Annotated in this window: 78 protein-coding genes (2 of these 78 running past the window's edge); 31 read left to right on the top strand and 47 right to left on the bottom strand. The window is 70.1% G+C overall.

Annotation, left to right across the window (positions count from 1 at the left end):
- From D7Y04_RS04515 to D7Y04_RS04485, 7 genes are all read left to right on the top strand, one after another.
- Window positions 1-85, top strand: the final stretch of a protein-coding gene (locus D7Y04_RS04515; protein ID WP_121758431.1) for a c-type cytochrome. It extends 371 nt beyond the left edge of the window; the window shows 85 of its 456 coding nt (coding positions 372-456); its start codon lies off the left edge, out of view; it ends in the stop codon at window positions 83-85.
- Window positions 85-4392 (top strand): DUF4114 domain-containing protein, encoded by a 4308-nt coding sequence (locus D7Y04_RS04510; protein WP_121758430.1) that lies wholly within the window; start codon window positions 85-87, stop codon window positions 4390-4392. The genes D7Y04_RS04515 and D7Y04_RS04510 overlap by 1 nt, the downstream gene beginning before the upstream one ends.
- Entirely contained in the window at window positions 4389-4916 is a 528-nt protein-coding gene (locus D7Y04_RS04505) for a prepilin-type N-terminal cleavage/methylation domain-containing protein (RefSeq protein WP_121758429.1), read from the top strand. Before D7Y04_RS04510 ends, D7Y04_RS04505 begins: the two co-directional genes overlap by 4 nt.
- Window positions 4913-6124: a PilW family protein gene (locus tag D7Y04_RS04500; RefSeq protein ID WP_121758428.1), complete on the top strand. Its 1212-nt coding sequence runs from the start codon at window positions 4913-4915 to the stop codon at window positions 6122-6124. Before D7Y04_RS04505 ends, D7Y04_RS04500 begins: the two co-directional genes overlap by 4 nt.
- Window positions 6121-6807, top strand: a complete 687-nt coding sequence (locus tag D7Y04_RS04495; protein ID WP_121758427.1) for a Tfp pilus assembly protein FimT/FimU — start codon at window positions 6121-6123, stop codon at window positions 6805-6807. The genes D7Y04_RS04500 and D7Y04_RS04495 overlap by 4 nt, the downstream gene beginning before the upstream one ends.
- A 124-nt stretch (window positions 6808-6931) precedes the next feature.
- Window positions 6932-10516, top strand: coding sequence for a transcription-repair coupling factor (gene mfd, locus D7Y04_RS04490; RefSeq protein ID WP_120593350.1), 3585 nt, complete (start codon window positions 6932-6934; stop codon window positions 10514-10516).
- Window positions 10517-10552: 36 nt separating this feature from the next.
- Window positions 10553-11281, top strand: a complete 729-nt coding sequence (locus tag D7Y04_RS04485; RefSeq protein ID WP_121758426.1) for a DUF2652 domain-containing protein — start codon at window positions 10553-10555, stop codon at window positions 11279-11281.
- A gap of 9 nt (window positions 11282-11290) precedes the next feature.
- On the opposite strand, the gene argE is transcribed toward D7Y04_RS04485, so the two are convergent.
- The 6 genes from argE to D7Y04_RS04455 form a co-directional block, all read right to left on the bottom strand.
- Window positions 11291-12433 carry an acetylornithine deacetylase gene (gene argE / locus D7Y04_RS04480; protein ID WP_120574415.1) on the bottom strand — a complete coding sequence of 381 codons (1143 nt, stop codon included), beginning with the start codon at window positions 12431-12433 and terminating at the stop codon, window positions 11291-11293.
- A 67-nt stretch (window positions 12434-12500) separates the two neighbouring features.
- A complete protein-coding gene (locus D7Y04_RS04475) occupies window positions 12501-14033 on the bottom strand; it encodes a hypothetical protein (RefSeq protein ID WP_121758425.1) in 1533 nt (510 codons plus the stop codon).
- Between the two features lie 26 nt (window positions 14034-14059).
- A complete protein-coding gene (locus D7Y04_RS04470) occupies window positions 14060-15460 on the bottom strand; it encodes a hypothetical protein (protein ID WP_121758424.1) in 1401 nt (466 codons plus the stop codon).
- Window positions 15461-15536: 76 nt separating this feature from the next.
- Window positions 15537-17012, bottom strand: coding sequence for a hypothetical protein (locus tag D7Y04_RS04465; RefSeq protein ID WP_121758423.1), 1476 nt, complete (start codon window positions 17010-17012; stop codon window positions 15537-15539).
- 62 nt (window positions 17013-17074) lie between these two features.
- The gene (gene hutF, locus D7Y04_RS04460) at window positions 17075-18457 is read right to left on the bottom strand and encodes a formimidoylglutamate deiminase (RefSeq protein ID WP_120593356.1); all 1383 of its coding nucleotides are present in this window, start codon (window positions 18455-18457) and stop codon (window positions 17075-17077) included.
- Window positions 18458-18501: 44 nt separating this feature from the next.
- The gene (locus D7Y04_RS04455; protein ID WP_120593357.1) at window positions 18502-18987 is read right to left on the bottom strand and encodes a ferritin-like domain-containing protein; all 486 of its coding nucleotides are present in this window, start codon (window positions 18985-18987) and stop codon (window positions 18502-18504) included.
- Window positions 18988-19238: 251 nt separating this feature from the next.
- Between D7Y04_RS04455 and ligD the strand changes: the two genes are divergently transcribed.
- Window positions 19239-21794 carry a DNA ligase D gene (gene ligD / locus D7Y04_RS04450; RefSeq protein ID WP_121758422.1) on the top strand — a complete coding sequence of 852 codons (2556 nt, stop codon included), beginning with the start codon at window positions 19239-19241 and terminating at the stop codon, window positions 21792-21794.
- A gap of 72 nt (window positions 21795-21866) precedes the next feature.
- Window positions 21867-22820 carry a DMT family transporter gene (locus D7Y04_RS04445; RefSeq protein ID WP_120593359.1) on the top strand — a complete coding sequence of 318 codons (954 nt, stop codon included), beginning with the start codon at window positions 21867-21869 and terminating at the stop codon, window positions 22818-22820.
- A 1-nt stretch (window position 22821) separates the two neighbouring features.
- On the opposite strand, the gene D7Y04_RS04440 is transcribed toward D7Y04_RS04445, so the two are convergent.
- From D7Y04_RS04440 to D7Y04_RS04420, 5 genes are all read right to left on the bottom strand, one after another.
- Entirely contained in the window at window positions 22822-26550 is a 3729-nt protein-coding gene (locus D7Y04_RS04440) for a VCBS repeat-containing protein (protein WP_121758421.1), read from the bottom strand.
- Between the two features lie 93 nt (window positions 26551-26643).
- On the bottom strand, window positions 26644-28206 hold the full coding sequence (locus tag D7Y04_RS04435) for a hypothetical protein (RefSeq protein WP_233601270.1): 1563 nt from the start codon (window positions 28204-28206) through the stop codon (window positions 26644-26646).
- Window positions 28207-28212: 6 nt separating this feature from the next.
- Window positions 28213-29631: a DUF1501 domain-containing protein gene (locus tag D7Y04_RS04430; RefSeq protein WP_121758419.1), complete on the bottom strand. Its 1419-nt coding sequence runs from the start codon at window positions 29629-29631 to the stop codon at window positions 28213-28215.
- 17 nt (window positions 29632-29648) lie between these two features.
- Window positions 29649-30320, bottom strand: coding sequence for a hypothetical protein (locus D7Y04_RS04425; protein ID WP_121758418.1), 672 nt, complete (start codon window positions 30318-30320; stop codon window positions 29649-29651).
- Window positions 30320-32128 (bottom strand): DUF1585 domain-containing protein, encoded by a 1809-nt coding sequence (locus tag D7Y04_RS04420; RefSeq protein WP_233601269.1) that lies wholly within the window; start codon window positions 32126-32128, stop codon window positions 30320-30322. Before D7Y04_RS04420 ends, D7Y04_RS04425 begins: the two co-directional genes overlap by 1 nt.
- Window positions 32129-32462: 334 nt before the next feature.
- Here D7Y04_RS04420 and D7Y04_RS04415 point away from each other — a divergent pair, with 334 nt between their 5' ends.
- Complete coding sequence (locus D7Y04_RS04415; RefSeq protein WP_121758416.1) at window positions 32463-33032, top strand: DUF420 domain-containing protein; 570 nt, start codon at window positions 32463-32465, stop codon at window positions 33030-33032.
- Between the two features lie 9 nt (window positions 33033-33041).
- On the opposite strand, the gene D7Y04_RS04410 is transcribed toward D7Y04_RS04415, so the two are convergent.
- Genes D7Y04_RS04410 through D7Y04_RS04395 form a run of 4 tightly spaced genes read right to left on the bottom strand, consistent with a single transcriptional unit; the run spans window position 33042 to window position 37513 of the window.
- Window positions 33042-34232, bottom strand: a complete 1191-nt coding sequence (locus tag D7Y04_RS04410) for a hybrid sensor histidine kinase/response regulator (protein WP_121758415.1) — start codon at window positions 34230-34232, stop codon at window positions 33042-33044.
- Window positions 34229-34666 carry a response regulator gene (locus tag D7Y04_RS04405; RefSeq protein ID WP_199749615.1) on the bottom strand — a complete coding sequence of 146 codons (438 nt, stop codon included), beginning with the start codon at window positions 34664-34666 and terminating at the stop codon, window positions 34229-34231. The genes D7Y04_RS04410 and D7Y04_RS04405 overlap by 4 nt, the downstream gene beginning before the upstream one ends.
- Window positions 34663-36933 (bottom strand): ATP-binding protein, encoded by a 2271-nt coding sequence (locus tag D7Y04_RS04400; protein ID WP_121758413.1) that lies wholly within the window; start codon window positions 36931-36933, stop codon window positions 34663-34665. The genes D7Y04_RS04405 and D7Y04_RS04400 overlap by 4 nt, the downstream gene beginning before the upstream one ends.
- Entirely contained in the window at window positions 36914-37513 is a 600-nt protein-coding gene (locus D7Y04_RS04395; RefSeq protein ID WP_121758412.1) for a biliverdin-producing heme oxygenase, read from the bottom strand. Before D7Y04_RS04395 ends, D7Y04_RS04400 begins: the two co-directional genes overlap by 20 nt.
- Before the next feature lie 285 nt (window positions 37514-37798).
- Between D7Y04_RS04395 and gltB the strand changes: the two genes are divergently transcribed.
- From gltB to D7Y04_RS04380, 3 genes are all read left to right on the top strand, one after another.
- The gene (gltB, locus tag D7Y04_RS04390; RefSeq protein ID WP_121758411.1) at window positions 37799-42370 is read left to right on the top strand and encodes a glutamate synthase large subunit; all 4572 of its coding nucleotides are present in this window, start codon (window positions 37799-37801) and stop codon (window positions 42368-42370) included.
- Window positions 42371-42373: 3 nt separating this feature from the next.
- Window positions 42374-43834: a glutamate synthase subunit beta gene (locus tag D7Y04_RS04385; protein WP_121758410.1), complete on the top strand. Its 1461-nt coding sequence runs from the start codon at window positions 42374-42376 to the stop codon at window positions 43832-43834.
- 116 nt (window positions 43835-43950) lie between these two features.
- Window positions 43951-44271, top strand: a complete 321-nt coding sequence (locus D7Y04_RS04380) for a hypothetical protein (protein WP_121758409.1) — start codon at window positions 43951-43953, stop codon at window positions 44269-44271.
- A gap of 32 nt (window positions 44272-44303) precedes the next feature.
- Here D7Y04_RS04380 and D7Y04_RS04375 read toward each other — a convergent pair whose 3' ends face one another.
- The 7 genes from D7Y04_RS04375 to D7Y04_RS04345 form a co-directional block, all read right to left on the bottom strand.
- Entirely contained in the window at window positions 44304-46445 is a 2142-nt protein-coding gene (locus D7Y04_RS04375; RefSeq protein ID WP_233601364.1) for a hypothetical protein, read from the bottom strand.
- A 274-nt stretch (window positions 46446-46719) separates the two neighbouring features.
- A complete protein-coding gene (locus D7Y04_RS04370; RefSeq protein WP_199749614.1) occupies window positions 46720-48921 on the bottom strand; it encodes a hypothetical protein in 2202 nt (733 codons plus the stop codon).
- A gap of 280 nt (window positions 48922-49201) precedes the next feature.
- The gene (locus D7Y04_RS04365; protein WP_120593375.1) at window positions 49202-50590 is read right to left on the bottom strand and encodes an ammonium transporter; all 1389 of its coding nucleotides are present in this window, start codon (window positions 50588-50590) and stop codon (window positions 49202-49204) included.
- A 162-nt stretch (window positions 50591-50752) separates the two neighbouring features.
- Window positions 50753-51202, bottom strand: a complete 450-nt coding sequence (locus D7Y04_RS04360) for a hypothetical protein (protein WP_120593376.1) — start codon at window positions 51200-51202, stop codon at window positions 50753-50755.
- 106 nt (window positions 51203-51308) lie between these two features.
- Entirely contained in the window at window positions 51309-51695 is a 387-nt protein-coding gene (locus D7Y04_RS04355) for a hypothetical protein (protein WP_120593377.1), read from the bottom strand.
- Between the two features lie 12 nt (window positions 51696-51707).
- Window positions 51708-52223 (bottom strand): hypothetical protein, encoded by a 516-nt coding sequence (locus D7Y04_RS04350; protein WP_120593378.1) that lies wholly within the window; start codon window positions 52221-52223, stop codon window positions 51708-51710.
- A gap of 65 nt (window positions 52224-52288) precedes the next feature.
- Window positions 52289-56632, bottom strand: coding sequence for a DEAD/DEAH box helicase (locus tag D7Y04_RS04345; RefSeq protein WP_199749613.1), 4344 nt, complete (start codon window positions 56630-56632; stop codon window positions 52289-52291).
- A gap of 355 nt (window positions 56633-56987) precedes the next feature.
- Between D7Y04_RS04345 and D7Y04_RS04340 the strand changes: the two genes are divergently transcribed.
- A complete protein-coding gene (locus tag D7Y04_RS04340) occupies window positions 56988-57347 on the top strand; it encodes a DUF1778 domain-containing protein (protein ID WP_158620539.1) in 360 nt (119 codons plus the stop codon).
- A 30-nt stretch (window positions 57348-57377) separates the two neighbouring features.
- Entirely contained in the window at window positions 57378-57932 is a 555-nt protein-coding gene (locus D7Y04_RS04335) for a GNAT family N-acetyltransferase (RefSeq protein WP_121758405.1), read from the top strand.
- 14 nt (window positions 57933-57946) lie between these two features.
- On the opposite strand, the gene D7Y04_RS04330 is transcribed toward D7Y04_RS04335, so the two are convergent.
- Window positions 57947-58993 (bottom strand): YncE family protein, encoded by a 1047-nt coding sequence (locus tag D7Y04_RS04330; protein WP_121758404.1) that lies wholly within the window; start codon window positions 58991-58993, stop codon window positions 57947-57949.
- 120 nt (window positions 58994-59113) lie between these two features.
- Between D7Y04_RS04330 and D7Y04_RS04325 the strand changes: the two genes are divergently transcribed.
- Window positions 59114-60049 (top strand): pirin family protein, encoded by a 936-nt coding sequence (locus D7Y04_RS04325; RefSeq protein WP_121758403.1) that lies wholly within the window; start codon window positions 59114-59116, stop codon window positions 60047-60049.
- Here D7Y04_RS04325 and D7Y04_RS04320 read toward each other — a convergent pair.
- Both D7Y04_RS04320 and D7Y04_RS04315 read right to left on the bottom strand, forming a co-directional pair.
- Window positions 60040-60648, bottom strand: coding sequence for a DUF2378 family protein (locus D7Y04_RS04320; protein ID WP_121758402.1), 609 nt, complete (start codon window positions 60646-60648; stop codon window positions 60040-60042). The two genes, D7Y04_RS04325 and D7Y04_RS04320, sit on opposite strands and share 10 nt — an antisense overlap.
- A gap of 83 nt (window positions 60649-60731) precedes the next feature.
- Window positions 60732-62192, bottom strand: a complete 1461-nt coding sequence (locus D7Y04_RS04315) for an ATP-binding protein (protein ID WP_121758401.1) — start codon at window positions 62190-62192, stop codon at window positions 60732-60734.
- A 174-nt stretch (window positions 62193-62366) separates the two neighbouring features.
- On the opposite strand from D7Y04_RS04315, the gene D7Y04_RS04310 reads away from it, so the two are divergent.
- Entirely contained in the window at window positions 62367-63326 is a 960-nt protein-coding gene (locus D7Y04_RS04310; protein ID WP_121758400.1) for a PLP-dependent cysteine synthase family protein, read from the top strand.
- A 6-nt stretch (window positions 63327-63332) separates the two neighbouring features.
- Here D7Y04_RS04310 and D7Y04_RS04305 read toward each other — a convergent pair whose 3' ends face one another.
- The 3 genes from D7Y04_RS04305 to D7Y04_RS04295 all read right to left on the bottom strand — a co-directional run bounded on the left by D7Y04_RS04305 (window position 63333) and on the right by D7Y04_RS04295 (window position 67436).
- Window positions 63333-64424: an aromatic ring-hydroxylating dioxygenase subunit alpha gene (locus D7Y04_RS04305; protein WP_120593387.1), complete on the bottom strand. Its 1092-nt coding sequence runs from the start codon at window positions 64422-64424 to the stop codon at window positions 63333-63335.
- Window positions 64425-64465: 41 nt separating this feature from the next.
- The gene (locus D7Y04_RS04300; RefSeq protein WP_121759274.1) at window positions 64466-64879 is read right to left on the bottom strand and encodes a four-helix bundle copper-binding protein; all 414 of its coding nucleotides are present in this window, start codon (window positions 64877-64879) and stop codon (window positions 64466-64468) included.
- Window positions 64880-64967: 88 nt separating this feature from the next.
- A complete protein-coding gene (locus D7Y04_RS04295) occupies window positions 64968-67436 on the bottom strand; it encodes a heavy metal translocating P-type ATPase (RefSeq protein ID WP_121758399.1) in 2469 nt (822 codons plus the stop codon).
- 296 nt (window positions 67437-67732) lie between these two features.
- On the opposite strand from D7Y04_RS04295, the gene D7Y04_RS04290 reads away from it, so the two are divergent.
- On the top strand, window positions 67733-69781 hold the full coding sequence (locus tag D7Y04_RS04290) for a hypothetical protein (protein WP_147477034.1): 2049 nt from the start codon (window positions 67733-67735) through the stop codon (window positions 69779-69781).
- Between the two features lie 22 nt (window positions 69782-69803).
- On the opposite strand, the gene D7Y04_RS04285 is transcribed toward D7Y04_RS04290, so the two are convergent.
- Window positions 69804-70379: an RNA polymerase sigma factor gene (locus D7Y04_RS04285; protein WP_121751753.1), complete on the bottom strand. Its 576-nt coding sequence runs from the start codon at window positions 70377-70379 to the stop codon at window positions 69804-69806.
- Between the two features lie 15 nt (window positions 70380-70394).
- On the bottom strand, window positions 70395-70973 hold the full coding sequence (locus tag D7Y04_RS04280; protein ID WP_120593392.1) for a hypothetical protein: 579 nt from the start codon (window positions 70971-70973) through the stop codon (window positions 70395-70397).
- 120 nt (window positions 70974-71093) lie between these two features.
- Between D7Y04_RS04280 and D7Y04_RS04275 the strand changes: the two genes are divergently transcribed.
- Window positions 71094-71558: a hypothetical protein gene (locus D7Y04_RS04275; protein ID WP_120593393.1), complete on the top strand. Its 465-nt coding sequence runs from the start codon at window positions 71094-71096 to the stop codon at window positions 71556-71558.
- 5 nt (window positions 71559-71563) lie between these two features.
- On the opposite strand, the gene D7Y04_RS04270 is transcribed toward D7Y04_RS04275, so the two are convergent.
- Together D7Y04_RS04270 and D7Y04_RS04265 are read right to left on the bottom strand one after the other, a co-directional pair.
- Window positions 71564-72970, bottom strand: coding sequence for a sigma-54 dependent transcriptional regulator (locus tag D7Y04_RS04270; RefSeq protein WP_121758397.1), 1407 nt, complete (start codon window positions 72968-72970; stop codon window positions 71564-71566).
- Window positions 72967-74280, bottom strand: coding sequence for a sensor histidine kinase (locus D7Y04_RS04265; RefSeq protein ID WP_121758396.1), 1314 nt, complete (start codon window positions 74278-74280; stop codon window positions 72967-72969). The genes D7Y04_RS04270 and D7Y04_RS04265 overlap by 4 nt, the downstream gene beginning before the upstream one ends.
- Window positions 74281-74449: 169 nt before the next feature.
- Here D7Y04_RS04265 and D7Y04_RS04260 point away from each other — a divergent pair, with 169 nt between their 5' ends.
- Both D7Y04_RS04260 and D7Y04_RS04255 read left to right on the top strand, forming a co-directional pair.
- Window positions 74450-75385, top strand: a complete 936-nt coding sequence (locus D7Y04_RS04260; protein WP_120593396.1) for an MBL fold metallo-hydrolase — start codon at window positions 74450-74452, stop codon at window positions 75383-75385.
- Window positions 75386-75416: 31 nt separating this feature from the next.
- Window positions 75417-77192: a M14 family zinc carboxypeptidase gene (locus D7Y04_RS04255; protein WP_121758395.1), complete on the top strand. Its 1776-nt coding sequence runs from the start codon at window positions 75417-75419 to the stop codon at window positions 77190-77192.
- A 120-nt stretch (window positions 77193-77312) separates the two neighbouring features.
- Here the strand turns inward: D7Y04_RS04255 and cglD are convergent, their stop codons facing one another.
- Window positions 77313-80723, bottom strand: coding sequence for an adventurous gliding motility lipoprotein CglD (cglD, locus tag D7Y04_RS04250; RefSeq protein ID WP_121758394.1), 3411 nt, complete (start codon window positions 80721-80723; stop codon window positions 77313-77315).
- Window positions 80724-80983: 260 nt separating this feature from the next.
- On the opposite strand from cglD, the gene D7Y04_RS04245 reads away from it, so the two are divergent.
- Together D7Y04_RS04245 and D7Y04_RS04240 are read left to right on the top strand one after the other, a co-directional pair.
- Window positions 80984-81790, top strand: a complete 807-nt coding sequence (locus D7Y04_RS04245) for a TIGR02266 family protein (protein WP_233601268.1) — start codon at window positions 80984-80986, stop codon at window positions 81788-81790.
- The gene (locus D7Y04_RS04240; RefSeq protein ID WP_199749612.1) at window positions 81787-82734 is read left to right on the top strand and encodes a serine/threonine-protein kinase; all 948 of its coding nucleotides are present in this window, start codon (window positions 81787-81789) and stop codon (window positions 82732-82734) included. Before D7Y04_RS04245 ends, D7Y04_RS04240 begins: the two co-directional genes overlap by 4 nt.
- A 4-nt stretch (window positions 82735-82738) precedes the next feature.
- Here the strand turns inward: D7Y04_RS04240 and D7Y04_RS04235 are convergent, their stop codons facing one another.
- Both D7Y04_RS04235 and D7Y04_RS04230 read right to left on the bottom strand, forming a co-directional pair.
- Window positions 82739-86776 (bottom strand): AAA family ATPase, encoded by a 4038-nt coding sequence (locus D7Y04_RS04235; RefSeq protein WP_121758392.1) that lies wholly within the window; start codon window positions 86774-86776, stop codon window positions 82739-82741.
- Window positions 86773-88017, bottom strand: coding sequence for an exonuclease SbcCD subunit D (locus D7Y04_RS04230; RefSeq protein ID WP_120593402.1), 1245 nt, complete (start codon window positions 88015-88017; stop codon window positions 86773-86775). Before D7Y04_RS04230 ends, D7Y04_RS04235 begins: the two co-directional genes overlap by 4 nt.
- A 454-nt stretch (window positions 88018-88471) precedes the next feature.
- Here D7Y04_RS04230 and D7Y04_RS04225 point away from each other — a divergent pair, with 454 nt between their 5' ends.
- The gene (locus D7Y04_RS04225; protein WP_121758391.1) at window positions 88472-89146 is read left to right on the top strand and encodes a hypothetical protein; all 675 of its coding nucleotides are present in this window, start codon (window positions 88472-88474) and stop codon (window positions 89144-89146) included.
- A gap of 24 nt (window positions 89147-89170) precedes the next feature.
- On the opposite strand, the gene D7Y04_RS04220 is transcribed toward D7Y04_RS04225, so the two are convergent.
- Both D7Y04_RS04220 and D7Y04_RS04215 read right to left on the bottom strand, forming a co-directional pair.
- Window positions 89171-90208, bottom strand: a complete 1038-nt coding sequence (locus tag D7Y04_RS04220) for a putative Ig domain-containing protein (protein WP_366934451.1) — start codon at window positions 90206-90208, stop codon at window positions 89171-89173.
- Between the two features lie 146 nt (window positions 90209-90354).
- A complete protein-coding gene (locus tag D7Y04_RS04215; RefSeq protein ID WP_121752043.1) occupies window positions 90355-91077 on the bottom strand; it encodes a 1-acyl-sn-glycerol-3-phosphate acyltransferase in 723 nt (240 codons plus the stop codon).
- A 263-nt stretch (window positions 91078-91340) separates the two neighbouring features.
- Here D7Y04_RS04215 and zwf point away from each other — a divergent pair, with 263 nt between their 5' ends.
- Genes zwf through gndA form a run of 3 tightly spaced genes read left to right on the top strand, consistent with a single transcriptional unit; the run spans window position 91341 to window position 94993 of the window.
- On the top strand, window positions 91341-92882 hold the full coding sequence (zwf, locus tag D7Y04_RS04210) for a glucose-6-phosphate dehydrogenase (protein ID WP_120593406.1): 1542 nt from the start codon (window positions 91341-91343) through the stop codon (window positions 92880-92882).
- A complete protein-coding gene (gene pgl, locus D7Y04_RS04205) occupies window positions 92879-93544 on the top strand; it encodes a 6-phosphogluconolactonase (protein WP_121758389.1) in 666 nt (221 codons plus the stop codon). Before zwf ends, pgl begins: the two co-directional genes overlap by 4 nt.
- 21 nt (window positions 93545-93565) lie before the next feature.
- On the top strand, window positions 93566-94993 hold the full coding sequence (gndA, locus tag D7Y04_RS04200) for an NADP-dependent phosphogluconate dehydrogenase (RefSeq protein ID WP_121758388.1): 1428 nt from the start codon (window positions 93566-93568) through the stop codon (window positions 94991-94993).
- A 20-nt stretch (window positions 94994-95013) separates the two neighbouring features.
- Here the strand turns inward: gndA and D7Y04_RS04195 are convergent, their stop codons facing one another.
- The 3 genes from D7Y04_RS04195 to D7Y04_RS04185 form a co-directional block, all read right to left on the bottom strand.
- A complete protein-coding gene (locus tag D7Y04_RS04195) occupies window positions 95014-96642 on the bottom strand; it encodes an acyl-CoA synthetase (RefSeq protein WP_121758387.1) in 1629 nt (542 codons plus the stop codon).
- A 126-nt stretch (window positions 96643-96768) separates the two neighbouring features.
- The gene (locus D7Y04_RS04190) at window positions 96769-97605 is read right to left on the bottom strand and encodes a zf-HC2 domain-containing protein (RefSeq protein ID WP_120593409.1); all 837 of its coding nucleotides are present in this window, start codon (window positions 97603-97605) and stop codon (window positions 96769-96771) included.
- Window positions 97602-98159: an RNA polymerase sigma factor gene (locus tag D7Y04_RS04185; RefSeq protein ID WP_121758386.1), complete on the bottom strand. Its 558-nt coding sequence runs from the start codon at window positions 98157-98159 to the stop codon at window positions 97602-97604. Before D7Y04_RS04185 ends, D7Y04_RS04190 begins: the two co-directional genes overlap by 4 nt.
- Before the next feature lie 430 nt (window positions 98160-98589).
- Here D7Y04_RS04185 and D7Y04_RS04180 point away from each other — a divergent pair, with 430 nt between their 5' ends.
- Entirely contained in the window at window positions 98590-99597 is a 1008-nt protein-coding gene (locus tag D7Y04_RS04180; protein ID WP_121758385.1) for a cupin-like domain-containing protein, read from the top strand.
- Between the two features lie 13 nt (window positions 99598-99610).
- On the opposite strand, the gene D7Y04_RS04175 is transcribed toward D7Y04_RS04180, so the two are convergent.
- A complete protein-coding gene (locus D7Y04_RS04175) occupies window positions 99611-102361 on the bottom strand; it encodes a CHAT domain-containing protein (protein WP_121758384.1) in 2751 nt (916 codons plus the stop codon).
- Window positions 102362-102875: 514 nt separating this feature from the next.
- Here D7Y04_RS04175 and D7Y04_RS04170 point away from each other — a divergent pair.
- Together D7Y04_RS04170 and D7Y04_RS04165 are read left to right on the top strand one after the other, a co-directional pair.
- On the top strand, window positions 102876-103934 hold the full coding sequence (locus D7Y04_RS04170) for a polysaccharide lyase (RefSeq protein ID WP_121758383.1): 1059 nt from the start codon (window positions 102876-102878) through the stop codon (window positions 103932-103934).
- Between the two features lie 191 nt (window positions 103935-104125).
- The gene (locus D7Y04_RS04165; RefSeq protein WP_121758382.1) at window positions 104126-105661 is read left to right on the top strand and encodes a S1 family peptidase; all 1536 of its coding nucleotides are present in this window, start codon (window positions 104126-104128) and stop codon (window positions 105659-105661) included.
- An 86-nt stretch (window positions 105662-105747) separates the two neighbouring features.
- Here D7Y04_RS04165 and D7Y04_RS04160 read toward each other — a convergent pair whose 3' ends face one another.
- From D7Y04_RS04160 to D7Y04_RS44350, 4 genes are all read right to left on the bottom strand, one after another.
- On the bottom strand, window positions 105748-107298 hold the full coding sequence (locus D7Y04_RS04160) for a DHA2 family efflux MFS transporter permease subunit (protein WP_233601267.1): 1551 nt from the start codon (window positions 107296-107298) through the stop codon (window positions 105748-105750).
- A gap of 6 nt (window positions 107299-107304) precedes the next feature.
- Window positions 107305-108588, bottom strand: coding sequence for an HlyD family secretion protein (locus D7Y04_RS04155; protein WP_121758381.1), 1284 nt, complete (start codon window positions 108586-108588; stop codon window positions 107305-107307).
- Between the two features lie 45 nt (window positions 108589-108633).
- Window positions 108634-109140: a MarR family winged helix-turn-helix transcriptional regulator gene (locus D7Y04_RS04150; protein ID WP_120581716.1), complete on the bottom strand. Its 507-nt coding sequence runs from the start codon at window positions 109138-109140 to the stop codon at window positions 108634-108636.
- 130 nt (window positions 109141-109270) lie between these two features.
- Window positions 109271-110383 (bottom strand): glycerophosphodiester phosphodiesterase family protein, encoded by a 1113-nt coding sequence (locus D7Y04_RS44350; RefSeq protein ID WP_158627447.1) that lies wholly within the window; start codon window positions 110381-110383, stop codon window positions 109271-109273.
- Between the two features lie 38 nt (window positions 110384-110421).
- Between D7Y04_RS44350 and D7Y04_RS04140 the strand changes: the two genes are divergently transcribed.
- Entirely contained in the window at window positions 110422-110658 is a 237-nt protein-coding gene (locus tag D7Y04_RS04140) for a hypothetical protein (RefSeq protein ID WP_120593232.1), read from the top strand.
- Here D7Y04_RS04140 and D7Y04_RS04135 read toward each other — a convergent pair whose 3' ends face one another.
- Together D7Y04_RS04135 and D7Y04_RS04130 are read right to left on the bottom strand one after the other, a co-directional pair.
- Window positions 110659-111108, bottom strand: coding sequence for a nuclear transport factor 2 family protein (locus D7Y04_RS04135; RefSeq protein ID WP_121758380.1), 450 nt, complete (start codon window positions 111106-111108; stop codon window positions 110659-110661).
- Window positions 111089-115343, bottom strand: partial view of a non-ribosomal peptide synthetase/type I polyketide synthase gene (locus D7Y04_RS04130; RefSeq protein ID WP_121758379.1) — the 3' end only. It continues 4382 nt past the right edge of the window; 4255 of the gene's 8637 nt are visible here — the last part of the coding sequence; its start codon lies off the right edge, out of view; the stop codon is at window positions 111089-111091. Before D7Y04_RS04130 ends, D7Y04_RS04135 begins: the two co-directional genes overlap by 20 nt.

Genomic DNA, 115343 nt, shown 5'->3' with positions numbered 1-115343 from the left:
GAAGCGCAAGGGGCTGGCCCGACAGAGTGAGCAGCGCCAGTCGCAGCCCGGGCAGCAGAACCCGCAGCAGAAGGGAAGCAAGTGATGCGCGCGATGATTCGCACCCTGGGCACCCTGGCCCTTCTGACAGCCTCCACGGCCGGCGCCGCGGAGCCCGCGAAGCTCTGCAACAACGCGTTGGACCAGGACCGCCAGCCTGAGTTCAGCACGACGTCGTTGGAGATGACCAATCCAACGATGAAGATCACGGACAACAAGGAGCTTCAGCTCAACACCGCGCTGAAGGTCTTCGACCCGGAGGACATCCGCCTCCCGTTCGACCAGAACATCAGCGTCAGCTACGTGTTCGAGTCCGCCGGCGCGTCACACACGCTCGGCTACATGTACATGGACGAGCTGCTGGACCGCCAGTACGTCGACGCCAGCGGCAACCTGCTCGACAAGAACGGCAACGGCATCCTCGACCTGCACGAGGACATCTACAACCTCTCGCCGAGCTCCGGCACCACGTCACGCCCCTACGTGGGCGGCTCGCGCCGCTGCTCGGCCGCCGCTGCCCAGCTGACGCTCGCGGACGGGACGAAGTTCAGCATGCCGGACCTGGCGTCGAGTGCGAACTGCACCGTCAACTCCCCCGCCAATGGCACCGGCAGCTGGTACAGCAACATCCAGCTACCCGACATGCGTCCCCCGGGCGACGACTCCAAGATCTGGACCGCTCTGGTCGGTACCATTCCGGGCGCGGACGTCACCGAAAGTTCGGATGCCTATTCCGACAAAGGGCTCTACAAGCACGTCCCCAACCTGCTCGAGCCCAAGCACCCCAGCAACAACGACCAGGGCATGGGCCGCATCGTGTTCCTCTCCGGCGACGACGACAGCGACGAGAGTAACTGGCGCAACCTCGCACCGGTGAAGGACAAGGATAACCTGGGTGAAGGCGTCCCGGACTACGACGTCTCCGCGTACACGGCGGAAGGCATCAAGCGGAGCGTCAACCCGGATGAGGGCATCAGCCCCAGCGACCGGACGGTGGACCTGGGCCCCGTCCAGGGCAACCGGGAGATCATCTTCTTCCTCATCGTCTATTACGACTCGCCGCACAGCACCACCAACGGCACGGTGTACCCGTGCATGAAGATGGACGCTGCGGGCAAGTGCCTGCTGCACCTGAGGACGCCCATCTCCGTGTTCTTCTCCAAGTCCGCCTGGAACATGGACCAGAACATGAGGGGCGGGTCGGTGGTGGCCGCGCGCAATATCGGCTGCGGCTACGTCGAAGGCGCGGGATGCGTGCCGGAGGATCCGGCCAATTCTCCCGGCTCCTGCACGGTGAAGGATTCGACGGAAAAGCTCTGCGGCTGGCTGGACGGCCCGACCCCCCAAGACCCCGAGGGCAACACGCTCTACCGCCTCGAGCATGATCCGCTCTACGGCAACCTCAAGATGCCCATGGAGAAGGTGGTCGTCCCCCGCCCGCCGGGTAACCGCAACGCCATGCCCCACGTCATCGTGGGCGCCCCCAGCACGGACCCCTTCCGGTGGATCCTCGGCTTCGAGGACCTCAACGGCGGCGGTGACCGCGACTTCAATGACATCGTGTTCGTCATCAACAAGGAGAACGGCGGCAACACCCGTTCGGCCAGCGTCTCCGGTGACATCACGCCCGACATCGCCGAGGACTTCACCATCACCAAGGTGCGCTTTACGCGCCAGGACGACATCGCGCCCGCGCCGCGCACGTGCACCAACGGCCCGCCCTGCTGGTCCGAGGAGCAAGAGGGCGAGAACGCCTGCTCGCCGCCCGGAGGCCCCGAGGCCACCATCCGCTACTCCATCGCGGTGGATTGCAACATCTGCGCGAATGGCACCTGCACGCGCAACCAGTTCCCCACCTGGGTTCCGGTGGACTTCCCTGAAACTTCGCCACCCACCCAGACGGTGGAGCTGGACCTGCTGTCGCTGGGCGTGACCGGTTCGCAGCTGTGCTGGAAGGTCGACGTCAGCAGCCCCAACGAGCGCTGCCATCCCATCATCGACAACATCAACGTGGGCTTCCAGGCCGTGCGCTCCGGCAGCTTCGCCCGCGCCTCGCCCTCCGCCATCGGCAACGCGCTCGTCTGGGGCGTGAACGAGACGCCGGGCAGCAACTGGGGCCAGAACTGGCCGGGGACCGGTCTGCCGGCGGCGGCGACCCGCGCCTATGACGCTCGCAAGGACTACACCCTGCGGGGACGGCTCTACTTCAAGTCGCTCTACGACCCGGAGACCCCGCTGGTCACCACCTCCACCCAGCACTGGGAGGCGGGCCGGGTGATGGCGGATGCGTTCCGCGGCAGCACGGATCCATTGACCCGCAAGCTCTACACCGTGACGTCCAGCACCAACTTCGCCCGCAAGGACGTCAGCACCTTCAAGGATGGCGCGAACAGCCCGCTCTTCCCGGACGAGCTATGCGACGTGCCAAAGCTTGGCAACGTCATCCCGTGGAACCTCAACGGCGACAACAAGTGCGGCACGCCAACGGCGGACAATGACTCAGGCCACAAGGTCTCTGCGGACAAGAGCGACCGGGCCTTCCTCGTGAACTGGCTCTACGGCTGGGAGGACAGCCAGGACCCCGCTCCCAACAACGTGAAGAAGCCCTGGGCCCTGGGCGGCATCAACCTGTCCACCGTGGCCCTGGCGATTCCGCCCTACAAGGACACCTGGTACCAGAACGCCCCGGCCAGCGAGCAGGAGAAGTTCAAGACCCACTTCATTGATGCCCTGAAGAACCGCGAGACCGTGGCCTACGTGGGCACCATGACCGGCATGCTGCACGCCTTCAAGAGCGGGGCCTACCGCACCAGCACCCAGGACACCTGCGTGGGCGAGTCGCAGTATCGCGGCTACTTCGAGCCCGTCTCCGGAGCCTGCGCCAACCCGGCCGTGCGTAACTACGGCACGGGCGATGAGCTGTTCGCCTACCTGCCCTACGGCCTGCTGGGGCGCTACCGCAACCAGTATGCGGTCTTCCAGGGTTCAGGCACACTGGCCCGGCCCAGCATGGACGCCTCGCCCAGCATCGCCAACGTGGACTTCGGCAACCTGTCACCGGCCAAGCCCGCCTGGACCCCGTCGTCCGCGGATACCAAGAAGGGCGCCAAGACCGTGCTCGTGTCCGCCTCCGGCAAGACGAGTCCCCTGGTCTTCGCCATGGACATCACCTCCCCGGACAAGGTGGGGACCGCCCAGTATCCGATTCCCATGTGGGAGTTCGACATGCTGAACACGCAGGTCACCGCCACGGCCAACAACCGCACCGTCACCGACGCATTCACGACCGCGAGGAACTCGAACGCGAGCGTGAACCTCCCGGACACCAAGGGGTCGCGCTTCGCTCCGACAGTGGTCCGCGCCATGTGGGGTTCGAACGCCGCCAATGCGCAGTGGATCGCCGCCGTCGGCACGGACTACGAGCCCGGCCCGGACTACGCGGGCACGCTCTACCTCATCGACATGAAGACGGGCCTGCCCCTGGCGAGCGGCTCGGAGAAGTTCGCGGGTGTCATCACGCTGGACAAGGGCGCGGGCATCGGCGCGGAGTCCGCCATGGTGGACCTGGACAAGGACGGCACCTTCGACGTCATCTACGTGCCGACCACCGCGGGCCACGTCTACCGCATCAACCTGACGAAGCTGACCCCCGGCCAGCCGCTTGGCAACGCCGTCCAGAAGTGCCTGGTGGCGGACGCGCCGACCTCGCTGGACAAGACGGCCTACAACCCCGCCGGCGCGGACCACCAGGACCAGAAGTTCCAGCAGATCTTCTCGAACCTGGCGGTGACCAGCACCAACACCCCGTCCGGCCCCGTCGTCCGCTTCTTCTTCGGTACCAGTGACAACCCGGACCTGTACTCGGATGGCCCGCCGGACAAGGACAACTCGTACCACTACTTCCTGTTGGGCTTCGAGGACACGGATCCGTGGGGCGCGAGCGGCTGCAAGCCGACGCTGGAGCCCATGTGGGCCGACCGCCTGGATGCCGGTCAGACGGTGTGGGGTGGCGTGACCCTCACCGCCGACAAGGTCTTCGCCACCACGGCCGTGGGTAAGGCCGCGGACGTCTGCAACCTGAGCGAGACCAAGAACGGCAAGTTCTACTCAACCAGCCAGCTGAACCAGACGGGCGTGCCGCACGCCGCGACGGGCCAGGACCTGGGCGGGCACGGCATCTCCGCGCCCATCATCCACGACGAGCACATCATCGCCATCGACGCCCTGGGCAACGCGGTGGGCATGGGAGCGGATGGCGCGCGGTGGAACAACAAGACGGGCGGCTCGGGCAATGGCAGCTCGCGCGCGCTGCTGTGGGAGAAGATGCCGGATGGGAAGCTGCCCAAGCCATGAGACGCATTGACACGCGACGACAGGCGAAGGGCGTCACCCTGCTGGAGGTCATGGCCACGATGGCTGTCATGCTCGTCGGCATCGCGGCGGCCATGACCGTGGTGAGCCAGACGTCCAACAGCAACCGCCGGACGCTGACGGCCAACCAGGCCGAGCTCATCGCCGAGCGGACGCTGGAGAACATCCGCGCGCAGGGGTGTACCGTCGCCCCTCCGTGCGGCAATCTGGTGGGGTTGGACAAGTCCCGGGAAATCTTCTACCAGACGGCGGGAGGCGAGCTGCTCACGGTGAAGCCCGCTGGGCTCATCGCCCGCCAGTACGAGGTCGCGTTGGATCTGGACGGCACGCCGCTGGTGGGCTCCTTCGAGAACGCCACCACGGGCCTGGGAGTGCCGGCCGTGACGCGCAACCTGGTGGATGGCAAGCCGGGCAACGTCGTCAACGTGCGCGTCTCCGTCTCCTGGGAGGAGCCGGGGCGTTCGGGACGTCAGGTGTACGTGCTTCAGACTCGGATGGCGCCATGAAGAGACGGTTTCAGTCGAGCGCGGGCTTCACGCTGCTGGAGGTGATGGTCGCCGCGGCGCTGGGGGTCATCGTGCTGACGACGGGGCTCGCGGTGGGCACGCAGTTGCAGAAGCGTGCCCTCTTCGAGGAGCAGACGATGATGGCGCAGACGACCGGCCGCGCGCTGCAGGAGCGGCTGAGCGCGGACATCTCCCGCGCCGGCAACGGCATGGGCAACACGCCCATCAGCTTCTCGGACACCGACCAGCGCTTCGCGGTGCAGGTCTATTCGGATCCAGGCACGGACACCTACTTCCAGACCGACTATGTGGCCCCGCCCACAGGGTCTCCCACATCGAACGCGCTGCGGCTCTACTGGGGCCGCACCCGCGACCTGGTCTTCCTGGACACCTGCGCGGGCGGCGGCACGGTCGTGCGCAACGGCGCCAACGAGTTCTGTCTGGCGGCGGACTCCTCCGCCGGGATGAAGCCAGCCGCCGGCCAGCCGGCGACGCTGGCGGTGGCGGTGAACGGCGACCAGGGAGAGAACGTCTCAGGCAACACCATCCTGCCGGTGTCCTGCCTGCTGCGGGTGACCAACGTGCAGCCGGATGCCACCGTCAAGAAGCTCACCGCCACGGTGGGCCCCGATACGGGAACGCTGACGAACCTGTGCACCAACAGCGTCGACCCCCGCTGGCAGCTGTCGAACTGGATTGTCATGGCGCTGGAAGGTGTGGCCTACCGGGTGAACTGGACGGGGGGCTTCCCGACGCTGGAGGCCCTGCCCCACGGCGCCACCACGTGGCAGGTGGTGAGCCGGGACGTGGAGCAGATGAGGGTCCGCGAGGCCGTCGCCGACCTGACCACGCCCAGCAACGCCTATCGCTGGTTCCCGGATGCGAGCGCGGGCCGGGGCCCGCTCGACGCGTGCACGACCGCCTCCTGCACCGTCGACAACCGCGCTGGAGAAGCCCCTCCCTCCGTGGCGGACGCCAACGAGGCCCTGCGCATGCGGCTGCGCAACCGGGTGCGCGAGCTGGAGATCACGCTCGTCGTGCGGACCCGCCGCCTGGACACCGAGGCGGTGGCGCCCGGCAATGATGAGAACGGCCACCGCCGGGACGGCTACAAGCGCCGGACCATCACCTTCCGGGTGGCACCCCGTGGCCTTGGGATGACCGGACTCCAGGTCCTGGAGCCCGTACCGTCAGGATCAGGAACATGAAGCACGCTCGTGGCATGACCTTGCTGGAAGTCCTGGTGGCGGTGGCGATCGTCGGCGTCTTCACCTCAATGGCCGTGGCGAACTATTCAAGCCGCCTGAGCGGCCAGCGGGAGAACGTCGCGACGCGGGAGCTGTGGTCCTCCGCGCTGCGCGCCCGTCAGCGCGCCATCTCCACGAACCAGCCCGTGCGCTTCGTCGTAGAGACGAACATCACCCAGCCCAACGGGAATCCCGCGACGGTGGCCCGGTGGGAGCGGCTGGCCTGCGATGACGACGCCACGGGGGGCTGGAGCAACGACTCCTGCCCCAGCTCGGCCTGCACGGGCGGCTCCGTCACCTGCCGTACGAACGCCGCCTGCTGCAGCGAGACAGGCCCGGACATCGTCATCCCTTCGAGCATGAACGCGACGGCCATCAACGGGCTGTGCTTCCTGCCGGGCTCGGCGCGTCCCGTGATGGACCGGACCTGCATGCGCGACAAGCTGGATGACACCGCGGCCCAGGCCCTGGCCACGCCCACGGACAAGTCCATCCGCTTCACGTTCACGTCGAGCCGGGCCGCCAGCATGCTCATGGTGGAGCCCCTGACGGGCCTCGCCACCGTGCTGGACTGTGACTCCGTCGCTGCGACCGCGACCAGCGTGAACAAGGATCCACGCTCCGTAGCGGCCTGCGCGCCGTGATGCCCTCGGGGGCCGGGAGCGGCCTTGCGGCCATGCTCCCGGCAACCCGACATGTGTCCTCATCCAGCGTTGATTTGGGAGAAGCCGCACCCTAATTAGCCGAGGGCCCCACACGGGCCCCCGAATGGATACCTCTCCTCCTCCGAAGTCCGATGGCACGCCCTGGCCCGGCGGCGCTCCCCCTTCCTCCGGTGATGCCTTCGCCCGGCTCCTCGCCTCCCTGCGCGTGGGACACCGTGCGCGGACACAGGGGGTGAAGGGCGCGGCGCGCGGCCACCTGCTCGCCCGCCTGCACCGCGAGCTGCGCGCGCCCCTGGTGTGCGTGGCCGTGGATGAAGAAGCGGCGGACGCGCTCGCGCACGACCTGGCTTTCTTCCTGGGAGGCACCGGCAGCCTGCTGGAGCCCCGCGTGTTGCGGCTGCCCGCGGACGAGGTGCTCCCATACGACGAGCTGTCGCCGGAGGCAGGCCCCATCACGGAGCGCCTGGGCGCGCTGTTCCACCTGGCGCGCGGCACGCCGTTCCCCGCGCTGGTGCTGTCCCTGCGCGCGCTGCACCGCCGCGTGTTGCCGCTGGGGGTGATGGAGGGGCTGGCCCAGCGCGTGGAGGTGGGCCAGGACTTCGACCGCGACTCGCTGGCGCGGAAGCTGGCGCTGATGGGCTACCAGAACAGCCCGCTGGTGGAGGACAAGGGCACCTTCAGCGTGCGCGGCGGCCTGTTGGACGTCTTCAGCCCGCTGTACGAGCGGCCGGTGCGCCTGGAGTTCTTCGGGGACACCATCGAGTCCATCCGCGTCTTCGACCCGGAGTCGCAGCGCACCGTGGACGCGCTCAAGACGGTGGACCTGGTGCCCGCGCGCGAGCTGCTGCTCACCGACGACACCCGCCCGCGCGCCGAGGCCGCCGCCCGCGCGGTCGCGGACCGCATCAATCTGCCCACCATCAAGTTGCGTGAGCGGCTGGACGCGCTCCGCGAAGGCCTGCCCGGCTTCGGACTGGAGGGGCTGCTGCCCGGATTCTTCGAGGGCGGGCTGGCCTCCGTGTTCGACTACCTGCGCGCGTGGGCCCAGGAGCCCGTCGTCTACCTGGACGACCCGATGGGCCTGGACCGCGCGTTGGAGGAACTGACGGCGGAGCTGGAGAAGGGCGTGGCGGAGGCGGACGCGCGCCAGGACCTCACCTATCCACCGGAGCACCACTTCCTCACGCGCGAGGGCGTGGCGGCGGGCCTCAAGGCCCTGCGCGTGGTGGAGGGCGGAGGCCTGTCGCTCACGCAGTCCGAAGCGCCCGTGGCCTTCACCTTCGGCACGACGCAGGACCTGCGCGAGGCCATCCTCGCGCACCACGGTGAGGAGGGCGCGCTCACCCCGCTGGTGGAGCGGCTCCAGCGCTGGCGCGACACCGGCGTGGCGTGCGCGGTGGCGTGCGGCACGCTCAGCCAGGCGGACCGGCTGAAGCGGCTGCTGTTGGATCGCTCCGTGATGGTGAAGGTGCACACGGAAGCGTTGCAGGACCCGGCGAAGCTCTACGAGCCGGCCATCTGGGCGCACCTGTTCACCGGCGAGGTGAGCCACGGTTTCATCGACCCGGAAGGCCGGCTGGCGGTGCTCGCGGACGAGGAGATTTTCGGCGTCCGCTCCCGCCGCCGCGTCAAGCGCAGCAAGAAGCTGGATGCGTTCGCCGCGGGCTTCAAGGACCTGAAGGAAGGCGACCTCATCGTCCACACCGACTTCGGCATCGGGCGCTACGCGGGCCTGACGAAGATGGAGGTGCAGGGCGTGCCGGGGGACTTCCTCGTCCTGGAGTACGCGGGGCGGGACAAAATCTATCTGCCGGTGGGCCGCATGCGGCTCATCCAGAAGTTCACCGGCGGCGACCCGGAGAAGGTCCAGCTGGACAAGCTGGGCACGACGAGCTGGGAGAAGACGAAGAAGCGCGTCAAGGAGCAGCTGCTCAAGATGGCGGCGGAGCTCCTGCAGATGGCCGCCGCGCGCAAGGCGCACCCGGGCTATGCGTTCGCGGCGCCGGACCGCTACTTCGCCCAGTTCGAGGCGGACTTCGAATTCGACGAGACGCCGGACCAGGCGAAGGCCATCGAGGACGTGCTCGCGGACATGCAGAAGGCGCAGCCGATGGACCGGCTCGTCTGCGGCGACGTGGGCTACGGCAAGACGGAGGTGGCGATGCGCGCCGCCTTCAAGGCCACGTTGGACCGCAAGCAGGTGGCGGTGCTGGTGCCCACCACGGTGCTGGCGCAGCAGCACTTCCACTCCTTCAAGAAGCGCTTCAAGGACTACCCCGTCACGGTGGAAGTGATTTCCGGCATCCGCAAGCCGCCGGAGATCCGCGACATCCTGCGCCGCGCGAAGGAGGGCAAGGTCGACATCGTCATCGGCACGCACAAGCTGCTGGCGGGCGAGGTGGCATTCAAGGACCTGGGGCTGCTGGTGGTGGACGAGGAGCAGCGCTTCGGCGTGAAGCAGAAGGAGGCGCTGAAGCGGCTGCGCACGCAGGTGGACGTGCTGACGCTGACGGCGACGCCCATCCCCCGCACGCTGCACATGAGCATGTCCGGCGTGCGCGACATGAGCATCATCGCCACGCCGCCGCAGGACCGCCGGGCCATCCGCACCTTCGTGATGAAATACGACGAGGGCGCCATCAAGGAGGCCGTGGAGCGGGAGATTGCCCGCGGTGGCCAGGTCTTCTTCGTGCACAACCGCGTGGAGTCCCTGCCGTCCATGGAGCAGGAGCTGAAGAAGCTGCTGCCCAATGTCTCCATTGGCGTGGCGCACGGCCAGATGGGCGAGGGGCAGCTGGAGAAGGTGATGCTCCAGTTCACGGAGCACAAGTTCCAGGTGCTGCTGTGCACCAGCATCATCGAGAGCGGCATCGACATCTCCAGCGCCAACACGATGATCGTCAACCGCGCGGACCAGTTCGGTCTGGCGCAGCTCTACCAGCTGCGCGGACGCGTGGGCCGCAGCAAGGAGCGCGCGTACGCGTACCTGCTGGTGCCCACCCGCCGTCCGGTGACGAAGGACGCGCAGCGGCGCCTGGAGGTGCTCCAGAACTTCACGGAGCTGGGTGCGGGCTTCTCCATCGCCAGCCACGACCTGGAGATTCGCGGCGCGGGCAACCTGCTGGGCGAGAAGCAGTCCGGCGCCATCGCGGAGATCGGCTTCGACCTGTACGCGCAGCTGATGGAGGAGGCGGTGGCGGAGCTGCAAGGCCAGCCGCCCAAGGTGCACGTGGAGCCGGACATCAACCTGCCCATGCCGGCGCTCATCCCCGACGACTACGTGGCGGACGTGCACCAGCGGCTGGTGTTCTACAAGCGCTTCAGTCAGGCCAGCCACCCGGACGAGGTGACGGACCTGCGCGCGGAGCTGGTGGACCGCTACGGCGAGGCCCCCGACGAGGTGGACGCCCTCTCCGAGGTCACGCTCCTCAAAATCGACATGCGCGAGCTGCGGCTGCGCGCGCTGGAGGGGGGCCCGGCCCGGCTGTCGCTGGCGCTGGGCGGCGACGCGCTCCTGGACGGCGCGAAGGTGGCGGGGCTGGTGCAGCGCTCCAAGGGCTTCTACCGGCTGACGCCGGACATGAAGCTCATCGCCCGCGTACCCCCGGAGGTGAAGGGGCACGCCCTGCTGGCGGAGGCGCACAAGCTGCTGCGCGACGTGGGCACCTGCGCGCTGCCCCGGCACTGACGCACGCCCGGGGACTTAAGATAGGCTGGCCGCCGAATGGCGATTGAGAAGGCTTTGTTGCTCATCGCGGACATCGGCGGCTACACCCGCTTCATGCGGCAGCACCGCTTCGGTCTCGCGCACGCGCAGGACACGGTGGCCCAGCTGCTGGAAGCCGTCATCGACGCGTCCGGGCGGTTCAAGCTGGCGAAGCTCGAAGGCGACGCGGCCTTCTTCTACGCCGTGGGCGAGGACACCTCGCCGGTCGCGAAGCAGGTGGCGGCCATCCGCCGCGCGTTCCTGGAGCGCCGGGAGCAGCTGGCCATCGACCGCATGTGCAAGTGCGACGGGTGCACGCAGGTGGGCAACCTGACGCTCAAGTTCGTGGCCCACGCCGGGGAGGTCGCCTTCCAGAAGGTGAAGCACCTCACGGAGCTGGCGGGCGTGGACGTCATCCTCTTGCACCGGATGCTGAAGAACGACGTGCCCATCTCCGAGTACGTCCTGATGACGGACGCGGTGCACCAGCACCTGGGGCCGGAGCTGCGTCAGCTCAGCCAGGGGCTGGAGCACGACTTCGAGGGCATGGGCCGCACGCCGACGCACTACATCGAACTGAGCTCGCTGGTGACGAGCCTGCCCGCGCCACGCCCCAACCTGCTGCGCAAGCTGTGGAACAAGCTGACGATGGAGCTGCGCTCGCTGAAGTACGTGCTCGGCTTCAAGGAGGCGTGCGAGGGCTTCCGCAACGTCGAGGTCGTCGACGCCGTCCCCGAGAAGCCCTGAGCCGCGCCTTCAGCCGCCCGTGCAGAAGCGCGCGACGGCCTGCGTGAGCGCGGCCTCGCAGCGCACCAGGTCTTCCATGGGGACGAACTCGCCCGTCTGGTGCGCGACGCGGATGTCGCCGGGGCCGAACACCACGGCCTCCGCGCCCAGCTCCGTGAGCTGCGGGGCCTCCGTGCCGAAGGACACCGTTTCGGATGCGTTGCCGCTGACCTGCTCCAAGAAGCGCACCACGTCCGCGTCGCCGCGCGTGTGGACGCCGCGGTCCATGCGCAGGACCTTGATGCGCGCCTCGTAGGCGGGCTCGTCGCGGGTGAGCTCCTGGCGGATGTGCTCCATCATCTCCGGGACGCGCTCCGCGGCCTGGCCGGGGATGGGGCGCCACTCCACGGTGAAGCGGCAGGAGCCGGGCAGGACGTTCTTCGCCTTGCCGCCCTGGATGAGGCCCACGTTCACGGTGGTGAAGGGCGGCTGGAAGCCCTCGTCGCGGTCCTCGCGGAGGACGGTGTTCGCCAGCGTCTCCAGCCGGTGCAGGAAGCGGCCGGCGCGGAAGATGGCGGACGCGCCCAGCTCCGGGTACGCGCTGTGCCCTTCCTTGCCCAGCACCTCCACCTCCGCCAGGCAGTAGCCCTTGTTGGCGCGCACGGGGATGAGGCGCGTGGGCTCGCCGACGATGGCGTGCCTCGCGCGACCCAGGCCGGCGGACACCAGCTTCTTCGCGCCCACCAGGCCGACCTCTTCATCGGCGGTGAGGATGACGAGCAGGGGCGCGTCCAGCTTCGGCAGGTCCTTGCGCGTGGCGGTGTGCAGCGCGCAGGCGATGAAGCCCTTGGTGTCGCAGGCGCCGCGGCCGTACAGCTTGCCGTCGCGTTCGGTGAGGCGCAGCGCGTCCGTCCAGGCGGCGTCATAGGGCACGCAGTCGGAGTGGCCCACCAGGGCCAGCGCTGCGCGGTCGGCGTCGCCCTTGCGCGCGACGAGGTTCACCTTCGCCACGCCCGCTTCGTCGGTGTAGTGCTGGCGCTCGGCGGTGAAGCCCGCGGCCTCCAGCCTCGCCTGGGCGTAGTCGATGAGGGGCGCGTTGGGGCGCGAGGACGTGGTGTCCAGTGCCACCAGTTCCGCCAGGGTGGCCCGCAGCGCGGGCAGCGTGTCGCTCATGGGACGGCCTCCAGTCAGGCCACCTCCATGCCACCGCCCGCGCCGCGACGCCAGTGCGGCCGTGCCCTCAGCGTCGCGCGGAGGCCATCACGTCCGCGTCCGTGGCCGAGGGAAACACGGAGTTGTCATCCGCTCCCGGCCGGCCCAGCCCCTTGGAGATGGCGGGCGCGGACGCCGTCACCCGGCCCACGTAGAAGACGCCGTGGTAGCCGTCCTTGTTGGGCGAGTCCCAGACGTGCACGAAGAAGCGGTCGCCGTTGTCCTTGCCCTTCGTTTCCTTCACGCCGCAGTCCAGCTTGCGGCTGCGCTCGTCCGGCGCGCAGATCCACGCCGAGCCGCTGTCATAGGCCACGTCCAGCGCCATCACGTGCTTCAGCCGGGCGGCCAGGAGCCTCCCCATGGGCTGGTACTGCTTGTCCCACGGCAGGCCCTTCGCCGTACGGGGATGGATGTTGCCGCTCACCACCAGATGGAAGCGCGCGGGGCCGGCTTCCACCTCCTTCAACACCGTGGCGGCCAGGGCCTGCTCACGCTGTTGTCCCGTCAGCTTCGGGTGGTCATAGACGAACACCGCCACGTCCAGGCCTCGTGCGCGCAACTGCCGCAACTGCTCCAGCATGTTCGCCACCGCCTCGCTGCCACGGCCGTCCGGGTACGGGCTGCGCCAGAACGGGGCCTCCATCAGCTTGAGCCAGTCCTCTTCCCTGCCCTGGCTCTGGAGGAACGTGTTGATGCGCGCCTGGTTCTCCACCGGCAGCTCCAGGCCCACCGACACGGGCGTGCCCAGCACGGTGAGCTGGCAGGCGGACTGCGCGATGAAGCGCGGCACCTCCTGCGTGCCATGCAGCTCTCCCAGCAGCATCACCCCGCCCGCCTTCGCCTGGGCCTTCAGGCCGAGGATGGGCGCGCCGCACTCGGTGAACGTGGGCGCGGACTCCGCTTCGGGTGCTTTCGCCACCGGTTGCATGGACGTGCGCGGGGGGCTCCCGTCCTTCGCCTCCAGGCCCGGCGCGATGGCGTTGAACACCCGCCACTCCATGTTCAGGTCGCGCGTGCCCTGCCCTGACTCCGCGACGATGGCGTTCTCTCCGCGCGGCATCGCGAACCGGTCCTCGTCATCCTCCATGCTGAGGCCGAGGCCGCCTTCGAGCGTCTCCGGAGCTCCGGGCGCGGGAACGAGTCCCTGGCGGATATCCTCCATCCGCCGGCTGTCCATGCCCATGTTGCGGCTCGCGCCCCACTCCAGCTCCTTGCCGGGCGCGGAGAGCGTCTTGTTCGCGCTGCGGGTGACGCGGATGATCCACAGCTTGCTCTTGGTCGGCGTCTCCCGCTTGCCCAGCACCAGATAGCGGTGCCAGTAGCCGGAGATTTTCGAGCCACCGAACTCCTCCTTCCATTCGGTCTGCAGCACCGGGCTGTCCGGGGCCTCGCGGAAGCTCAGCTTCGCGTCCACGAAGTACTGGCGCACGGAGGGCCACACCTCCTCCAGGGGCCGGTCGTAGATGGCCTCCCGCCCCATCAGGTCCCAGTCCACTGGACGTGCGGCACAGCCCGCCGTCAGGAACAACGCCAGACATCCCACGTTCAGCATCGAGCGCATTCGCAGTGCCCCCTTCGTGGCATTCATCACAGACCCGACGCGGACGACGGCGGGTTCCCCAGGCCCTTGAGGACCGCGGGCTCGGAGGCCGTCACGTGGCCCACGTAGAAGACGCCGTGGTAGCCGTCCTTGTTGGCCGAGCTCCACGTGTGCATGAAGAAGCGGTCGCCGTTGTCCTTCCCCTTCGCTTCCTTCACACCGCAGTCCAGCTTGCTGGTTTGCTTGTTCGCCGCGCAGATCCACGCCGTGCCGCTGTCGTAGGCCATGTCGAGCGCGGTGACGTCTTCGACCTGGTCCTTCAGCAGGTAGCCCATGGGCTGGTACTGCTTGTCCCAGGGCAGGCCCTTCGCCGTGCGCGGATGGATGTTGCCGCTCATCACCAGGTGGAAGCGCTCCGGCTTTGCCTTCACTCGCGCCAGCACCGTCTTCGTCAACGCATCCTCGCGCTGCTGGCCGGACAGCTTCGGGTGGTCGTAGACGAACACCGCCACGTCCAGGCCTCGTGCGCGCAACTGCCGCAACTGCTCCAGCATGTTCGCCACCGCCTCGCTGCCACGGCCGTCCGGATACGGGCTGCGCCAGAAGGGGGATTCCATCAGCTTGAGCCAGTCCACGTCACCGCCCTGACTCTGGAGGAACGCGGAGATGCGGTCCTCGTTCTCCACCGGCAGCTCCAGGCCCACCGTCACCGGCATGCCGGACGTGACGAGCTGACACACGGACTGCGCGATGAAACGCGGCACCTCCTGCGTGCCGTGCAGCTCGCCCAACAGCATCACCCCACCCGCCTTCGCCAGCTTCTTCAGCCCGAGGATGGACTGGCCGCACTCGGTGAACGTCACCGCTGCCTTCGCCACCGGCTGCTCCGTCTTCACCGGCTGCTCCGTCTTCGCGAGCTTGGGCATGATGCCCCGGAACACGCGCCACTCCATGGTCAGGTCTCGCGTGCCCTGCCCCGACTCCATGTAGAAGGCGTTCTCTCCCACCGGGAAGGCCAGCCGGTCCTCCGTGTCTTCCACGCTCAGGACCTCCGGATCATCGCCCCTGGAAACGGCCCGGGAGATGCTCCAATCGATCTCCTTGCCGGGCTGCGACAGCGTCTTGTTCACCGACTTGGTGATGCGGGTGATCCACAACTTGCTCTTGGTCGGTGTCTCCCGCTTGCCGATGACCATGTACCGGTGCCAGTAGCCCGCGATCTTCGAGCCGCCGAACTCCTGCTTCCACTCGGTCTCCAGCACCAGGCTGCCCCGGTCCTCCCGGTAGGGCAGGTTCGCGTCCTTGAAGTACTCACGGACCGACGGCCACATCTCCTCCAGTGGCACGTCGTAGATGGCTTCGTAGTCCGGCGTATCCAGGTCCTGCCGCCCCGCGCAGCCCACCGCCAGGAGCAACGCCAGCCATCCCACTTTCACCATCGAGCGCATCCGAAGTGTCCCCTCTCATTCCGCGATGCCCGAATAACGTCGTGGCGGCGGTGGACATATCGAGCGCCGCCGCGGGTTACGGAGCGGAGACGGGTTCCTGCGCGGGCGCCGCGTCCGGGTTCCCCAGGCCCTTGTTGATGGCGGGTTCAGACGCCGTCACGTGGCCCACGTAGAAGACCCCGTGGTAGCCCTCCTTGTTGGTCGAGTTCCACCGGTGCACGAAGAAGCGGTCGCCGTTGTCCTTCCCCTTCGCTTCCTTCACACCGCAGTCCAGCTTGCGTCCCTGCGCATCCGCCGCGCAGATCCACGCCGTGCCGCTGTCGTAGGCCATGTCCAACGCCGTGACGTCCTCGACCTGGTCCTTCAGCAGGTAGCCCATGGGCTGGTACTGCTTGTCCCAGGGCAGTCCCTTCGCCGTGCGCGGATGGACGTTGCCACTCACCACCAGGTGGAAGCGCTTGGGTGTCGCCTTCACCTGCGCCAGCACCGTCTTCGTCAGCGCATCCTCACGCTGCTGGCCGGAGAGCTTCGGGTGGTCATAGACGAACACCGCCACGTCCAGGCCCTGCGCTCGCAACTGCCGCAGCTGCTCCAGCATGTTTGCCACCGCCTCGCTGCCACGGCCGTCCGGATACGGGCTGCGCCAGAAGGGGGCCTCCATCAGCTTGAGCCAGTCCACCTCGCCGCCCTGGCTCTGGAGGAAGGTGCTGATGCGCTCCTCGTTCTCCACCGGCAGCTCCAGGCCCACCGTCACCGGCATGCCCGCCGTGACGAGCTGGCACACGGACTGCGCGATGAAGCGCGGCACCTCCTGCGTGCCGTGCAGCTCACCCAGCAGCATCACCCCGCCCGCCTGCGCCAGCTTCTTCAGGCCCAGGATGGACTGGCCGCACTCGGTGAACGCCGGTGCGTCCTTCGCGCCCGGCGCCTTCGCCACCTGCTGCTCCGCGCTCACCGCCTGCTGCTTCGCGAACTTCGGCATGATGCCCCGGAACACCCGCCACTCCATGGTCAGGTCTCGCGTGCCCTGTCCCGAGTCCACGTAGAAGGCGTTCTCTCCCACCGGGAAGGCGAGCCGGTCCGCATCGTCCTCCACGGAGATGCCATACGCCTCGCTCGCGGACGCATCCCCGGGGGCCCCCGTACCGCGATCACCGGGAGGTCCGCCGAGCCCGCGGCCCGCGCCCCAATCCAGCTGCCGGCCGGGCTGGGCCAGCGCCCTGTTCACCGTCTTGGTGATGCGGATGATCCACAGCTTGCTCTTGGTCGGCGTCTCCCGCTTGCCGATGACCATGTACCGGTGCCAGTAGCCCGCGATCTTCGAACCGCCGAACTCCTGCTTCCAATCGGTCTCCAGCACCAGGCTGCCCCGGTCCTCCCGGTAGGGCAGATTCGCGTCCGTGAAGTACTCACGGACCGACGGCCACATCTCCTCCAGCGGCATGTCGTAGATGGCTTCGTAGTCCGGCGTCTCCAGGTCCTGCCGCCCGGCACAGCCCCCCACCGCCAGTCCCATCAGCATCACCAGCGACAACCAGATTCCTGAACGCATCCACATCCTCCCGCACTCCCAACGCGCCGACGGCGCCCCCATATCGAACCGGGTCCCCTCCCCTACGGGTAGAGGCGCCGGGCGAGCTGCTGGAAGGCCCTGCCACTCTCCTCCGTCAGCGGATGGCGGCCGTCCCGGACCACGAGCCGCCCCGCCACCGCCACCTCGCGCACCGCGCCTCCCGCCGCGCCGAAGACGATGCCCGGCAGGAGCGACTCGGAGCTCGCGCCCACCAGCGACGGGTGATGCACGTCCACCGTGAAGAAGTCCGCGGGCGACCCCGGCGACAGCGTGCCCGTGCCCATCCCCAGGCTTCGCGCGCCCTGCACCGTGGCCATGTCGAAGAGCCGCGCCGCCAGTCCATCCAGCGTCCCCGTCCCCGGGTCCAGCACCGCGCGGCGCAGGCGCACCAGCCGCAGGTGCTGCTCCAGCTGCCGGGCCTCGTCCAGCAGGTCCACCACCGTCTGGCTGTCCGAGCCGAAGCTCACGCGCGCCCCGGCCTTCACCAGCGCGTCCGCCGGCACGATGCCGTCACCCAGGTTGCGCTCCGTGGACGGGCACGCACACACCGTGGCCTCCGCGCGGCCCAGCAGCGCCACCTCGTCCTCCGTCAGGTGCACGCCGTGCACGGCCGTGAAGCGCGGCCCCAGCAGGCCCACGTCCGACACCAGCTCCACCGGACGGCGGCCGTGCTCCGCGAGGCACGCCTCGATCTCCTTCGGCTGCTCCGCCACGTGCATGTGGATGGGCATGCCGGCGGGCGCGGAGCGGGCCACCTGCGTCAGCCAGTCCCGCGACACCGCGCGCACGCTGTGCGGCGCGAGCCCCACGTTCACCCGCGCGTCACCACGCGTCGCGTGGGCCAGCGCCTCCGTGGTGGACAGGAACGTGTCCACGTCCGCGTCGATGAAGCGGCGCTGGCGCGGGTTCGCGGGCACGTTGAAGCCCGCTCGCGCGTAGCCCACCCGCAGCAGGCAGATGCGCAGCCCCACGTCCGTGGCCGCGCGGATGACCGCGTGCGCCAGCGCGTTGCGGTCCGCGTAGGGCGTCCCGTCCGACTGGTGGTGCAGGTAGTGGAACTCGCCCACCGTGGTGATGCCCGCGAGCACCATCTCCAGGAACACCTGCCGGGAGGCGATGTGGATCTCATCCGGCGTGAGCGCCTCCGCGGCGCGGTACATCGCCTCGCGCCAGGACCAGAAGTCGTCCTGTCCTCCGGCGGACGCCACGTATTCGGTGCGCCCGCGGATGAGCCGCTGGAACGCGTGCGAGTGGCCGTTGACGAGCCCCGGCAACAGCGCCCGCCCCGCGAGCCGTTCCACGCGCGCGCCTTCGGGCACCGCGGCGAGGACCCGGCCATCCGCGCCCACCGCCAGCGCTCGGCCTTCGTGGAAACGCCCTTCCGTGAAGAGGAAGTCGGGTTGGTAGACAGTGATGTCGCTCACGCGCGGCAGCGTATGCCAGTTCCCCTCGACGCGCGGTAGCGGCTTCAGGCGCCCATTTCGGCGGTGTCCATGAAGGGCAGTCGGCTGTCCGCCCAGGGCCGGGTGCGCACCGCGTCGCGGATCCACGTGCCGTGGCGCCGTTCGTCCTCGCGGTGCTTCCGGATGAGGGCCTTCACCTCCGGAGACCACTCGAACTGGAGCGCCAGCTCATAGGCCCGGTCGAACAGCTCCTCGTTGCCGAGCATGGCCCACAGCGTGGCCTCCGTCCCCATCAGCCCCGTCATGGCCGTCAGGCCCTTCATCGCGGAGCCCTTCAGGTCCGGACGCAGCGTCACCGGCTCGCCCCCGAAGTGCTGGATGAGCGCGTTGAGGTCCTGCACGTGGCGCAGGTGGTCCGCGCGGAAGCTGTTGAGGCGCTCACGCACCAGGGCGGGCCCGATGCGCGCGATGGCCACGTCATACGCGCCCACCGCGTCGGCATCGAGCTGGGCCAGGCTGTGCAGGCGATCCACTTCGGACTTGTTGGCCATGGGTGCCTCCTCCAACCGGGTGCCGAGAATGCTTGGGCCCGAACAACGTGGGGCCTCTTCCGCGCGGAACCAACGGCCCTCCCCGGTACCCATCCCTCCTCCGCACCCAGGGCAGGCGGGCAGCCTGCGTTTCACTCGGGGGTGTGGCCGAAAAGCGGGTCCCGAGTCCGCATGGAGCGCCTGCCCTCCTGGTCGCCCACCAGGCCATGTAAGGAATTGCGCGCCCGCCCTCCTGTGCAGAGCGTTGGAGGGTGAAGACCTCCGAGACCCAGAAGCGGCTGCGGCGTTACCAGACGAAGCGCGACTTCCAGCTCACCCCCGAGCCGTCCTCGGACGTGGTGGCGCCGAGGACGTCCGCGCCCGTCTTCGTCATCCACAAACATGACGCCACGCGCCTGCACTACGACCTGCGCCTGGAGATTGGCGGCGTCCTGGTGAGCTGGGCCATTCCCAAGGGCCCCAGCCATGACCCTTCCGTGAAGCGGCTCGCGGTCCAGACGGAGGACCACCCGCGCTCCTACGCGGACTTCGAGGGCCACATCCCGGATGACCAGTACGGCGGCGGTGATTCGCTGCTCTGGGAGTCCGGCACCTTCGAGGTCGTGCCTCCCGGCGACGCCGAGGCGCAGCTGAAGCGCGGGCACCTGGAGGTCCTTCTGCACGGCGCGAAGCTCAAGGGACGCTGGCACATCATCCGCACGCGTCCGCGCGGCGGCAAGGCGCAGTGGCTCTTCTTCAAAGCGAAGGACGCATACGCCAAGGCCGACTACGACGTCACCCTGGAGCGCCCCGAGTCCGTGAAGAGCGGCCAGGTGAAGACACAAGGGCCTCGCAAGCCCGGCGTGCTGCGCGACAAGAAGCCCGCGGCGCCCGTGCGCAAGGCCGCGAAGAAGACGGCGCGTCCCGCGAAGACGCCGGAGCAACTGCTGGAGCGCGTGTGGCCGCCCATGCTCGCGCGGCTGGCGGTGTCCGACGAAGTGCACGACGAGACGCACTCCTACGAGGTGAAGTACGACGGCTTCCGCGCCGTGTGCGCCCTCACGAAGGGGAAGTTCGCCTTCCAGAGCCGCCGGGGCAACGACCTGACGAGCCGCTTCGGCCGGCTCGCCGCTTCGCTGCGCGAGCTGCCCGTGCGCGACGTGGTGGTGGACGGAGAGGTGGTCGCGCTCGACGAGAAGGGGCGTTCGCGCTTCCAGCTCCTGCAGCACACGGAGGAAGGCGCGGAGCAGCGCTTCATGGTGTTCGACCTGTTGTGGCTGGACGGCGAGGACCTGCGCGAGCTCCCCTACGAGGAGCGCCGCGCGCGGTTGGAGCAGCTGATGGCCGACGTGAAGTCGCCGCTGCAGCTCTCCGAGAAGCTGGACCTGCCGCTGTCGCGCGCCCTGCTGGAGGCGCGGCGCAAGGGGTGGGAGGGCATCATCGCCAAGCGCACGGACGCGCCCTACACGGGCACGCGCTCCGGGGACTGGCTGAAGCTGAAGGTGGTCGCGGGCCAGGAGGTCGTCATCCTGGGGTACCTGCCCATCAAGAACGCGCGGGCGAAGTCGGAGATTGGCGCGCTGCGCGTGGGCGTGCACGGCAAGAACGGCTTCCACGACGTGGGCAAGGTGGGCACGGGCTACACCTCCGCGGACCGCCGCGAGCTGCGCTGGCTGCTGGACGCCACGCGCGTGAAGAAGCCCGCCGCCGTGGATGCGCCCACGAACACGGACACCGTCTGGGTGAAGCCGAAGTACGTGGCCCAGGTGAACTTCACCGAATGGACGAAGGACGGCCGCCTGCGCCATCCCGTGTTCCAGGGCCTGCGCAGCGACAAGGTCCCGAAGGAGGTCGTGCGCGAACACCCCGCCCCCATCGAAGGCGCCGCACGCCGGGGCTCGCGGCGCGCGCCCATGCAGGCCGCCGCCCGCACCGCGAAGGCGCCCGCCGTGAAGACGCCGCGAGGGAAGCAACGCGCGCCGGAGGTGGCCCTCACGCACGGCGAACGCGTGCTGTTCCCCGAGTCCGGCCTCACGAAGGCTGACGTGTTCGCGTACTACGAGCAGGTGGCGCCGCTGCTGTTGCCCGTGCTCGCGGACCGGCCCCTGGCCCACCAGCAGTGGCCCGCGGGCATCCAGGCCCCGGGCTTCTTCCGGCACGAGCTGTCCGGCATCCCCACGTGGATGCCCACGCTGCGCGTGCGCCACGAGGACAAGACGCTGCGCCACGTGAACGTGAAGGACGCGTCCGCGCTCCTGTGGCTCGCCAACCAGTCCGCGCTCACGCTGCACATGTGGCTGTCCCACGCGCCCCGGCTGGCGCAGCCGGACTTCGTGGTGTTCGACCTGGACCCTGGCGAGGGTGGCTGGAAGGACGTGGTGAAGGTGGCCACCCTGCTGCACGCGCGCCTGGACGAGTTGGGGCTCAAGGGCTTCCCGAAGACGTCCGGCAAGCGCGGCCTGCACGTGCTGGTGCCCCTGGCGCCGGGCCACACCTACGCGCGCACCCAGGCGTTCGCGAACGCGCGGGCGCTCGAGCTGGAGGAGGAGCTGGGCGACATCGCCACCACGGAGCGCTCCATCCGCGAACGCGGCGGGCGGCTCTACATCGACGCGGGACAGAACGCGCGCGGCAAGACGGTGGTGGCGCCCTACTCCCTGCGCGCCGTGGAGGGTGCGCCCTTCTCCGCGCCGCTAGATTGGAGCGAGGTGAACGGCCGCCTGGACCCGTACCGCTTCCGTTTGAAGACGCTGAAGAAGCGCCTGGACGCCGTGGGGGACCTGTTCGCGCCCGTGCTCCGGGTGAAACAGGTGCTGCCAGACGAGTGAGCTTGCGGCTGACGCGCCGCGCCCTGAACGGATGTTTCCCGAAGGGGCGGCGCGTGCTAGTGCGGCGGCGCCATGTCGTCCGTGACCGTCGTGACCCCGGCCGCGCAGCCCGCGCCGCGGTGGAAGGTGTCCCTCGCCTACGCCACCTGCTTCATCCTCTGGGGCTCCACGTGGGCCGCAGTGAAGGTGGGGCTGGAGGACCTGCCGCCCCTGCGCTTCGTGGGCACGCGCATGCTCGTGGCCGGGGTGGCGCTGTTGCCCTTCGCGCGCTCGCGCGGGACGGCGCTGGGGGGCGGCACCGGGTGGCGCATCGCGGGGCTGGGCGTGCTCCAACTGGCGGTGCCCTTCGGGCTGCTCTTCGTGGCGCAGCAGTGGATTCCCTCCAGCTGGTCCGCGCTCCTCTTCTCCACCTTCCCGGTGTGGCTGCTGATGGTGGGCCGCTTCGTGTTTCCGGACCAACCGCTCACCGGGAGCAAGCTCTTCGCCGCGGCGCTGGGCCTGACGGGCGTGGTGGCGCTCCAGTACAAGGAGCTGGTGTCACTCAGCTTCTCCGGACAGGTGCTGCTGGGCTGCGGGATGACGCTGTTCGCGGCGTCGGTGGTGGCGGTGGCCAACGTGCTGGTGCGCCGGCACATGACGCACGTGCCGCCTCATCTGCTGACGCTGGTGCAGACGTTGAGCAGCGCGGTGTTGCTGCTCTCCGCGTCCGCGATGCTGGAGTGGAACCAGCCGGCGCACTGGACACCGAAGGCGATTGGGGCGCTCCTGTACCTGGCGCTGGGCGGGACGGTGCTCACCTACCAGTGCCTGTACTGGCTGCTGCCGCGCATCTCGCTGGCGGCGCTGGGCGCCATGGCACTGCTGGACACGCTGGTGGCGGTGACGCTGGGCGTGGCGCTGCTGGGCGAGCCGCTCACGCCGTCGCTGCTCGCGGGCGGCGCGCTCATCCTCACGGCGGCGGCGCTCGCCAACCGCGACGAGGCCCCGGAGGCGAAGGTGCCTCCGGAAGCCCCACCCGCGGGGTGAATCAGAACGGCAGGGGCAGTGAGTACGCCGTGCCGTTCTGCGTGCCGGTGCGGTAGCTCCTCGGCGCGCCGATGACGACCGACGGTGGCGAGCCTCCGGAGCCCGGGACGACGGCGATGGACTGGCCCAGATAGGAGCGCTCCGCGCCGTCGCCCACCACCAGCAGGAAGGGCGACAGCGGGCCCGTGGACTTCGCGCCGCCGGCGAAGAGGAACGCCGCGCCGTCGCCGTCCGAGGCCACCGACGCATTGGGCGCGCCCACCCACAAGTCCGGCACGCCGTCGCCGTTCAGGTCCCTACCGCCCGACAGCGACGTGCCGAAGCTCACCGCGCGGGCGCGGTACGTCACGGGGATGGGGGTCAGCCCGTCGTTGATGGCGCCCACCACGGTCTCGTTGATGGACGCGCCATTGGCCGGGCGCTTCGCGTTGATGGCGGCGACGTCGTAGAGCAGCACCGTGGGCTGGTTCACGCCCTCGAACAGGTAGTTGTTGGCCGACACCGCGATGAAGTCGCGCGAGTCTCCCAAGAACTTCCCCGCGCGCGTGGTGGCAATGCCCAGGTTCATCAGCGCGATGTTCTTCTCCAGGTCGCCCGCGATGCGCACCATGGACGGCGTCGTGCGGCCACCGCACCGGGTGCCTCCCGTGTCGTAGCCATAGAGGATGACGATGCCGGAGCGGGTGCCGTCGTTGTAGCGCCACGCCACCTCATCGCACTTGTCCCCGTTCAGGTCGCCCAGCACGGCGGGCGCGGACGTCTGCTGCCCGGAGGTCGCGGCGGAGAAGTAGGAGGAGTAGAGGGGGTCGCAGGCCAGCGTCATCTTCGCGAGCGACGCATCCTCGGGCGCACGGCCCAGGAACAGCTCGAAGCCCCGATCCCGCAGCACGCCCAGGTCCTGCTTGCCATCGCCGTTGAAGTCGAAGCCGCCCACCACACCCCGGCCAATGCTGGTGCGCTTGCACCGGGCAGCCGCGGCATCGTCGCAGCCGGTGACCACGGACGGCGCGAACACGCGGTAGGCCTGCTTGAAGGTGCCGTCCGCCTGCCCCAGCGACACCAGCAACCCGCCCAGCGACTGCGTGGCCGTCGTCATGCAGGCGTTCGCCACGTAGGGGTCCCGCTCCGTCGCGGCGGAGTTCGTCGCCGGGATGACGAGCCCGGTGGCGCCGGCCACCATGTCCGGCCGGCCGTCGCCGTTGAAGTCCGTGAACGCCACGTCCACGCCCACGTTGCGGCCGCCGTGCCACGGAGAGCTGGCGCCCTCCCCTGACACGATGGCTTTGCCCGGCTCCGCGGTGTCGAAGGTGTACGCGCGGCCCACGGTCATGTCCGCGCCGTCGCCGTTGGGGCCCGGGCCGGAGAAGCCCGGCGAGCCCACCAGGGCCATCACCTTGTCGTTGAGGCGCGCGACGGCCACGGTCTCACCAAAGCGCTCCACGCTGGCCTTCGCCGTGACATCCATGCCGCTGCGCGACCACTCCGCGATCGTCGCACCCGCCTTGGAGAAGACATCCACGCGACCGGTGAACGCGCCCGCGGTGGAAGACGCGCGGCCAGAGAAGCCCGCCAGCACCGGACCGGAAGGCAGGTTCCACGCCGCGAGGCCCGCGCCCAGCACCTCCGACTTCGCCGCGCCACCCAACGCCGCGAGCGGCTTGTTCATCACCGTGTCCTTCGACAGGCCGGTGAGCGGGAACACCAGCACCTTGCCCGCATTGCCCAGCGTGGCCGACCCCGCCGTCACCGCCGCGTACGGAGCCCCCAGGAGCAGCTCCGGGCCCGCAGTGCCGTCCACGTCCATCACCGCCCAGCTGCGCGTCGCAGTGATGCTTCGCGCGTCTCCGTAGAAGCGCGCGTAGGCGTTCGCCAGCGGCACCGTCGCTGGCTTCACCGTCGCTGGATCCGCCGGCAGCGTCGCGCCCCGCAGGTCGAACAGGTACGCGCCCCCCGCGTCCTGCGCCGCCGCCACGCCGCCCGACGTGCGCAGGTCCGGCGCGTCCGCCTTGTCCGCCATCACCAGGAGGAACGGGGGCCGGCTGCCTTCACCCGGAATGGCGCCCAGACGGAAGGTGCCCTCGTTGGCCATCGTCTCCACGGCGGTGTTGGACACCAGCACGTACTGGTCCGGCGCGGAGCGATAGCGCGGCGCCGTGTCGCGCGCGAAGTACACCGCCACGGCCATCTGCTGCCCATTGGCGGTGCCGTCCGCATTGTAACGGGTCAGCCGGTGCAGCGCCGCCAGGTCCGGCCGGCCGTCGTCGTTGAGGTCCGCCACCACGAGCGCCCGGCCCAGCTCCGTGGTGCTCTTCAGCAGGAACTCGCCGGTATCCTTCACGTCCTGGCCACCCAGGCGCACCACCGGCAGGTCCGGAACAGCCTGTCCCTTGGTGAGGATGAAGATGTCGATGACACCGCGCCGGCTGATGCCGGAGAGGGTGGACAGGTCCGCGCCGGGCGAGCCCACGAACAAGTCCATGTCCCCGTCGCCATCCGCGTCCGCGATGGCCAGACCCGTGCCGAACCCGCCGCGGCCCAGGCCCGTGAGCGCGGGCCTCATCAGCGCGGGCGCCTGCCCCGGCTTGAACGAGTAGAGGTACACCGCGCCCGAGTCACCGATGGTGACGTCCGCGGCCGGCGAGGACACCGCCAGGTCCGCGATGCCGTCACCGTCCAGGTCACCCGCGGCCAGCATGTCTCCGAAGAGCGCGCCCTCGGTTTCACCCGTCAGCACCCAGGTGGGCTTCGCGGGCAGGCCGGACGCGCTGCCCTTGTAGATGAACACCGCGCCGCCCGTGGGGCGCGACAGCTCGCTCTCGCGCTGGCCCACCGCCAGATCCTGGATGCCGTCGCCGTCGAAGTCCGCGGTCACCAGCGTGGCCACGTCCGACAGCTTGCCGTGCGCCAGCAGGGGCCGCGTCAGCTCGTCCAGCACGCGCACCGACACCGGGGCCACGTCGCCAGTGAAGGCGTCCTTCGCCTCCAGCACGACGGTGCCGGTCGCGCCTGCCTCCACCACGACGCGGCCGTTCACCACGGAGCCGGGGCCGGACTTCTTCGTCCACGTCACGCGGTCCGAGCCGCCCGTCGTGCCCAGCGGCGCGGAAGAGCCCGACGGCACGCCCAGGTACTGCGGGTCGCCCACCAGCTTCGCGGCCTTGCTCACGGTGTACTGGAGCGACTCCGTGTCGCCGGACTTCGTGTCGCGCACCGTGATGACGTCCTGCGCCTCCACCTGCCCCGCCGTGTAGAGGCCCGTGTCGGTGAGCGTGGCGCCGGAGCCGTTACCGGTGAGCGTGAAGGTCGCCGTGCCCACCAGACCTTCGGTGGCGATTTGGAAGGACGTGCCCGGCCGCAGCATCGCGCGCGCGGGCGCGACGCCGAACCTGGAGATCACCTTCACCCGCACGCTGGTGGCGCCACCGCACTGCTCATCCACCACCGTCAGCGTGGCCTCGCCGGCCGTGCCGCCCGCGACGAAGCGGTTGCCGCGCATGTCGCCGGAGGTGCCGCCTGCCTCCGCCCGGAAGGAGTAGTGGCCGCTGCCGCCGCCGGCCGTCAGCGTGGCCACGTCGCCGGAGCGCACCGTCGTGGGTTCCGCCGCCAGCGACAGCGGGGCAAGGCCCTCGCAGGGGCCCACGTAGGGGAGCTGCTCGGCGGGCTTGAGCTCACCGTCACAGGCCAGGGTCAGCAGCGCGGCGAGGGGGGTCGCGCGGAGGAGACGTTTCATGGGGGTGCCTCGGAAGGGGGCGCCCGTCCTCCCCGGGGACGAAAGGAAGACGGGCGCATGCACTGACGAAGAAGCAGTCTTGAAGCAGGGACTTCAGGGCAGCGCGCCGGAAGACACCCAACGCTGGATGAGGGCGATGCCCTGCGGATCCAACGGCCCATCCGCGGGCATGCGCAGGTCACGCACCGCCGCGTTGATGAGCTGGGCGTTGGACTTCCACAACTCGTAGGTGTTCAGCGGCCGGCCGGGGCTGGTGATGTGGCACTTGGCGCAGCGGGCCTCGTGCACGGGCCGGATGTCGCGCGCCCAACTGGGGACCGTGGTGAGCGGCTGGTAGAGGAAGGGCATCTGCCGGCGCGCCTCCGAACCGTCCTCGAAGCGGGACACGACGTTCAGTGTGTGGCCGCCCGGCGCCAGGGTGGAGAAGGAGAACGCCTTGAGCGTCTCGCCGTCCGCCTCCAGACCGCCCATGCTGAACGCGGGCCCGGTGGCTTCGACATCCTGGTTCTCCAGCTGGAAGTGGACGCTCTTCGGCGCGGTGCCCGGCGGCAGGCGGGCCTGGACCACCAGCCCGTCCTCCACCACCAGCATGCCCTGGTGCATGCCCGTCACGCGCGGCGCCGGCGTCTGGCTGATGGACAGGGCCTGCTCGCCCACGCGCACCCACGCGCAGCCGCTCTCGTCCGCGGCCAGCAGCACCACCGAGCCGGACGGCAGCCCCTCCGCGGAGCCCCAGACCTTCGCGTCCGCGTCGTAGGTAAAGAGCCGGTCCCCGGCGCGGGCCCAGAGGTAGCGCCCCGCGCTCATGAGTTGCTCGGGCAGCGCCGGCAGTGACACCGTGCTCCAGCCGTCCGTGTTCCGGCGCAGCAGGCGGGTGCTGGTGAGCACCCAGGTCTCACCTGCCGTGCCCGTGCCCGCGCTCAGCCCCGCGAGCGCGCGCACCGTCTCACCGCCCGCGAGCGGCGCGTCCGTGCCGCGCACCTGGTAGACGCCCGGCGCGGACGCCACCACCACGTTCAGCTTGCCCTCGCGCGCGAACCACAGGCCCGCGAGGCCGTCCTCCGCGGGCGCGGCCGCCATGGTGGTGATGCCGGAGAGCGGCTGCCCGGACAGCTTCAGCGACGCGAGCACGCCGCCCTGGATCTGGAACAGGCCCTTGGGGTGGGCAATCCAGGCAGCGCCGTCCGCGGTCTGCGCGGTGGCGACGATGCCGGTGCCCAGCACCTCCTGCCACAGCGGTTCGATGAGCCAGCCCTGGTCCGCGAGGAACAGGCCGCGGTCGGTCTCCACCAGGGCGCTGTGCGGCCCCAGGCGGAAGGTGGCGCGCACGGAGCCTGGCGCCGCCGTGTTCTTCGGATGGGCGGAGAGCGCGGCCTTGGTGCCATCCAGCCGCAGGCGCACGGCCTCACCCGTCGCGGTGGCGAAGATTCCGCCGCCGGACTGGTCCGCGAAGCCGGGCACCGCGGACAGGGACTGCCCCGTGGTGACCTGGTGGGCCGTGAAGACCGCGGGCTTCGCCGGGTCGCTGCCCGGGGGTGCGTCCTCGCCGCACGCGGTGGACAGCACCGCGGACATCAGCAGGAGCGAGGTGGGGAGGAAGCGCGCCACGGTGGGGGAACCGTGGCGCGGACGGGGACGCATGAGGGGAGTGCTCATCAAGACTCAGGCAAGGATGAACCGCAGCGGGTCCACCCGCGTGATGCTGTAGTCCAACTTCGCCGAGGCCAGCACCGTCGCGATGATGTGCTCGGGGAAGATGTTGGAGCCGTTCGGATCATTGGCGCCCGTGCGCAGGTCCACCAGACCCGGCGACATGCCGATGTCACCGCTGCGGCCCACCACGGTGTTGTGCTTGATGCCCGCGCCCATCAACAGGCAGCTGTTGGACAGGTGGTGGTCACGGCCGCCCGTGGCGTTGATGGTGGGCGTGCGAGCGAACTCGCTGAACACCAGGATGGTGGTGTGGTCCATGAAGTTGCCGCCGCCCGGGTGCTGGGTGGCGCGCAAGTCCGTCACCAGCAGGTTCAGCGCGTTGAAGCCCGCGCGCTGGTTGGTCGCGTGCGTCTGCTGCGTACCGAAGTGGGTGTCCAGGCCGCCCGCCAGGTTGATGGACACGCACTGGCTGATGCCCTTCTTCAGGGCGGTGGCCACCATGGCGGCGCGGCCCGCGGCGCTGTTGTACGGGTAGGACTGACCGTTGAGCCCGTAGAAGTCGCGCACGGACTGGTTGGCCGCCAGCTGGAAGCGGAACGAGTCCGACAGCTTGTTCTCCATCACGGTCTGCATCTGACCGCGGCTGCTCTCATAGGCCGTGCCCACGCCCCGCGCGGTGAGCGCCTGCTCCTCGCAGGTGATGGGCATGCCGTTGAGGTCGATGAGGCTCTTCTCGATTTCGCTGTCCAGCTGGCGCGCCGCCACGGGCGGATCCAGCGTGAGCACCAGGTCCGCCAGGCCGCTCACGCGCAGCGCGTTGGCGTAGCCGCCGTAGCGGTCGTTGTAGGACTCCACGCCCTGGGCGATGGACGGGATGGGCACCGTGGGCTTCATCTGGCCCACGATCTCCGTGGCGGTGGAGGAGCCGCGCGCCGCGCTGCCGATGGGCATCTTCCCGGTGAGGAAGTAGCGGTAGCCCACCTCGTGGGTGAGCGTGCTCATGTTGATGCCGCGCACCACCGTCATCAGGTCGTAGTGGTCCGACAGGTTGGGCACGCGCGGGTCGCCGATGGCCGGCCCGAACGCGATGTTCGACGGGGCCGCCCCTGCCCGGTCCTTGGGGATGACGGGGATCTGCGCGTAGGCCGCGTCGGTGAGCAGGCTGTAGCCCGGCATGATGCGCGTGTCGCTGACCTTGTCAGCGGTGAACACCGCCGGGTCACGCGGGTCGAACGCGAGCAGCTGATCCCACCCTCCGCTGAAATACACGAACACGAAGCAGCGGTCGGGCGGCGCCATGTTCGTCGCCTGGGCCACGGCCTTGAAGGGAATGCCTCCCAGGAGGAGGGAGCCCATGAAGCCGGCTCCTGCCTTGAGGAAGTTGCGGCGCTCGGGGGAGCTGAGGTCGTCTTGGCGTGTCTTCTTCATCGCAGGCACCGTCAAGGTCAGTAGGTGATGAAGCGCGAGTCCGTCAGCATGGCGATGCAGACCACCGCCAGCGCCTGGTCGCGCTTCTTGAGGGTTTCGGCCCGAGCGGAGGCCTTGCGGAAGAACGTCGCGTAGCGCGTGAGCTCGTCACCGGCGAGGGGCGCGCCCCAGAACCGGGTGGAGAGGTACACGAGCGTTTCGTTCACCTGCGCGTCCGTGAGCTTGGTCAGGTCGCTCATGGGCGAAGGCAGCGTGCGCCCCAGGGTGCGCAGGCTCAGGTCCGCCTGCGCGATGTCCTTCTGCGCCTGGGCAATGCAGACCTTGCGCGCGCCGTCGTCCAGGAAGCGGGCGAAGACGAGGTTGGGCTCCGTGTTCTCGGAGGTGATGAGCGCGTAGTCGGCGCGGCCCAGCGACTGGGCGCGTGCCTCCAGCTCATCCCACTCCATGCCCACGGCGATGCGGATGGACTCCTTGAGCTGCGCGACGGTGAGGCGGCGGGGCGCGCGGCCCACGCTGCCACCCTGGGCCTCCGGGTCCGGCAGCGGGTCGATTTGATCCGTGTTCCCGTGCGGGTTGGGCACGGGGTCCAGCTGAGCGTCCAGCGGGACGGGCTTGGCGGGGACGTCCACGGAGCCCTGGGTGCAGCCCGTGGCGAGCGCGAGCAGCGCGGTCAGCAGAAGGCGGCGCATCAGTCGATCCTCCGGTACGCGTCGGACATCACCACCTGCTCGATGAGGCCCTTGAGGCTGTGGTTGTTCTTGGCGAAGTCCTGCGACAGCGTCTGGAGGTACATGCGCTGCTCCTCGACCGTCATGGCGCGGCCCAGGAACTCGTTCCAGACGCGCTTGACGGTGCAGCGCTCCAGGTCGCCCGTCTCCATCATCCGCTTCACCAGCGTCTGCGGACCGCCCTCGATGTTCTTCTCCTCGTCCGCGCTGCGGTAGAGGTAGGTCTTCAAGAGGCCCAGCGAGTTGGCGCCGTCGCCGTCGAAGGCCTGCATCACGTACTGGCTGCACTCGTTGTCGCAGCTGGTGTTACCGGCGAGGGCGCAGTCGCGGCACTTCACGTCCAGACGGGGGAACTGATCCGGGGACAGGAACAGCGCGGAGCGCTCCGCGTAGCGGCCCCAGTGCGCGCCCGTGGGCTCGATGGTGGCGTGGCAGTAGTTGCAGCCGCAGCGCGTGGCCAGGTTGTTACTCCGGTTGCAGATGTCGTCCGGGGACGGCAGGTTCGCGTCCGCGGCCGGGGCGAAGTGCTTGCAGAGGAACGCCTCGTAGAACTCGTTCACGCGGGCCCGCTGCGTGGGGAAGCGGTAGAGGAACGCGGGCGTGGTGAGCACGCCGGAGTGGGTGCCCTCACGGACGTACTCGCTCCACTGGGTGGCGTTCGCGTACGTCACGGCGGGCAGCACCGCGTTGTCCGCGGGAGCCTTGATGCTGAAGACGCCTGCACCCTGGCGCTGCCGGTAGAACTCCGACAGCGTGCCGTTCACGAAGGAGCGGCGGGTGGTGAGGATGTTGAAGTAGGGCTCGTCGTTCCGCACCACGGAGTCCGTGATGTAGAGCGGCTCCTCGTTGAAGGCGGCGACGCGCGCGGTGTGCACGTCGGTGATTTCGCAGCGGCGCATCTTGTCGCCGCAGCCGCAGCTGCGGTCGCTGTTGAAGCGCGACGTCTCACAGGACAGGCCCGAGTACGGGTTCGTCGTGCGGTTCTGCGCCTCGATGGCGCACACCTTCACGGTCTCCGTGGTGGTGGACCAGTAGGGCTGCACTGTGGTGGTGACGTAGCCCTCGCGGAACACGCACCCCGATCCCGACTTCACCTTCCACTCGCCGACCGTGTCCGACGAGTCGAACTTGCAGCGATTCAACTTCAGGGTGCCGTTCCCACCCGGTGGCTGCACCCAGGCAGTGATGACGCCCGTGGCCGGCTCCGGCACCAGCACATTGGTGGTGTTCTTGTTCGGATCTGGCAGGCAGAGGTAGCCCACGGACTTGCTCGCGGAGGCCAGGTAGCGATTGTCGCAGAAGTTCACGTACTTGCCGTACGTCGCGTCGGCCTTCAGCGCGTTGCAGTCCGCGAACTTCAGCTCCGGCACCGTGGAGGCCACGTCCAGCTGGCGGCACTGGTAGAAGTTCGTGTCGTAGTCGTAGCTGACCGGCAGCGGCACGCCGAACGGGTCGCGGCAGGCGAGGGGCTTGGAGCTGTCCTGGTGCGCGTCCTGCAACTTCGCCGTGCAGCTGTCCTGCTCGATCTCTCCGTCACAGCGCTGGCTCTGGCCGCCGCGAATGCTGTTGGAGTTGTTGCCCGCGAAGCTCAGCGGTGTGCCGGACACACGGTAGTCGCCGTTGCCCTGCACGCTCGAGTTGATGTTCGAGCGCAGCAGTGCGCGGTGGTAGTTGCGCATCCGCGCGTAGAAGGACTCATCCTTCATCATCGCGCGGACGTCATCCGCCGTGACGGAGCCCTTGGCCTGGAACGCCTTGTACTCCTCCATGGTCGGAGGACGTCCCAGCAAATCGAGAGAAAGCTGACGGAGATGCCGCTCCAAGGGGACTTTCGCCACAGGCGCGCACACCGCTTCTTCAGCGGCTGCGGGCAGAGCGAGCAGGAGGGCGGCGCTCGCCAGGGGGGCAAGGCAACGCACGCTGAACACGGGGAACCTCCGAGAGGGGGGGTCGGGGGTGACGCAGTGAACCGAAGTATGAAGGAATTTCCGGTTTGAGATCTAGTTGACCTTACCGATTCCATTCAACCGACATGTAGGTATTAGCAGGATTCCGCTTGGAGACCCTGTTGCAAGCCGCCCGGACGCGGTCCACAAGGGGGACATGTCCAACGCCGCTTCCGGGCTCTCCCCGTCGTCCTCGTCCGCCAACGACCGGTCCTTCTTCATCGCGATCGGCGTGGTGTCCGCTGGCGCGCTGGCGCTGCTGGCGTGGCTGCTGCTCATCCGGCGCGGAGGTGCGGGAATGGGCGTGGACCTGCGCTTCATGCCGGCGGTGAACGCGGGGCTCAATGCGACGGCGGCGGCGCTGCTGCTGGGCGGCTGGGTGGCCATCAAGCGCGGCGCGCGGAAGGTGCACCAGAATCTAATGGTGAGCGCGTTCGCCGCGTCCGCGCTGTTCCTGGTGGGCTACCTCGCCTACCACTTCGTGCATGGCGACACGCGTTACGTGGGCGACTTCCGCGGGCTGTACCTGACGCTGCTGGCCAGCCACGTCATCCTGTCCATGCCGGTGCTGCCCATGGCGCTGGTGGCCTTCTACTTCTCCTGGCGGCAGCAGTTCGCCCGGCACCGCAAGGTGACGCGGTGGCTGGCGCCCATCTGGCTCTACGTGTCGGTGACGGGCGTGGTGGTGTTCTTCATGCTGCGCGGCGGAGTGCCCGCCGTCTCCTGAAGCGCCGCGCTACTGCGCGGTGTGCTCGGACGTGGACCGCGCGGGCCCCGCGCTGACCGTGATGCCCCGGGGCAGGCGCACGGTGAAGGTGGAGCCCTGCCCCTCCACGCTGCGCACGGCGAGCGTTCCCCCGTGCAGCTCCACCATGCGGCGCGCGCTGGCCAGGCCCACGCCGCTGCCGGACACGTCCCGGGACACGTTGCGCCCGCGGTGGAAGCGCTCGAAGACGAAGGGCAGGTCCCCCGCCGGGATGCCAATGCCCTGGTCCGTCACGGAGAACAGCACGAACTGCTGCGTCTCCGCTTCCTCCACCATCAGGTGCACGGTGACGGTGGAGCCCGCGGCGCTGTACTTCACCGCGTTGCCCATCAGGTTCTCCAGCACGCGCTCCAGGGCGTGCGCATCCCATTCGCCGGTGAAGTCGCGCCCGTCCGGCGCCTCCAGGACGAAGTGGTGGCGTGACGCGTTGGCCTCCAGCTCGCGCACCTTGCCGCGCACCATGGCCAGCAGGTCCATGGGCTCGCGCTTGAGCGGGCGCTCCTGGCCGCGCGTCACCTCCAGGAAGTGGTCGATGAGCTCGCCCATGCGGTGCGCCGCGCGCACGATGTGGCCCAGACGCGTCTCCAGGGCGGGCGTCATCGCGTCGGGGGGAATCTGCCGGCGCAGCACCTGGGCGTTGAGCGTCATGATTTGAAGCGGGCCCTTGAGGTCGTGCGTCGCCAGCGAGAAGAGCTCATCGCGCACGGCCAGGGCTTCGCGGGCGGCGGCCTCGGCGCGCTCGGCACGCAGGCGGCGCTCCTCCAGCTCGCGCGTCATCAGCACCGTGTCCACCGCGGCGCGCAGGCTGCGGCGAAGGCGCTCCGGGCTGAAGGCCTCCTTCACCAGGTAGTCCTGGGCGCCGGCCTTCATGGCGTCCACCGCCACGCGCTCGTTGCCGCTGCCGGTGAGCACCACCACGGCGGGCACCCTGGGCAGGCCCAGTTCCGTGATCTTCTTGAGCAGGGTGACGCCGTTCATGCCGGGCAGGTGGTAGTCGAGCAGCATCGCGTCCACCGCGTTGCCGGACAGGTACGCCAGCGCGTCCTCCGCGGAGGACACCGGCACCACATCCCATTGCATGTCCGGGTCACGCGCCAGCGCGCGGCTGACCGCGAGGCGGTCCGCCATGCCGTCGTCCACCAGCAGCACGCGCAGGCTCATGCTTCCGGCTCCTGGGGCTCGGGCAGACGCGCGGCCTTGAACCAGAAGGCATGGAGTGCTTCGGCGGTGGCCTGCAACTGGGGACCGACTTCGGGCTTGAACAGGTAGCTGTTGGCACCGTCCGCGTAGGCGCCGTCCACATCCTCCGCGGCCACGGACGAGGAGAAGATGATGACGGGGATGGAGCGCAGGTCGGGGTCCGCCTTCAGCGTGGCCAGCACCTCGCGCCCGCCGATGCCCGGCATGTGCAGGTCCAGCAGGATGAGCACCGGGCGCTCCGCGGCCGCGTGGACACCGCGCCGGTAGAGGTAGTCCAGGGCGTTCTCGCCGTCGCGCACGCGCACCACCGGCACGGGCAGCGGCAGACGCTTCGCGATGCGCATCAGCGCCTCCGCGTCCGGATCACTGTCCTCCACCAGCAGGAGCGGCTTCATGATCGCGGTGCCTCGCCCAGTGTGAAGAAGAACGTCGAGCCCCTTCCCAGCGCGGAGTCCACCCAGAGCATGCCGCCGTGCAGCGACACCAGCCGGCGCGCGATGGCCAGCCCCGCCCCCGTGCCGCCGCCGTAGGCCTGCGCGGGGTGCAGGCGGCGGAACAGCTCGAAGATGGCTTCATGGAATTGCGGCGCGATGCCGATGCCGGGGTCCTTCACGTAGAAAAGGTAGGGCACGGTGACATGCCGCGCCGCCTCCGGGCGCGTTTCTCCTGGCCCCAGGAAGCCCACCTCCACCCAGCGCGGCTCGGCTGTCTGGTACTTGGCCGCGTTGCTGATGAGGTTGGCCCACACCTGACGGATGCGGACGGCGTCACACGCCACCGTGGGCAGGCGGCGGGGCAAGCGGACCTCCACCCTGCCCTCCTCCAGCCGCGCGCCCAGCGTCCTCAGCACGTCCTCCACCAGGGCATGCTGATCCGTCTCCTCCCACGACAGCTCCAGCCGGCCCAGGCGGCTGTACTCGAAGAGGTTGTCGAGCAGTTCGTGCGTGCGCTTCGCCAGCCACGCCAGGGACTCCAACTGCCCGAGTCCGTCCGCGCCCAGCGTGGGGCCGAAGTCCTCCTGGAGGAAGGAGCTGTACTGGAGGATGCCGCGCAGGGGCTCCTTGAGGTCGTGCGCCACGGTGCCGCCGAAAGCGTCCAACTCCGCGTTGGAGCGGGCCAGCTCCCGCGACAGCCGGGCCAGCTCCTCCGCATGCCGCAGCACCACGCCCACCAGCGCGCCCTTGAGCGCGCGCGCCGCCTCCAGGTCCTGCGCGGACCACGGGGTGCAGGCGCCCTTCATCTCCTCACGCCACACGTCGAAGGACGTGCGGGGCCGCAGCCGCGCATGGCCCGGTTCCGGACGCACGGGCTTGTTCGGATTGCCGGCCCACGACACGGTGCGCGCCACCTCCGGGCGGAACCACAGCGCGAAGTGCGGCACGGAGGGGTCCAGGCGCACCGCCAGCAGGCCCGCGGCCACGTCCGCGCGCGAGGCCAGCGGCGGGTACACCGCCCCCAGCCGGTCCACGTGGAAGGCCTCGTCCGGCAGCTCCCGCTCCGAAAGCCACGCCACCAGGGCGCGCACCTCCTCCGCGGACGGAGTGGTGCCAAGCAGCAGGGGCGACGCCTCCGGACCCGCGCTCGCGCCCAGCACCAGCGCCACGCCGTGGGAGCCCGTGAGCTCCATCAGCAGCGGAGCCTGCGCCTCCAGCGCCTTCGCCGGGCTGCGCTCGCCCAGGTTCGGAAGGACCAGCGCGTTGAGCAGCGACGCGCGGCGCGCCTGGGCGGCGGACTCCAGGCTCCGCTCCTCCGCGGAGAGCTGGAGCGACAACAGCCGCGACAGCAACTCGCACGCCTGCCGCCGCGCGGCGGACACCGTGCGGGGCGCCAGGTGATGGCAGGCCATGAGCCCCCAGAGCTGTCCGTCCTTCAGGAGCGACACGCTGAAGGACGCGCCCACGCCCATGTTGCGCAGGTACTCCAGGTGGATTTCCGACACGCTGCGGAGCGCGGAGCCGGACAGGTCCAACGGGCGCTGGGTGCCGGGCAGCACCGGCGGCACCAGGGGCACGGCCTTCGCGTCCACGTCCGCGATGAGGCGCATGGGGTTGCGCGTGTAGAGGGCGCGCGCCTGCGCGGGGATGTCGCTCGCGGGGTAGTGCAGGCCCATGAAGGAGTCCACGCCCTCGCGCACGCTCTCCGCCACGACCTCGCCGTGGAAGTCCGCGTGGAAGCGGTAGACCATCACCCGGTCGTAGCCGATGAGCTCCCGCACCGCGTCCGCGGCCTCTTGAAGCAGCGCGACCGTGCCCTTCGCGCGAGCCAACGGTGACACCAGCCGCTGCACCGCGCTCAGCGCGGTCTCGTCCGAGCCCACGTCCTCGTCCGCCAGCGGCTCCAGCTCCAGCACGCGCAGGCCGTCGCTGTCATGCAGGAGCGCGGAGCAGCGCTGTCCCGACACCTCCACGGTGACGGGCCCCGGCCCCTTGCCCGCCTCCACGCGCGCGAGCAGCCCGCGAGGAAGCACGCCGGAGAGGGGCTTGCCCAGGAGCGCATCCGGCCCGGCGCCGAGCAGCGCCTGGACGTTCGCGCTCACGACCGCGACGGCCTTCGTGTCCCTGCGAAAGGCGACGAGCACACCCCGGGGCTGGATGCCCCCCAGCAGGTGGATGGGCTCGCGGTCACAGACGCTGAGGTCGGCATCAGAGACGGACGGGGACATCGTGCTCTCGCATCAACCAGGCGGCGAAGGTGTCGAAGGTGTCGCGGGCGCCCTGCACGACGGCCGCGTCGAAGGTCTCGGAGGCCGCCCGTTCGGACGCCCGGGTGAGGGCTTCACCGAACGCGCGCCACATGGGGCCCACCTGGTCGCCATAGGCCCGGAAGAAGGCAAAGCTCCCCACGCGCGCGTCCGACCCGAAGTGGCGCGTCAGGTGGCGCAGGATGAGCTGGCCCCCCAGCGTAGAGCCCTCCAGCACGTACGCGCAGCCCAGCGCCTCCGCCAGGCCCGGCAGCGACGGCAGCGAAGAAGCTCGCGGCAGCCGCGCGAGCGAGGCCGTGTCGTGCCCCATGGCGCGCAGGTCCGCTTCCAACAGCGGCGTCTTCCAGCGCGCCCCCAGGTCCAGCGCCGGCTCCAGGGCCGCCAGGGGCCCGGCGAGCAGCGCCTCCAGGGGCAGGTAGAGACCGTAGAAGGCCTCCAGCTGGCGCTGGTAGTCCGCGGGCGTCAGGTGCGCGTCCATCAGACGCACCACGCCCTCCGTACGCTCGTGGTGGGGACGCGTCTCCGTCTTCAGCCGCTGCATCAGTTCCAAAGTGGCCGGAGGATCGGAAGCGGCGCGGCAGGGGGAAAGAACCAATTGCGCTGAATGTTGGCCGTTCATCGCAGCCCACTGTCGTCCGTTCATTCACGCATGCGACGGGGGACGCACGGGGCGTGAGATTTCACGAAGTGCCTGTTTCCCCGGCACCACTCCACCCGGTGACTCGACCCCCTGAGTCGCCCTGTCTTTACGGACCGCGACACGCCGCGTTAGCCTGGAGGCTCCACAGCTTGGCTTCCCGCGTCATGCGGGAAAGGGGTTCTGACGATGCCGTTCACCCTCCCTCCGCGCTACGGGCTGTATGAGCCGGAGACCGAGCACGACGCCTGCGGCGTGGGATTCGTGGCCCACATCCGGGGACAGCGCTCGCGGGGCATCGTGGAGGACGCGCTGGAGCTGCTCAACCGCCTGAGCCACCGCGCCGCGGCAGGGCGCGACCCGGAGACGGGTGACGGCGCTGGCATCCTGGTGCAGTTGCCGCACCGCTTCTTCAACCATGAAGCGCCTCGGCTGGGTTTCGAGCTGCCGCCGCGCCGCCAGTACGGCGTGGCGCAGGTGTTCCTGCCGCAGGAGCCAGAGGCGCGCCGCGCGTGCGAGGCGCTGTTCGAGGACGTGGTGGAGGAGGAGGGGCAGCGGCTGCTCGGTTGGCGCGACGTGCCGGTGGCACCGGAGGAACTGGGGCCGCTCGCGCGAGAGGCCGCGCCGTTCATCCGGCAGCTGTTCATCGCTCGGCGCCGCGTGGTGCCCAGCGCCTTCGAGCGCAAGCTCTACCGCATCCGCAAGCTGGTGGAGAACCGCGTGCAGGCGCGCGGCGTGGATCCGCAGGGGCGCTTCCACGTGGCCAGCTGTTCGTCGGAGACGCTCATCTACAAGGGGCTGCTCCTGCCCCGGCAGTTGCCGCGCTTCTACGCGGACCTGCGGCACCCGGAGTTCGTCAGCGCGCTGGCGCTGGTGCACTCGCGCTTCTCCACCAACACCTTCCCCACGTGGGAGCTGGCGCAGCCGTTCCGCTTCATCGCGCACAACGGTGAAATCAATACACTGCGTGGCAACCGCAACTGGATGACGGCGCGGCGCGGGCTGCTCCAGACGGCGAAGCTGGGCGGGAGCCTGGAGCCGCTGTGGCCCATCATCGTCCCGGGCAAGAGCGACTCCGCGCAATTCGACAACATGGTGGAGCTGCTCTATCTGGGCGGCCGCACCCTGCCCCACGCGATGATGATGATGATCCCGGAGGCGTGGGAGGGTCACAAGGAGATGGGCGACGAGCGCCGCGCCTTCTACGAGTACTCCGCGTCCCTGCTGGAGCCATGGGACGGCCCCGCGGCCATCGCGTTCACGGATGGACAGCTCATTGGCGCGACGTTGGACCGCAACGGCCTGCGCCCCGCGCGCTACCTGGTGACGGAGGACGACCGCATCATCCTGGCGTCGGAGACGGGCGTCATCGACGTGCCTCCGTCACAGGTGCGCCGCAAGGGCCGGCTGACGCCGGGCCGCATGCTGCTGGTGGACACCACGGAGGGACGCATCCTGGAGGACGAGGAGGTGAAGCATGAAATCACCTCGCGCTGGCCCTACCGCCGCTGGCTCCAGCGCAACGTCTTCACCTTCGAGGACCTGCCCGCCGTCCCTGCCCCCGCGCGCCTGAAGGGCGAGACGCTGTGGCGGACGCAGCGCGCGTTTGGCTACACGGATGAGGACGTGCGCACCACGCTGGTGCCCATGGCGGAGACGGGCAAGGAGCCCACGGGCTCCATGGGCACGGACACGCCGCTGGCGGTGCTGAGCGACCAGGCCCCCACCCTCTTCAACTACTTCCACCAGCTCTTCGCGCAGGTGACCAACCCGCCCATCGACCCGCTGCGTGAGGCGCTGGTGATGACGCTGGCCACGGCGCTGGGCCCGGAGGGCAACACCTTCGAGGAGACGCCGGAGCAGTGCCACCGGCTGTCCCTGCCCGGCCCCATCCTCACCAACGGTCAGCTGGCGCGACTGGCGAACCTGCGTGGAGACACGGGCCTCTTCGAGCCGCGTCCCTTGAGCCTGCTGTACCCGCACGCTGGCGGCGCGGCGACAGCGCTGGAGGTCGCGGTGGAGCGGCTGTGCACGGCGGCGGTGGATGCCGTCGACGCGGGCGCGAGCATCCTTGTCCTGAGCGACCGGGGCGTGGACTCGGCGCACGCGGCCATCCCCGCGCTGCTGGCCGTGTCCGCGGTGCACCAGCGGTTGGTGCGCGACGGCACGCGCATGTACACGGGCATCGTGCTGGAGACGGCGGAGGCGCGCGAGGTGCACCACTTCGCGTGCCTGTTCGCCTACGGCGTGTCCGCGGTGAACCCATACCTGGCGCTGGACACGCTGCGCGCGCTGGCGGACGCGGGAGAGCTCAAGGCGGACGCGGACAAGGCGCAGGCGCAGTACCTCCACGGCCTGGAGGAGGGCCTGCTCAAGGTGATGTCCAAGATGGGCATCTCCACGCTCCAGTCCTACCGCGGCTCGCAGCTCTTCGAGGCAGTGGGGCTCCAGCGAAGCCTCATCGAGAAGCACTTCACCGGCACGTCGTCGCGAGTGGAGGGCGTGGGCCTTCCGGAGCTGGGCCGCGAGGTGGCGGAGCGGCACGCACGCGGCTTCGGCGTCGGCGCGGACGGCGAGGAGGACCTGCTGCCCGTGGGCGGTCAGTTCCGCTGGCGCCGGCAGGGCGAGCGCCACAAGTGGAACCCAGCCACCGTGGCGAAGCTCCAGGCGGCGGTGCGCGCGAACGACTCGGCGCAGTTCCAGGAGTACTCGAAGCTGGCGGACGACGAGACGCGCGACCACAGCAACCTGCGCGGCCTGCTGGACGTGGTGACGGACGGCTGTACGCCGGTGCCGCTGGAAGAGGTGGAGCCCGCGCTGGACCTGGCGCGGCGGTTCGTCACCGGCGCCATGTCCTTCGGCTCCATCAGCGCGGAGGCGCACGAGACGCTGGCCATCGCGATGAACCGGCTGGGCGGCAAGTCCAACAGCGGCGAGGGCGGAGAGGAGTCCCGCCGCTACACCAAGGACCCCAACGGCGACTCGCGCCGCAGCGCCATCAAGCAGGTGGCCAGCGCGCGCTTCGGCGTGACGGCCGAGTACCTGGTCAACGCGGACGAGCTCCAAATCAAGATGGCCCAGGGCGCCAAGCCCGGCGAGGGCGGTCAGCTTCCGGGCCACAAGGTGGACGAGCGGATTGCGCGCGTGCGCTGGAGCACGCCGGGCGTGACGCTGATTTCGCCGCCGCCGCACCACGACATCTACTCCATCGAGGACCTGGCGCAGCTCATCTACGACCTCCAGTCCGTGAACGCGAAGGCGCGCGTGAGCGTGAAGCTGGTGAGCGAGGTGGGCGTGGGCACCATCGCCGCGGGCGTGGCCAAGGCGGGCGCGGGCTGCGTGGTGGTGGCGGGCTACGAGGGCGGCACGGGCGCCTCTCCTCTCTCCAGCCTCCAGCACGCGGGCCTGCCGTGGGAGCTGGGGCTGGCGGAGACGCAGCAGGTGCTGGTGCACAACGGCCTGCGCTCACGAATCCGCGTGCAGGTGGACGGCGGCCTGCGCACCGCGCGCGACGTGCTGGTGGCGGCGCTGCTGGGCGCGGAGGAGTTCGGCCTGGCCACCGCGAGCCTCGTGTCCGTGGGCTGCATCATGCTGCGCAAGTGCCACCTCAACACCTGCTCGGCGGGCATCGCCACGCAGGACCCGGCGCTTCGCGAGCGCTACCAGGGCACGCCTGAAAACGTCGTGAGCTTCTTCCTGCTGCTGGCGGAGGACCTGCGCCGGCACATGGCGGCGCTGGGCGTGCGCAAGCTGGATGAGCTGGTGGGCCGGGTGGACCTGCTGCGCCAGCGTGCGGCGGTGGACCACTGGAAGGCGCGCAAGTTGGACCTGTCCGCGCTGCTCACCGCGCCGTCCGCGCCGGCCACCGAGCCGCGCCACTGCCAGACGCCGCACCGCAAGGACGTGGCGGACCACCTGGACCACGAGCTGCTGACCAAGGCGCAGTCCGTGCTCGCGGGCGGGCCGCCGTTGATGCTGACGCTGCCGGTGGCGAACACGCACCGCGCGGTGGGCGCCATGCTGTCCGGCGAGATTGCCCGCCGCCACGGCGCGCAGGGGCTGCCAGACGGGAAGCTGCGGGTGAAGCTGAAGGGCTCCGCGGGCCAGAGCTTCGGCGCGTTCCTCGCATCGGGTGTGACGCTGGAGCTGGAGGGCGACACCAACGACTACCTGGGCAAGGGGCTGTCCGGCGGACGCATCATCGTCTACCCGCCGGAGGGCAGCCGCTTCACGCCCGAGGAGAACGTGCTCGTCGGCAACACGGTGCTCTACGGCGCCACGGCCGGCGAGGTGTACCTGCGAGGGCTCGCGGGTGAGCGCTTCGCGGTGCGCAACAGCGGCGCGCAGGCGGTGGTGGAGGGCGTGGGCGACCACGGCTGCGAGTACATGACGGGCGGCGTGGTGGTGGTGCTGGGCCAGACGGGCCGCAACTTCGCGGCCGGCATGAGCGGCGGCACCGCGTACGTGCTGGACCGCGAGCGCAACTTCCGCGAGCGCTGCAACCTGGAGATGGTGGAGCTGGAGTCGTTGGTGGACGAGTCCGAAATCTGGCTCGTGCACGGGATGATTGAACGCCACCTGCACCACACCGGCAGCGCGCTCGCGCGGCGGGTGCTCGACAACTGGGAGCTGATGGTGCCGCAGTTCATGAAGGTGATGCCGTCCGACTACAAGCGCGTGCTCCAGGCGCGAAGGGCGGCGCGCAGGCCGCCACCGGCCGCGGGCGTGCAGCAACTCCACGTCGTTGGCGGGGGGGCCTGAACCATGGGCAAGCCCACGGGTTTCATGGAGTGGCAGCGCGTCCACGCACCCAAGCGGGACAAGGTGGAGCGCCTGGAGGACTGGCGCGAGCTGCACCTGCCGTTGGCGGCGGGCGAGGCGAAGCGGCAGGCGGGACGCTGCATGGACTGTGGCGTCCCCTTCTGCCACCAGGGGTGCCCGCTGGGGAACCTCATCCCGGACTTCAACGACGCGGTGTACCGGGGCCAGTGGAAGGAGGCGTACCAGGTGCTCAGCCGCACCAACACCTTCCCGGAGTTCACCGGACGGCTGTGCCCCGCGCCGTGCGAGGCCGCGTGCGTGCTGGCCATCGACCGGGACGCGGTCACCATCGAGCAGATGGAGAAGGAGATCTCCGAGCGAGCCTTCGCGGAGGGCTGGGTGAAGGCCCGGCCTCCGGCGCGGCGCACGGGCAAGCACGTGGCGGTGGTGGGCTCCGGCCCCGCGGGCCTGGCGGCGGCGGCGCAGCTGAACGCGGCCGGGCACAGCGTGACGGTGTACGAGAAGGACAGCCGCGCCGGAGGCCTGCTGCGCTACGGCATCCCGGACTTCAAGCTGGAGAAGGCGGTGCTGGACCGCCGGCTCGCGCTGATGGAGGCGGAGGGCATCGTCTTCCGCACGGGTGAGGACGTGGCCGTGACGCCGGGCTGGCGCGCGCTGCGCGAGCAGTACGACGGCGTGGTGCTGGCCCTGGGCGCGCGCAAGGCCCGCGAGCTGGACGTGCCGGGCCGCGAGCTGTCCGGCGTGCTTCAGGCCATGGACTACCTGGAGCACCAGAACCGCGTGGTGACGGCGGGAGCATCGCCGGACGCGCGCCTGGAAGCGCAAGGCAAGCGGGTCATCATCCTGGGCGGTGGCGACACGGGCTCGGACTGCCTGGGCACGGCGCTGCGCCAGGACGCGGCGAGCGTGATGCAGGTGGAGCTGCTCCCCGCACCGCCGCAGCTGCGCGCGAAGGAGAACCCGTGGCCGCGCTGGCCGCTGGTGTTCCGCACGTCGTCCAGCCAGGAGGAGGGCGGCGAGCGCGCCTTCGCGATGATGACGAAGCGGCTGGAGGGCGAGGACGGCCAGCTGAAGCGCCTGCACGCGGTGCGCGTGGAGATGCAGCGCGAGCCGAACGACGCACTGAAGCTGGTGGAGGTGCCGGGCTCCGAGCAGGTGTTCGAGGTGGACCTGCTCGTGCTCGCCATGGGCTTCACCGGCCCGAACACGGACCGGCTGGCGGAGGAACTGGGCGTGACGCTGTCGCCGCGCGGCACGGTGCAGGTCGACGCGAAGTTCGCCACCTCCGCGCCGGGCGTGTACTGCGCGGGCGACGCCAGCCGGGGCGCGAGCCTCATCGTCTGGGCGCTCGCGGACGGACGTGAGGCGGCGCGCGCGCTGGACACCTGGCTGTCCGGCACCGCCTCCGTGCTGCCCACGCGCGGTCAGGATTGCGCGTTCTAGACCTGGGTCAAAGTCAGACGCCTCACAGGAAAACGGGGCGTCTGGTTGCTTTTCCATTCCAGACGCGTCGGACTCCCGACACGGCCCTCGTCCTGGAGGGCCGATTGGGAGGCAGCATGCGGAAGCTGGGATTGGCTGGAGTCCTGACGGCGCTGTGGGCCGTGGCGGCGCTGGGCTGTGGGGGTGTGGCGCCCGCGGAGGAGGAGCTCGCGAGCACGGAGCAGGGGCTGGAGGCGTGCGTGCCGAACGCGACCTATTGCAGGCCGGACGGCTCGCGGGTCTGTGACTACGACGGCTTCTGCCGCCTCCCATGTACTCCGGGAGGCCCGTCGTCCCAGTGCGGGAGCCGCGAGCAGTGCTGCCTGGGCTACTACGACCCCTCGGAGGACATCCTCGTCCTCCCCCACTGCGCGCCCTCCTGCAACTACCCGCAATGAGCCCGGGGGCGCGGGCTCGCCGGACCTGAGGGTCAGTGGACGCGGGCCGCGGGCGGCTGGAGGAAGTCGAGCGGCAACTCCCGCGGCTGCGTCCTGAAGCCGGGACGCAGCTCCAGCAGTTGCTTCACCACGCCGATGTCACGGATGGGGCCCACGGTGAGCGCCGGCGCTGGCGCCCCGGGGGGCACGTCCAGGGGCACGCTCCCGGCGAGCGCCTCCATCCGGGACAGGAAGCCCAGGTCCAGGTCGATGAACCATCCGCACGTGGTGCAGCTGGCCAACTCCTGCAGCCGCTGATGCCGGCGCAGCAGGTCCGCGAACGGCCACGACGCCACGGCGGCCCCGAACTGGGCGTCCGGCACGGCGAACATGAAGCCCGGGCCTCCGCCCGTCAGGAACTTGGACAGCCGGGCCGGGATGCCCGACGTGGGGCTGACGTGCACGAAGGCCAGGTTGTCCGTGCCCGAAAAGTCGTTCGTGCCCGTGTCCTTGAAGTGACAGCCATTGCACGTATTGAGGGAGAACTCCTTCCGCGCGCAGACCTCCGTGGCATCCGAGGGCACCACGCTGAAGCCCTCCCAATGGGTGGGCGGCGCCACCAGCGCGTTGGCTCCCAGGAACGGTCTGCCATTGAGGGTGCGCGGCACCGTGAAGTGCGCGGTGCATCGGGTGGGGACGGTCACCGGCTGCTCGACGCCGTTCTTGACCTGCGTGCGGACGAAGGTGTCGATGTCCGGGTCCGTCTGGGAATCGTGGGTCGCGTCATCGGGAGTCAGCGCCATCGTGTGGACGCGCAGGGGCCCGTTGGAGGGTTTGTCCTTGCCGGTGACGGGGTGCTCGTCCGCCAGCCGGAACTCCCGCATCTCCCACGGAAACGCCAGGGCGACCTCGTTGGTGCGAATCTGGTTGAGCGCGTTCGCGTTGCCCTTCCCTGGAGCCCGTCCCCGCAGGACGACGTTCTGGGTCATCTGCGTGAGCTGCGCCTTGTAGGCCGCGTTGAAGGACGTGAACGTCCCCAGCAACGCCCACTGCCGCGCCCAGGCGACGACCGGCGCGCACCCCTCGCCGGGCACTCCGTATTCGAAGATGACGGTGAAGGGCTTGAGGTTGCACGTCGCCTCCGTTCCACCTCCCCAGGGCGAGGGGCGCGTCAGCCCGAAGATGAAGCGCAGCTCGCCCGGGTCCGTCGGCTTGTCGTCGTAGTCCCGGGTGCCGGCCAGGTCGATGCGGTTGACGATGGACAGCAGCCGGAAGGGCGCGATGTCCAGGTCCAGCGGCTTGCTCAGCACCACCTCCCAGCGACCCGTGGAGGTGTTCTGCTGGAGGGCCGAGGTCGCGCCGCTGGCGGCGGCCCAGGGGGCAATCACTTCGTCATACATCTTGCGGCGCGCGGGCACCGTGTCGCCGTTGGACTGGAAGTCATTGAGCCAGAGCGACAGCCAGTTCAGCACGAAGGCCTCCGGTCGCGCGCCGGACCCCTGGGACATCTCCCGCATGAGGTGCGCGAAGGTCCACACCCCGCCCTTCGTCCCCGCGCCGGTGCACGGGTCCCACGTGCGCGCCGGGTCGAGCACCACGGCCGGATCGCGGATCATCTGCGTCCGCTCCCACTGGGGCTGGGTGGAGGTCGGCACCAGCGGGCAGTTCATGACCGGCACCTGCCTACCCCACCTGAAGGCCTCCGCGTCCACGGGGAGCCCCTCGTAGCGGGCGACCGGGTGGCGGCCGTTGAACAGGACGGTCTCCCGGGTGGTCGGCCCAAGCTCGCCCGAGGCCAGGCGGCGCTCGTTCTCCTGGCGTCGCTCCAGCTCCGAGTCCGGGAGCCGCGCGAAGAGCGTGAAGAAGTCCGGTCCGGGGCTCGAGGGAATCGCGCCCAGCCGGGCCAGCGTGTCGGAGTGGAACAGGACCGTGGGCCGCGCCGGGTCTCCCACCACGCGCACCAGGCTGTCCGACAGGAGCCGGTTGGCCGGAGGCGGCAGCTTCACGTGCACCGCCGTCGTCTCCCCCAGCGACGTGGGCTGTTCCAGCTTCTGGACGAAGGTTCCGGCGACGGACAGGCCCGGCACGAGGGGCAGTTCACCCAGGCTCGTGCTGCTCCCCCGCGACTCCTCCGCGGCGTCCTGCCGCGAAGGCTCCTGCGCCGGATCCTTCGCGCAGCCACTGACCGCCAGCACGGCTCCCAAGACAGCGATTCTCAACTCCTCGCACTTCCGAAACATACATTCCCCCCGGCAATGCCAGCCTTTGCATGAACTGGCTGGCATTGACTCAACGCCGCAGGGGTGAAGTGCGCGCACGGACGTCCAACCCATGACGGGTCGCAGTCACGCCCCGGACAAGGTGCTGCCCGCGCGAGTGATCAGCAGGGGCTCCACCCATTCCCTTCCCGACAGGCTCACGGCCTCGCGGGGTCCACACGCTTGGAGGCCCAACGCATCACGGAGCCCGTCAGTGGACGCGGGCCGCGGGCGGCTCGAGGAAGTCGAGCGGCAGCTCCCGCGGCCGCATCCTGAAGCCAGGGCGCAGCTCCAGGAGCTGCTTCACCATGTCGACATCGCGGATGGGACCCACCGTGAACGTCGACACGGGTGAGCCGGGCGCCACGTCCAGGGGCACGCTCCCGGCGAGCGCCTCCATCCGGTTCAGGTAGCCCGCGTCCAGGTCGATGAACCATCCACAGGCGGAGCAATGGGCCAGCTCCTGGAGCCGCTGGTGGCGGCGCAGCAGGTCCGCGAACGGCCACGACGTCAGCTGCGCTCCGAACTGGGCATCCGGCACGACGAACATGAAGCCGTTGCCCCCACCCGTCAGGAACTTGGACTGGCGGGCCGGGATGCCCGACGTGGGACTGACGTGCGTGAAGGCGAGGTTGTCCGTGCCGGAGAAGTCGTTGGTGCCCGTGTCCTTGAAGTGACAGCCATTGCACGTGTTGCTGGAGAACTCCTTCCGCGCGCAGACCTCCGTGGCGCTGGTGGATACCGCGGAGAGGGCCTCCCAGTGGGTGGGCGGCGCCACCTGCGCGTTGGCGCCCAGGAAGGGCATGCCGTTGAGTGCGTGAGGCACCGTGAAGCGGGCGGTGCAGTGGGTGGGGACGGTCACCGGCTGCTCGACGCCGTTCTTGACGTGCGTGCGCACGAAGAAGTCCACGTCGGGGTCCGTGCGGAAGTCGTGGGTCGCGTCATCGGGTGTCAGCGCCATCGTGTGGACGCGCAACAGCCCGTTGGAGGGGGTGTCCTTGCCGGTGCCGGGGTGCTCGTCCGCCAGGTGGAATTCCCTCAGCTCCCACGGAAACGCCAGGGCCACCTCGTTGGTGCGCAGCTGGTTGAGCGCGCTCCGGTTGCCCTTCCCAGGCGAGCGCCCATGCCGGACGACGCTCTCCGTCATCTGCTGCAGTCGCGACCGGTAGGCCTCGTTGAAGGCGGGGTCCATCCCCAGTCCCACCCACTGCCGCGCCCAGCCGGTGATGGCCCGGCAGCCCTCGCCCGGCACGCCGTATTCGAAGATGGTGGTGAAGGGCTTGAGGTTGCACGTCGCCTCCGTCCCACCTCCCCAGGGCGAGGGGCGCGTCAGCCCGAAGATGAAGCGCAGCTCGCCCGGGGTGGATGAACGGCCGGAGTATTCCGTGCTGCCCGCCAGGTCGATGCGGTTGACGATGGCCAGCAACCGGAAGGGCGCGATGTCCAGGTCCAGCGGCTGGCGCAGCACCACCTCCCAGCGGCCCGTGCCGACGTTGAACTCGAGGGACGAGGTCGCGCCGCTGGCGGCGGCCCAGGGGGCAATGACTTCGTCATACATCTTGCGGCGAGCGGGCACCGTGTCGCCGTTCGCCTGGAAGTCATTGAGCCAGAGTGACAGCCACTCGAGCACGAAGTCCTCCGGGCTCACGCCGGAGCCCTGGGCCATCTCCCGCATGAGGTGCGCGAAGGTCCACACCCCGCCCTTCGTCCCCGCGCCGGTGCAAGGGTCCCACGTGCGCGCCGGGTCGAGCACCACGGCCGGGTCGCGGATCATCAGCGTCCGCTCCCACCAGGCCTCGGTGGAGGCTGGCATCTGGGGGCAGCTCGTCTGGGGCACGAGCGCGCCCTGCGCGAAGGCGTTGGCGTCCATGGAGAGCCCCTCGTAACGGGCAGCCGGGTGGCGACCGTTGAACAGGACGGTCTCCCGGGTGGGCATCCCGAACTCGCCCGAGGCCAGCCGTCGCTCGCTCTCCCAGCGGCGCTCCACCTCCGAGTCCGGGAGCCGCGCGAAGAGGGTGAAGAACTCGGGGCCCGGGCTCGCCGGAATCACCCCCAGCCGGGCCAGGGTGTCGGAGTGAAAGAGGACGGTGGGCCCTGACGAATCACCGACCACGCGCACCAGGCTGCCCGCGAGCCCGCGATTGGCGGGGGGCGGCAGCTTCACGTGCACCGCCGTCGTCTCTCCCAGGGACGTGGGCTTGCCCAGTTTCTGGGCGAAGACCTTCGCGACGGACAGGCCCGACACGACGGGCAGCTCCCCCAGGCTCGGGGTGTCTCCTGGGCCCGCCTGCACACCCGCCGGGGCCACTCGCACCGGCGGGGGCTGCGCGGAGGCGGGCTCCTTCGAGCAACCCCACACCGCGAGCACGATTCCCAGGACAGCGATTCTCCACTCATTGCGTTTCCGCGACATGCGCTCCCCCACGCGAAGCGACAGCCCCGTCATTCGATGACGGGCCTTGTCTCAACGCCGAAGTTGCCCATGCATGAACGGACGACCAACGCATGACAGGTCCCAGTCAGGCCTCGGACAGGGTGCTGCCCGCGCGAATGATCAGCGAGGACGCCCCCATCCCATTCCCGACAGGCTCACGGCCTCGCGGGGTCCACACGCTTGGAGGCCCAACGCACCACGGGGCCCACCCGCGTGAAGCGGAGGGCCCCGTGTCTACAGCATCGACAGGGAGAGGATGTTACGCGGGCACGGGCTCCGACGAAGCGGCGTGCTCCGGAGCAATGGGCGCGCTCGCAACGGGCGGCGTGGGGACGGCGAGCGCCGCGGTAGGGACCTCGCCCACGGTCTCTCCGTGCTGGCTCAGGTCGAGGCCCTCCTCCTCCTGCTCGCGGGTGACGCGCAGCGGGACGATGCGGTCGACGATCTTGTAGAGGATGTACGAGCCCACGAAGGAGAAGACGGAGACGACGACCAGCGCCAGCAGGTGCATGAAGAAGGTGCGCGTGCTGCCGTAGAGCAGGCCCACGTCCTTGGCGAGCACGCCGGTGAGCACCATGCCCACGATGCCGCCCAGGCCATGGCAGGGGAACACGTCGAGCGTGTCATCCAGCGCGGTGCGGCTCTTGAAGTGGACGGCGGCGTTGCTGACGAAGCTGGCGACCAGGCCCACCACGATGCTCTGCCCCACGGTGATGAAGCCGGCGGCGGGGGTGACGGCGACCAGGCCCACCACCGCGCCCACGCAGGCGCCCATGGCGCTGGGCTTGCGGCCGCGCAGCCAGTCGAAGGCGATCCACCCGAGCATCGCGGCGGCGGAGGCCGTGTTGGTGGTGGCGAAGGCGAGCGTGGCCAGCGACGACGCGGACAGCGCGGAGCCGGCGTTGAAGCCGAACCAGCCGAACCACAGCATGCCCGTGCCGAGCATCACGAAGGGAACATTGGCGGGAGCATGCGTGGCGTGCGTCAGGTGCACCTGGCGGCGGCCCAGGACGATGGCGCCCGCGAGCGCGGCGAGGCCCGCGGACATGTGCACCACGGTGCCACCGGCGAAGTCGAGCACGCCCCACTGGCGCAGGAAGCCCTCCGGGTGCCACGTCCAGTGGGCGAGCGGCGCGTAGATGAAGACGCTGAAGAGCACCATGAAGAGCAGGTACGCCTTGAAGCGCACGCGCTCCGCGAACGCGCCGGTGATGAGCGCCGGGGTGATGATGGCGAACTTGAGCTGGAAGAGCGCGAAGAGGAGCAGCGGCACGGTGGGCGCAAGGTCCGGGTGCGTCTCGCCGCCCACGCCGCTGAACATGAAGAAGGTGCGCGGATCACCGATGAGGCCGTGGAAGCTGTCACCGAAGCAAAGGCTGAAGCCCACCACGACCCACAGCACGCTGATGACGGCCATGGCGATGAAGCTCTGCATCAGGGTGGAGACCACGTTCTTCAGCCGCACCATGCCGCCGTAGAAGAACGACAGGCCGGGCGTCATCAGCAGCACCAGCGCCGTGGCGGTGAGCAGCCACGCGGTGTCCGCAGGGTTGATGGGACCGCCCTGCTTCACCTGCGCCGCCGGGGCCACCAGGAGTCCCGCCCCCCCCACCGCCACCAGCAGGACCATCGCCATCCACTTCTGCATCGCCGCACCTCTCCAAAGAGCTGACGCGATGCATTGTGGGCTCTATGCGGGTTATTTTCAACCCGACGGAAGCTAAAATCCATCGAACTAAGTATAAATTTTGAATCTTTAGGCCCAGCACACAACATTTCAGCAGCAACCACCAGGACGGCGGCCTGGTCGCTACCTCCTGTCCAGGATGCGTCCCTGTCCGTCGATCGCGTAGACGGCGCCCCCATCCAGGATGGGCTCGCTCAAGCCGCAGCGTGATGGCTGCGGGGAGAACCACACGAAGAACAGGTCGGCTCCCGATTGGAGGACATGGGTGTCGTAGGTGCTACGCCTGGAGAGGCACTGCGCCATGCGCTTGTCGGGGTCCTGGGTCTGGAGCTCCGAGCCTGGGGGCAGGAACTCGTTCATCGCGACTTCGAGGGCGGCCATCACGGGGCCTTCTAGATGAACGCCTTCCTTGAACGAGTTCGGGAACACCACGGCTGCGGCCTCTTGGGGAGGCGCCAGGGGTCCCTTGAGCTCATGCATGCCAGTGGCGAGTTGGCGGACACGCATGTCCGGATGTTGCGCTGAGCAGCCCAGCGCCACGAACACCGCCATCCAGTACAGGTTCGTTGGCATTCACGGTCTCCTGGGAGATCACCACAGATGCCTATCAAACCGCGTACGGCCGACTCCAGCGCATCGGGACGGATATCGCGCGCGGAGCCAGACTGTGCCGCGCGGGTCAGTCCTCCTCCGACTCCATCGCGTTCAGTTCTTCTGGCAGCGGGGCGTTCATCAAGGTGAGCCTCCCGGGGAGCTGGACCACGAGGAAGCCCGCGCCGTCGATCCGGATGTGCATTCCGTGTGCGGCTGTACCTTCCTTGAGCCATGCCTCCGCGTCAGTCCGCGTTTCAAAATCACGTTCGACCTTGATCTTGAAATCCGGACTGAGGAGCTCGCGGTAGTAGCGTGTGAAGTCGTCCAACTTGTTCATGTGCCGGACGTAGATGAGGCAGATCGCCGCGACCTGGAGGGCGTTCCATTCTCGTGAGCCCTTCTCGTGACGCTGGGTCTCGTCACCCAGGACAGCGAGAACATCCTCCACATTGATTTCCGGCTCCTTGTTCACGGATACGTCCTTTCAAATGGGGCTCAGCACCAACAGTCCTGCGGGAGCCACGACGAGCGAGAAAGCCATTCCCGCGACGACGACCACGGTTCCCAAGGCGACCTCGGACTTGTGTTCCCGGAGCCAGTCCAACGCGGCAGTCATGTCAGGGAATCGCAGTTCCCGTTTCGTACCCTGTTGCGCCAGTGCATCCTGCTCCTTGATGCAGTTCATGAACGCTTCAAGGCATTGGCTCGTGCAGAGCCGGTGGTGGCTTTCTGAGTGCTTCTCCATGTCTTCTACTGTCGGCTTTCGTCTCCAGCACTTCTGGAAACACTGCTTCTGCATCTCGCCGCAGTAGGCATCCGCCCCAGAGCCGCCAGTGCCAGGCCCTTCGGCCGTTCCGACGCCTCGCGCATCCTCGGAGACGACATAGGTCTTCCGCTCGGGACGTTGGGTGTGTCCACAAGCGGTAGCCATCATCATCGTGAGAACGAAGAAGGCCCCGGCATGAGAACCGGGGCTTCCGTGCCGGACACTGGGGTTCATGGGAGTCACTCCACCCCTGAACCCCAACTGTCCTCAAGCCACGACGGGACTCTGTCCTGCGCAGGTCAGTTCACCTGCGCGAGCGAACCATCGACTTCCGCGTCCTCGTTCTCCGGCGCGTCCTCCACCGCGTCGACGCCCTGCGGAATCCCATCCACGTAGGTGACGACGTTGTTCGGCAGCGCGGCCACGCGCGGGCCCGGTGTCACCACGCCCGTGAGGTTCAGCGGATCCACGCCGGACAGCTGGATGCGCACGCCTGACGGAGGCGCGCGCCGCACCGCTCGCGCCATGTCCACCGCTTCTGGCAGCGCGAACTGCTCACCCACGAAGCCTGACACGAAGCGCCCACCGCGCAGCTCGCCTCGCGCTTCCATGCGCCGGTAGACGAACAGCAGGTCGCGCCACGTGGGCGCCAATGACTCGCGCATCACCAGGTCGCGCCAGACGATGCCGTAGCGCTGGAGGAACAGCTTCGCCAGCGACTCCGTCACCTCCTCCTGCGACTTCGGCTCTGCTGGCGCCAGCAGGCTCCAGCGGCCCGGACCGCCCCGGTTGAGCAGCTTCTGCCGCTTGCGGTGCGCCGGGCTCTGCAGGATGCGCAGGTTCTGCACCGCGTCCGCCGTCACGAGCCCCTTCGCCACCAGCTCCCACAGCGCGTCCTCCACCTCCGCCGGCAGCCGCCGCGCCCGTGTCACCAGGTCCTGGAAGAAGCACGCGCCTCGCCGCTCCAGCACGCCCACCACGTCCTTCGCCGCCGCGCTCAGGTCCGGCGGCGTCCACACGCCCCCGTCCGCCAGCACTGCGTGCGGACGCGCCGCCGCGAGCATCCACTCCAGGTCCTCGCGCACCGTGAACGTCAGCGGCGCGTTGCGCGTCGGTGAAGACCGCTTCGCCACCACCGGCTCCGGGGCTTCCACCGGCGCGCCCCGGCGCGGGCCCGCGGGCTTCGGCGGATCCTTCAGCGTCACCCGCCCCCACGCCACCTCGCCCGCGTAGCACGCGCGCTCCATCAGGTCCGGCGTGTAGCCCCGCATGCGCGCGGGCAACAGGAAGCGCTCCCACGCGGAGGCCGGCGCTTCGTACCCCTGCAGCAGCCGCACCGCCTTGAGCAACCCCGTGGAGCCTCGCAGCGCGTCCACGTCCTCCAGGTGGTGCCACCGGAAGAGGAAGCGCATGAAGTCCTGGGGGCTCAGCGGTTCAATCTCGCGGCGCAGCCGCCCCACCGTCAGCCGGTGGATGCGCTGGAGCAGTCGCCGGTCGCACCACTCCAGCACCGGGCTTCCGTCCGCGTCCCGAGGCACCGGCACGTCGTCCTGCGCGCGGAACTGGCCTCGCAGCACGCTGCCCTGGCTCTCCAGGTTGTGCAGCGCCAGGTTGATGTCGTCCGGATCCAACAGCGTCAGCCGCGCCAACTCCGTCACAGTGGTGGGCCCCACCAACTCCATCCGCCCACGCACCACCTGGAGCACCGCCGCGTCGCGCTCCACCGGCCGGTCGTACTCCAGCACCGGCAACACCGGCTGCGTCTGGGCGTCCGGGAAGAGCGCTCGCACCGCGTTGCCTCGCTCCGCCGACACGAGGAACCGACCGCCCTGCCGCTCCAGCCAGGCCACGCGCCCCTGCTTGAAGAGCCCTGTCTCCAGGCCTCGCGGCACCTCCGACGCTCGCACCAGCACCAGCTGCAACAGCGCGTCGTGCAGCTCGTCCTCGTCGCGCATCGGCTGCGCGGCGTCCTCCACCACCTGCCGGATGGCGTTCGCGTCCAGCGCTCCGAACGCCGCCGCGTCCTCCGCGGGCATCGCGCGGCGCAGGGCCACGTTGCGCACGCGGCGCTCCTCGGCCGGCGCGTCGTCCAGGAAGGTGTAGGGCTGGCTGTTGATGAGCGCGTGCGCGAAGACGCTCGGCTCCGGAACGTCTCGCGCGACCAGCTGGATGCGCCCGTCCTTCATGCGACGGAGCACCTCGCGCAGGCCGTCGATGTCCATCGCCTCGCGCAGACAGTCGTCCATCGTCTGCTTCACCAGCGGATGGTCCGGCAGCTCCACGTCCCCGCCGCCATGGTTGTCCTGGCAGCCCACCTGCGCGGGGAACACCGCCGCCAGCAGGTCCTCGCTGCGCGCGCGCTGGAGGTTCGGCGCCACGCGCTTGCCTCCCATCATCCGGTGCAGCGTCAACGCTCGCGACGCCACCCACCGGAAGCGCGTGCCGAAGATGGGCGCCTGGAGGATGGCCTGTACCAGCACCTCCTCCACGTTGTCCGGGTGCAGGAAGTCGAAGATGTCCGCCAGAGGGAACGAGTGCTGTTCCCCCAGGCTCAGGAGGATGCCGTCCTCCGTGGCCGCCGCCTGCAACTCGAAGTCGAACGAGCGGCAGAAGCGCTTGCGCAGCGCCATGCCCCACGCGCGGTTGATGCGGCTACCGAACGGCGCGTGGATGATCAGCTGCATGCCGCCGGCCTCGTCGAAGAAGCGCTCGGCGACGATCTGCGTGTGGCTGGGCACCACATCGCCCAGCATCTTCTTGCCCAGCCGCAGGTAGCCCAGCAGCGCATCCACCGCGGGCGGCGGCACTCGCAGGAGCTTCTCCAGGAAGCCCGCCGGATCATCGTGGCGCAGCAGCTCCTCGCGCAGCCGGCCCACCTGGAGGCTCAGCTCGTCCGTGCGGCCCGGGGCCTCGCCTCGCCAGAAGGGCACATTGGGCGGCGCTCCCTTCGCGTCCTCCACCATCACCGTGCTGCCCATGACGCGCTGGATGCGCCACGCGGTGCTGCCTAGCAGGAAGATGTCTCCCGGCGAGGACTCCACCGCGAAGTCCTCGTCCAGCGTGCCCACGACCTTGCCTTCCGGCTGCGCGGTGACGCTGAAGTTGAACGTGTCCGGGATGGCGCCGCCGTTGGTGAGCGCGGTGATGCGCACGCCCCGGCGCCCCTTGAGCCGCTGGTTCACCCGGTCCCGGTGCAGGTGGATGCTGCCCCGGCCCCGGCGCTCGGAGACGCCTTCGGAGAGCATCTCCAGCACCTGCTGGTACTCCTCCCAGGTGAGGTCCTGGTAGGGGTACGCGCGCTGGAAGATGCTGAAGAGGGCGCGCTCGTCCCATTCCTCGCACGCGCACGCGGCGACAATCTGTTGCGCCAGCACGTCCAGCGGCTTCTTGGGGATGCGGACCGCGTCCAGGTCGCCCTCGCGCACGGCGTTGAGGAGCGCGACGCATTCCACCAGTTCGTCGCGCGTCATCGCGAAGAGGATGCCCTTGGAGATGCCCGCCTTGTGGTGGCCCGCGCGGCCCACGCGCTGGAGCAACACGGAGATGGCCTTGGTGGTGCCCAACTGCACGACCAGGTCCACGTTGCCCACGTCAATGCCCAGCTCCAGCGACGCGGTGGCGACCATCACGCGCAGCTGGCCGGCCTTGAGGCGCTCTTCCGCGGACAGGCGCATCTCGCGGGACATGCTGCCGTGGTGCGCGGCCACCAACGCCTGGCCCAGGCGTTCGCCCAGGTCGTGCGCCACGCGCTCGGACATCTTGCGCGTGTTGACGAAGATGAGCGTGGTGCGGTGCTCACTGGAGAGCTGGATCAGCCGGTCATAGACCTGCCCCCACATCTCGTGGCTTGCGATGGAGGACAGCTCCGCGTCCGGGATCTCGACCTTGAGGTCCCATGGGCGCTGGTGGCCGACCTCCACGCGCTTGCACTCGGTGAGGGTCGCGCCGGTGAGGAAACCCGAGATGGCGTCCAGCGGCTTCTGCGTGGCGGACAGGCCCAACAGCTGGGGGCGCACGTCGGTGAGGGCCTTGAGGCGCTCCATGGACAGCGCGAAGTGGCTGCCGCGCTTGTCGCGGGCGAGCGCGTGGATTTCGTCCACGATGACCGTGCGCACGTGGCGCAGGGTGGCGCGGGCGCGCTCGGCGGTGAGGTAGAGGTAGAGGGACTCGGGCGTGGTGATGAGGATGTGCGGCGGGCGGCGCACCATCTGGGCGCGCTCGCCCGCGGGCGTGTCGCCGGTGCGCACCTGCACGCGCAACTGCTGCGGTTCGTAGCCCTCCTCGCGCGCCAGGGTCATCAGCTCCTCCAGCGGCTGGAGGAGGTTCTTCTGCACGTCGTTGCCCAGGGCCTTCAGGGGCGACACATAGAGGACGCGCGTGTGGTCTGGCAGCGTGCTGTCGAGCGCCATGCGAAACAGCGAGTCCAGCGCCGCAAGGAACGCCGTGAGCGTCTTGCCGCTGCCCGTGGGCGCGGCGATGAGCACGTCGTGGCCGGCCTGGATGAGCGGCCAGCCTTCAATCTGCGGACGGGTGGGTTCACCCAGGCGTGTGGCGAACCAGCGCCGCACCACCGGGTGGAAGGCGGCGAGCGCCGGATGGGCCGCGAACTCCGACGTAAAGGCGAGGGCGATTTGAGGGGACATGGCGGGCTCCCAGAGGGCCAGCCTGAACACAGGTACAGCGCGTCGTCAACGGACGGGGGGTGCCGCCTTCGGCCCCCAAGTCAGGGGATGTCGGAGGGCCCGCGTATACCCCCGAACCGTCGACGGATTCGTCTCCCCAGCAGGACGCAGGGCACTCAGGCGAGCAGGTATCACTTGCCGTAGGGCACCGCATCACGGTGCTGCCTGATTCCATGCATGACCCTGGTGGCAGATTGAAATCAGCTGGAACGTCAGTAGATTTTTACTGAGCTTCCAGTTGGCATCGACTCACTCACCAGTGCCCTTGCGGAAGATGCCCTGCTCCCCTCAAGCCGTTGGCAACGGAGTGCCCGCCATGACGACGTCCCCTTACCGCCTGCAGGCAACGCTTCCTGCGCCCTATGGAACCCAGCTTGAACAGCTCCGGAGCAAGCTCCAGATCGACAACACCGAGGTCATCAAGGAGGCGTTGGGCTTCTTCGCCAAGGCCGTGCTCGAGGCGGGCCTGGGCCGCCGCGTCGCCTTCGTGGACGAGAAGCATCAGGTCCTCGCAGAGTACAGCTCGCCCTCCCTCACCCGGCTGGAGTGGAACGCACGGGAGGAAGGCCGCGTCGTGCTGCCCGACAGTGACTTCGACCGGCTCGTGGACGAGTTGGAGAAGCCGGCGAAGCCGCTGCCCCGGCTTCGGAAGCTTGCGCGCAAGAAGGCCCGCTGAACTCCTGGAGAAAAGAAGGGGGGTGCCGTCATGACGGCCTCCCTGATGTTTCCCGAGCTCACCGCCATCACCAGCAAGGACGCCGCCAGTGGCTTTCGCTGTGAGGAGGAGGCGCTCACCCGATTCTTCCAACAACAGGCTACGCAGCAGGGCCGCCGCGAGGAGAACCGGACGTGGGTGCTCCACCGTCCCGACGGACGGCCTGACCTGCCCTGGGTTCTGGGCTTCTACACACTCACCTGGATCCAACTTGAGCGCAGCAGCCTCCCTGCGCCCGTCATCCGGCGGCTACCGGACTATCCGGTCCGCGCCATCCTCATCGGCCGCCTTGCGCGTGACGAGCGGTGCAAAGGCATGCGCGTCGGCGAGCATCTGCTCGATGACGCCCACCGCAGGGCCTTGCGCGTCAACACGGACATTGGAGGGCTCGTCGTCGTCGTGGACGCGAAGAACGCGCGCGCCGCTGCGTTCTACGAGGCCCATGATTACAGGGGCCTCATTCGCACCGAGCCAGAGGCCATGTCATGGCCCCGGCGCTATTTCGTGAAGATGGAGGACCTGAGAGCGACCTACGCAGGAACCTGAAGTCAGACCTTCCTCTAGCGCCGGACCGCCCAGGCCAGACCGTCCGGCCTACCGCCGACATCGATGTGGCCCGTCACCTCCAACGTCTTGAGGTCGATGACGGCCACGTCGTTGTCCGGGGTGCACGACACGAACGCGCGGTTGCCTTCCGCGTCCATCAACATGGCCGCGCCCCGGCCGACCTTCAGCCGCTTCACTTCCTTCCGCGTTCCCACGTCGAAGACCGCCAGCTCCCCCGTGCGCACACTCACCGCCAGCACCCGCTTCCCATCCGGCGTGAACTCCAGCCGGTGAGCGCCCAGCAGCTTCGCGTCGACCGTGGCCACCACCTTCTTCGCCGTCAGGTCCACGACCGACAGCGCTCCTGTCGGACTCGCTGACCACAGCTCCTTGCCGTCAGGTGACACGTCGAAACCTTCAGAGAGTTCCGCCACCGGCACCAGCGTCTGGACCCAATCCATCTGCGCCTTCGCGGTGGGCGGCAGGACTCCCGTGGGCGGCACCGTCGGCTGGAGCAGCACGTTCTCCAGGATGCTCACCGTCCCGGAGTCCACGTTCGTCGTGTACAGCGTCTTTTCGTCCGCGTTCACGTGCAGCATGTGCGTCCGGTTCTGGCCCGTGCCCATGCTCCAGTCGATGCGCGCCGCCGCTGGATCATACCGGCCCACCGCCTTCGACCCCTGCGCCGTGAACCACACCTTCCCGCCCACGTACGCCAGGCCGTGCGGCCCCATCAGCGGCGCCGTGTCCACGTTCGGCAGCGCCTTCTGCGCGACCAGGTCGATGACGTTCAACTCATGGAAGCGGCCGAACCCCGTGTTCGACACGTAGGCCGTCTTCCCATCCGCGGACGCGACCACCTCGTGCGGATCCTCGCCCACCGGCACGCGCCCCAGGACCTTCAGGCTCGCCGGATCCACGATGGCCAGGGTGTGGCTCGTCTTCGAGACAATCAGCAGTGCTCGCTTCGGCGTGGGCTCCGCGGCGCTCGCGGACACGGCGAGTAGCAGCGCTCCCAGCACGGTGGGAAACACACGCAGGGCCTTCAGGGTGGGGCTCATGTCACGGCTCCAATTCTGGCCCGTACAAGCACTCAGCGCCGCCCCTCATTCCGCGGAAAGTGAGCCGCGCGCTCCCGCCGGATCTGCGGCACACTGCGCGCCTCGAAAAGGAGCCACACCATGAGCTGGGAAGAAGACCTGCAGGGCCGTGAGCCCCCGCCCTCCCTGGAGACGCTCATCGTCCCGCGCGTGCGCGACCTGGGCGATGGCTTCCACGTGCGCCGCGCCCTGCCCTCCGCGCGCCGCCGCATGGTCGGCCCCTTCATCTTCCTGGACCAGATGGGCCCCGCGGACTTCGACCCCGGCCGAGGCCTGGACGTGCGCCCCCATCCGCACATCGGCCTGTCCACCGTCACCTATCTCTTCGAGGGCGAAATCCTCCACCGCGACTCGCTGGGCTTCGTGCAGCCCATCCGCCCCGGCGCCGTGAACTGGATGACCGCCGGCCAGGGCATCGCCCACTCCGAGCGCACCGGCCCCGAAACCCGCTCCGCCGGTGGCCGCCTCTTCGGCATCCAGGCGTGGATCGCCCTCCCCAAGCAGCACGAGGAGGTCGCCCCCGCCTTCGTCCACCACCCCGCGAACACGCTCCCCATCATCGATGGCGAGGGCATCCACCTGACCGTCATCGCGGGCCAGGTGCACGGCGGCAAGTCCCCCGTGCGCGCCCACTCTGACCTCTTCTACGCGGACGCGAAGATGGAGGCGGGCTCCCGCTTGAAGCTCCCCGCCGAATACGAGGAGCGAGGCCTCTACCTCGTCGAGGGCACCGTGGAGGTGGAGGGCACGCGCTTCCAGCCCGGCGAACTGCTCGTGTTCAAGCCGGGCAGCGAAATCATCCTCAAGGCGGAGTCCTCCGCGCGGATGATGCTCCTGGGCGGCGAGCCCATGGACGGCCCGCGCTACCTCTTCTGGAACTTCGTGTCGTCCTCCAAGGACCGCCTGGAGGCCGCCAAGGCGGACTGGAAGGAAGGCCGCTTCGCCGCCGTGCCCACGGAGACGGAGTTCATCCCCCTGCCTCCGGATGATCCGCCGGCGCCCGTGCGCTACCCGTAGAGCCGGCGCACCGGCGCGAGCGTGCCCGCGGGCCGCTGCGACTTCGCCTGCGACCACGTCAGCCGGTACGTCGCCGCCGTCCCGTCGAAGGCGATGGGCTTCACCTCGGGTGAGCCCGCGCCCGACGCGCGCAGCGTCTCCGCCAGGAAGCCGCAGGCGAAGAAGGGGTTGTCCGCCAGCACGTCCTTCACCCACAGGGTGGCGTCCTGCTTGGACAACTCCTCCACCCGCACCTCGTTGAAGTTGTTGCCCGCGCGCAGGTTGTACGGCACGCGCTCCAGCGTCTTCTGCGGACCCAGGTGCGTGACAAGCTGCATGCTCGCCCGCCCCACGGACGTCTGCTGGAAGCCCTTCAGGTAGCGGGCACCCAGCTCCAGGTAGGCCGCCTCCAGGGACTGGCCGGGGAAGACGTCCCGCGCGGCCACGTCCAGGAAGGCGCGCCACTGCTCCAGCGAGTAGTGGGGGCGCAGCGGCTCGGACAGGCTCAGGCCCGCGGCCTTCAGCTTCTGGCGTCCGTCACGCGTCAGGTACGGCCCCAACGCACGCACGAAGAGGGCTTCCACGCTCTGGGCGAAGATTTGCTTTTCGGATGGGACCATGCCCCCAGGGTGGAGTCGCCCCTGCGCATCCGGAAGGGTCAACGCAACGCTTCCGTCCACGAGTCGTCAAACCCGTAGGATTTTCAGCCTCGCGGCAGACGCACCGTGAAGGTCGTCCCCTGGGCCTCGGTGGAGGTCACCTTCACGGTGCCTCCGTGGGAGCGGACAATCTGTCCGGCGATGTAGAGCCCCAGGCCCAGCCCTCCGGCCGAGCCACGCTCCCGGTCGCTGCGGCCGGCGCGGCGCCACGCGGCGAAGAGGTGCGGCACCTGCTCCGCCGGAATGGGTGCGCCCAGGTTGTGCACCCGCAGCACGGCCTCGCCGTCCAGGCCCTCCGCGCTCACGCGCACGGGTGAGTCCGGCGGGCTGAACTTGAGCGCGTTGGACACCAGGTTGCCCACCACCTGCTCCAGCCGGTCCGCGTCCCACGCGCCGCGCCCGTCACCCTGCACGTCCAGCATCACCTCGCGCTGGGGCTGGCTGGCGCGTGCTTCCTCCACCGCGCCGCGCACCACGTCGAACAGGTCGCACCGCGAGCGCACCACCGGCAGCCCCGCGCCCAGCCGCGCCCGCGCGAAGTCCAGCAGCTGGCGGATCATCCGATCCATGCGCACGGCGCTGGTGAGGATGCGCTCGGTGAAGACGCGCTGGCGGTCGGACAGCTCTCCCTGGCGCTGGAGCTGCTGCGCGGACATGGACAGCGCGTTGAGCGGGTTGCGCAGGTCGTGGCCCAGGATGCCGATGAACTGTTCGCGGAAGTCCTCCGCGTTGCGCATCTCCGTGACGTCCTGCCCGGTGGCGATGACGGCCTCCACCGCGCCCGTGGGTCCGGTGGCCGGGGACATCGTGTACTCGAAGTGCCGCGGGCCCTGGTCCGAGGACAGGCTGACGCGGCCGCGCTGCACCTGGCCCGTGCGCCGCGCCGCGTCCAGCGCCTTCGCGTAGGGCTCCAGCTGCGGGTCCATCACGCGAATCGCGTCCATGCTCCTGCCCGGCACGTGCACGTGATGCGAGCCACGCGACGCGGCCACGGCCTGGTTTGCGTAGATGAGCGTCCCGTCGCCGTCATAGAGCGCGATGGGGTCCGCCGCCGCGGCCATGGCCAGCTCCAGGAGGCGGCGCTGCTGCTGCACCTGGTCGGAGAGGACGCGCACCTCCCGCTCCGCGCGGCGCAGGCGCAGGAGCGCGTGCACCTGGGCCACCAGCTCCTCTGGATCCACCGGCGCCACCAGGTACGCGTCCGCGCCGTGCTCCAGCCCCTGCGCCCGGTCCGCGGCGCCCACCGCCTGCGCGGACAGGTGCAGCACCAGCGCGCTGCGAGTGCGCGGGGAGGCCTTCAGGCGCCGGCACACCTCCAGGCCGCTCATGTCCGGCAGGCGGACGTCCAGGATGACCAGGTCGGTCTGCTCGTCCGCGAGCGCCAGCGTCTCGACGCCCGTGCCCGCCTCCAGGACCTGGAAACCCGAAAGGGACAGCACGCGAGACGTGACGTAACGGCTGGCCAGGTCGTCGTTGACGTTGAGGATGGTGGGCGAGGAAGGCATGCAGGCGGATGAAACCGTGGCCCTTCTTCGTAATGGCTGCCCCTGGATGCGCCAAGTGTTGCACGTGGGAAAATGTCTTCTCCGACGGAACAGCCAGGGGAACGGGCGTCCGCCGCCGCTCGCTGGACGACAGGGTGGCTCCCCCGCTGGCGCGTTTCGCGATAGGGATGACCCATGCGCCCTCCCTGCCGCCCGCTTCCCGCTGATGGTCGCTTCCTCCAGGCCGTGGGGCCCACGCCGCTCGTGCCCGTGCGGCTGGACCCGGAAGGTCCGACCATCTGGTGCAAGTTGGAGTTCCTCAATCCCAGCGGGTCCACGAAGGATCGCATCGCCCGGTACATGCTGGAAAAGGCGTGGCGTCTCGGGGAGCTGAGCCCGGGCGGCGACGTCGTGGAGGCGTCCAGCGGTTCCACCAGCATCGCCATGGCGCTGGCGAGCGCGCAGATGGGTTGCCGCTTCACGGCGGTGATGCCGGAGGGCGTGACGGAGGAGCGGCTCATCGCCATCCGCGCCTACGGCGGCGAGGTGGAGCTGGTGCCGCGCTCGGAAGGCATCCGGGGTGCCATCGCGCGGGCGGAAGCGCTGGCGAAGGAGCGCGGCGGCTACGCGCCCCGCCAGTTCGAGAACCCGGACAACGCGGAGGCGCACCGCGTGTGGACGGGGCAGGAAATCCTGGCGCAGGTGCCGGGCGGGCTGGTGCACGGCGTGGTGAGCGGCGTGGGCACGGGCGGCACCATCGTGGGCCTGTTCCAGGCGTTCGCGGAAGCCGGCTGTCCGGTGACGCCCTTCGTGGCGAGGCCCATCGCGGGGCTGGGCTGCGACATCGAGTGTTGTAGCTTCAGCGCGCGCGTGCCGGGCGTGGTGGACGGCCTGTCGAAGCTGTACCGCGAGGCGGACATGCCGGGCCGCGTGGAGCTGGATATCTCGGATGACCTGGCCATGCGCACCGCGCGGGCGCTCATCCGCCGGGGCTTCCCGGTGGGCCCGTCCTCCGGCCTCAACTACGCGGCGGCGGTGGAGGCGGCGAAGCAGCTGGGCCCTCAGGCCCAGGTGGTGACGGTGTTCCCGGACCGCATGGAGCGCTACTTCTCCACGGAGCTCGTGCAGCCCCGGGCCGCGCCCAAGGCCAGCTGAAGGCCCTCAGGTGCGCATGCGCACGCGCGTCTCGTGCACCGTGTCCGGAGGCGGCGCGGTGCGCTCGCGCTCCTGGGCGCGCATCAGGCGCAGGATGCTGGGCCCCAGGACGTCAATCTCCGTGGAGGCGTAGGCCTCCGTGCCGAAGCGGCGGATGGAGTCCGTCTGCCGCTCCAGGATGCGCACGTCCTGCCCGAAGATGTGCAGGCCCACCGGCAGCACGAAGGGCACCGCGGCCTTGAGCAGCCAGCGCGGCACGGGCAGCTTCACCGTCACCACCGCGTACACGAGCGTGTCCCAGTCATCCACCGGCGTCATGGCGGAGTTGACCAGGATGTGGCTCTTCTCCCCGATGCGGTACTCCACCTGCGCGATGGACGGCATCAGGAAGCGGTCGAAGTGCTGCACCACCCCGCCACCCGGCGCGAGCAGTCGCCCCACGAGCCCCTTGGGCGCGGGCTCGCCCAGGTACTCCGCCTCCACGCGGTCCGCGCTCCTGCGCACCACCACGTCGATTTCGTTCTTCTTCTCCGCGGTGCGGAACAGACCGCCGTGGAGGAAGGCCGTGTGCGGCACGTCCAGCGTGTTCTCCAGCACCGCGTGCAGCGACCCCGGCGCGCGCAGCACCCGGCGCACGGTGGTGTAGTCCGCCGCGTCCAGCAGCGGGAAACGGAAGGGCTCCGACGTGGGCTCCACGCCCGGCGTGGAGTAAACCCAGACGAAGCCGTCCTGCTCGCGCGTCGGATAGGAAGCGGCGCAGCGGGACCGGGCCTCGGGCTCGCCCACCAGGCCGGGGATGAGCCGGCACTGGCCTCCGGTGTCGAAGCGCCACCCGTGGTAGCCGCACTCCAGCTGCCCGTTCTGCACGCGCCCCAGTGACAGCGGCACGTTGCGGTGCGGACAGCGGTCCATCAGGGCGCCGGGCTTGCCGCCCTCGCCCCGGAAGAGCACCAGGGGCGTGCCCTGCAGCGTGCGCGCGAGCGGCTTGTCCCCCAGCTCGCGCGACGTGCAGAGGATGAACCAGGAGTGCGGAAGCCGGACGACGGAGATGTGACTGGGGGACGCACCTGGGGTGCGCCCCTCCTCGCGGGCGGTCATGCGCCCAGTCTAATGGGCCCGGGCCTCCGTGCACGCCCCCTTCAGGCGGGCAGGTCGGCGAAGCGTTGGGCGGCCTCCGGGTTGAGGGGCTGAGGCATCACCCCGCCGCTCATCCTCCGGCAGGACTCCTCACAGCGGCGGCACGCGTCCGCGCAGTCCTCCATCAGCCCCTCATTGCCCATCTCCTCGCAGGCGGTCGCGCAAGCGGCGCACACCTCCGCGCAGGCGAAGCATGTGCGCGAATGCAGGTCCGAACCGCGCAGCATGAAGCGCGCGCTCGTCTCGCAGATGTCCGCGCAGTCCATCAGCAGCCGGAGGTGCCCGGGCTCGGCGAGCCTGCCTCCCTGCTTCAGGCAGTCCGCCAGGGTCTCCAGGCAGACGCGGCGACAGGCCGTGCAGTTGTCGATGCACTCCCGAATCGCGTCGTCGCCTCGCATCACTTCGGCATTCGCCATGGTGGGGTTCCTTTCGGGCCTCACGGTGGGCACGCGCGGGGGTTCCACCATTTCGCCCCGCGCGGCCGTTTGGCCGGCTGCTTCCGGCCTAGAGCTTCAGCCGCCGCAACCGCAGGGCGTTGCCGATGACGGACACGGACGAGAGGCTCATCGCCGCGCTCGCGAACAGCGGGCTCAGGAGCAACCCGAGGACGGGGTACAGCACGCCCGCCGCCAGCGGCACTCCCAGCAGGTTGTAGACGAAGGCAAAGAAGAGGTTCTGCCGGATGTTCCGCAGCACGGCCTGGCTCAACCCACGCGCCCGCGCGATGCCTCGCAGGTCTCCCTTCACCAGCGTCACGCCCGCGCTCTCCATCGCGATGTCCGTGCCCGTCCCCATGGCGATGCCCACGTCCGCTCGCGCCAGCGCCGGTGCGTCGTTCACGCCGTCGCCCGCCATCGCCACCACGCGCCCCTGGGCTTGCAGTGCCTTCACCGCGTCACCCTTCGCGTCCGGCTGCACGCCAGCAATCACCTCCGTGATGCCCAGCCTGCGCGCCACTGCGTGCGCCGTCGTCGGGCTGTCTCCGGTGAGCATCACCACACGCAAGCCTTCGTCCCGCAGCCTCGCCAGGGCCTCCGGCGTGGACGGCTTCAGCGGATCCTCCACCCCCAGGAGCCCCGCCGCGCGGCCGTCCATCGATACCAACACCACCGTCTGGCCCTCCTGGCGCAGCGCCTCCGCGCGCTCCGTCAGCGCCTCCACCTCCACGCCCAGGCTCCGCATCAACGCCGCGTTGCCCAGCGCGACCTCGCGGCCTCCCACGCGGCCCCGGACGCCCTGCCCTGGTACGGACTGGAAGTCCTCCACGCCACCGGGGGACACGCCTCGCTCCCTCGCGCCCGCGACCACGGCGGCGGCCAGCGGATGTTCGCTGCCTCGCTCCAGGCTCGCGGCCTGGCGCAGCAGCTCGGAGGCGTCCACGTCCGGCGCTGGCTCCACCGTCACGAGCCTCGGCTTGCCTTCCGTGAGCGTGCCCGTCTTGTCCACCACCAGCGTGTCCACCGCCGCCATCCGCTCCAGCGCCGCCGCGTCACGGATGAGCACGCCCATGCGCGCGCCCTGCCCCGTCCCCACCATCACGGACATGGGCGTGGCCAGGCCCAGCGCGCACGGGCAGGCGATGATGAGCACCGCCACCGCGTTCACCAGCGCGTGCGCGAGCCTCGGCTCCGGACCCCACACGCCCCAGACCACCGCCGTCACCACCGCCACCGCGATGACCGCGGGCACGAAGATGCCGGCCACCCGGTCCGCCAACCGCTGGATGGGCGCGCGCGTGCGCTGCGCCTCGGCCACGCGCTGGACGATGCGCGACAGGAGCGTGTCCTGCCCCACTCGCTCCGCGCGCATCACGAGCGTGCCCGTGCCGTTCACCGTGCCACCCGTCACCTTCGCGCCCGGCCCCTTCTCCACCGGCACGGGCTCTCCGGTGACGAGCGATTCATCCACCGCGCTCGCGCCCTCCAGCACCTCGCCGTCCACCGGCACCTTCTCACCGGGGCGCACGCGCAGGCGCCATCCGGCGTGCACCTGGGACAGCGGCATGTCCTCTTCGTGGCCGTCGTCCGAGATGCGCCTCGCCGTGGCGGGGGCCAACGACAACAGGGCCCGCAGCGCACCGGACGTCGCGTGGCGGGCGCGCAGCTCCAGCACCTGCCCCAGCGCCACCAGCGTGAGGATGATGGCCGCGGCCTCGTAGTACACGGGCACGGTGCCGCCGTGCCCCGTGCGCGCTCCTTCCGGCAACAGGTGCGGGAACAGCGTGACTCCCACGCTGAAGACGTACGCCGCGCCCGCGCCCAGCGCGATGAGCGTGAACATGTTCAGGTGCCGGTTCTTCACCGACGCCCAACCCCGCTGGAAGAACGGCGCCCCCACCCACAGCACCACCGGCGTCGCCAGCGCGAACTGCGCCCACACGAGCGCCGAGGCCGACAGCCCGTGCCGCACCGGCAGCATGTCCGACATGCCCAGCAACATCAGCGGCGCGCTCAGCACCAGACCCACCCAGAACCTTCGCGTCATCGAACGCAGCTCCGGATCCGGCGGCTCCTCCACCGTCACCGTGCGCGGCTCCAGCGCCATGCCGCACTTCGGGCAGGCGCCGGGCCCGTCGCTCACCACCTCCGGGTGCATCGGGCAGGTGTATTCGACGCGCGTCTGAAGGGCGGGCGGCGCTTCGGGCTCCAGCGCCATGCCGCACTTCGGGCACGCCCCTGGCGCGTCCTGCCGCACCTCCGGATCCATGGGGCACACGTACACGGCGCCCGGCGCGGCGGGCGGTGGCTGCGTCCGGGGCTGGAGGAACCGCGCGGGGTCCTCCTGGAAGCGCTGGCGGCACTTCGGACCGCAGAAGAACCAGGTGTGCCCCTCGTGCTCCCAGCTCCCGCCCTTCGGTGCGCGCGGGTCCACCTCCATGCCGCACACGGGGTCGATGGCGGGCCCCTCCCCGCCCACGGAGGGCGGCGGCCGGCGTGAAGGCGAGACAGGGTGATGCGGATGGTGATGCGTCATGGGGAAGGCTCCTTTCCCCGGGCCAACGCGGCACCCGGCGCGCTCTTACACATGCGTAACCCTCCCTCCCGAAGCCCGTGCCGCCTTCGCTCGTCCCACTGGGAGGCAGGGCACCAGGCGGGCCCGGGGGTTTGTCCGCGCGGGGCCTTTTCCGGTAGGACGCGGCGCCGGCGGCCTGGAGTTCCGGGGGCTTGCGCGTCTGGCCGAGGCGGGCCCGATGCGAAACGGCCAGGAAAATCCGCTCGCTCCGTATGGCCAGGGAAGCAAGGTCGGGGCCCGACCAGAGAGGGCATCGAATGCGACGCATGTGGGGGACGTGGGGGGCGCTGCTGGCCCTTCTCACCGGCGGCTGTGATGCCATCGACCTGTCGGAGCTCACCCAGCGCGACGCGAAGACCCGCGTGCGCCCGGAGCCTCCTGGCGAGCACTGCGAGTTCGGCGGCGACGCGGTGGAGTCCGGCCTGGACCGGGACCGCGATGGGGAGCTGGACGACGCGGAGGTCACCTCCACCGACTACGTCTGCGACGCCGCCCTGCCCCAGGTCCTCACCCGCGCGCGGACCGAGCCACACGGCGCGAACTGCACGCTGGGGGGACGGGCCGTGCAGTCCGGCCTGGACCAGGATGGCAACGGGCAGCTCGACGACGCGGAGGTCTCCGCCACCGACTACGTCTGCGCCACCTCGGTCGCCAACGTGCTCCTGCGCGTGCGGCCGGTGACTCCGGGCGCGCGGTGCACGATGGGCGGACAGGTGTCTCACGCCGGCCATGACGCCAATGGCAACGGGCTGCTGGAGGACGAGGAGATTGCCCAGGAGGTGTACGCCTGCGACGAGCCGGCCCCCGTGCTGTCACGCGCGCGTTCGCTCCCAGCCTTCACCGCGCCCTGTGACGGCAATGACAGTGGCGGCGTCGCGGTGGAGGCCGGCCTGGACCTGGACGGCGACACCGCGCTCGCGATGTCCGAAGTCGAAGCCACTCAATACGTCTGCGACCTGGAGCCGGCCGACCTGAAGCTCCGCCACCAGGCGGAGGCCGCTGGGCCGAACTGCGCTCGGGGCGGCACGCGCGTGGACGCCTTCCAGGACCTGGATCATGACGGACAGCCGGACCGCGATGGCTTCGCGACGACCCTGTACGTGTGTCAGGCCGCCCGCGTGCACGACGGGGACTTCGTGGTGTCCAGCCCCGTGGACCTGGTCGCGCTCGAAGGCGTCACCCACCTTCGCGGCGGGCTCACCCTCTCCGCGCCCACGCTCACCGACGCGTCCCTGCCCGCCCTCGCGGTCATCCAGAAGGGCTTCACGGCCCGGGGCAACTCGAGCCTGCGGCGGCTGTCCCTGCCCGCCCTGCGCTTCGTGGGCGGCGACGTGACGGTGAGCGCCAACGCCCGGCTGGATTCGCTCATGCTGGGCACGGCGACGGCCTTCCCCCTGTGGGTCGAGCGCAGCCTGTTCGTGGAGGACAACCCCATGCTCCCCACGCTGAACGGGCTGGCGGCGGTGCAGCCGCGCGACAGCGTCATCCTGCGCGCGAACAACGCGCTGGTGGAGCCCGGCCTGCTGCCCGGCATCACCCAGCTCCTGGGGTCGCTCATCATCGAGGACCACCTCCGGATGGAGCAGATGCCCTTCTACCGCCTGGTCCGGGTCCACGGGGATGTGCGCATCACGAACAACGCCGCGCTGGCGAGCACTTTCGGGCTGGACGAATTGACGTCCGTGGACGGTGTGCTGGAGCTGCGCGAGAACGCCGTGCTGGAGCTGCTCAAGCCGCTGGGCAAGCTCGGCTCCGTGGGTGAGCTGGACATCATCGGCAACCCGCGGCTGACCGACACGACGGGCTTCGACCGCCTCTCCTACGCGGGCCGCGTCTTCATCCAGGGCAACCCGCAGCTGGAGAGTGTGGGCGACATGCCGTCGCTGGAGCAGATCACGCAGGACATCACCCTGAAGTACAACGCGAAGCTCCAGCGCGTGCACCGCCTGCCCCTCCTGCGGAGCGCGGGCGCGGTGGTGGCCGTGGGCAACACCGTGCTGACGTCCCTGGAAGGCTTCAACCGCCTGACCCAGATGGGCTCGCTGCAGGTGCTGGGCAACCCGGCGCTCAAGTCCCTGGGCGACCTCACGTCGCTGCGCGAGCTGGAGACCCTCAGCGTCCAGGGCAACGTGGAGTTCACGGACTTCGGCCTGACGGAGCTCTCACGCGTATCGTTGGACTTCGTCGTCGTGGACAACCCGAAGCTGCCCACGTGCCGGGCCACCGCGCTCGCGGCGAGCGTGTTCCAGGGCGAGGCGTGGGGCGTGAACATCGACCGGAACGACGACGCCGCGACCTGCCCCTGAGTCCCTTGAGCCGAGGGCCGCCTCAGCGGCGCGGCTTGCAGGAGCAGTCCAGACAGCCGTGCGCCGCGCACGCGCCGCAACCGCGCTCCAGCGAACGCTTGAGCGCGAGCCGCGCACGGTGCAGCCGCACGCCCGCGTTGTTGGGAGTGATGCCCACCTCGCGCGCCACGTCCGGCACCGCGCGCCCCTCCAGGTCCACCTGACGCACGAGTCGGGCGTACTCAGGCTTGAGCGTGGGCAGCAGGTCCGCGAGGCACGCGCACACCGCGCCTTTCAGCTCCGGGTCCTCGGTGGCGGAGTCCGCGTCGCGCGCCTCCACCTCCAGCGCGCGTCCTTCCGCGGCCTGCCGTCGGTGGTGATCCACCAGGGCGTTGCGCAGCAGGCGGTAGAACCACGCCACCGCGCTTTCGCCGTCCTTCAGCGCCCCACCCTTCTCCAGGGTGCGGGCGAAGGCCGTCTGGAAGAGGTCCTCCGCGACGGCCCGGCTGCCCACCCGCCGCTCCACGAAGGCGAGGAAGCGGCGCTGATGGGCCAGGAGCGCCGCCACCACGTCCTCGCGGTCCGGGGGCAGCCCTGCGTCTGGCCCTTCAGCCTCCATGCGACTCCCTGACGACTACGGAGGGCCGTTGCCCTGGCGCACCGAGTTCAGCTCCACCGCGGTGGCGTAGATCTGCGCCCACGCACGGTACTTGAACTTCGACATCGTGCCCTTCTGGTCGTTCGCGTAGTCGAACATGTCCGAGCGGAACTGCGCGTCCGCGGCCTTGCGGGCCTCCGGCTTCAGCGGCGTGCCCTTGCGGTCGTAGTAACGCAGCAGGTCGTAGCCGTAGTCGTGCGTCTTGGCCGCCTTGTCGAACTCCTTCACCGGGCCAATCTGGCCGGGGACAGAGGCGTAGCCGAGCGGATCCTGCATGCGCTGGCCGTGCGGCGTCTGGATGGCGTAGGGCTTGTAGCCCATCACCTGCTCGAAGTCCGCCGGGGGCGGGCGCGCGCCGGTGAGGTACTCGTTCATCAGCTTGCCGTGGTCGCCCGGGGGCGCCTTGCTGATGGCGCCCGTGCGCTGGGCGGCGGTGGTGCCAGGGGAGAAGGAGTCCTTCACCACGTTGCGCGCGGCAGGGGCGGCGGGACGCGCGGTGGGGGAATCCGTTCCGGAGGTCTGCGGCTGGCGGACGGGCGAGTTGCGGATGATCATGGGGGGCCTGGGGGAGAAGTCTTCTCGATTTTTCGGAAACCGCCGCCCCAAAGTTGCGGATCCCCAACCAAAGTCGCGCAGAATGCGTGCAACGCACCGCGTGGTGCACTGGGAGACACTGTGAAGAGCTACCCGTATTCCGAAGGAATCAAGGAACTGCGCGCCGGCAACTTCGAGAACGCGCAGCGTCTGGTCGAGCAGGCGAAGAAGCAGGGGGACGCTTCCGTGGAGGAGCTCACCGCCATGGCGTTCGCGATGGACGGGCACAACCAGCGCGGGTTCGCCACGGAGCTGCTGCAGGAGGCGCTGAAGCAGCAGCCCTCGGCGGTGGATCCGGCCTGTGCCCTGGCCATGTATCACCTGGAGAAGCAGGAAGACGCCCAGGCCGCGGCCGTCCTCAAGCCCGCGCTGGACGCCACTCCGGATCACCCCAAGGCGAACCTGTGTATGGCCATGGCCCTGGCGAAGACGGAGGCCGCCAAGGCCCGCGCTCACGCCGCCAAGGCCGCGAAGGACACCGACGCGGACGTCCGCGCGCAGGCGGAGGCGCTGGACAAGGTGCTCTCCGAGCACGAGCCCCGCTAAAGGCCTCAGTCGCCGCGCTTGAAGTCCTCCGTGCGGACGCCATAGCGCTTGAGCAGGCGGTGCAGGCTCTCGCGTTCCATGCCCGCGCGCTCGGCCGCGTGGGTGACGTTGCCGGAGAACTCCTGCATCAGCGCGGTGAGGTAGTCGCGCGACACAGCGTCGCGCACGCGGTCCACCGCCTCGCGGTAGGGCTGCTTCGCCAGTGCCTCCGCTGGCAGCGGCCCCGGGGCCGTGGAGGCACGGGCAAAGGTGAGCTCGGGCGGCAGGTCCTCTGGAGTGATTCGGGGGCCCGCCGCCACCGCCACCGCGCGAGCCACCGCGTTCTGTAGCTGCCGCACGTTGCCGGGCCAGGGCGCGGCGGTGAGCGCCTGGAGTGCCTGGGGCGTGAAGCCCTCCAGCTCCGGCCGGTTCGCGCCAGCGAGGAAGTGCATGGCGAGCAGCGGGATGTCCTCGCGGCGCTCGCGCAGGGCGGGCATCCGCACCGTCACGCCGCCCAGCCGGTAGTAGAGGTCCTCGCGGAAGCGCCCCTGCGCCACCTCCTCAGCGAGGTCCCGGTGCGTCGCCGCCACCACGCGCACGTCCACCGTCACCGGCGTGGTGGTGCCCACGCGGCGGATCTCCTTCTCCTGGAGCGCGCGGTTGAGCTTCACCTGCACGGGCAGCGGCAGGTCGCCCACTTCGTCCAGGAAGAGCGTGCCGCCGTGGGCCTCCTCGAAGAGGCCGGCCTTCGCGCCGGTCGCGCCGGTGAAGGCGCCCTTCGCATGGCCGAAGAGTTCGCTCTCCACCAGCTCCGCCGGCAGCGCGCCGCAGTTCACCGCGACGAAGGGCTTGTCGCGGCGGGGGCTCTCACGGTGCAGCGCGCGGGCGGCCAGCTCCTTGCCGGTGCCCGTCTCGCCAGTGAGCACCACGGTGAGGTCGCGCGCCGCCACCTGCGCGAGCAGCGCGTGCGTCTTCTGGAGCGCGGTGCTGGTGCCGCGAAGGCCGTGGAAGTCCGGCATGCGCGCCACGCGGGCCGCGAGTCCCTGCGCATCTCGACGCTGACGCTGCCGCTCCAGGGCGCGGGCGACCACCAGGGCCACCTCGTCCGGGTCGAAGGGCTTGGACAGGTAGTCGTATGCGCCGTCCTTGATGGCCTCCACGGCCTTGGGGATGCTCGCGTAGGCGGTGACGAGGACGACCTCCGTGTCCGGCGCGCGCCGCTTCACCTCGCGCAGCACCGTGAAGCCGTCCGCGCCCGGCATCTGGATGTCCGTGACGACCACGTCGAACGTGCGCGCGGAGACCAGGGCCAGCGCCTGCACACCGTCGGGCGCGGTCGTCACCGCGTACGCGTCCCCGAGGATGCGCGCGAACAGCTTGAGCATGTTCTCCTTGTCGTCCACCACGAGGACCGAAGGCTTCGCGCCGCTCATGCCGCAGCCTCCTGTACGCGCGATGGAGACGGCAGCGACAGCGTGAAGCGCGCGCCGCCCAGGGCCCCGGAGTCCACGTCGATGCGGCCGCCGTGCGCCTCCGCGATGGCCTGGCTCACCGCGAGCCCCAGCCCCGTGCCGGAGGGCTTCGTCGTGAAGAAGGGTTCAAACAGCCGCGCCCGCGCTTCCGGCGTCACCCCGGCCCCCGAGTCCGACACCGCCACGCGCGCGCTCCCGTCCGCGTCCACCGCGATGCGCACCTCCACCCGTCCTCCCTCGCCCGCGGCCTCCGCCGCGTTCTTCACCAGGTTGAGCAGCACCTGCCGCAGCCGGGGCGCCTGCACCCACGCGGTGCCCTCGCCGTGCACATCCACGGTCACGGTGCCCAGGCGGGTGGCTTCACGCAGGCGGGAGACGACCTCCTCGCACGCGTCGCGCAGCGCCACCGGCTCACGCGGCCCGCGGCCCGGACGCGCCAGGTCCAGCAGTCCCTCCACGATGTCCTGGCAGCGCACTGCCTCCTCCTCCACCACGCGCAGGTCCTCCGCGAGCGTGCCCTCCGCCCGCCGCTGCAACAGCCGCACGTACCCGAGGATGACGCCCAGCGGGTTGTTGATTTCATGCGCCACGCCCGCCGCCAGCCGGCCAATGCCCGCCAGCTTCTCGTGCTGGACGAGCCGCGCCACCGCGTTGCCGATGTACACGCCCACCCCGGCCGCGAACAGCGTGGCCCCACCCAACAGCAGCAGCGCCCAGCGGAAGCTGTCTCGCTCCACCGCGCCCACGTGCGCCTCGAAGGCATCCATGGACGCGTCCGAGTCCGCCGTCAGCCCGTCCACCCGCGCCTGGATGCGCGACACCCACTCCAGCGCGCGCCCATGCGCCGCCTCCACCGCGCCCGCGTCCTTCGCCATCACCGCGGGCAGGAGCGTGTCCCGGTAGAGCGTGTCCAGCGCGTCGCCCGACGCCTGGATGTCCGCCACCGCCGCGCGCTCTTCCGCGTCGCGCGCGTGCTCCGCCAGCCGCCGCGTCAGCGCCTCCACGCGGGCTCGGGCCTCGGTGTGGAAGCGCCGGTGGCTGTCGTTGCCCAGGATGATGGTGTGCGCCAGGTGCGCGTACTGGTCCCTCACCGCCGTGGCCAACTCCCGCGCCTCCCGCGCGCGGCCGCCCACCTCACGCAGCGCACGCGTGCCCTCGTGGATGTCCGCCAGCCGGCCGAGCGCATAGCCCGACGCCGCCGCGAACAGCGCCACCAGCGCGCCAAACGCGAGCAACACCCTGCGGGTCGTGGTGCCGGAGACAGGTCCCATGGGAAGCCCTCTTATACGGCGCGCGCCCCTTTTCGCCCGCGACTGGTGCATGTCCTCCCCAGGCGGTCCGGACCGTATTCCTCTTGCGCCCCTCCCCTCCGGCCGAGCATGACTCGCACGAGGCGGCGCGGGCCCACCTTTGGGGGACACCCGTTGCCAGGAGCCACTCATGGCGATGCGCTTCAAGAACCTGGATGGCAGCGGACCGCAGGCCTTTACCCGCGTCCTCAAGTGGGCCGTCACGGACAAGCTCACGGGCAAGCGCCGCAGCTCGCCCGCGCGCGCGGTCGTGCCGCATGTGGAGCCGGACCTGACGGTGCTCGCCACCCCGCCCGCCCCGGGCGAAGGCGCCCGCCTGACGTGGCTGGGCCACGCGAGCTGGCTGGTGCAGTTGGACGGCGTGTCGCTGCTCATCGACCCGGTGCTGCGCGACGCCATCAACGTCGTCATCCGCCGCAACGTGCCGCCCGGCGTGCCGGTGGAGAAGCTGCCGCGCATCGACGCGAGCCTGGTGTCCCACAACCACTACGACCACCTGGACCTGCCCACGCTCAAGCAGGTGGGCGCCCGCATCGTCACCGGCCTGGGCCACGCGCCGGTGTTCCAGGGCCAGGGCCTGCCCTTCCACGAGCTGGATTGGTGGGAGTCCACGCAGGTGGGGCCCGTGCGCGTGCACTACGTGCCGTCCCAGCACTGGAGCCGCCGCGGCCTCAACGACGCCAACCAGATGCTCTGGGGCGGCTTCGTGGTGGAGGGCTCCAGCGCGCGCGTCTACCACTCCGGCGACACCGCCTACTTCCAGGGCTTCAAGGAGATTGGCGCCAGGTTCCCCAAGCTGGACGCGGCGCTGCTGCCCATTGGCGCCTACGACCCCGCGTGGTTCATGCGGCTGCAGCACATGAACCCGGAAGAGGCGGTGCAGGCCTTCGAGGACCTGGGCGCGATGGCCTTCTTCGCCATGCACTGGGGCACGTTCAAGCTCACGGACGAGCCGTTGGACGAGCCGCCCGCCCGCCTGGACGCGGAGTGGCTGCGCCGGGGCTGGCCGCGCGACCGCGTGCACGTGCTGCCGGTGGGCGGCACACACACCGTGCGGCAAGGTTGAGCGCTGGCGGGGCTTGTGGTCTCAAGCGGGCATGCTCCTGCCCACCCTCGCAGCCCTGGTCCTCACGCAGGCCCCTCCTCCACTCACCACCGTCTCCGAGCAGAGCGGCTGGAAGCGCACCGGCCGCTACGCGGAAGCAGAGAGCCTCTGCCGCGCCTTCCCCAAGGCGTTCCCCGGCAAGGCCCGCTGCGACACGCTGGGCACCACGCCGGAGGGCCGCCCCATGGTGGCGCTCATCGTCAGCCAGGATGGCACGCTCACCGCGGACGCCGCGCGCAAGAAGGGGCGGCCCGTCGTCTTCTTCCAGGGCGGCATCCACGCGGGTGAAATCGACGGCAAGGACGCGGGCTTCTGGCTCCTGCGCGACGCGCTCCAGAACCGGGCGTCCACGCCGGACCTGCTCAAGGGCGTCACCGCCGTCTTCGTCCCCGTCTTCAACGTGGACGGCCACGAGCGCTTCAACCCCAACCACCGCCCCAACCAGGTGGGCCCGGAGGAGATGGGCTTCCGCGTCACCGCCCAGAATTTCAATCTCAACCGCGACTACGTGAAGGCGGACGCACCGGAGATGGTGCTGCTCTTGAAGTACCTCAACGCGTGGGATCCGCTCGTCTACGTGGACCTGCACGTCACCGACGGTGCGAAGTTCGAACCCGACGTGTCCGTGGGATTGGAGCCCCAGAAGTCCGGCCCGCCCGCGCTTCAGGCACTGGGCACGAAGCTGGTGGACGAGCTCTTCACCGGCCTCACCCCCCAAGGGCACCAGCCGCTGCGCTTCTATCCGTCCTTCCTCGTGGACGACGACCCCACCAGCGGCTTCGCCTACGGTGTTCCCCCGCCGCGCTTCAGCCATGCCTTCTGGTCCGTCCACCACCGCTTCGGCGTGCTCGTGGAGACGCACTCCTGGAAGAACTACGAGCAGCGCGTGAAGGCCACCCGCGACGTGCTGGAGGGCCTCTTGAAGCTCGTGTCCCGCGACGGCGCCGCGCTCCTGGCCGCCGTGAAGGCGGAGGACCAGAAGGCCGTGGCCGGACAGGTGCGTGAGGTGGTGCTCGGCTGGAAGAACACGTCCAAGCGCGAGGCGATTGCGTTCAAGGGCTACGCCTACGAGCGCCTGCCGTCGGACATCTCCGGCCAGCCGTACATCCGCTACGACGACACGCAGCCCCAGACGTGGAAGGTGCCGTACCTGCCGGACGTGCAGCCCGCCGTCACCGCGAAGCTGCCCGAGGGCGGCTACCTGGTGTCCGCCGCGCACGCCGCGTGGGTCGCACCGAAGCTGGCCGCGCACGGCATCGCGTTCCAGCGCCTCACCCGCGCGGTGCCCGCGGCGAAGGTGGAGTCGTTCCGCTCGAAGGACTTCCAGTTCCAGGTGCGCTCCAACGAAGGCCACCAGGGCCTCACCGCGAACGGCGAGTGGAAGCCGGACACGCAGGACCTGCCCGTGGGGACGCTCTACGTGCCGGTGGCGCAGAAGAACGTGCAGTTGGTGGCGCACCTCTTCGAGCCCGCGGGGCCGGACTCGTTCCTGTCGTGGGGCTTCTTCAACGCCCACTTCGAGCAGAAGGAATACATCGAGGACTACGTGCTGGAGCCCTACGCCCGGGAGCTGCTGGCGAAGGACCCCGCGGTGAAGGCCGCGTTCCAGGAGCGGATGAAGGACGCGGGCTTCGCCAAGGACCCGCGCGCCCGCCTGCGCTTCTTCGCCGAGCGTCACCCGACCTGGGACGAGCGCCTGGGCCTCTACCCCGTGTACCGCGCCGCCAGCGCACCGCCGAACCTGGGGAGCCTGGTCCCGGCGAAGTAACAGGGAAAGAAGAAGCCCCCGGCCCGCTTCCCCCGTGAGGGGGCGTCGCGGAGCGGGGGCTTCGGATTCAGCGCCGCGCTCCCGGTCCATGAGGCACCGGGAGCGCGTTTTCATTTCCGACTAGCCGATGGGCTTCTCGCAGACGCACGCGCTGACGTTGCAGGTGAAGCCCGGCGCGCAGCCGCCGCAGTCCGGCTTGCAGACGCAGGCGCACAGACCGGGGTCCGCGCCGAAGCCGGTGCCGCAGTTGAGCGCGCCCGTGTCGCAGACGCAGCCGCAGGCGTTGTTGTCGAACTTGTAGCCCGCGGCGCAGGTCGCGGACTGCACGCAGCTGCACGTGCAGGAGTTCGTGTTGCACGTCTCGAAGGTGCCGCACGTGCCGCCGCAGTCCTGGGCGCAGGTGAAGTCACACACCGCGCGGTCGGTGTTGCACACCTGGCCGGCGGGCGCCGTGCCACCGCAGTCCGCCGGGCACTCGCACTTGTCCGTGGTGCGGTTGCAGACGAGCTTGCCGGCGCAGTAGTCCGGGTCGTTCGGGTCGTAGTACTGCGTGTCGGACGCGCACGGCGGCGGGTTGCCGTCCGGCTTGACCGTGCGGTCGATCCAGTAGCGGTACGACAGCGCCGCCTGCGTCTTGCCGGACTCCTTCGGACGGCACGCGCCGTAGAAGGACACGGTGCGGTTGATGCCGTCCACGTCGAAGCCGTTGGTGCGGCTGCGCGGCAGGTCCCCGATGCTGGGGCAGATGGCCGGATCCACCACCGCATCCACCGCGACCTTCAGCGACGCGCCAATCGGCGGCTTGAGCGTGCGGTAACCCACCGACGCGATGACGCTGTCCACGATGGCGTTGATGGTGTTGGTGATGGAGGTGTTGTCCCGGATGCTGCCGGACACGCCGCCCGTGGCCTGGATGACGTCCAGGTGGCGCGGGACCTTGTTGTCCTCACCCGCGTAGCACGGGGAACCGTCCGGCGGGCAGATGATGCCGTGCACCTGGATGGACTGGTTCGTGGGGTTCTTCGTGGTGCCGGCCACGGTGCCGGTGTTGAGGAAGTACGCGGAGTAGTTGGCCACCGTGTCCGTGGACTGGTCCTTCACGTCCGTGAGGATGACCACCACCACCTTGGCGCCCGGACGGATCTTCGTCTCCGGGCCGCCCGTGGACGCGGCCATGTCGTTGATGGCCTTGCGCGCGGCCTCCAGCGGACGCTCGCTGCCGTCACCGCCCAGGGCCACCCAGCAGTTGGTGTTGGCCGTACAGGTGGTGTTGGGCAGCGGCGTGTACGTGGGGTTCTGGGTGGTGCCACCCTTCACGGCGCACACGTTGTTGTTGCACACCGCGTTCTGGGTCAGCCACGCCTTGAACTGGTCGATGTTGGTGGTGAAGGGACGGATGATGTTGCGGTTGGCGCTGTTGCCCACCGTGTAGCTGGTGGTCACCATGGACACGCGCCAGTCCAGCGTCGCGTTGCCCAGCTTGTTGGCCACCGCCGTGCCCGCGTTCGCCAGCGACGTCTGCGACGACGCCATGGAGCCGGAGTCGTCCACCACGAAGAGGAAGTCCACCACGGCCGTGTTGCCGGTGAAGACCTCGCACTGCACCGCGTCCGCGTCGCCGAACTGCGCCAGAGCGGAGCCGCCCGCCGTGTCCGCCATGGTGAAGAGGCTGCCCGTGGCCGACTCGTTGTAGCGGGCCGCCGGCGTGATGGCGAGCACCACCACCACGCTCGCGTTGGAGCGGTGCACGTACTGCGCCTGGATCTTGAACGGGCCGTTGATGCCCGCCGAACCGCCGAGCGACTCGGTGCTGTTGGGCACCAGCTGGCGCGCCAGCGAGTTGGTGAACGACTTCAGCTCCGTCGTGCCGGCGAGCCCGTAGCGGGAGACCGCCGCGGGGAAGCCGTCCCAGGTGGTGAACGTCTGCGTGAACTCCACGTCCGCCGGCGCCAGGAGCGGCGTGCCGGTGCGGATGCCCGACTCGTCGGTCGAGGGCGTGGTGGAGCCACTCAGCGGAGCGCGCTTGTACGCGATGAACGTCACCTGCTTCGTGTCGTCATAGCCCATCACGCCCACGGTCTGGCCGTTGGCCTTCAGGTTGAGGAGGTTGGCGTCCTTGAACGTGTTGGGCAGCGCGAGCCGGAGGTCCGCGCCGCTGTCCTCCTTGAAGGTCACCGTGCGCAGGTTCTGCACGCTGCACGCCTTGCCGGCGGGCGTGTTGGCCGCGCCGTCCGTGGGGTCCAGCGGGTTGAGCTCGCCGGGGTCCACCTTGCCGTTCTGGTTGGAGTCCTCCGCGCCGTCGGGGATGCCGTCGCCGTCCGTGTCCGGCTTGTTGGCGTCCGTCTTCGTCGTGGGGTCCGCGTCGCCCACGTAGCCGCAGTTGTTGCGCGGGGCCGCGGCCGTGGTCACGCCACGCTCCACGCCGTCGAGCAAGCCGTCACCGTCGGTGTCCGGGTTGGTGGGGTCCGTCTCGCCGGGATCCACCTGGCCGTTGGAGTTGGGGTCCTCACCGAGGAAGCCGTTGCGGCCGGCGCCGTCCTGGAGGCCGTCGCAGTCGGTGTCCGTCAGGCGCGGGTCGGTCTCACCGGAGTCCACGCGGCCGTTCTTGTTCGTGTCCTCCACGCCGTCCGCCACGCCGTCGCCGTCCGAGTCGGCGTTGTTCGGGTTGGTGCCGGTGGCGACTTCGACCGAGTCCGGGATGCCGTCGAAGTCCGCGTCGGGGATGGACGCGGCGCAGTCCGCCTTGCGCGGATCCGTCTCGCCGGGATCCAGCTTGCCGTTCTTGTTCACGTCCTCGGCGCCGTCCGAACAGGTGTCGCCGTCCGAGTCGGGCTTGAGCGGATCCGTGCCTGTCTGCTTCTCCAGGCCGTCCGGCAGGCCGTCGCCGTCCGTGTCGCGCAGGCGGGGATCCGTCTCGCCGGGGCTCACCGAGCCGTTCTTGTTCGCGTCCTCCACGCCGTCCGGGATGCCGTCACCGTCGGAGTCCGCGGTGTTGGGGTCCGTCTCCGTGAGGTCACGCTTGCCGTTGCGGTTGGCGTCCTCCAGGCCGTCCGGCAGCCCGTCCTCGTCCGTGTCCGCCTTCACCGGCGAGGTGCGCGTCGTCGGATCCTGGTCCGCGCGGAAGTTGCAGTTCGGGTCCGTGCTGACACTGGACGTTCGTCCGACTTCCACGCCGTCACGGATGCCGTCGCCGTCCGTGTCGCGCAGGCCGGGGTGCGTCTTCAAGCCGCCGGCGTAGACCGTGGAGAACTCCTCCTGGTCCGTCAGGCCGTCGCAGTCCGAGTCCTTCGTGGCGTTGCTCTGATCATACGGGTCGACGGGGACTTCGCCGGGGTCGGGATCGGGGTCGATGATGACGCCGGCGTCCTCGACATAGCCGGCGTCGAAGCCCGCATCGACGCCTGCGTCGGAGCCTCCGTCGGTGGGGATGGGGTCAGGGCCAGGGCCGGGGTCCGGGTCGGTGCCGCCACACCCCGCCATGAGCGTGGCGGCAAGCAGCGTGCCGGAGAAGAGTCGGATCCAATTGCGCATAACGGGTCAGCACTCCGGGAAGGGGGGTACGGAGAACACCCGCAGCATAGAGGGATGCGCGCCTGATGCCGATGTAGGTACGCCCTGGGGCTGAGAGGGAATCACGATTCGTAAATATGGCGTCCGCCGCTGTCGCCTGTTTCCGGCTGTACTGTCTTTACGGGGGACAGGAGGGCTCGGTTATCGTCCGCCCCGTGCCTGTGTTCGGTCTTGCGGCGGTATGGGGGGAAGCGGCTTCGCCTGAGAAGGCGGCAGCCGTCGTGGAGGGCCTGGGCGCGCTCTTGCCGTCCGCGCAGTCGATGCAACTCGTGGTGGCGTTTCGCGACGAGGCCGGCGCGCTGGAGGTGAAGGTGGAGGTGCCCGGCTATCCGCGCGCGGCGGTGGAGCGGCTGGGCGAGGAGGTCCGCAAAAGCGGCGGCACGTTCGTGGAGCTGTGGCGGCTGCCCAAGGCGGAGCGGGATGCGCTGCGCTCGCGCACGCTGTCTGGCGGCACGCCCTTCGCCGGCAACGAGCGCACGCAGGCCGCGCAGGAGCTGCGGCAGCACCTGGAGGACCTGGCCGCGCGAGGTCCCCTGCCCGCTTCGTCCGCGCCGAAGACTCCACCGCCATCCGAGGCACCGCCCGCGCCCCAGGCTGCTCCCGCCGAAAGTGGAGGCGCGCCGGAGACCGGAGCGTCCGAGCAACCATCGCCGTCGGATCCGCCCGCGCCATCCCCCGCGCCGTCCCCCGTATCATCCGGCGATGAATCCCAGCGCCGCGCCCGTCGCTTCGCGGTGAAGCTGGAGATGGAGTTCCGCACGGAGCTGGACTTCGTGCGCGAGCACGCGCTGAACATCAGCAACGGAGGACTCTTCGTGCGCACTGCGCACCGCCCGCCGCAGGACAGCGTTGTCACCGTGGACGTGAAGCTGCCGAACGGTCAGCGGCTGCAGGGCGAGGCGCTGGTGGTGCACGTGGTGGACGAGCAGTACACCGGGGGTGTGGGGCTTGCCTTCCTGAACGACGACGCCACCTTCTCCGCGACGCTGGACGGGTATCTGGCCAGCCTGGCCGGGGAGAAGGCGTGACGTTGGAGGAAGACCCGACATCCGAATGGCCGCGCGACCTGGGCCGCTTCCAGCTGCTGTCGCGGCTGGGACGCGGCGGCAACGCGGAGGTGTTCCGCGCGAAGATGATCCAGGGGCCCTATGTGGGGGAGGAGATGGCCCTCAAGCGCGTGCGACCAGAGCGCCTGCGGGACCCGGAAGCACGCGAGCAGCTCTTTCATGAGGCGGAGCTGGCACGGTGCCTGGATCATCCGCACATCGTGGGCTTCCGGGAGTACGGCGAGCTGGCGGACGGGCCCTACCTGGCGCTGGAGCTGGTGGAGGGCACGGACCTGGGGCGCGTGCTGGCGCAGTGCCGGCGCCGGCGCATCGAGCTGCCCATCGACATCTCCGTGATGATGGTGCGCCACGTGCTGGAGGCGCTGGCGTACGCGCACAAGGCCACCAACTCCAAGGGCCTGCCGCTGGCGGTCGTGCACTGCGATGTGTCTCCGCACAACGTGCTGCTGTCGCGCGGCGGAGAGGTGAAGCTCGCGGACTTCGGCGTGGCCCGCTCGCGCGCGGGGCTGGAGGTGGATCTGCGGCGGGTGGGCAAGCAGAACTACCGCTCGCCGGAGCTCCTGGCGGGCGAGGTCTCCGTCGCGGTGGACCTGTGGGCGGCGGCGGTGCTGCTGTACGAGCTGCTGTCGCTGGAGTCGCCCTACGAGGAAGGAACGGCCGAGGAAGTGGAGGCCTCCATCCGGGGCATGCGGCTGACGCCCGTGCGCATGGTGGCGCCGGAGGTGTCGGATCCGCTGGCGCTGGTGTTGGACCGGGCGCTCGCGCCGCACCCGTCGCAGCGCTTCTCCTCCGCGGAGCAGTTCGCGCGGGCGCTGGCGGCGCTGAGCGACGACCGCGTGGCGACGCCGCTGGCCGTGGCCGCGGTGGTGCGCGGCCTGATGGGCGCGGAGCCGGTGACGGGCTGAGCCGTCACGCCACCTGTTGATCCGACGGCGCGATGATCCCCGCGTCGCCTTCGACGACGAGCTTGCTGCGACCGCCGCCCTGCTTCACCACGCGAACCTGCACGCCGATGCGCTCGGCGAGCCCGCTCACGTGCGAGATGATGCCCACCTGGCGGCCGGTGGCCTGGAGCGCGTCGAGCGTGGCGAGCGCGACCTCCAGCGTCTCCGGGTCCAGGGTGCCGAAGCCCTCGTCGATGAAGAGGGTCTCCACCTGCGTCGTCTCCGACGACAGCGAGGCCAGGCCCAGCGCGAGCGCGAGCGACACGAGGAAGCTCTCGCCGCCGGAGAGGCTGGCCACGCTGCGGACCTCGTCGCCCATGTCGCCGTCCACCACCTGGAGGTCCAGGTCATGGCCGGGCACGCGCTCCAGTCGGTAGCGGCGGGCCAGCTCGCGCAGGTGTGCGTTGGCGTGCAGCAGCAGCGCGTCCAGGGTGAGGCTCTGGGCGAAGACCTTGAACTTCTTTCCGTCGTGCGAGCCGATGAGGTCGCCCAGCGTCTTCCACACCTCCGCGTCGGCGCGGCGCAACTCCAGGGCCCGGGCCTCCGAGCCATGACGTGCGCGGGAGGCGTCGTCGTGGTCCAGCTTCGCGCGCAGCAGGGCCACGGCGCGGTGGCGCACCTCGACGTCGGTGCGCAGGCGTTCGCAGAGCTCCGCGACGTCTGCCTCCGCGAGCGAGGGAAGCCCGGAGGCCTCATGGCGGACGCGGCGCTCGCGGCGCTCCAAGAGGACAGCGCGGGCCTGGGCCACGGACTCGCGCAGGGCGTTGAGCGCGCGGGCCTCCGAGTCGCACCAGGCGGCGCCGCGCGACAGCAGGGCCTTGAGTTGCTCCAGGGTGGAGCCATGACCGGCGAGGCGTTCCGCGAGGACGGCCTGGGCGCTGTCGAGCGTGCGGGCGGCCTCGGTGCGCAGGCGCACGGCGTCCTCAGCGCGGGCGGTGGCCACCTTCTCCGCCTGCTGGAGGGCTTCGGAGTCCTCGCGGGCGCGCTCGTAGGTTGCCTGGGCGGCGTCGATGCGCGCCTGGACCTCCGCGCGCACCTCCTGCGTGGGGCGGCCCTGGAGCAGCCGGGCGCGGGCCCTGGACGCATCCTGGAAGGCCGCGTCCTTGAGGCTCGCGCGGTGGGCAGCGGTCTCCGCGTCCTCGTGCCGGGACTGGAGGCGGACTTCTTCACGGGCACGCAGGCCCTGTTGTTCCTCCAGGCGCTTGCGAGAGGCCTCCAGCTCCGCGAGCTTCTCGCGCCACTTCGTCACGCGCGCCAGGCACTGGCCCTGGAAGCGCGCGGGGTCCTCCGCGAGCTTGTCCTTCCAGGGGGCAGCCTCGCTGGCGAACGGAGGGGACACTTCGGTGAGGGCGCGCTCACGGGCATCGCGGGCGGTGTCCCGGCGAAGCAGCGCATCGCGGTGGGACTGGGACGCGCGGGACCAGGAGTCCTCGGCCTTGCGCAGGGCATCGGCCGCGCCTTCGCGCCGGGTGCGCCGGGTCTCCAGTAGGGCCCGGGCCTCGCGAGCAGCGCTGGCGCGGGCTTCCGCGGAAGCCTCTTCGTCACGAAGGGTCGCGAGCCGCGCGCGCGCGTCTTCCTGCGCGGCACGGATCCACGCCTGAGTGGTGGTGGCCTCCGCGTCGTCGGAAGGCGACGCAGCGGCACGGTCATCCTGCGCGGCGCGGATCCACGCCTGAGTGGTGGTGGCCTCCGCGTTGTCGGGAGGCGACGCAGCGGCACGGTCATCCTGCGCGGAGTGCTCCTGCGAGCCGTGTGACGAGGCCTTCGCATCGGCCGGGCTTGAGCGCCCGGCTTCCGCGTTCGCGGCGTTGGAGCCTGCATCCGACGCGCCCTGCCGCTTACCAACGCGTGACGAGGCCTTCGTATCCGCCCGTGTTGCCGCGTCCTCTCCTGGGAGCACCGCGCGGGTCCACTGTTCGCGCGCCGCGCGCCAGGCTTCACGATGCGCCGTGCGCTTGCGGGCCGCAGTGTCGCGCCGTGATTCGGCCTGGGTCGCGGCCGTGTCCGCGGTCGCCTGCCGCACGCTCGCCGCGCTCTCCTGCTTCGCCGCGGCATCCCGAGCGGTCTCCAACTCCAGCACCCGGGCCGCGGCCTCCGCGACCAGCCCCTCCAGAGCTGAAGCCTCCCGGGCATACGGATGTTCGAGCGCGCCGCACAGCGGACACGGCTCACCTTCGTGCAGCGCGGCCCGGTGCGAAGCCAACCCCTGCGTCGCCTCCGCGCGCGACTGCGCACGGCGAGCCTCGTGGAGCATCGCATCCTGCGTCGCCCGCCGCGCCGCCGCGTCCTTCGCCTCCTCCGCCGCGCGCTGGGAAACCTCGCGGTGCGCCTTCAGCTCCGCCGCCGCGTCACCTTCCGCCGTGCCCTCCGCCCGAGCGCCTTCACCCGCGAGCGTCAGCGCCCCCAGAACATCCTGTCGCGCCAGCAACGCATCCCGGAGCGCCCGCCGAGCCGCGCCGCCATCCTCGCCCAGCGCGGCTTCCGCATGCGTCGCCAGGGCCTGCGCCTGCGCTTCCGACTCGACCGCGCCCTGGTGCTCCTCACGGCGAGCCTGGGCCTCGTTGCCCAGACGATCCGCGTCCTTCCCCAACCGGTCCGCGTCCGAGCCCGCCGACTGTTCGTCCTTCAGCGCCCCCGCGAAGCGCTCCAACTCGCGCTGCCATCGGGGCCACTCCGTGGCCAGGGACTCCCAACTCGCATGAGACACGCGCCACGCTTCGGCCGCGTCCACCAACACCTGGGCCTTCGCTTCCGCCGTCTGCACCAGCGCCAGCGCGTCTCGAGCCGACGCTTCCGCGGTCTTCGCCTGCTTCGCCAGCTCCGCGGCCTCACGGGCCTCGCGCTCCGCCTCCGCGCGGCGCGTATCCAGCGTCGCGGCCTCCTCCAGCGCCGGGCGCACCGACGCCTCCGCATCCAGCGCCGCAGCCCGCGCGGCCTCCGCCTGCATCCGCACCTGCCGCTGCGCCGCCGCCGCCGCGAGCGCCGCTTCCGCCTGTGAGGCCCGCTCCAGTTGCTCGGCCTCCGCCCTCACGCAGCCCTGCTCCGCGGCCTCCACCGCCGACACCACCGCGCGGAAACCCTCCGCAGCGCGCACCGACTCCAGCAGTGCCTCACGAGGCGCCGCCGCCTCCCGCTCTGAGTCCGCCCGAGCCACCGCGCTTTCGGCCTGCTGCTCCTGACCCACGAACTCCGCGCGCTGCGCGTACCAGGACCGGGCCGCCTCCGCCTCGCGCGACCGGGTCTCCTCGCGGACCCGCGCCGCCTCCTCTTCGCCCAGTTGGACGCGCACACTCTCGCGATCCGCGTCCGACATCAGCGCGATGGCCGCGAGCCCCAACGACAGCCGCTTGAGTTCCTCCTGCTCCTTCGCGTTCTTCTCGTGCGCGGCGATGGACACGCGGCTGTACACCTCCGTGCCCGTCATCCGCTCCAGCAGCTCCGCGCGCTCGTTCGCGTCCGCGCGCAGGAACGCCGCGAACTCCCCCTGCGCCAGTAGCGCCGAGCGCCGGAACTGATCGAACGACAGCCCCAGCCGCTCTTGAATCGCGTGGAGCACCTCGCCCTTGGTGCGGCCGAACAGCTGCCCCGAGACCACGTCCGTCAGGCTCAGCTCCTGCGGCCGGAATCTCCCCTCCGCGCGCTCGCGAGCACGCCACACGTTCCACCGAGCCCGGTAGCGCCGCCCGTCCTTGCCCAGGAAGTCCACCTCCGCGTGGCCCTTGCCCGCCCCGCGCCGCAGCATGCCGCGCACGTCGTACGCCGACAGCCGCGCCTCTTCCTCCTCGTCCGCGCGGCCCACCAGCACCTTGCTGGGCCCGCCCAGCCGGGGCGTGCGGTCGAACAGCGCCAGGCACAGCGCATCCAGCAGCGTGCTCTTGCCCGCGCCCGTCGCGCCGGAGATGGCGAACAGCCCCAACCGGTCCAGCGGCGCCCGGTCCAGCTCCAGCGCGAAGTCCCCCGCGAAGCTCGTGAGGTTGCTGCCGCGAATCGCCAGGATCTTCACGACGCGTCCTCCTGCACCTGCGTGAGCAGCGCGTGGAACGACTCCAGCAACCCCGGCGAGGGCGCCTCCTTGAAGTCCCGCGCATACCGGGCGAGGAACACGTCCTCCGGCGTGCGCTCACGCAGCGACAATCCCGGCCGCACGTCCGCCAGCGCCCCGCCCGTGCCGGTGTAGAACGGCGTCAGCTTCACCAGCCGCGCCGCCCGCCCATCCAGCGCCTTCTCCACCTTGTGGCGCAGCGCCGGCTCCGGCCGGGGCAGCGACACGCAGACCTCCAGGTACGGCCGCATCGACTCTGGAGCCCCGTCCTCACACGCGGGCAGCGCCGCCAACAGCTCCAGCACCTCCGACAGCGGCGCCGCGTCCCGCGCGGGCACCCGCATCATGTCCGTGGTGCGAGGTACCGTCAGCGGACGCACCTGCGTCAACGCTCCGTCCTCCACGTCCAGCACCAGCACCTGGTGCCGGTAGTGCGCCTCCGACAGCGACAGCGGCAGCGGTGATCCGCTGTAGCGCACGCCCTCGCGGCCGCCCACGCGCTGCGCCTTGTGCAGATGCCCCAGCGCCGCGTACGCGACGTCCTCCGGGAACAACTCCACCGGCAGCGCATGCTGGTTGCCGCCCAAAATCTTCCGCTCGCTCAGCTCCGACAGCTCCGAGCCCGTCATGTAACAGTGGCCCATGGCCACCAGCGCCTGCCCGGACCGACGCCGCCTGCGCGCCGCCTCCAGCACCTCCGAATAGACGACGCGCACGCCCTCCACCAGCCGGTCCCCTTCGCTGTCCGGCACGGACGGCAGGTCCGACGGCCGCAGGTACGGCACCGCCGCCACCCACGCGCCCACCTTCCCGCGCGCGTCGTGCACCGGCACCACCAGCCGCTCCATCTCCAGTCCGCCCCGGTGGCGCGGAAGGCCACCCACCACGCGCACGCCCAGGGCGTGGAAGAGCGGATCCGGCGCGTCCAGGCGCGCGGCGGAGTCGTGATTGCCGCCCACCACCACCACGTCCAGCTTCGGCAGCGTGCGCCGGGCACGCGCGATGAAGTGGTACCAGGCCGCCTGCGCCTCCGCGCTGGGGTTGGCCGTGTCGAAGATGTCCCCGGCCACCAGGAGCGCATCCACCTCCTGGGACTCCAGCGTGTCCAACAGCCACGTCAGGAACGCGGCGTGCTCCGCTTCGCGTGAGACGTCATACAGCGTGTGGCCCAGGTGCCAGTCCGACGTGTGCAGCAGGCGCATCCGGCGTTCACCCTCCCTCGTGGCCCGGTGGCGGGTGCGAGCCGGGCAGCCTCCCCCGGTCCCATCCCCGACTCCAAGCGGCGAGCCCCCGCTCCCTTACCCGCCCCCTCTGACATTGTCGAAAAAGGGCGTCATTCCGCGAGCTTGCATCCGTGGCCTGCCCGACGCGTCCCATCCTCCCCACCCCACGCGCCACGGAGTCTCCGCGCTTGGGCCGCATGACCCGGCGGGGCACACCCGTGGCATGAGGGGCCTGCGCCATGCGTGCACTCCGCACAGGGCGCATGCGCGTGAAGGAACGCGAGCCACATGGGATTCCACACGTTTGCATGCGAGCGGCGACCCTTCCCCCAGGTCCACGCACCCATGCAGCAAGCCTGCCCGGCGCACGGAGGTGCATCCGCGATCGGATTGATGGTTCACGCGTCGCGTGGCCAGTGCACAATGCGCCGTCATGCTTTCCGGTGTCTTCTCTCCGCTCGGCATCCTCGCGTCCCTGCTCGTCCTGGGCGCCCTGGTCCTCGCCACGCTGTTCCAGCTCAAGCGCCGCCAGCGCGCCGCGTGGGAGGCGTTCGCGAAGTCGCACGGCCTCTCCATCGCGGATCGGCGGATGGAAGTGCAGGGGCGCTACCAGGGGCGGACGCTGCTCCTGGCCACGGGCAAACGCGGCGCGAGCAGCAAGAAGCGCCACACCGTGACGGTGCTGCGGCTGGACCTGGAGGGCGCGCTGCCCGCCGACCTGCTGCTGGAGCACGAGCGCCCCGAGGACAAGATTCCCGGCGCCGCCACGCCGCGCGAAGAGGCGCTGGGCGACGCGGAGCTGGACGCGGCCTTCCAGGTGGAGGGGCTGGCGCCGGAAGCGCGCCCCATCATCCTGGATCCGGGCGTGCGTCAGCGCCTGCTGGGCCTGAAGGGCCACCGCCGCGTGAGCATCAAGGGAGGCTGGCTCCAGGTGGAGCAGCGCGGCGTCCCCGCGAGCGCCGCCGCGCTGGAGGCGTTGCTCCGCGCGCCCCACGACCTGGCCCGCGCCGTCACCGAGGCCGCGCCCGCGACGAACGCCGTGGAGGCCTCGCCGCACGCGGAGGCGTCACGGATGGACGAAGAGCTGCCCGGCTCCGAGCACGCCTGAGCCTTCGCGGCGCCCGGTACGACGTCAGGCCCGGCGACGACGGGCGCGCAGCCCCAGCAGGCCCAGCCCCACCCACGCCGCCGGAGCCAACCCGGTGGTCGCGCAGTCACAGCTCCAGGGGTCGATGATGTCGTCGCCCTCGTCCTGGGACACGTGGCTGCCAGCATCCACCGGGGTCCCCGCATCGGCTTCGGGGCAGTCGATGCAGATGTCGATGGGCGCGCCCAGGGTCTGGTGTCCCACCGAGTCCGTCACGAAGACCCGGACGAAGTGGGCTCCCGGCTTGAGCCTCGAGATGTCCCAGCGGCCGGGAGCGCCCCCCACGGAGTAGGTGGGCCCCGGGCCCTCCCGTGTCTCCAGCGGCAGCCCATCCACCAGGAACTCCGCTCGCACGCAGCCCACGTCGTCGAGGCACTCGCAGGAGTAGTCGGCCAGGGTCCCTGACAGCCGTTCGCCCTGGCGTGGAGCGATGACGCGCAGCGAGGGGGGCTGATCCGGCCCCACGACGAGCCGGAAGGACAGCTCCGCATCAGGTTGCTGCCCATTGCTCGCCACCACCACCACGTCCACCTCCCCCAGCTGGGAAGGCGTCCACGTGAGGTTGCCCAGCGCATCCAGGCTCATCCCCGAAGGCGCGGTGCGCAGGGAGTACGTCGGAGCGGGCCGTCCCCGAGCGTGCACGCCGAGTTGATAGGGGACGCCCACCACGGCCTGGGTGACAGGCACGGTGGTGAAGACCGGAGCCATGGGGTCCTGATCCGCTTCCGTCGCGATGAGGGTGCGCGAATCCAGGCCCGGCGCGGACAGCGTGAAGGTGGCCGTGCCGTCCTCGTTGTCCGCATCCTTCGCGGCCGCCAGCACCACCTCCTGGGGCTCCCAGACGGCCGGGTCGAACGTGAGCGACGCCCCTTCCCGCACCGTGAGGTCCGCGTCGCCGTCCGTCCGCTCCACCGTGACGGTGACCAACCCACTCGGGTCACCGGGCAACGCGAAGCCAGCCAACGCCACGCTGAAGGACGCCGTGCCCCCTTCCACCACCCTCACCGACGACACGTACAGCACCAGGTGCAAGGGGTCGGGGATTCCCGCCTCCGGCAAGGGGACTGGAAGGGCAGGAGTCCCCGCCCACGCGGTGGAAGACAGACAGACCCCGAGCCAGCACAGGAGCAGGTGGCGCATGACCGTGACGCTACCCCGTCCGTGCGCCTTCAGCCCACCCGCGCGAGCGCCTCCACGTACTGCTCCCGCACGCGCGTGGCCAGCGCCGCCGAATCCGGCCCGAACGTCTCCGGCGGCAGCGCCGGCATCACCTGCACCGTGACGGTGGCGCGAGGGCTCATCCACGGCCCGTCCCCATCCACCAGCTCCCGCGTGCCGCGCACCAGCACCGGCACCACCGGCACGTGCTCCTCCAGCGCCAGCTGGAACGCGCCGCGCTTGAAGGGCAGCAGCTCCCCGGGCGAATACGTGCCCTCCGGGAAGATGAGCACCGGGATGCCCTTGCGGAGCCACCGGCGACACGGGCCCAGCAACTGCTCCATGGACGTGGAGCTGCCGCGCACGATGGGCACGTAGCCCAAGAGCGTCATCATCCAGCCCACCAGCGGCGTGCGGAACAGTGACGCCTTCGCCACGAACTTGTACGGCGTGAACAACCCCATCACCGCCAGGATGTCCGCGAACGACTGGTGGTTGACGACGTAGACGCACGGGCCCTTGGGCAACAGCTCCCGTCCCTCCACCCGCACGCGCCAGCCGGGGGACGCGTGCAGCCACAGCCCGTAGCACCACCGGCACACCAGCACGTGCAGCCACTGGCGATCCGGATCCAACGGGTACGCCACCACGAACAACACCGCGCCCAACGTGAAGAGGAGGGGCGCGGTGACCAGGAACAGCGCGAAGAACCACAGCGAGACGACGTAGCGCATGCGAGAGGAGGAGCTTCCGTTCAGCGCGACGCCGGGGGCGTCCGGTCCGTCAGGAGTACCACGTTCCAGGCAGCCAGCTCACGCCCGGCCCGGCCGCCCGCGCGCCCTCCGAAGGAGTTCGAGTGGAGCCTTTGGTAAGCCGGAGGAGCACCCGAGCGCCGGGGCAGGCAAGACGTCAGGCCCGCATCATTCTCCTGCAATGCGCTTGCAGGGCCGCCAGATTAGCGCCTTAAGGTGCCCGACGAACCCGGAGGGAGAACCGCATGGACGCGCAGGGAGTTCACATCGAAACCCATCCCCGTGAAGGCGAGCCGGTGTTCAGCGCGGGACGCCCGGACCCCTGCACCCTGGTCCTCTTCGGCGCCACGGGCGACCTGGCCGAACGCAAACTATTCCCGGCCCTCTTCGAGCTCGCCCGAGCCGGCCTGCTCCCCGAGAACTTCGCCATCGTCGCCTACAGCCGCTCCAAGCTGGAGGACGGCCCCTTCCGCGAGCACGTGAAGGAGGGCCTGAAGAAGTTCGCCCGCACGCAGCCCCTGGATGAAGCCGCGGTGAAGCGCTTCACGGAGAGCATCGAGACCGCCTCCGGAGGCTACGACGATCCGGAGGCCTTCAAGCTCCTGGGCCAGAAGCTCCAGGACCTCTCCAAGCGCCGCAAGACGGACGGCAACCAGCTCTATTACATGGCCACGCCGGCCTCCACGTTCCCGCAGATCATCCAGAGCCTCTCCGGCGCGGGCCTGCTCAAGCGCGAGGAGCAGCCCGGTCAGAAGCCCTGGCACCGGCTCATCATCGAGAAGCCCTTCGGCCACGATTTGGAGAGCGCGAAGGCCCTCAACAAGACGCTGGGCGCGGCGCTGGACGAGAAGCAGATCTTCCGCATCGACCACTACCTGGGCAAGGAGACGGTGCAGAACATCCTGGTGTTCCGCTTCGCCAACGCCATCTTCGAGCCGCTCTGGAACCGCCAGCACATCGACCACGTGGAAATCACCGCGGCCGAGGCCATTGGCGTGGAGGGCCGCGGCGGCTTCTACGACGAGACGGGCGTCATCCGGGACATGGTGCAGAACCACCTGCTCCAGGTGCTCGCCCTGTGCGCCATGGAGCCGCCGGTGTCCTTCGCCGCGGAGGACATCCGCGACGAGAAGAACAAGGTCTTCCGCGCGCTGCGCCCCGTTGAAGGCGGCGAGGTGCCCCAGCACGTGGTGGTGGGCCAGTACGAGGGCTACCAGGACGAGAAGGGCGTGAAGAAGGGCTCCCGCACGCCCACGTACGTGGCGATGAAGATGAACATCGACTCGTGGCGCTGGCAGGGCGTGCCCTTCTACCTGCGCGCAGGCAAGAATTTGAAGAAGCGCCTGACGGAGGTGTCCATCCACTTCAAGTCGGTGCCCATCGGCCTGTTCAGCGGCAGCGGCGCCACCTGCCAGCGGCTGCAGCCCAACGTGCTCACGCTGCGCATCCAGCCGCACGAAGGCATCGCGCTGTCCTTCGAGTCCAAGATTCCCGGCGAGGACGTCAACATCGGCGGCGTCACCATGGACATGGACTACGCGGAGAGCTTCAAGAAGCCCGTGCCGGAGGCGTACGAGCGGCTGCTGCTGGACTGCATGCGCGGCAACGCCACCCTCTTCGCGCGCCAGGACAGCGTGGAGCAGGCGTGGGGCTACATCACGCCCATCCTCCAGGCGCTGGAGACGGACGCGGGCGGCACGGTCCACACCTACGCCAAGGGCAGCAAGGGCCCTGACGCCGCGGACGCGCTGCCCTCGAAGAACGGCCGGCGGTGGTCCACGCTATGAGCCAGCCCCTCGTCGTCCCCCCGGAGCGGCTGGCCCGCGAGGCCGCGGACTGGATGGCGCGTGAGCTTACGAAGGCGCTCGCGACGAAGGCCCGCGTGAGCCTGGCGCTGTCGGGCGGCAACACGCCCAAGCCCGCGTACCGGCTGCTCGCGGACCACAAGCTCCCCTGGGAGCGCGTGGACGTGTACTTCGTGGACGAGCGCTTCGTGCCGCCGGACCACAAGGACAGCAACTACCTGCTGGTGAAGGAGTCGCTGCTCGAGCCGCTGAAGCTGCCGGACACGCAGGTGTTCCGCATGCAGGGCGAGCGCACGGACCGCGACGCCGCCGCGCGCGACTACGAGAAGACGCTGCCCGCGAAGCTGGACGTGGTGCTCATTGGCGTGGGCGAGGACGGCCACACCGCGAGCCTCATGCCCGGCCATCCTGCCCTGCAGGAGCGCACGCGGCGGGTGCTGGCGGTGGAGCAGAGCGCGAAGCCGCCGCCGTGGCGGATGACGTTGACGTTCCCCGTGCTCCAGGGCGCGGGGGCGGTGCTGGGGCTGGTGGCCGGCGAGGGCAAGCGGGACGCCATGCGGCGCATCCTCGCGGGGGATATGTCCCTGCCCGCGTCGCACGTGACGAACACGCAGTGGATGTTGGATCCCGCCGCCCACGGGTGAGGCGGACCCTCTGGAGGGAACATGAGCACACAGACGAAGCCGGCGCAGTTCGGCGTGGCGGGCATGGGCGTGATGGGCGCGAGCCTGGCCCTCAACATCGCGGACCACGGCTTCAGCGTCGCCGTATGGGACCGCCACCCGGAGAGCATCCAGAAGGTCCAGCAAGCGAATCCGAAGCAGGCCCTGCAGGGCTTCCCGGAGCTGGAGAAGTTCGTCGCGGGCCTGGAGCGCCCGCGCCGCATCCTCCTGATGATTACCGCCGGCGCCCCCGTGGACGAGATGATGGGCCGGCTGTTCCCGCTGCTGTCGCCCGGCGATGTCATCATGGACGCGGGCAACTCCTGGTACCTGGACACGCGCCGCCGTGAGGCCCTGTGCAAGGAGAAGGGCTTCCACTTCCTGGGCATCGGCGTGTCCGGCGGTGAAGAGGGCGCGCGCAACGGCCCGTCCATCATGCCCGGCGGCCCCAAGGACGCGTACGCGCTGGTGCAGCCGGTGCTGGAGGCCATCGCCGCGCGCAGCGAAGAGGGCCTGTGCGTCACCCACGTGGGCCCTGAGGGCGCGGGCCACTTCGTGAAGATGGTGCACAACGGCATCGAGTACGCGGACATGCAGTTGCTCGCGGAGACGTACGACGTGCTCCACCGCGGCCTGGGCCTGGACACCGCGACGCTGGCCGACCTGTTCTCCAAGTGGAACGAGGGCATCGCCGAGTCGTTCCTCCTGGAGACCACCATCAAGGTGCTGCGCAAGCGCGACCCGGAGACGGGCAAGCCGCTGGTGGACATGGTGCTGGACAAGGCCGGCCAGAAGGGCACGGGCAAGTGGACGGTGCAGGTGGCCCTGGATTTGGGCGTGCCGGTGCCCTCCATCGCGGCCGCGCTGGACGCGCGCAACCTGTCCTCGCGCAAGGACGAGCGCGTGGCCGCGAGCAAGAAGCTCCACGGCCCCGCCATCTCCCTGTCCTCGGAGGAGAAGAAGGAGCTGGCCCAGTGGGCGCATGACGCGCTCTACGCGGCGCGCGTGGTGACGTACGCGCAGGGCATGCGGCTCATCCAGGCGGCGGCGGACGAGTACAAGTGGGGCGTGTCGCTGGCGGAGATGGCTCGCATCTGGAGAGGCGGCTGCATCATCCGCGCGAAGCTGCTCACCCCGCTGCGCGAGTCCTTCCAGCAGCAGCCCACGCTGCCGAATCTCCTGGTGTCCGAGGCCTTCGCGCCCGTGCTGGAGAAGATGGCCCCGGCGTGGCGCAAGCTCGTGGGCGCCGCGACGATGGCGGGCATCCCCGTGCCGGTGTTCAGCAGCAGCCTGGCGTACATGGACAGCTACCGCAGCCCGGAGCTGCCGCAGAACCTCACCCAGGCCCAGCGCGACGCGTTCGGCGCGCACACGTACCAGCGCCGGGACAAGCCCGACGCCGGCTTCGTGCACTCGGACTGGCTGAAGTAGTCCCCTGCCCTGCGCGCCGCTCAGTGCTTCTGGGTGGCGCGCAGCTCGGCGCGGCGGATCTTCCCGCTCACCGTCTTGGGCAGCTCCGTGACGAACTCAATCTCGCGCGGGTATTTGTAGGGCGCCGTGGTCTTCTTCACGAAGTCCTGCAGCTCCTGCGCGAGCTCCGGTGACGGCGTGTGGCCCGGCGTGAGCAGCACGTACGCCTTGATGCGATGGCCCAGCTTGTCGTCCGGCACGCCGATGACGGCGGACTCGGCCACCGCCGGGTGCTCAATCAGCGCGGACTCCACCTCGAAGGGGCCCACGCGGTAGCCGGACGTCTTGATGACGTCGTCGGAGCGCCCCACGAACCACAGGTAGCCCTCCGCGTCGCGCACCGCGCGGTCGCCTGTGACGTACCAGTCCCCCCGGCTGCTGGCGGCGTTGGCCGCGTCGTCGTTGAGGTAGCCCGCGAACAGGCCCACCGGCCGCTCCGGCTTCACGCGCACGGCGATGTCGCCCTCCTGCCCGTCCGCCACTTCGTTGCCGTGCTCGTCGATGACGGCCACGGTGAAGCCCGGGGACGGCTTGCCCATGGAGCCCACGCGCGGCTCCATCCCGGGGAAGATGCCGACGATGACCACCGTCTCCGTCTGGCCGTAGCCCTCGCGGATGTGCAGCCCGGTGGCCTCCTTCCACGTCTGGATGACCTCCGGGTTGAGCGGCTCGCCGGCGCTCAGGGAGTGGCGCAGCGAGGACAGGTCCACCGCCTTCAAATCCTGGAGCACCAGCGCGCGCCACGCGGTGGGCGGCGCGCAGAAGGTGGTGACCTTCTCCCGCTCCAGCACCTTCAGGAAGCCCACGGGGTCGAACCGGCCGCGGAAGTCGAAGACGACGTTGCACGCGCCCACGCTCCACGGACCGAAGAGCTTGCCCCACGCGCACTTCGCCCAGCCGGTGTCGCTGAGCGTGAGGTGCCGATCCTCCGGCTTCAGGTCCAACCAGTAGCGGCCGGTGATGAGGTGCCCCTGCCCGTAGCTGGACTGGGTGTGCAGCACCATCTTCGGCATGCCGGTGGTGCCGGACGTGAAGTAGATGAGCAGCGGATCATCCGAGCGCGTGGGCGGGAACGCCGTCGCCTGGGATTCCGCCAATGCCTCGGACGTGTAGCGCGTCCACGGCGCGGGCGCGTCGCCGGTGGACACCCACGTCGTCACGCCGGGGGCCTGGCCCAACACGCCCTCGAAGCGGTCCAGGCAGCTGCCGTCGGTGAGGACGGCCTTCGCGCCGGAGACCTCCAGCCGATAGCGGATGTCCTTGGCAGTGAGCATGGGCGTGCCGGGCATGAAGACGATGCCCGCGCGGATGCAGCCCAGCACGAGGAACCACCACTCCGGCACGCGCGGCATCAGGATGAAGACCCGGTCGCCGCGCTTCAGGCCCAGCCCGGTGAGGAAGCGCGCCGCGTGCAGCGAGCGCTCCTTCAGCTCCTGGAAGGTGAAGCACTGGGAGCGCCCGGACTCGTCGGACCACTGGAGCGCGGGGGCCTGGGGCCGCTCGGCCGCGTGCCGGTCGATGACGTCCGTGGCGAAGTTGAAGTGCGCCGGCCGCTCCCACCGGAAGTCACGGCGGGTGGACGCGTAGTCGGCGGATGAAGACTCGGACATGGACGGCTCCTGGAGTGTTCCGACAACCCCAGCAGCCTGTCACGTCATCCCGAGGAACGAGTCACGAACCCCGCGCGGAGCGCCCGGTGGTGGACGCTCGTGACGCGCGGGGGAATCCAACGTGCTTCAGCGGGCGGCGGCGCGCAGCTCTTCCGCCAGCTTGCGCGCTTCGTCGCTCCAGCCCGGCTCGCCCAGCGCGGCCACCTGGTCGAAGTCGCGCGCGGCGCGGGCTTCCTGGTGCAGGGCACGCAGCGCGAGGCCGCGGTTCCACAGCGCCTGCGGGTTGCGCGGATCCGCGCGCACCACGGGGTCCAACAGCGCCAGCGCGTCCTGGAAACGGTTGTCCTGAAGCGCCACCACCGCCAGGTCGCTGTCGCGCGCCAGCGACGCGGGCTCGCGCGCCAGCACCGCCTGCGCCTGCTGCCACTGACCGTGCAGCACGTAGGCCGCGACGATGCCGCGGAAGTCCTTGCGCTCCTCCATCTCCGCCAGCGGACGCAGCGGCAGGGTGCCCTTTCCGGCCTCCACGCCGTCCGCGCCACCGCGCATGGGGCTGTAGCGGCGCCACTGGTCCGCGCGCGGATCAGACAGGCGGCCCTCCAGCTCGCGGGTGGTCTGGTTCTCCAGGAAGACGACCGCCGGCACTTCCGAGGCGGGCATCATGCGCGGCACGAAGACGGCGCAGAGGCTGGCGGCCATGGCCAGCGGCGCCACCACGCGCGCGTTGCGGCGCACCCACGCGCCCAGCGACACCACGTTGCCGTTGCCCTCCTGCTTCGCGGCCGGCGCCTCCGTCGCGCCCGTGCCCAGGGCCCGCGCCGCCAGCAGCTCCAACTGGAGCAGGTCCCTCAGGCCGCACTCACAGGAGGCACAGCGCGGCAGGTGACTCCGGAAGCCTTCGGCGTCGGACTCGGACAGCTCGCCGTCCATGAAGAGATGCAACCGGGTGCAATGCGCGTTCATGACTGGACCCCCCGCTCCCGAGCTACAGCGACGCTCGGAAGCAGCAGCTCCCTCAGGTCCCGGCGCGCCAGCGTCAGCCAGCTGCCCACGGTTCCCACAGGGACGTTGAAATGTTCAGCGATGGCCTGGTAGCGGGGGCCTTCCGCGTGAAGCCTGTATGCGTCCCGAAGGTGCGGCTTGAGCTGCTCGATGGCAGCCTGGAACGCGTCGTTGCCCACCAGCTCCCAGTTCTCCCGGTCGCCATCCCCCGTCACCGGCAGGTCCTGCACCAGCGCCAGGTGCGGCAGCCCCCGGCTCTCCGTGCGATGCCGGCGGCAGTGGTCCAGGAACCGGTTGGTCATGGTCGTGCACAGCCACGCCGCGCACGCCGCTTCCGTCCGGTCCTTCAGGTGGCCAAACTCCGGCAACGCCCGCTCGAAGGCTTCCTGGACCAGGTCCTCCGGGTCCAGGGCGCCTCGAGCGCACAACCGCCGCGCCACGGCCAGCAGGCTGGGCCGGTGTCGCTGGATGAACGCCTCGAAGTGGCGCTTTTCCCGGTTGAAGAGATTGGCCATGACACAAGGCCCCGAAGTGACTGGTGGGCTTTCCTGACTAAAGACGCCGAGCGGTTCGTTTCTTGAGAGAAAAATGCCCGGAAGGGCAGACAAGCCTGCTCGGCAGGAGCTTCAGCGAGCCCCGTCCGCCCCCTCCAAGAGGGGAGGCACCGACGGCGGCGGCAGCGGGCGGCGACGGCGCGGGCCACGATCGCTGCACGTGGGGTACGAATTCTTCACGTGCGGGGCGCTGGTGTCCGGTTCGAAGGCACCGGGGGAAACGGACGACACGTCTCCGGAGGTCATGGGTCTTCTTCTCCTGCTACGAGGGGAGTCCTGGGTAAGCCGAGGCTGGGTGGATTGGGACTTTGGGCCAGTCCATAACATGGGCTGCCCTCCCGGTAGCAGGGGCCCCCCGGCCCCTGCCTCCAAGGATTTCAAGGAGTTCCGAATGAACGAAGACACGTCCCAGCTGCGCCCCGAGTGGCGGCAGTGGCTGGCGGAGAACCTGGCGCTGGGGGTCACGGAGGAGGACGTACAGAAGGTGCTGGTGTCGTCCGGTGTGGACCCCGCGGTGGCCCAGGCGGAGGTGGCGGCGGTGGGCGCCCATCCGTACTTCCGGGCGTGCCGGCAGGTGGCCCGGCACTTCGGCTGGATGGAGTCGCTGATGGACGTCTACAGCGCGCTGCGGACGCAGGACGGGGGCCGCGCGCTGGAGGTGCGCCAGGGAGTGCCCCCCGAGGAGTTCTTCCAGCGCTACTACTTCGGCCACCGGCCGGTGGTGCTGCGCGGGATGATGGCGGACTGGCCGGCACTCCAGCGCTGGTCGCTCACGTACTTCCGCGAGCGGCTGGGGAGCGTGGACGTGGAGGTGATGATGGGCCGCGACGCGGATCCGGAGCACGCGGCCTTCCAGGACCGGCACCGCTCGCGGATGCCCTTCTCCGACTTCCTCAGCCTGCTGGAGACGGGGACGCGGACGAACGACTACTACATGGTGCCGCGCAACGAGAACTGGCGGGAGGGCGGGCTGTCGCCGCTGCGCGAGGACCTGCGGGCCCCGGCGGGAATCATCGAACCGGACCTGCGCCACGACATGCTGACGCTGCTGCTGGGGCCGGCGGGCACCGTCACCCCACTGCACCACGACAACATGAACATCCTGTTGGGCCAGGTGATGGGCCGCAAGCACGTGCGGATGGTGCCGTCCTTCGAGCGCCACCGGGTGTACCCGCACCGGGGCACCTTCAGTCATGTGAACGCGGATGTGCCGGACCTGACCCTGCATCCGCTCTACGCGGAGGCCACGGTGCTGGAGGCGGTGCTGGAGCCGGGGGACCTGGTGTTCCTGCCCGTGGGCTGGTGGCACTGGGTGAGGGCGCTGGACGTGAGCGCCAGCGTCACCTTCCACCACTTCCGTGTTCCCGGCGGCAACACGCACCTGGAGCCCCCTCTCTGATCTTCGCCCCGCGTTATTCGGCGTTTTCGACCAGCAGCACGGAGCGCGTCCACCCGGCCCGGGCGTCGCGGGACAGCCACGCCTGGCGCTCGTCGCGCAGCGCGATGGCGGCGGGGATGCCCGCGTGGATGCGCCGGCGCACACCGTCGAAGAAGCGGCCCGCCGCGTCCGGGATGTCCACGGTGGAGGCCAGCACCGCGCGCGCGCCCGAATCAATGAAGGCCGCCGGCAGGCTGAAGGGCTCCGTGCTCTGCAGGGCCGTGGTGCGGCCCGCGCTGCACGCGGCCAGGAACACGGTGGGCGCGCCGGTGAGCCGGTGCTCCCGCACCACGTCCGCGGTGAGCGCGTAGCGGCCGTTGACCTCCGGAGACAGCACCACCAGCGAGGCGCCGGAGAGCGTGGGGTCGGTGATGCCGTGGGCGTGGATTTCAATCTCCGTGGCGTCCGCCATGCGCGCCAGCACGCGCGAGGGCGTGGCGTCCGAACCGGACAGCACGTCCGGAGGAGCGCCGCCGGGCTCCGCGTCCGGCGTCCACGTGGGCAACCGGGGCAGTTGCAGCAGCGACGGCGTCTCCACCCCGGCCACCACCAGGCGGCGCGTGGCCGCGGGTGCCGGGCGGGGACCGCTGACGCGGCCCAACCGGAAGCTCCACGCCAGCTCCGCCGGCAGCAGGTCCGTGCGCCCGAAGACGGGGGCCCACGCGAGCACGTCCACGCGCTCACAGCTGGCGAGCGTCTGGCGCAGGGCGTCCGGCACCAGCCGGGACGAATCCGCGTGGGCGAACGCCACCTTGCGCGAGGCATCGTAGTGACCCTTCACCTCGCCCTTGGGCCCCAGCGCGACCAGCACGGTGCGCTCCGCGTGGACGCTGGCGGCCAGCGCGCACCGGGTGGGCACGGGCGTGCCCAGCTGGGCGGCCATCAGCGTCACCACCTTGGGGAACTCTCCGGCGCGGCCCGCGTCCGTCGCCAGCGACGAATAGGCGAGCGCCCACGACTCACGAGCCAGGGCGTCCCCGCGCGGCAGCGCGTCCGCCCGGGTGATGGTGTCGCGCAGGAACGCCTCACCCTGTCCGCGGTCCTGCTCCAGGAGGAAGCGGCCCTCCAGATAGCGTTCGTAGACCTGGTCGCTCTTCGCGACGACCGGGCCCGCCAGCATCCTGGCGGAGATGGTCCGCATCCACGCGGCGTCCTCGGAGCCGGGGCTCGTGCGCGTCAGCTCCGCGAGCGTCGCGCCGAACATCGGCTCCATCGGGTTGTCGGAGCAGGCGGCGGCCAGGTCCAGCTCGCGCCGGGCGGCCTCCGGCCGCAGGTCCTGGTAGTGCAGGTGCGCCAGCTGCACGTGGGGCCAGTAGCAGCTGACCGAGGCCCCGCGGGCCATCCACTCCTCCAGGTACGCGCGGGCGCTGCCCAGGTCGTTGCGGGAGCGCGCCACGTGGCTGAGGATCTCCAGCGCGTTGAGCTCCAGGTCCCATTCGCGCAGCTGACGGGCACCCGCCCACAGTTGCTTCGCGTGCTGCTCGGCCTCGGAGACGCGCTGCATGTCGCCGTAGAACATGGCCAGCCGCCGCTCCAGCTCCAGGCAGCGCGCTGACAGCGTCGTCTCCCGGCAGCGCTGGAGCGCGCCGAAGTAGCGCTGCTCGGCCTTCCACCACGCGCCCTCCGAAATCTCCTTGCGCGCCTGGTCCCGCTCCGCGACGTCCGCGAACCAGGGGTCGTTCGTCTTCTGGATGCGCGCGAGCGTGTCCTGGAGGTCCCGCGCGGCGTTGCCTCGGCCGCGCAGCAGGGCGCCCAGGTAGATGTCGTCGTCGCCAGACAGCCGCGCCCTGTCCAGGAGCGTCTCCGGGACGCCCTGGCCCGCCCGCAGGGCCTCCGCGTACTGCTGCGCCAGCGTGCTCCGGCGGGAGAAGTCGCGCTTCGCCACGCGCTGCACGTAGTCCGAGAGCACGCTGCCGCCGTGCACCCGGTCCAGCTCCTTCGCCAGCGGCAGCAGCGCCTGCGCGCGCTCCTTCGACGCCGCGGCGCGCACCACGTCATAGAAGACGCCGCGCACGGTGCCGGGCATCTGCCGGGCCGCGTCCATGGGCAGCGGCGCCTGGGGGTCCTCCACCAGGGCCAGGGTCGCGTCGCGCGCGGCCTTCCACTGGCGCTGACGCTCCAGCGTGGCCTCGCGAAGGGCCAGCGCCTGGGCGTGGGCCTCGCGCCCCCAGCCCTGCTCGTTGCGCTTCGCCACCTCTTCGAAGAGCGCCGACGCGCGCAGCGTCAGCCCCATCTCCCGGAACACCAGCGCGCGGTTCCACAGCGCCTGCGTGAGATTCGGCTTCGCGGCGAGCGCGCCGTCCAGCAGGCGCAGCGCGCGCTCATGGTCGTCCCGGGCGAGCGCCACCGCCGCCAGGTCGCTGTCGCGCTCCGGCGACCCCGGCGTGCGCTCCAGGAAGGAGGCCGCCTGGTTCCACTCGCCCTCCAGGGCATACGCCGCCGCGATGCCACCCCAGTCCTGCTGGGCCTCCATGCGGGCGAGCGGGCCCAGCGGCATGGGCTCGGCGGGCACCGGGCAGCCGCCCGCGGGGGCGCGCGAGCGGTAGCGGTCGGCTTCCGAATGCGTGAGGCGGGCCTCGATGCGGGCCGCCGCCCGGCGATCCGTCCAGAAGGTGTCAGGCAGGGACTGCGGCTGCGCCCGGGGCTTCAGCGCCGCGACGCCAGCAGCCAGGAAAGGGATGGCCAGTGCCAGCGCCCAGAGACTCGTCTTCGCCGGCTTCACCATGCGGTCCCCTCGGGCGTCTCCCCCCTGCCGCCCCTTCGGGCCGTTCTACACCAACCTCCGACGAACGCCGACCTGACCCCGCCCCCTGCCTCCGGGCGTCCCATGACGCGGTGGGCAGCAAGGCGGTGGGAGAACAGGCGCATCGGATGTTTTGGGTGACACACGCACCAATAGACGGGCTGCTCCGCCGATCTTGAAAAAAGGCCCCACTTCCCACGTCAGGCGCGAGAGGGAGACAGGGCGCCGGGCCGTCCGGTTGTTGGGGGGATGACGCCCGGGGGCTCGGCTGCACGGCTGCTCTCGAAGGATGGTTTGAGCGCCCGCATCCACCTGGAATCACGCGCTTTGGCATGCCTGGGGAAGTGACGGGCGGCAGGGCCCTGTCCCCCTCTTTCCCCACCAGGCGTCCCGGCGAGCGCGCGTGCGGCAGGGGGTTGGCAGGCGGGAGGGGGCGGGAAGGCTTTTTTCCCGCCGCGTGTCCTCGTGGCCCAACCCGGACCGAAAGGACCCCTGTTTGAAGCGACTCCTTCAGCTCGTTGCCGCGGCCTCCCTGATGCCTGCCCTGTCTTTTGCTGGCGTCATCTGGAAGGGCGACTTCGAGACCGGCAACACGTCCCAGTGGACGCGCCAGCAGGCCGTTGCCAACAGCCGCTTGCAGGTCGTAACGGATGTGGTGCGTGACGGCAGGTACGCCCTCAAGGCCACGGTGAAGCAAGGCGATGATCCCATCAACGCCAGCGGCAACCGCAACGAACTGCTGTACCTGACCCACGAGACGCAGGGGAAGGAGTACTACTACAAGTGGAGCACGCTCTTTCCCTCGAACTACCCGGTGCATGACTCGTGGCAGGTCATCACCCAGTGGCACCAGGAGAGCTGCTGTGGCTCGCCGCCGCTGGAGTTCTTCGTGCGCGGGGACAAGATCAACCTGCGCGTGGGCGGCAACACCACCCCCGTGCTGTGGCAGACCTCCATCGACAAGGGCAACTGGCACGACTTCGTGCTGCACGTGAAGTGGTCTTCCGACAAGAAGGCCGGCTTCGTGGAGCTGTGGCACAACGGCGAGCACGTGCTGCCGAAGACCTACGGCGCCAACCAGTTCGGCAAGGAGCTGAACTACCTGAAGATGGGCCTGTACCGCGACGACGCCATCAAGCCCGAAGGGAGCATCTTCCACGACGGCTTCACCATGGCGACGACGCTCGAGGATGTGATGCCGCCCGCGCCCGCGCCGGTGGAGGAGAAGCCCGCGCCCACGCCCACGCCCGTGCCGGATGACACGACCATCCCCGCGGAGGATCCGACCCCGGTGCCGGAGACGCCGGTGACGGAGACGCCGCAGCTGCCCACCACCCAGCTGCCCACCGTGGGCGGGCAGACCCCCACCCCCACGCCGGTGTCCAACAACCCCAATGGCCTGCCGGACTCGTCCGAGGGCGTGGCGGGGGGCTGCAGCGCGTCCGGCACGTCCGGCACCCTGCCCTTCGCCGGTGCCCTGCTGATGCTGGGCGCCATCGCGCTGCGTCGCCGCCGGGCCCCCGCCCGCGCGGTGGCCCGTCGCGCCAGGCGCTGACTTCCGCTCGATACCGAAGCAAGTTCCCAGGCCCGGTGCGTCTCATGACGCACCGGGCCTTCTTGTTTTCTGGGACTTTCTTCGGCCACACAAAAATGTCGGAGAATTTAAGTAATTCTTGAATTGTTTGACCTTCGCGGCTCAGTCGGGTTTCGCTTCGGGTTCCCCCGCAGCACGAAAGGCAGGACCCGATGAAGCGGACCTCCGGTCTGTTCTCCACCGCGACGGCGCTGTTCGCTGGCGCCACGTTGAGCGTCATTCCCTCGATGGCGATGGCCGCGCCGTCCCAGGCGGAAGCGGCGCTGGCGCACGACGTGTCGCCCGACCTGCTCTCCGCGATGCAGCGGGACCTGGGCCTGACGGCGGACGGCGCGAAGCAGCGGCTGGCGTCGGAGGCGGCGGCGGTGCGCGTGGAAGGCACTCTGCGCTCGGCGCTGGGCGAGCGCTTTGGCGGCGCGTGGATGAACGCGGACGGCAGCGCGCTGGTGGTGGGCGTGACGACGGACGCGGACGCGGACGCGGTGCGCCGCGCGGGGGCGGAGCCGCGGAGGGTGAAGTACACGCAGGCGGAGCTGGAGGCGGTGAAGGCCCAGCTGGACCGCGACAGCCGTTCGGCGGGCCGCGCCGTGCATGCCTGGTACGTGGACGTGATGACGAACAGCGTGGTGGTGCTGACGCAGGACTCCGCGCTGACGGGCGGCGCGGACTTCGTCGCGAAGGCGGGCGTGAAGCACGCCGCGGTGCGGACGGTGTCGTCGCGCGAGGAGTTCAAGCCGGTGTACGACCTGCGCGGCGGTGACGCGTACTACCCGGGCAACGCGCGCTGCTCCATCGGCTTCCCGGTGGCGGGCGGCTTCGTGACGGCGGGCCACTGCGGCGGCGCGGGCACGGGCACCAGCGGCTTCAACGGCGTGGCGCAGGGCACGGTGGTGGCGGCCAGCTGGCCTGGCAACGACTATGCCTGGGTGCGCACCAACGGCTCGTGGGGGTCGCAGCCGTGGGTGAACAACTACGCGGGCGGCAACGTGCTGGTGCAGGGCTCGCAGGAGGCGGGCGTCAACGCGTCCGTGTGTCGCTCGGGCTCCACCACCGGCTGGCGCTGCGGCGTCATCACGGGGAAGAACGTCACGGTGAACTACTCCGCGGGCCCGGTGTACGGCCTCACGGCGTCCAGCGCGTGCGCGGAGGGCGGTGACTCCGGCGGCTCGTGGCTGTCCGGCAACCAGGCGCAGGGCGTGACGTCCGGCGCGGGTGGCAACTGCACCTCCGGCGGCAACACCGTCTACCAGCCGCTCATCCCCATCCTGAACGCCTACGGCCTGTCGCTCACCACGTCCGGCAGCGGCGGCTCGGGCGGCCCCATCATCGGCCTGGCGAACAAGTGCATCGACGTGCCGAACTCCAACACCAACGACGGCACCCGCCTGCAGCTGTGGGACTGCAACGGCACCAACGCGCAGAAGTGGTCCTTCATGTCGGACGGCACCGTGCGCGCCTTCGGCAAGTGCATGGACGTGGCCTGGGGCTCCAACGCCAACGGCACGGCCATCCAGCTGGTGAGCTGCAACGGCAACCCCGCGCAGCAGTTCGTCCTCTCCGGCGCCGGTGACCTGGTGAACCCCCAGGCCAACAAGTGCGTGGACGTGTCGGGCGGCAACTCCGCCAGCGGCACCCCGCTGCAGCTCTGGGAGTGCAACGGCACCAGCGCGCAGAAGTGGCGCCGGTAGTCGTCTCCGGTAGCGCCTGAAACGAAGAAGCGCGGGCCCCAGTGCATCGGGGACCCGCGCTTTGTCGTTTCAGCGACCGCGCTTCTTCAGTGCGCGCCTTCCACCTTCACGGTGGGGTCCGCCTTCTGGAGCATGAACACCAGGATGATGGCGCAGACGAACAACGCGGCGAGGATGAGGAAGTTCGTGTTGAAGGCTCGCACCAGCGCCTGCGCGCTGATGCGCTGACTCAACAGGCCGTAGGCGGCGCCCGTGGGATTCAGCACGCCCCTGGCCGCCATGGCGCCGGTCATCGAGGCGACCTGCTCCTGGGCCACCTGCCCGTAGACGTCCACGTGCGAGGTGATGGCGGTGACGTTGGCCTGGGTGGAGCGGCTGAGCGCGCTGCTCATCCACGCGGTGCCGATGGAGCCGCCCAGCTCGCGGGTGAGGTTGAAGAGGCCCGACGCGTTGCCTCGCTGCTCCGGTCGCAGGTTGCTGAGCGCCATCACCGACAGCGGCACGAAGATGAAGCCCAGCGAGCAGGCGCGGATGAACACCGGCGTGATGAGGGTGATTTCATCCACGCGAGTGGTCAGGTGGCCGTTGGTCCACAAGGACAGGCTCATGCCCAGGATGCCGAAGCCAATCAGGAAGCGGCCGTCCACCTTGCCGCCGAACTTGCCGATGAGCGGCATCAGCAAAATCTGGATGGCGCTGCCCTTGAGGAAGATGAGCCCGATGTCCAACGCCTCGTAGCGCATCACGGAGCCGCAGAAGAGGCTGAAGAGGAACGAGCCGGAGAACAGCGCCGTGCCCACCAGGAAGTTCACCCCCGTTGCGGCGGAGTAACTGCGGTTGCTGAAGACGCGCAGGTCCACCACGGGACTGGGTGTCTCCAACTCGTGGACGACGAAGGTGATGAGCGCGATGGCCGCGACGACCGCCAGCAGGGTGATCAGCCGGCTGTCGAACCAGTCCTCGCGGTTGCCCTCTTCCAGCACGTACTGGAGGCAGGCCATGCCCACGGCGAGCAGCGCGATGCCGTTGCGGTCCACCTTCTCCGTGGACGGTTCGAAGTGGGGCTGTTCGATGGAGCGCCACGCCATGTACGCGGCGAAGAGGCCCACCGGCACGTTGATGAGGAAGATCCAGTGCCAGCTCGCTGCCTCGATGAGGAGCCCGCCCACGGTGGGCCCCAGCAGCGGGCCCGTCACGGCGCCCAGGCCGAAGAGGGCGCCCGCCATGCCGTGCTCCTCGCGCGGGTAGCGGGCGAAGAGGATGGCCTGGGACGTGGGGATGATGGCGCCGCCGCCCATGCCCTGGAGGATGCGGAAGGCCACCAGCGAGGTCAGGTTCCACGACAGGCCGCACAGCACGCTGGCCACCGTGAAGAGGATGATGGAGAACGTGAAGTACTTCCGGTAGCCGAAGCGGCGCTGGAGCCAGCCCGTCATCGGGATGACCACCACGTTGGCCATCATGTAGCCGGTGGACACCCAGGCGATCTGATCCAACGGCGTGCCGAAGCTCGCGCGGATGTCGCTCAGGGCCACGTTGACGATGGAGATGTCCAGCACGGACATCAGCGCCGCGGCCATGGCCGCGATGGTGATGCCCGCCTTGGAGCCGGTGATGACGTCTCGGCGAGCGTCCACGGTGGGTTACTCCGCCTTCCGGGTATCCAACGCCGCGGACTTCTGGGGCTCCGGCTTCGCGCCGGTGTCCACGGTGACGTAGGCGCTCATGCCCGGCTTGATGGGCAGCTCCTTCAGGTCACCGTCGAAGCGGATGAGCACGGGGATGCGCTGCACGACCTTCACGAAGTTGCCGGACGCGTTGTCCGGAGGCAGCAGGGCGAAGCGCGCGCCGCTGGCGCCCGCGAGGCTGTCCACGTGGCCCTTGAACGCGTGGCCGCCGAACGCGTCCACCTTCAGCTCCACCGGCTGGCCCGCGCGCATCTCACCGACCTGGTCCTCCTTGAAGTTGGCCACGACCCAGATGTCGTTCTGCGGAACGACGGCCATCAGCGGGCGCTCCGGGCCCACCATCTGCCCCACCTCCACGGTGCGGCGGCTGACCACGCCGTCCACCGGAGCGCGCACCTGCGCGTAGGACACGGCGAGCTCCGAGAGCGTCAGCGCGGCGCGGGTCTGCTTGAGGCGGGCCTCGGCGAGCTTCAGCGCGGCCTGCGCGGCCTGCATCTGCACGGGCGCCGTCTCCGCGGCGGAGAGCTTGCCCTGCGCGGCCTCCAGGCCACCGGAGGAGCTCTGGATGCCCGCCTCGGTGGAGGTCAGCCGCGCGCGGGACTGGTCCACGGCTGCCTTGGCCGTGTCATACGCGGCCTGCCGGGTGTCCAGGTCCGACTGGGACAGCGCGCCCTGCTCGCGCAGCTGCTTCACGCGGCCCAGGTCCGTCTCCGCCAGCTTGAAGCGCGCTTCGGAAGAAGCCACGTCCGCGCGGGACTGCTCCAACGCGGCCTTGGAGGAGCTGATGCCGCTGGAGGCCTGGGTGACGCCGGCGCGGGCCTGGCGCAGGTTGGCGCCCGCGTTGGCCTCCGTGAGGGTGAGCTGGGCCTGGGCGTTGGACAGCTGGGCCTCCGCGCTCATCACGTCCGCGCGAGCGACCTCCAGGCGCGCATCCAGGTCCGCGTGGTCCAGTTCCACCACCACGTCGCCGGCCTTCACCGTCTGGTTGTCATGCACCAGCACGCGAGCCACCTGACCGGCCACGCGCGGGGACACGTTGGCGATGCGGCCCTCCACCTGGGCGTCGTCGGTGGACTCGTGACCGTGGGTGAGGAGGAAGCGCGCGCCACCGCCCAGCACCGCCACGCCCACGAGGATGGGCAGCACCTGCTTGGCGCGGGAGCGCTTCGCGGGCGGCGCGACGGCGGGGGCATCGGTGGAGGGAGCGGCTTCCAGTGAAGGGGCGGTACGGGTCGTCATGGTTGTTGCTCGGTACAGCGTTGAAGAAGGGGTGTGGGAAGGGGCTCAGGGGTCCCGCAGGGCGGGGATGCCGGTGGACACCTTGGCGAGCAGGGCGCGAAGCGTGTCCCGCTCATCCATGCTCAAGGGAGCCATGAGCGCGGCGATGCGGCGGTAGTGGTCGGGCATCATCCCCTGGATGAATTCGCGACCCTTCGAGGTGAGGTGCACGGAGTACATGCGCCGGTCCTCGGGGTGATCCGTGCGGGAGATGAAGCCGTCCTTCTCCAGCGTGTCCAGGAGGCCGGTGATGGTCGCGCGGCTGCAGCTCGACAGCTCCGCGAGGTCCGCGGGGCGCAGGGTGTCCCCCGCGTCCTCCGCCGCGAACAACTGCACCAGCACGACGAAGCGTCCGTGAGACACGCCATGCCGTGCGAAATGCGCCTCGTAGGCCCCGGTCAGTTCATTGGAGAGACGCAGCATCGTCAGACACGTCTCGATGGCGCTGGGGTCAAGCGAGGGGAAGCGCTGAGCCATCTGCTTCAGCCGCTCGTACCGGGGCACGAGCTTCATCGGCGTGGCGTTTTTCGGGCGGGTAGGGACCAAGACGAGGCGTCTAGTAAGGCCCCTAACGATTTTGCGCAAGTTGATTTCGTCGCCTGACTAAATCCTTGATTTCCCGGTCGGGGAATGGACCGTCTGGCTACTCGACCGCCTTCACATCCGCGGCGGTGGGACGCGTCCTCAGAAGGACGGCGGTGCGCAGCTCCGGGTGACGCTTCTGCACGGAGCGCACGGCGCGCAGGTCGAAGGACTGCACGTCCGACCTCTGGACGAGCCCAGCTTCATGGATGAGCCGGGCGACCGCGTCGCCATGGGCTGGAGCAATGTCTGTCTTCTCTGTTGTCCGTTTGAGTTCCACATTGAAGCGCACACGGCGGGCGTTCCGGGCGCGGAGCGGGTCGCGGGCTTCATGGGCGGCGTCCGCCTGGTCCGCCGCGAAGGCGAACACCTGGCTCAGGGTGGGGACGGTGTAGGGGTCCGGGAGTCCAGTGCGGTCGGCGAACGCGACAGCCTCCGGAGAGAGCGCGCGGTCGTTCTTCTGGTCCGGGCGGTCCTCCAGGAGCTGGTCGCAGACGAAGGTGGCCTGGAGCTCCGCGACGGTGAGGGTCGCGATGGAAACGGGAGCGGTCAGCGGGCTTCCATCCACGTGGCGGCACTTCGTGGGGAACAGGTTCAGGTCGTGGGAGACCACGACGACGCCGTCGGCGGTGAGGACGGTGTCCAGTTCCAGCGTGGGCATCCCGTGGTCGAGCGCGGCCTCGAAGGAGGGCAGCGTGTTCTCCGGCCGCAGGTTCCGCGCACCCCGGTGGCCCTGTGCATCGAAGCGCTTCGGGTCGATGAGCCCGTCCGCGTCCAGCAGGTCCCCAGGGGTGCCGTCGCCGTTGGCGTCGAAGTCGCGCACCGCCTGCAGCAGGACGTCCGGCTGGTCGGTGATGATGCCGTCCACGCCGCGCCGGAGCAGGGCCTGCATCGTGGGAAGGTCGTTCACGGTCCAGACGATGACGGGGTGGCCGGCGGCGTGGAGGCGTTCCAGGTCGATGCCGCCTCCGGGCTGAAGCAGCCGGGCGTCCGGGGCGCAGAAAGGAGCCCTGCCGTGAGCGTGCGCACGCAAGGTGTCCATGAGGAGCACCGTGGGGTCGTCCGCTGGCTCGCGGGAGGACCGGCCCGTCCCCGAGCATGCGCAGGAGAGGAACGACAGGAGCACCGCGAAGGCGCGGCGGGGGGACCGATGATGGGTCGATGTCGTGGGCATGGGCTGTCTTCCTTCCGGGTGTCGGTTAGGAAGATGGGGTGATGGACGTGAAGGATGCCACCGTGCAGGCCGCGCTGCTTCAGGCTTGCGACGACGCGGGACTCCCGCAGTCCCTGCGGGGCTGTGTGTATCCCCTGCTGAGGGATCCGGAGGGCGACTGGGCTCCCTGCTGCGGCGGGGGCTGCATGCCGTGCACGTCCACGCTGGCGGACGTGGCGCTGCGCACGCTGGAGCTGCTGGGCACGCCGCGACGCTCGCCGCTGCCTCCGGGTTGATCAACGGTACTTGTGGTCCACCAGCACCTCCGTGCGCGGAAGCGACCAGTGCATCTGGACCATCCGCCACTCGGCGCCCCGGCGTTCGAAGGCGCAGGCCACGCGAATGCCCTCGAAGATGACGGGCCTGCCGCCCGCGACCAGGGCGATGTCCATCGCGGGCACCGTGAGGCAGGCCATGGTGGAGGGCGGTGCGCCCCCGTGCCAGAGCTGCTCCGAGCGCAGCGTCACGCGGATGTCGCGCAGGCTCCCGAACTGGGTGCGGAAGGAGTGCTCCACCTGCGCCCAGCCGATGAAGTGGAGGTTGGAGTGCGTGCCCACGACCACGATGTCGTCGTCATGCCAGAACAGCTCGGACAGGGCCTCCAGGCTTCCGCGCTCGTAGGCGTCCACGAACGCGGTGAAGCGCCGTGAGAGCTCCGCCTTCCAGTCATCCCGCGTCGAGGTCATCGCGTTCCCCTCCCCTTCCCGCTGTCAGCTGCTTACGGATGAGCCGCGCCACCTCCGCCACGTGGGGCTCCTCCATGACGGTGAAGTGGTTGCCGCGCACATCGTGGGACTGGAACGAAGCGGTCGTCAGCGCCTTCCACCAGGCCGCCGCATGCGAGTCCAGCACCGAGTCCCGCTCCGTGGCCCGCAGGTACACGAGCGGCACCGCGTGACGTTCCGGCGCGTATGCGGCGATGGCCTCGTTGGTGGCGAGCACCACGTCCCGCAGTCGCGTGTCGAGCTCCATCGCCGTCCGCAGCCCATCCGCCGCGCGAGGGGAGATCTCCTGGAATGCGTCGACGAGCCGGAGCACGTCCCCCACGCTCCGAATGTTCAGCCTGTGCGAGTCGTCCACCGTCACCGTGTCGATCTGGATGACGCCCGCCACGGAGTGGCCCCGCTTCAGCAGCTCGACCGCCATCTCGTAGGCGATGACGCCGCCCGAGGAGTGGCCGCCCAACCAGAAGGGGCCCTGGGGCTGGAAGGCCAGCAGTTCATCCACGTACGCGCGGGCCATCGCGGACACGTCGCGGTAGAGCACTTCGCCGGGCTCCAGTCCTGACGCACGGAACGCGTGGACCGGCGTGTCCGCGCCCAGCTGCTTCGCCAGCGGCAGGTAAGTGTAGACGGTGCCCCCGATGGGTTGCACCAGGAAGAGCGGTGTCCGTCCGCGCCGTCCCTCCTGGAGTTCCATCCGGAGCGGTGCCGCCTTGGTGAGTGGCCGCCCCGTACGCTCCAACTCGTCCTGGACCGCTCGCACCCATGCGCCCAGCGTCGGGTGTTCCAGCACCGCGTGCAGCGACAGGCTCACCGACAGCCGCGTCTTGAGTTCGCGGTTGAGCTGCACGACCAGGAGCGACGTGCCGCCCAGCTCGAAGAAGTGGCTGTCCGGCGTCAGCGTGTCCACGCCGAGCAGCTCCATCCAGAGTGCTTCCATGGAGGCACTGACTTCTTCACGGCTAAGCGGCCGGGGCTCGTTCGTGACTTCAGGCCGAGGCAGCCGTGGCGCCTTCTCCGCAAGAGAGTACCGCTTGCGCTCGAAGGGATACGTCGGCAGCACGACGCGCCTGCGGGGTCCGCTTCCGCGCACCATGCCCCAGTCCACGGGGAAGCCCGCGGACCAGAGCTGTCCCACGGCATGGAGCAGGGCCTGTTCATCACTCTCCGGCGGATGCCGCCGACCCGTGGGCACGCCGAGCGTGTGCAACACGAGCCGCTCCCGCCCCACCCGGGGGTTCAGCAGCGTCAACGTGGAGAGCGTCTGTCCCGGTCCCACCTCCACGAACAACCGCTCGCGGTCCTCCAGCAGCAGCTCCAGCCCCGAGGAGAACCGGACCGTGTGCCGCAGGTGGCGAGCCCAGTACGTGCGGTCGTGCGCATCGTCCGCGGTCAGCCATGTGCCCGTGACGTTGGAGCTGAGGGGAATCGCCGGGGACTTCGGGCGCATCGACCTGGCCAGGTCCGTGAGCGGTTGCATCGCGGGCTCCACGAGCGCGGAGTGGAACCCGCTCGCGTTCGGCAACCGCTTCGTCTTCACGCCCCGCTCCCGCAGCCGCGCCGCGAAGTCCTCCAACGCCTCCAGCGCCCCGGACACCACGCACTGCCCGGGTCCGTTGACCGCGGCCAGGGACAGTCCGGGTGGCAGCTCCTGCGTGAGCACTCCCTCCGACAGCGGCACGGCCAGCATGCCGGACGGTGGCAGTGCATCACAGAGGCGGCCGCGCAGCGCGACCAGCGACACGGCCTGCTCCAGCGACAGGACGCCGGAGAGACACGCGGCGGCGTATTCCCCAAGGCTGTGGCCCAGGAGGCTCGTCGGGTGGAGCCCCCATGCGCCCAGCAGCCGCGACAGCGCGTACTCCGTCGTGAAGATGGCGGCCATGCCCAGCGAGGGTGCTCGCAGCGCTTCCTCCGCCTGTGCTCCGCGCTCGTCGGTGAGCAGCGCGGCACGAAGGTCGCGCTCCATCTCCGGACCGAAGAGCGCGGCGCATTCATCGAAGGCTTCGCGATACGCCGGAGCGCGCCGGTACCACGCCGCGCCCATGCCCGCCTCCTGCGTGCCCGTGCCGGGAAACAGGAAGCACACTTCAGGATACGGGGACGAAGCGGGATGCACGGGCCCGTCCCGCCGGAGCTTCGCGATGGCCTCCGAGTGTGTCTCGCACGCGATGGCGCGCCGGTATCCGAACGCCGTCCGCCCTTCCTGCAACGTGTACGCGACGTCCGCCAGTGACTGCTCAGGATGCCGCTCCAGATGATCCGCGAGCCGCCGCGAAGCCGCGTTCAACGCATCCCCGCTCCGCGCCGAGAGCACCAGCACCTCCGCCGACGTGCTCACGTCGACGGTGGGCGCGGGGCGTGCCTCTTCGAGGACCACGTGCGCGTTCGTTCCTCCAATGCCAAACGCGCTGACGCCCGCGAGACGCGGGAACCCCTCAGGCAGGGACCACGGCCGCCCTTCGCGACTCACGACGAAGGGCGAACGCTCCAGGCCCGCTTCTGGATGGGGCTGCTCGAAGTGGACTGTGCCCGGGAGGAAGCGGTGCTCCAGGGCCAGCGTCGTCTTGATCAACCCCGCCACCCCGGCCGCCGAGTCCAGGTGCCCCACGTTGCTCTTGAGCGCCCCCAGCACCACCGCGGGCTCCGACGCCTCACGCGCTCCGAAGGCGAGCCGCAGCGCCTGGACCTCCAGCGGGTCGCCCAGTGGCGTCGCCGTGCCGTGGGCTTCGACGTAGGTGATGTCACGAGCGGCAACGCCCGCGTCGGCGTGTGCTCGCGTGATGACGTCGCGCTGGCCCTCCACGCTCGGGGCAGTGAAGCCGACCTTGGCGTTTCCGTCGTTGTTGATGGCCGAGCCCCGGATGACGGCATGGATGGAGTCTCCATCCCGCAGCGCATCCTCCAGACGCTTGAGCACCACGATGCCCACGCCGCTGGAGGGCACCGTCCCCTGCCCCTTCGCGTCGAAGGGACGGCAGTGTCCATCCGGAGAGGTGATGCCACCTGCCTCATGGAGGTAACCGGAAGGACCGGACGCGAAGAGGGAGATACCTCCCGCCAGGGCCACGTCGGATTCGCCCGCGCGCAGGCTCTGGCAGGCCAGGTGCACGGCCACCAGTGACGTGGAGCAGGCTGTCTGCACCGTGAGCGCGGGCCCACGCAGGCCCAGTTGATACGCCGTCGCCGTGGCGAGGAACTGCCACGGATTGCCCAGGATGGACCGGTACGCCTCCGAGGCCACGGACAGCGAACGGAAGCGCGGCATCACCTGATCCAACCAGTAGCGCGGCACTCCCGAGCCCGCGAACAGGCCCGCCTTGCCGGGCAGCCGCTTCGGGTCGTAGCCCGCCGCTTCGAGCGCCTCCCATGCGCACTCCAGGAACATGCGGAGCTGCGGATCCATCAGCCGCGCGTCGAGGGGGCTGTAGCCAAAGAAGGAGGCATCGAAGGACTCGACGTCCTCCAGCAGCCCGGAAGCACGGACGTAGGAAGGATCGTCCAGGAGTTGGGGATCCTCGCCCGCATCGAGCAGCGTCTCACGGCTGAACCGGGACAGGCCCTCGCGGCCCTCCACCAGCAACGTCCACAGCGCTTCAACGCTGGGGGCTCCCGGGAACCGCCCGGCCGTACCGATGATGGCGATGGGACCAGAGGAGCGCGCAGGAGTTCGTACGGGCTCCGGCGTCACCGGTTGCACGTGGGATTCCGCGTCCAGGTGCCGTGCGAGGGATTCAAGGGTCGGGAACTGGAACAGCGTGGCCATGCTCACGCGGATGCCCAGCTCCGAGGCCAGTGCGGACTGGACCCGAGTAAGCAGCAGCGAGTTCCCACCCGCGTCGAAGAACCCTTCCTGCCTACCGACGCGTTCCACGCCGAGAATCCGGCACCAGATGCGCTCCAATGCCATCTCACGCTCCGTGGACGCGGGAGCTTCGGGAGCAGCCTGGGCATTGACGGAAGGCAAAGGCAGCGCGCCGCGGTCCAGCTTCCCAGTGGGTCCCATCGGGAACGCATCCAGCAGCACCCACTCCCGGGGAACCATGTGTGAAGGAAGTGTTTCGCCCAGCGATTCCTTGAACGAAGGCGTCACAGCGGCATCCCGGGGGATGACGTAGCCCACCAGGTGCCGCTCTCCCGCGAGCAGCCGGGGTTCGACCACGGCATCCCGGACATCGGGGTGCTTGCGCAACGCGGCC

The organism is Corallococcus sp. AB038B, from assembly GCF_003668955.1.
GTDB classification, from domain to species: Bacteria; Myxococcota; Myxococcia; order Myxococcales; family Myxococcaceae; genus Corallococcus; species Corallococcus exiguus.
The sequence above is the reverse complement of the archived record's forward strand: the minus strand, read 5'-3'. Positions and strand labels throughout refer to the sequence as shown.

Excerpts from the sequence above, each read along its gene's own strand:
- D7Y04_RS04270 (WP_121758397.1), bottom strand. The coding sequence starts at position 72,970 with ATGAGCGGCGCGAAGCCTTCGGTCCTCGTGGTGGACGACAAGGAGAAC.
- D7Y04_RS04150 (WP_120581716.1), bottom strand. The coding sequence starts at position 109,140 with ATGAAGCTCGTGCCCCGGTACGAGCGGCTGAAGCAGATGGCTCAGCGC.
- D7Y04_RS04415 (WP_121758416.1), top strand. The coding sequence starts at position 32,463 with ATGTCCAACGCCGCTTCCGGGCTCTCCCCGTCGTCCTCGTCCGCCAAC.
- D7Y04_RS04255 (WP_121758395.1), top strand. The coding sequence starts at position 75,417 with ATGCTCCTGCCCACCCTCGCAGCCCTGGTCCTCACGCAGGCCCCTCCT.
- D7Y04_RS04410 (WP_121758415.1), bottom strand. The coding sequence starts at position 34,232 with ATGAGCCTGCGCGTGCTGCTGGTGGACGACGGCATGGCGGACCGCCTC.
- D7Y04_RS04340 (WP_158620539.1), top strand. The coding sequence starts at position 56,988 with ATGACGACGTCCCCTTACCGCCTGCAGGCAACGCTTCCTGCGCCCTAT.
- D7Y04_RS04280 (WP_120593392.1), bottom strand. The coding sequence starts at position 70,973 with ATGATCATCCGCAACTCGCCCGTCCGCCAGCCGCAGACCTCCGGAACG.
- D7Y04_RS04180 (WP_121758385.1), top strand. The coding sequence starts at position 98,590 with ATGAACGAAGACACGTCCCAGCTGCGCCCCGAGTGGCGGCAGTGGCTG.
- D7Y04_RS04195 (WP_121758387.1), bottom strand. The coding sequence starts at position 96,642 with ATGTCCGAGTCTTCATCCGCCGACTACGCGTCCACCCGCCGTGACTTC.
- D7Y04_RS04320 (WP_121758402.1), bottom strand. The coding sequence starts at position 60,648 with ATGGTCCCATCCGAAAAGCAAATCTTCGCCCAGAGCGTGGAAGCCCTC.
- D7Y04_RS04230 (WP_120593402.1), bottom strand. The coding sequence starts at position 88,017 with ATGCGCCTGCTGCACACGTCGGACTGGCACCTGGGCCACACGCTGTAT.
- D7Y04_RS04385 (WP_121758410.1), top strand. The coding sequence starts at position 42,374 with ATGGGCAAGCCCACGGGTTTCATGGAGTGGCAGCGCGTCCACGCACCC.
- D7Y04_RS44350 (WP_158627447.1), bottom strand. The coding sequence starts at position 110,383 with ATGCCCACGACATCGACCCATCATCGGTCCCCCCGCCGCGCCTTCGCG.
- D7Y04_RS04165 (WP_121758382.1), top strand. The coding sequence starts at position 104,126 with ATGAAGCGGACCTCCGGTCTGTTCTCCACCGCGACGGCGCTGTTCGCT.
- cglD (WP_121758394.1), bottom strand. The coding sequence starts at position 80,723 with ATGCGCAATTGGATCCGACTCTTCTCCGGCACGCTGCTTGCCGCCACG.
- D7Y04_RS04285 (WP_121751753.1), bottom strand. The coding sequence starts at position 70,379 with ATGGAGGCTGAAGGGCCAGACGCAGGGCTGCCCCCGGACCGCGAGGAC.
- D7Y04_RS04325 (WP_121758403.1), top strand. The coding sequence starts at position 59,114 with ATGAGCTGGGAAGAAGACCTGCAGGGCCGTGAGCCCCCGCCCTCCCTG.
- D7Y04_RS04265 (WP_121758396.1), bottom strand. The coding sequence starts at position 74,280 with ATGGGACCTGTCTCCGGCACCACGACCCGCAGGGTGTTGCTCGCGTTT.
- D7Y04_RS04305 (WP_120593387.1), bottom strand. The coding sequence starts at position 64,424 with ATGACCGCCCGCGAGGAGGGGCGCACCCCAGGTGCGTCCCCCAGTCAC.
- D7Y04_RS04455 (WP_120593357.1), bottom strand. The coding sequence starts at position 18,987 with ATGGCCAACAAGTCCGAAGTGGATCGCCTGCACAGCCTGGCCCAGCTC.
- D7Y04_RS04330 (WP_121758404.1), bottom strand. The coding sequence starts at position 58,993 with ATGAGCCCCACCCTGAAGGCCCTGCGTGTGTTTCCCACCGTGCTGGGA.
- D7Y04_RS04225 (WP_121758391.1), top strand. The coding sequence starts at position 88,472 with ATGCTTTCCGGTGTCTTCTCTCCGCTCGGCATCCTCGCGTCCCTGCTC.
- D7Y04_RS04445 (WP_120593359.1), top strand. The coding sequence starts at position 21,867 with ATGTCGTCCGTGACCGTCGTGACCCCGGCCGCGCAGCCCGCGCCGCGG.
- D7Y04_RS04345 (WP_199749613.1), bottom strand. The coding sequence starts at position 56,632 with ATGTCCCCTCAAATCGCCCTCGCCTTTACGTCGGAGTTCGCGGCCCAT.
- D7Y04_RS04290 (WP_147477034.1), top strand. The coding sequence starts at position 67,733 with ATGCGACGCATGTGGGGGACGTGGGGGGCGCTGCTGGCCCTTCTCACC.
- D7Y04_RS04310 (WP_121758400.1), top strand. The coding sequence starts at position 62,367 with ATGCGCCCTCCCTGCCGCCCGCTTCCCGCTGATGGTCGCTTCCTCCAG.
- D7Y04_RS04155 (WP_121758381.1), bottom strand. The coding sequence starts at position 108,588 with ATGACGACCCGTACCGCCCCTTCACTGGAAGCCGCTCCCTCCACCGAT.
- pgl (WP_121758389.1), top strand. The coding sequence starts at position 92,879 with ATGAGCCAGCCCCTCGTCGTCCCCCCGGAGCGGCTGGCCCGCGAGGCC.
- D7Y04_RS04335 (WP_121758405.1), top strand. The coding sequence starts at position 57,378 with ATGACGGCCTCCCTGATGTTTCCCGAGCTCACCGCCATCACCAGCAAG.
- D7Y04_RS04435 (WP_233601270.1), bottom strand. The coding sequence starts at position 28,206 with ATGAGCACTCCCCTCATGCGTCCCCGTCCGCGCCACGGTTCCCCCACC.
- D7Y04_RS04470 (WP_121758424.1), bottom strand. The coding sequence starts at position 15,460 with ATGCGCTCGATGGTGAAAGTGGGATGGCTGGCGTTGCTCCTGGCGGTG.
- D7Y04_RS04260 (WP_120593396.1), top strand. The coding sequence starts at position 74,450 with ATGGCGATGCGCTTCAAGAACCTGGATGGCAGCGGACCGCAGGCCTTT.
- gltB (WP_121758411.1), top strand. The coding sequence starts at position 37,799 with ATGCCGTTCACCCTCCCTCCGCGCTACGGGCTGTATGAGCCGGAGACC.
- zwf (WP_120593406.1), top strand. The coding sequence starts at position 91,341 with ATGGACGCGCAGGGAGTTCACATCGAAACCCATCCCCGTGAAGGCGAG.
- D7Y04_RS04510 (WP_121758430.1), top strand. The coding sequence starts at position 85 with ATGCGCGCGATGATTCGCACCCTGGGCACCCTGGCCCTTCTGACAGCC.
- D7Y04_RS04315 (WP_121758401.1), bottom strand. The coding sequence starts at position 62,192 with ATGCCTTCCTCGCCCACCATCCTCAACGTCAACGACGACCTGGCCAGC.
- D7Y04_RS04360 (WP_120593376.1), bottom strand. The coding sequence starts at position 51,202 with ATGCCAACGAACCTGTACTGGATGGCGGTGTTCGTGGCGCTGGGCTGC.
- D7Y04_RS04185 (WP_121758386.1), bottom strand. The coding sequence starts at position 98,159 with ATGGCCAATCTCTTCAACCGGGAAAAGCGCCACTTCGAGGCGTTCATC.
- D7Y04_RS04135 (WP_121758380.1), bottom strand. The coding sequence starts at position 111,108 with ATGACCTCGACGCGGGATGACTGGAAGGCGGAGCTCTCACGGCGCTTC.
- D7Y04_RS04430 (WP_121758419.1), bottom strand. The coding sequence starts at position 29,631 with ATGAAGAAGACACGCCAAGACGACCTCAGCTCCCCCGAGCGCCGCAAC.
- D7Y04_RS04400 (WP_121758413.1), bottom strand. The coding sequence starts at position 36,933 with ATGTCCCCGTCCGTCTCTGATGCCGACCTCAGCGTCTGTGACCGCGAG.
- D7Y04_RS04190 (WP_120593409.1), bottom strand. The coding sequence starts at position 97,605 with ATGAACGCGCATTGCACCCGGTTGCATCTCTTCATGGACGGCGAGCTG.
- D7Y04_RS04505 (WP_121758429.1), top strand. The coding sequence starts at position 4,389 with ATGAGACGCATTGACACGCGACGACAGGCGAAGGGCGTCACCCTGCTG.
- D7Y04_RS04440 (WP_121758421.1), bottom strand. The coding sequence starts at position 26,550 with ATGAAACGTCTCCTCCGCGCGACCCCCCTCGCCGCGCTGCTGACCCTG.
- D7Y04_RS04475 (WP_121758425.1), bottom strand. The coding sequence starts at position 14,033 with ATGCGCTCGATGCTGAACGTGGGATGTCTGGCGTTGTTCCTGACGGCG.
- D7Y04_RS04175 (WP_121758384.1), bottom strand. The coding sequence starts at position 102,361 with ATGGTGAAGCCGGCGAAGACGAGTCTCTGGGCGCTGGCACTGGCCATC.
- gndA (WP_121758388.1), top strand. The coding sequence starts at position 93,566 with ATGAGCACACAGACGAAGCCGGCGCAGTTCGGCGTGGCGGGCATGGGC.
- argE (WP_120574415.1), bottom strand. The coding sequence starts at position 12,433 with ATGAGCGACACGCTGCCCGCGCTGCGGGCCACCCTGGCGGAACTGGTG.
- D7Y04_RS04370 (WP_199749614.1), bottom strand. The coding sequence starts at position 48,921 with ATGTCGCGGAAACGCAATGAGTGGAGAATCGCTGTCCTGGGAATCGTG.
- D7Y04_RS04395 (WP_121758412.1), bottom strand. The coding sequence starts at position 37,513 with ATGCAGCGGCTGAAGACGGAGACGCGTCCCCACCACGAGCGTACGGAG.
- D7Y04_RS04300 (WP_121759274.1), bottom strand. The coding sequence starts at position 64,879 with ATGGCGAATGCCGAAGTGATGCGAGGCGACGACGCGATTCGGGAGTGC.
- D7Y04_RS04380 (WP_121758409.1), top strand. The coding sequence starts at position 43,951 with ATGCGGAAGCTGGGATTGGCTGGAGTCCTGACGGCGCTGTGGGCCGTG.
- D7Y04_RS04215 (WP_121752043.1), bottom strand. The coding sequence starts at position 91,077 with ATGCGCTACGTCGTCTCGCTGTGGTTCTTCGCGCTGTTCCTGGTCACC.
- D7Y04_RS04420 (WP_233601269.1), bottom strand. The coding sequence starts at position 32,128 with ATGGAGGAGTACAAGGCGTTCCAGGCCAAGGGCTCCGTCACGGCGGAT.
- D7Y04_RS04365 (WP_120593375.1), bottom strand. The coding sequence starts at position 50,590 with ATGCAGAAGTGGATGGCGATGGTCCTGCTGGTGGCGGTGGGGGGGGCG.
- D7Y04_RS04405 (WP_199749615.1), bottom strand. The coding sequence starts at position 34,666 with ATGAAGCCGCTCCTGCTGGTGGAGGACAGTGATCCGGACGCGGAGGCG.
- D7Y04_RS04500 (WP_121758428.1), top strand. The coding sequence starts at position 4,913 with ATGAAGAGACGGTTTCAGTCGAGCGCGGGCTTCACGCTGCTGGAGGTG.
- mfd (WP_120593350.1), top strand. The coding sequence starts at position 6,932 with ATGGATACCTCTCCTCCTCCGAAGTCCGATGGCACGCCCTGGCCCGGC.
- D7Y04_RS04465 (WP_121758423.1), bottom strand. The coding sequence starts at position 17,012 with ATGCGTTCAGGAATCTGGTTGTCGCTGGTGATGCTGATGGGACTGGCG.
- D7Y04_RS04495 (WP_121758427.1), top strand. The coding sequence starts at position 6,121 with ATGAAGCACGCTCGTGGCATGACCTTGCTGGAAGTCCTGGTGGCGGTG.
- D7Y04_RS04425 (WP_121758418.1), bottom strand. The coding sequence starts at position 30,320 with ATGCGCCGCCTTCTGCTGACCGCGCTGCTCGCGCTCGCCACGGGCTGC.
- D7Y04_RS04350 (WP_120593378.1), bottom strand. The coding sequence starts at position 52,223 with ATGAACCCCAGTGTCCGGCACGGAAGCCCCGGTTCTCATGCCGGGGCC.
- D7Y04_RS04485 (WP_121758426.1), top strand. The coding sequence starts at position 10,553 with ATGGCGATTGAGAAGGCTTTGTTGCTCATCGCGGACATCGGCGGCTAC.
- D7Y04_RS04295 (WP_121758399.1), bottom strand. The coding sequence starts at position 67,436 with ATGACGCATCACCATCCGCATCACCCTGTCTCGCCTTCACGCCGGCCG.